The sequence below is a fragment of the Paraburkholderia sp. WC7.3g genome (assembly GCF_050436345.1).
GTDB classification, from domain to species: domain Bacteria; phylum Pseudomonadota; class Gammaproteobacteria; order Burkholderiales; family Burkholderiaceae; genus Paraburkholderia; species Paraburkholderia podalyriae.
The window spans coordinates 913,868-1,029,210 of record NZ_JBNDMA010000001.1; the positions used below are offsets into that span (position 1 = coordinate 913,868).

Consider the following 115,343-nt stretch of genomic DNA (forward strand, 5'->3'; position numbering starts at 1 on the left):
GTGAGTGTTTTGACTGATGTCTCCGACGGGAACCAAGCTTTGGAAGCATACGATTTACCGCGGGAGGGAACTGTACGCGGAACTCCTGTCGGGTTACATGCGTAAACGCAGTGCGGGATTCTTTGCCGTCTTGCGCCCGAATCCCCGCGCCTCTCCATCGAGCAGGAAGTGTACGAAAGCGACCCCGTGGGCCTTCCGGAGTTCACCCAAGGGAACGACACCCACCGCTTGTTCGAAAAGGTTTATAGCCTTTTCTGCGCGGCCTATAGAGCTTTGCTTCGGGGTGTTGCGCGCTTTCCAAGACGGGACAACATCTCGCAGAAAATTTGCCGCCGCATTAGTTGCGGATGCATCTTTACGAGAAACAGTGCCGCCGTTAGGCGCAACCGCGAGCCCCGTTACGCGTGCGGCTTGCTCCGGTGTCGGTAGATCGCCGGGGTGGAATCCTCCGGCCGCCCGCAGCGCATCTAGCTGGCTGATAGTCGGCAGCCCATACGCATTGAGAATCGCATCTGCATCGGCGGCGACTTGTTGCCTCGCACGAGCCAGCCCGTCGAAATACTCCGGGTTTGCTTCGTTCTCGCGATCCAGTTCCGCTTCTATCTCGTCGGGATACGCATCTTCGCGCGACATGGCCGCCATTTGCTCGGTCCAAGTGTCGGTCTTGGCGGATGCCCTAGCGCGCCGCGCTGCTGCAAATTGCTCGTCCGTGCGCACCGGATTCACGGCTAGCAGGCGTTTCGCTTCTGCGTGGTCACGCGTTTTGAGCGAAAACATGATTTGGGTTTTGGCAAAATGCGCACAAAGATCAACGGGAATTTTGCGGCGGAAGTAGTAGATCTTGCCGCGTGGTACGAGATGGTTTTGTCATGGCGGGCAGAGCGTGTCAAGTGAGTGTGTCACCGGCCACACCCTGCTCTAGGCCATTGATTTTCTTGATTCTCGAATCGAATCAAGGAGATATTTGGTCGGGGCGAGAGGATTTGAACCTCCGACCACCTGCACCCCATACAGGAAATGCGTTCTCCGCCCAAAGAAATTCTCGATTTATTGCCATGACACAAAGATTAGCGATACTGCAGTCCCTATGGGCAATGGAGCGCCGTCATACCGACGGTTTCGAGCGGACGCTCGAACAGAACATATCGAAGATTCTCGAAGCAGGTTATGACGGCTTCAGCGCGTTGTGCGTGGATAAGAATCGCGTGAACGAGACGGTCGATAACCAAAGAGCGGCTTCCAGAATCCTTCGAGATTGTCACGCCTCGCGTTGTAGCCCCCTTGGTATTTGACGTCATGTGACGCGGGCTTGCCAGCAATGCGACACTGGTAGCGCATCGGCCTGATGACGTGCTGGCCATTTTCGATAATCGTGACTGGCGCGTAGTGACCGGGGAAAGTGCGTGAATCGCGCGACTTCGGCTCGGTTCGCCGAATGTCGTCGAGCCGACCGAGCGTCCATTCAATCTTGTCGGTCGCGATGCGCTTGCTCTCGGTCGCGGCTTTGGTCAGCTTCGTCTGAAGCGACCGTTCCGCCTCTGCTAGCCTCTTTCTCTGCGCGAAAAGGTCCTATTCGAGCTTGGAAGTCTGTTCCGCGTTGAACTTGTCGATAAGGGTCTTGATGGCGCCTTCGGCGTCAGTTTGCGGCTCATCGAACGCGTCCTCCATCGCTCGAAGAATAGGCGCGCAAATTCATGGATATCCATCAAGGCGCCAAAGCTGCGAACGAATATCCGGTAGTCAGCCTGAATTTGAGCCGAGTAGCACATCGATGCCTCCGTTTCGTGCTTCCATGATACGCATTCTCTAGAACGACGCGAGCGCGACGAATATGAGGACTCAATGAATGGCCGCGTGAACTTTGGCCAGAGCTAAAGTCGGAAGTGGTGTACGGGGGAGTTGAGGCGGGAGATTGTAGGCGGTGGAGGTTTCAGCTGAGAATCTGATTGTCGAAGTCGGAAACCAGCAAACAACAAACCATCCACCATGAACAAGTTTACGGAAAAAGAAGTCGTTGGTCTATCGGGAGCCGGTCTGGGTCTGGACGAACTGGTGCGGCACGGAGCCCGGCAGGTGATCCAGCAGGCGATCGAAGCCGAGCTCGCGGCGCTGCTGGAGCGGTTCGAGAACGTCAAGACCTTGCACGGCCAGCGCGCCGTGGTGCGCAACGGCTATCTGCCTGAGCGCGAAGTGTTGACGGCGGCTGGGCCAATTGCCGTGAAGGTCCCGAAGGTTCGCGATCGATCAGGATCTGGTGTGAAGTTCAATTCGTCGATTGTGCCGCCGTATGTGAGGAAGTCGCCACGCGTGAGTGCTGCGCTGCCGTGGCTGTATCTGAAAGGCATCTCGACAGGCGACATGAGCGAGGCTCTGAGCGTCCTGCTAGGCGAAGATGCCAAGGGTCTGTCGGCCAATGTGGTGAGCCGCCTGAAGGCGCAGTGGGCCGACGAACATGCCAGCTGGAGCCAACGTGATCTGTCGAAATCGCACTACGTGTATTGGTGGGTCGACGGGATCCACACGGGGCTGCGAAGCGAGAATTCGGACGGCCAGTGCCTGCTGGTGATCATCGGCGTGAGGCCGGATGGGCGCAAGGAGCGCGTGGCGATCGGCGATGGGTACCGGGAGTCAAAGGCGTCCTGGCAGGAACTGCTGCTCGACCTGAAATCGAGAGGCCTGCAGGCTGGTCCGCTGCTGGCGATCGGCGACGGCGCGATGGGCTTCTGGGCCGCGCTGGAAGAAGTGTTTCCTGCGACGCGAGGCCAGCGCTGCTGGTTCCATAAGATGGGCAACGTGCTCAATGCGCTGCCGAAGTCGCAGCAAGGCAAAGCCAAAGCAGACCTGCAGGCGATCTGGATGGCCGCGACGCGCGCTGACGCATACGCCGCCTTCGATCGTTTCGTGACGGTCTACGCGGCGAAGTATCCGAAAGCCACCGAAACGTTGAAGAAGGACCGGGAAAGCCTGTTGGCCTTTTACGATTACCCGGCGGAACACTGGCAGCATCTGCGCACGACAAATGCGATCGAGTCGACGTTCGCGACCGTGCGCCACCGCACCACGCGTACGCGCAACTGCGTGTCGCGAGCGACCTTCCTGGGCCTGGCATTCAAGCTGATCGAGGAAGCCGAGAAAACCTGGCGCCGTATCAACGGCCCTGCACAGATCAAGCTGCTGCTGGAGGGCATTGCCTTCAAGGACGGCGAACAGGTGAAAGACGATCAACGGGTTCAGCAGAAACTCGCCGCCTGAAAGCGCCTGCCTTCAAGTTGCCCATACACCACTCTTGACGTTAGCTCCTTTGGCCACTGTCGAACTGCCAAACAACATGTGGCGACTCGGACAATTGTGTATGGCAAGCGTACTGCTCGTAGACGATGACGTGGAGGCTTTGGCGGCGTGGAGCGCCAGCTGTGCCGCAGACGGATTTGAAGTAAGAAGCGCGAGCGACGGCCAGTCGGCATTGAAGATGTTCATCGAATCCCCTGTCGATGTAGTGGTCGCCGACTGGCGCATGCCGGTGATGTCGGGGAGCGAGCTCTGTCACCGTTTGCGCACACTCCCCGGCTTAGCCGACGTTGCATTCGTCTTAGTTTCGGGAGAGCCGAGCCCACCCGCTTTCGTAAGCTACGACGGCTTTCTTCGCAAGCCTGTAGATGGGCAAATTTTACTGACCACAATTCGACGGCTGCTGGCAGACCATGTAACCCATCGAGAGCAACAGCGAGGCAAGACAACGTAGTCGAAAAGCCACCTGCTTGTGTGGACAGGCCGGACAGAGCCTGGTTGCAGGCAAAAGGAACGGCGGCCGCGGGCACAGTGTTGAGTCAGCAAAAATTTCTGCTCGCGGTAATCCAACTGCCAAGCAGATGGGACATGTCAGCAAGCCGCTGTCCGACGAGATGTCGAACTTCTCCGTGGCATTGCCACGTGCCATATACAGCGAGCACCGGGAAACCAGTTCCCGAAGGCCGAAGCAACTCAGATGCCCGTGGATGCTCGTAGGCCGCCTTCAGTCGCATAGCGCCGCCGTTTGCACGCGAACCGAACTTTCCGTTCGTCCAAAGCTTTCGCAAGGTCAGTCCAACTCCCAGACGTTGCGCGCCTTACGCTCGGTCATGCGCGAACCGCCAGTTGTATTCGCAGAGTATCCTAGGTTTGCTACCTGCTAGCGCCGCCGATTTTGGCTCACTGGCGGATAAGGCACTCGAACTGGCAAAGAGCAAAGCGACGCCCGGACTGTCGGGGTACCTGAGACCGGTCCGGTCAATCGTCAAGACAGGCGCGTGAGGACCTTGCTCAGGCGCCCACATTGCCTTTGGCGCGCGCCGCTCAGGCTGCTGTGTCGCCCTCAGATGCTGCCGGTGACTGGTCCGCACCCAACTGCTGTCGAGCCTTCTCCCAGTACTCGTCCGCGCGCCCTTCGGGAGAGCCGTCCTTCTCCCACAGATAGAAAGCAAGTGTTCGGATTTGTTCTTCAGTGACTGGCACGTCCATCTCAACCTCCTTATAGAAAAGTGGCCCGAGCGGGCAGGCAAATTACGGCTAGTCGATGGTAGCAAAGCGCCTGCTTGATGTCGCTGGTCGTCGGCGACTCACGTTTCAGTCTGGCATGGACCCGTGCGCTGCCCATGCCAGGAGGGACGCTATGCGAGGACGATGGAGTTCACCGCGCAAGCGTGAACGGCGGGTGACTGACGACCAGCCGGCTACGATGCCGTCGATTATTGAGCCTGAACTGGCAACGCCTGTCAGCCGGGCTCCCGCTGATGGCGGCTGGTCTTACGAAATCAAGTTCTGATGGGCACCATCCTCCGTTACTGTTCAAAACCCTAGGTAACATCTAGACCCCTGTCGCGGTTTCCAGACCCAGGCGTTGCCAATCAAAACCTTCAGGTTGCGCGATGCTCTTCGTTGAGAGCCGACCTCATGTTGCTTTTGCGACGTCTTCGCCTGGCCTGTTTGATACTGAAACTTCCCCTCGGTTGGGTTAGCCGCCGAACAGATTTCGCCGAGTTCCCCTTCGGGGCCGGCAACAGGCTAGTCACCGGCCTCCTCGCGGCCACCTTCGCTCCTGCAGTTCGCCGTCAGCATGACATGTTGCGGGCCAACGAAATGCGACAGAAGTCTCCATGTGCCGATGCCCTGGTTGTCGGCCGTCAATCCGCTGTGGTAGAACCGAAATGGCCCGGGTCGGCCGTCCAGCTGACCGGCGTCCAACACAACACGTCTCTTTGGAAGAATCAGCAAAATGGCGACAGGTACATTCAAGTGGTTCAACGACGCGAAGGGCTTCGGATTCATTACGCCAGATGATGGCGGAGAAGACCTGTTCGCACATTTCTCTGAAGTCCAGGGAAGCGGCTTCAAATCGCTGCAAGAGAGCCAGAAGGTGAGCTTCGAAGTGAAACAAGGCCCGAAGGGCAAGCAGGCATCGGACATTCAGCCGCTGTAGGCGCGGGTCGTCGAATGGTTTGAACCAGATGGCCCGCTCATGCGGGCCATCTGCTTTTCACCAGCATCGCCGCTTTCGGCATCGATAACAGATACCGCAAGATGTCACCGCCATGACTCCCTGGCGCCTTTGCAACAGTGGTTTACGAGTAGCATGCGCGAAGTCCTGACGACCAGGGTTCAAAGCGCTGGCGGCCAATATCCAGACGATATACCCGATTGCTTCTTTGGCCCGGGCCTATACGATTATTGCCACGTCAGCGCCCCTAATGCGTTTCGTGTGTGCTTCGGCCGCGGCGATCCGGCGGCAGTGGCGTACCGTCGTGGCACCGTACGTCACCGTTTGCCAGACGTGCGGCGAACTTCCGGCTGTCGACTTCACCCCACCAACCGAGCGTGACCAGCAGCTTGCGCATGCGATCCCGGTGTTGCAGGACTTCCTTCTGCAGTTGCCCACGAACGCGTATCAGGTGGCGCGACGTCTCATCCTGCAGCGACGGCACACGGATCGCGCGCAGGCGGTCGAGTTCACCGTGCAGCCACGCACGCAGGTTGATGACCAGCCTGATTACATCCAGCCGGTCCGTCTTGGCGCGCCGTTTCTGGCGTTCAACGGGGATGCTCGCGGGATCGACGACATAACATTCGATCCCGCGAGCCTGCAAGGCACGATAGATCCAGAACGCGTCCTGCCCTGCCTCATAGCTTACGACAATCCGTACACTGGCTGGCAACGCCCATTTCTGCCGGTGCTGTTCAATCAGGGACAGCACCGCCTGCAGACGGGATGCGGCCTGCGGCTGCGTGACCGTATGTACGGCTGGCCGATCGCGGTGGCCATCATGCAGCGCAACTTTCCACTTCGCCATTGCGAGCTCGAGCGACACCGCCAGTACAATTTCCTCGGCGCATGGCCTGGAGACCTGTTGTGTGTGCATGATGCTCTCCTTTGAGCAAGCGTTGACAAGCTGATTTTACGGATCAGCTCGCCGGCCTTCCTGCTACATAGGATCTACCTAGCGCAAAGCGTGGCCTGTACTGACGACAGGCGTTCAGAACCACACTGGGCTGCAAGTGCAAAAGGGGCTTCCGGGTTGACAGACGTCCGCCGCCAGGGCTAATTTGTGGCACTGCATAAACGAATAGTGAATTGCAGTACAAGTCAGCGGAGAGTCCGGGTAGCCGCTTTCACCTCGCACGGTGGGAGTGTCGGGGCCCCTGCAAGGTCAGCGCAGATGGCCCTGCTAGGTTCCTGTTCGGGCTGCTAACAAATGGTCGACACCCTTTGCCATTTTCCTGAATGAAGTGACTAGCATGAGTCCCGTGGCCCCGGAGCAGCTTGTTGCAGCACAGAAAGCACGCGCAGCAGCGCTTTACAGTCTTTTCGAAAGCGGTTTCAAAGGTTTTGAAAAGCTGGTCCAACTGAATGTCGAAGCCACCACGGGCCAGTTCGGCCGAGAAACAGGCGGTTGCGACGGAGGCGTTTCGGTTAAGTCACCCGATGCCTTCTTCGCCTTGCAATCGCGTCAGGCACAGGCATCGAACGAGAAGCTTCAGGCCTACTGGCGGCATGTGAACGAAATCATGTCCGACGCGGGCAGCGAAATCCTCGCGACCAGCGAGAAGCAGATTGATGAGTACGTTCAGCAATCCCAGGCGCTCTTCGAGAACTTCTTCAGGAACGCGCCGGCGGGCAGTGAAGCATTTGTATCGCTGTGGAAGACGGGCTTCGGCGCTGCGCGTGACGCCGGAAATGCGACCTACGAGAATGCAAAGTCGGCATCCAGGCAGGCTGTCGAAGTCATCGACAAAGCGGGCAAGACCGTCAGCGCGAAACCGTAACAACCGGGTCCTCGAGTTGCGCGATTGGCGCCGCATAAGCGGTCGCGGACGCTCGTCTCGCCGTTCGTCCCGACACGGCAATCGATGGACCTCGGTGAACTGGACATGAGCCCCTGCAGCGCCACGTGCGAGTGGCTGTAGCGCTGCAGGCGCCAACGTAAATACTCCTGCCGCATCAGCCCGCGGCGGTTTGGCCGTGGCGCGACAGTAGCCGGGCCCGGATGGACTGCGCTATCTGCGATGCGACGAACGTGGTCGAATTTACGTGCGTTGAAGACGAGCGCGTCCCGCCAGCTCGCAGCGACAAGAGGGGCAGGACGCACTGAAGCCCGCTGCCACGCAGTCATACCGCCAGACTGAACTGCATGACCCCGCAGGCGCGCTAGCGCTACATGCCGAGGGCGTCGTGCATCGCGACCACCGGAGCGTAAGCGCTAGTGTGAGCACTCTGGGAGTCGCGCCCTCCGCAACTGGCGTACAAGCTCGATGCCGCAAACTTGCAGTATCGGAAGCCTCTTCTCTGCCGAGGTACGGGGTCGTCGTTTCATGCTTCGTACTTGAACGACAAAGATACTCGCGCTCGGTACTCAACGACCTTGCCGCTATCGACCCTCATGTCGAGCTTGCAGACTTCGGCGACTCGCAAATCACGCAGCGACTTCGCTGCAATTTCCACAGCATTTTTCGCCGCATCCTCCCACGAGGTTGAACTGGTGCCGATAATTTCCGTGACGCTGTAGACGCTGGATTCGGTGTCTTGCTTGGCCATGATTCTCGCTCCTCTGGGTTAGGAGGCACGTTTTCCGCACCTCAATGATTTCATGATAGGCCGTCCTGCGTGCCACGCGTCGCTTGAAGTGGCAACGCGCGCTGCCAGAGTCCCGCCAGGATGCGGGCCAATTTCCAAGGGGGAAGCCATGTTCGATTGCACACCGAAACGCCGCCACGTGCTCGCGCAACCGCCCACGAATGATTCTGCTCGCGGTGCCACCCGTGATGATGCAGCTACCGTGAAGCGGAGCAAGCCCGAAACTTCGAAGGTGACTCTGAACGTCGTGAAGGGTGTCTTTGCCGACGCCCAGGATGCAGTCATCACCGGGTACGGCACTGTCTCCGCAGTTCGCCCCTGACGTTCAGGACAGAAGCAACCGCTTCGTAGCACGTTTCGGACATCCGTCCCGGTACTTCCGGTTCCGCTCCGTCGAGCAGATTATGAATCGGCTTTATAACTGGCCTATGGGGGCGGGCTTCAGCAACAATGCGTCCCATAGGGGCCCGTCACGAGCAAGAAATGCGGACGCCGCAGCGGTTGGCGCTGGCGATGCTACAAAGCGCAAGTCCGCATCGAGGAACGACAGCTCTGCGCCCGCATGGTTGCCACAAGTAACCGGGCCGACATCAAGATGATGTCGACGCACACGGATTATGACTGCGCCGATGGCGCGCGATTCAGCAGCGGCGCATTAGCGTTGGCCTGCTTCGACTCCCACTGCACCGGGTCTTGTCCGACAGCCCGAGCGGAAGGCATTTCCGCAACTCGATGGTGTAAATCATCGTAAACCTGGCTGCCGATGGCGCTGGCGTGGTGGCAATAGAGGGGCTCGAGCGAGAGTGATATCGCGAACACGGAAGCGTGGCGTCGGCCCTCAGCTCCCCAAAATTCAAGTCCCCCATCCTGTCGGACCACAATCACCTCATTGGCGCCGCCTTCCAGGTACGACGCGACTCTACAGCACATCTCGCGCTGCCGGTCACTATCGAGCAGCACTTCTACGCAAAGGTCGGGTACAAACGGCAGGGGGTATCAACGTCAAGTCCTTCCCATTTTGCGGGCGCCATCCACACCACGTCCGGGACCCTGATACCAAACGATGGCGTCACCACGGGCACTGACATGGCGGCAAGATGCCCCATCTGTTCGGCCAGCTGACAGTAAATGTCTGTGAAGGCCAGCTGGCGCCTCCCCGACGGGCAACCATTCGCGACCACCTCGCCGAACCTGTTCAACTCGTACCGGTCGCGCATGGCATGTTGCGCGGTCGCGACAAGGCGATGCCATGCGGCCAGCAATTCGTTGCGGTCCAGCAGGATGGGAGTGGCCATGGTTGTCTCGCAGTGGCATTCATTTAAGCGTATACCCCCTGTGTTTTATCAACGTGTAACACTTGTCGGGTGCTGTGCAGCGCACAATTACAGCTCGGTCGGCAGCCGTTACCGAGTGTCGGTACCCGCGCATCGGGGGCTGTCAGTTTCCTTGTTCTTAGAGGCTTTGCAGTCTAGTATTCAAGTAGTTTCTCAGGTCGCTGTGCACTGCGGCAGGAGGGAACCGGTGAGAGCCAGGACACGACGTGCTGAAAGGACATTGGGTGGCATCAACCGCGCCCGCACCTGCGCGGTGCTGAGGGCGGTCGCGACCCGGAATACGATGCGATTGGCAGCAACGGAAGGCACCACCGTGGCCGCCTTGCCACACGACGTCCAGCACCGCGAGTCACATGAGCCGTCAACGGAGATTCGTGTCCGTCGGAGGCCGAAGCGGGTGCTTAACTGAACTGGTAGGACGCCCGCAAGTTGGCGGGGCCGGACACCGCCTTGAGGCAGTGAGCTCTGCCCGCCGAGGAGTTCCGATATGAAACTTGACGCCGCCACTTTCCGGCAATTGCGTCGCCTGGCTCCCGTCCTCGACGACGTCCTTAACGCAGGCGAGGTCGAGTATGCAGACCAGGCTGTGAATCTCACTGCATTGGCAACCCTGTGCTCACAATTGTTCGACGCATACCGCCACCTGCATCCGGACGATACGGAGCAGGCATGCCTCGACGCCCTCGAGTCGCGGTAACACACTTCCGCTGGACTGGCTCGCGGCTTCAGGTATCGCCCGTACAATCAAAGGACCTATCGCTTTGACCCAGAACATGACCGCACGCCCATGCGTACAGGACGATTTTCTGCAGACGCTCGCAAAGGACAAGACCCCCGTAAACGTGTTCCTCGTGAATGGCATCAGACTGAGTGGTCAACTGGCCGGCTTTGACCAGTTTGCAGTGCTGCTGGAGTCTGGCCCAGGCGTGCAACCTGTTTTCAAGCATCCCATTTCGACCGTGATGCCGGTCAATGGCAGGGTCCCGGCACGCGGTTCCGGCGCGGCGGTGAGTCGGGACAAGCCGAACAACTTGTGAGCTCGCGTCCGATGAGAACTGTCATGACATGCTGTGGTCTACGCTTGACCTGCGCATGGCGGTATCGCTCTTTAGCCGTCGACACAATTCGACGCCGTCAATATGCGGCATCACCCAGTCGGTCACAATCAGACCGGGGCTCTCGATGGCAGCTACGGCGAGCGCCGCCTGTCCATCCCTGGCCGTGAGCACGAGGTATCCCTCCTGCTCCGCCAGCGCGATTCACCCCTCGTAGAGGTCGCGGCACGGCCCGTCATATCGAACGTCGAGCGACGACCCGTCTTTGAAAACGAGTCGCTTCACGACTCCGGAATCCTGGACTCTCTGAACGGCGTTCCGCTCCACGAAGACGCCCGGGCGTTCGTCGGGTAGAACCAGCTGCATCAGCGGACCGTACTTTTGCATGGCGTGGAAGAAGCTGGACTCCAATGAAGGTTCTATCACACCCAGCCAGTAAACCAGGGCTGCGCCGGGATTTTTGGCGTCGCGTTCGAGAAAGCGCAACGTCTTCCGGGTGACGAGGCAGGACGAGGGTTCGGTATGCGGCACATCGTGCATGCGGGTCTCCAACTAGTTGTCTGTACGTTTTGCGAAATGGACCGCATAACGGCCCATTCATCGCGACGAGGCAAGCGTCGGGCTTGTTACAGCGGCTTGATGTTGGCAACCTACTTGCCCTTCGGCCCCTGCTTCACTTCGAAGCTGACCTTCTGATTCTCTTGCAATGATTTGAAGCCGCTGCCCTGAACCTCAGAGAAATGGGCGAACAGGTCTTCTCCGCCGTCGTCCGGCGTGATAAAGCCGAAGCCCTTGGCGTCAGCGAATCAGGAGGAAGAGTCTTACCACGCTGACATTGTTTCTGCGCGTCACATCGGTCGTTAAGGTGTCGCGAATGGTCCTGTATTGAGCCGTCGATGTGCGTGCCGCAAAGCGGCTTGCATCTCGTCGTCACTTCGACGGGAACTCGGGCCTGGACTGCTAGCGGCACGCGTAAAGCACGCGTCCATCGAGGTCTCAACCCATGTGAAGTCCACCGTTGAGAGAAAAATCAGCACCGGTCGCAAAGCCGGACTCATTGCTGGCGAGCCACGAGACAATTGAAGCAATTTCCGACGCTTCTCCGAGACGGCGCACCGGAATGCCCTGAATAATTGCGTCCAGTACTTCAGGACGCACAGCACGAACCATATCCGTGCCGATGTATCCGGGAGAAACCGTATTGCGATTCCCGCGAACTGCGCATCAGGCGACCGGAGGCTGCCCCGTGCAAAGTCAGTGAACATCGAGAGGGAGGACGGCGGCGAGACGCATACAAGCGTTCAGCGGCGGCACGGTGATTCCGCGTCGCCAATATTGCACGTCATATTCGCTCACACCCAACCACTTCGCTGCGCGTGTCAATGCCTTGTCGAGGCGTGCGGCCAAGGCGCGCTTCAGGCGGTCATTCCCGGCACTGCGCTCGAGATGACCAATACTTTGAGTATGTGGATTCATCTTAACTAACGTCTCTCAGATATATTTTTATGCAATTCAGCACCGGCTCTCTTCCGGCTGCCGGTCAACCTTACATACCCGTCATGACGCCCCAGTGACGTCATGCTTAGCTCCAGGTCGCGCTGCATCGAAAAGCCGACTGACGGCTGGTTTCTGGCTCAACTATTCCTTCGCCAGTATGCCCTGTCAAACAGAAAATATTTTGTCATCAAGACTGCGCTTTATGTTATCCGGTAACCAGCTCTCGCCCAGGACCGGCTCTCAGCATCAAATGAACCGCGGCGCTTTTGTGGCACCGCACACATCTGAGGAAAAGGTCATCATTAGCATCCTGACGAATCCAAATGTTCTGCGGGTATTCCCTTTGTATTCGCTCGCCCCCAATACCGACGGGGCGTTTGCCCGCGTTCTCATACGCCGCCCGGCGCTGCCGCCGAATCTGTAGTTGACATCCGCGCGCTCCTTCATAGAATGACTATTGCTGCAGCGCACAAACCCATTCGTGACTCATAGCTTGCGATTTCATTCATCTGACTTTTTGACGTTGGTCACCTCACCTCCATGGAGTTAACGATGAGCAGTATTCCCCCGGAACAAATCGTCGCGGCGCAGAAAGCTGGTGTTGCCACAACATTCGGCATCCTGACGAAATCATTTTGCGCCGTCGAAAAGCTGGTCGAATTGAACATGCAAGCAGTCAAATCAAGCCTCGCCGAAAATCAGGAAATCCTGGTCAAGGCGTTTTCGGCCGGAGCGCCGCAGGAGTTTTTCGCACAACAGGCAAGCCAGGCTCAACCCGCCATAGAAAAAGCACAGTCATACTGGCGCCACGTTTACGAAATTATCTCCAGCACTCAAGCCGAATTCGCCGCCGTCGCCGAAGCACAAATCAGGCAGTTCCAGCACGATGCACAGGCATTTGTCGACAGCGTCGCGAAGAACGCGCCGGCGGGAAGCGAAAACGCCGTGGCTGCGTGGAAGACCTTCATCACCACGGCAAGCGAGACGGCGAACACGACGTATGAAGCTGCGAGGAAGGCCGCAAAGCAGGCGGTAGAGACTGCGGAGAGCAATATCAGCGCGGCGGCTTCGACCTCGGTCAAGCGGATTCGACAGCTTCCAGCACCGGTCGAAACCAGTGAGAAGTAATAGCGTTTTATCGTAGCTCACTACTGTCAAATCGTTCAGGCGAGCACCCCGCCCGCGTCGCTTGCGGGGTGGCCGCCTGTGGCGGTCCGAGGCGCCGGTGCGCCTCGCACGCGGTCGCGGAACTCGTCTCCTGCGCCAGAAATTTTCAAGCGCCGTTGCGCAGGTCGCCTGCCGTAGCTTCGTTTGATTTCGTCCGGCATCCATCACGCGAAGTGACCACTTTCTTCGAGGCCGCAGGCACATCGAGGCGAGTGCCACAGGGCAACGCCGAGCCGACGGTTACGAAACTGAAGGAGGAGCGGATGAACACGGCAGAAAGGTCCCTGCGTTCGCTGGTTGAAAAATGGCTGACGCCAGCTGCGGCGACGCCGATTCGGGTAACCCGATTCAGTCGCACAGGCTCTAGCCGCGGACGTTACGCACGCGTTGAGGTACAGCGACCGGAAGGTTCGGTTGCGCTTTTTTTCTTCCGGCACGATGACGGCACATGGCAGGTGTTCCCGCCCGGGACCCGCGGGCCAGGAGTATGTGCTGGCGCTAGCGCCGTGTGATTTGGTCGTCGCAGCAGCCTGTTTGTTGCATTGCTTGATTTCAAGTCCTGACCGATATTGTTATATTTTTCATACCAGTAAAGTTGGGGAAACCATTTTTTTCCGGACATATGCCGCAAAGCAGAAGCAGGTAAATCAGAGCGCACGCAATGACCTTCACTGACAGAACCCCGACGGGCATAAGTCCCTACACGTTCCGTAATATCGCCCCTGCGATTGGCCATCTTGAGCAGGTGCTGGGCGCGGAAGGAGCGCAGTCTCTATTCTCCAGAACTTACTGGCGCAGGCGCGTGCTTCAGGCACTTGCGACGCAGAGTCTTTCACCGAACCAGCATCAACGACTGCAGAGACTGCTGGAAAGCATCGATGCATTCGCGCCTGAAATATCCGTCTCCAGTTCGGAAAAGTCGATGGGTTAGGCCAACCGGCAGAGGGGCTCGCACATCCAGGCGGAACTCGCCTCATCGATAGCACTGCGGAGTTTCTATTGCACCACGCCATCGAAGTCGGAGTTGGTCGCCGATGCAACTACAAGGGAAGAAAATCTCGACAGCGGTCAACCCCGCGGGGCCGTCTGGTTTACTATTGACCGGGTATGCCAGCGGGTGCTCTCGGCGGCAATTCTGCGTTTGGTCAATAAGGACTCTATACAACTATGGACGACACCCTCACCGCGGAACCCTGCGTTTCTTCAGACGGAAAAGTGGTTGCTTTCGTTGCATCTTTTCGCAACCGGTCGGTGCAATGCTCAATCACCCGCGACGCGCTCGAACAGCATTTCTGGTTGCCGGCCGGCGCAAACCAGGCGCGCGTATTGAAAGCGTTTGCCGACGGACATCAGCGCATAACGGCAGCCGTCGAAAGAAGAACGCTCAAGAAGACCGGCGTGCCGATAGTATTGTCGGCAGCAGACTTTGCGGACCGATAACGCGGCTCCAGCGACGACCGTCTGTGACGTCCCGCACCGATTAAATCCGACGCATCTTTTAAAGTCGCCGCATTCCGTGCTTCCAATGCAGGCAGCCTCAGGGAAGCCACGCCAAACGCCGACCGAAGCGTTCGGACGATGGTCGCGCCCGCCCCCCAGGAAACAACGACGATGAAAGAAAAAAAGTTCTCGGCGGAGGCACGCGCCCTCGAGTTGTGGTCAGCGCCGCGCGAGAGGTACAAGCCGCGTCACTACGGCTCGGAGCGCACTACGCAGGAGACCCACATGAGCAACCATCGACCTTGGCATTGGCCAGATTCGCGGCGGCCATGCAGGAACTGAAGACGGGCGGGAAGCCTTCGATGCGCTGGTCGAGAAAACAGACCTGACCTCACCCTGACGGCAATCTCACGGGTCAGGTTTGTGAGGCAGCAGTCGCTAGACATCAGCATTTTCCCGCACTCGCCCTGATGGAATGCCGCAGCCGCATTACCATCGAGAGTGTTCACACCCATTAAGCTGGAGCTCCTGATGGTCCTTCCACCCTCCGTGCAAGACGGGTTTCTCCAGATGTTGTCCAGGGACAAGATGGTTGTAAGCGTCTTTCTCAAGAGCGGCATCCGTCTGACCGGAAAAATCGAATCATTCGACCGCTACACCGTCGAACTGGCGTCACCCGGTGGCTCGCAATCCATCATGAAGCACGCAGTTGCCACTGTACTTCCGGGCGGGTGGAAGCCGCCGGCACGCCCCGCTTCGGATACGCCTGAGACCGGGGAGCGTCAATTGAATCGGCTGCGGATTCGCAAGGCCCAAGTAGGGCTCGCCTGCGCCCATTCGGACACGATGCCGCTGACGTGAGGGCGCGGAAATTATTGTGGTCCGGTCTGGGCGTTTGCGGTCTGGGAGGATTCCTGCGTCGTGCAGGCCAAGTTCCGGCTCTGTTGGCGGCATGCCCGGCATGAGGCCAGTGCTCATATTTGCCACCGCGTCCGCCAAAGCTGATATTGACGGGGAGGCGGCGCCAACACCGCCGTTCACTCGGAACGCTTCGAATTGTGGGGGTCATGCGAACGGCAAAGAGCAGGACGACGCCAAGCGCGCGCTGTACGGCAAGCGTGACGATTACCCCGGACAACAAGCTTATAGTCGCGTCGGTGTCCTTGGAATTTTCGATAGCGAGGAAGAAAGGTCAAGGCACCCCGCGCTGATGCGGCGGGGTATTCCATTGGGACTGGCAGCGCGAGAAGCATTCTCGTCTGACGCCGGTCATTATCAATTTCTCTGTGGAATACCCGCTCGACCGCCGGCGTCGCCGCAGCAGACAGCAAGCAATGCCTAGGCGGCCAGGAGAGCGCTCGCATCGCTGTTGCAGCGAGCATGTTCGATGACTTGCATGAGTGCTTCGAGAGAGAATGGTTTTTGCAGACACACATCGAAGAGCCGGGCAAACTCTTCGTTGCTATCGCTGTCACCCGTCATGGAGGCGACAAAGGGCCGGGGGAAGACTGGCCTGTCCAGCAGCGACAGCGCGACGGCACTGCCGTTGATGTCGGGGAGGTTTTCGTCCAGGAAAACGAGTTCGAAAGCGCCGGCACGGAGCAGTTCCAGCGCAGTCTCCCCGTCGTGCGCCATAACGGCGCGGTGACCAATGCAGTCCAGCAGGAAAGCCAGACTGTCCGCGACGAACTCATTATCGTCGACGACGAGCACATTCATTCAATATCCTTATTACGCGAAGTTTGCGGCGCTGCCAGGAATGCTTCTTATGTAATAAAATATTATTAAATGGCGTTGCCAGTTAGTTTTACTGATTAATACGTAAGTATAACCACGGACCCGTTCAGCAGACATTTAAATACGCCCCGTACGACGCGAAGGACACGGTCGATAATGCAACCTGGGACTAATGGAAGCAGCGGAGCCCCCGAAGCCACCGGGTCTTCTCTTCAATCGCGCGGGCAATAGGCAGCTCCCGCCAGAAAGGCCCTTGTAGTCAAATTTCGACGTCCGGGCACTTCCGCTGGCAGATAGTTCTGCTTATCGTCATACGTCAGTTGAATTGACAGCGGAGGTGTTGAAAGACTCGTCGACGTTCAACGGAGGCTGAAACTGGTCGCCGCACGGTCCGACGCTGCCGCGCGTTGGCGGGTTGCGTCCAGTTCACCCACGGCCTCAGCTGTCGGGGAACTGTTGAACGCGACGAGCGCATCTCTGTTAGCGTTCAATGTGAACGCCCGTGACCGCCGCCACCGCCCCAGTAATGGCCGCCGCCGCCCATACCACCCCCTGGGTATCCCTGCCCACCCCAGCCGCCATGACCGCCCCAACCGCCGCGATATCCATGGCCCCAATAGCCGTGGTGGCCCCAGTAGCCGTGCCGGCCCCCGCCGTAACAGCATCCGCCCCAATAGCCGAAGCTCAGTGACACCGATGGTCCCCACCACGCGGGCCAGCCGTAGTACGGATACGCGACGGGGTAATACGCAGGCACGACGAAGACGGGCGCGGCTGGTGCGATATAGGTGTTCGTCGATGCAATTACATCTGACGCGGCCGCACCGGTCGCGGCTGCGTCGGTCATCGAGAAAGGATATTGCTGCTGCGGCGCTGCCGCCGGCACTTCGCCGTACGGAACGTAGCCGTAGGGCACGTAGTAGTAGCAACCGGACAAAAATGCGGACAGGACCACCACCGCAACGATGCCGCCCGCGCGCGACGTTGCATCCGGCGTTTTCATAACCAGCTCCGCGGTCCGGCGCGACGTAACTTGCGCCGCGCCCTTTAATACAGTTAGCTTACTTCAGCAAGCAGGATGCCTAGCGCCGCGGGGTTCATGCGCATCTGGTTGCGGCCGCCGGGAACGGTCGCGAAACGTCGGCCATTCATCAGTAGTCGTCGGGGCGGGGGCTCGCTTCGGAAAGTTACGACTGTAAAACGCTTTCGCTCACAGCGCGGAGTATGGCGCACGACACTGTCGACATAGTGGTCGCCGACTGGCGCATGCCGGTAATGTCGGGCAGCGAACTCTGTCATCGTCTGCGCACGCTGCCCAGACTAGCTGACGTTGCTTTCATACTGGTTTCCGGAGAGCCTAGCCCACCGGCCTTCGTCAGCTACGATGGGTTTCTTCGCAAGCCTGTAGATGGGCAGATGCTACTGGCCACAATGTAACGGTTGCTGGCGGACAACGTCACGCACCGCGAAACGCAGCGCGGCAGAGCAATGTAGTCGAACGACCGCTGCTTGTGCCGACGGGCAACTCGGAACCTGCCGACTGACGGCGCCCAGTGAGGGGTACGGACACAATTTTGGTCAGCAAAAATTCCTGCTCACCGTTTGCAAACCGCCAAACAGATGCGACATGTCGACAAGTCGCTGGGCCTCGGTCTGAGTCGAGGTCTACGTCCTGACGCATGCAATTCGCGGCGTCTATTTCGAACTCAAGGCGCCCGAGCGTCCAAACTCTCGTAGTGCCCTCCATTCCGCTCGCTCTTGAAGCCGGCGCGCTTCGCATGTCCAGAGGCTTCCCGAATCAGGCGTCCCCGAACCTTAAAGAATGAAAGAGGACCGGGCCAGCCCGACCAAGGTCGTCGGCCCCATCTCGGCGCGGGCGCCTAGTGCTTCCGTTGTCGGCTCGCGCGCCGTCAGTTAGTTTTTTTAGCTCCCCCCGAAAAAAACGTTGCATTGTGGGTCCACCCTGCAGGGCCTGCCATGTTTTACGCCGCTTTGTACCCTCGTGTCGGGCATGCCGCCATATGCCTCCATCCCCGCACTTGGGTCTGCGGCTTGAGTCGGGGCGTTTTCCTGTGGGGCGGGTTGAGGGGCTTGAGGCGTGCCTTGCGAATGCGCAAACCCGGCCATGACAAACAACCCTGCAGCAGAAGCGACCATCAGTGATGATTTCACGTTGGCTCCTTTAATCTACGTTGAGTTTTGCACGCATGAGATTCGCTATTCGCGTGCTCCGAACTCGAAATCGACACGGGATTCTCGGACGTGCGGAGCCCACTTCGGGTCTGCGAATGCCATACAGCGTCGTCTCCGACGCCGTTTAGCCGAGCAAATGCGAAGTTGGCTTGTTGCACCGTTTGTGCCCGAAGCCGGACTTATTCGGTGACTACCTGGGTAATGACGCGAGGCTGGTACCGGGCGGGGCAGAAGTATGCGCAATGAGTGCGCCGGTGACAGGACGTTGTACGCCCATTGACCGATAAGACCGCTGCTGCGTTTATGTTATAGAACGCTAAGGTCGTGATTGACAGCGGAATCGACAATCGGCAAATCAGGGCCGACAGTCGCGCCTGGTTGCACGCACTGCCATCGGAAGCAGCGACACACCTGTCGCTCCCGCATCCAGCTGCCCGAGGCCTCCGTATATGCAGTCAACGCAGCGCAATCCGGCGTCGCGTGATGAGGAAACTGTCATGAAACACACAGCTTTTCTCGTTGCTGCCGCGTTGTCAGCCGCAGGGTCCGGGTTCTCGCGGCTAGCGATACCGTCACGGCGCGCGGTCCGGCGACGTATCCCGTTGAAGACATTGTGGATATCGCGATGAATTCGACGGACCACACCACGCCCGTCGTCGCAGTTAAGGCAGTAGGCCTCGTGGGTACGCACAAGCGTGTTGCGCGCTTTATCGTTTTCGCACCGGCCAATGAAGCATTTGCAGCATTGCCGCCGGCCACGGTCGACAGCCTCATCAAACCAGAAAACAAGCCGATGCTGACCTCTATCCTTCCCTGTCACAAGGTGCAACTTAAAACCGTGAACAGCGAGACGCTCACGTCCCCGGACGGACCACACAACATCGTGCTATTGGACGCGGCGGGGGCACAGCAGACATCTCGGCCTACGACGTCATCCAGAGTAACGGCGTAGTCGTGATGGTCGACAAGATGCCGATGCCGAAGTAGCAGGACCGGCGCGCACGGTCAAATGTTCGAATCCAGCCCGGCTCTGTCATTTTCGGCGCCGAACCACGACTTACCTGCATGCCTGGCGTCCGGATAAGGCAAAAGTCTGCCCTGTTCTGGCCCGAGCGGCTGCTTGCGCTTCGCCGCTGCGCAATCAGTCATCCAACGGTCAGGCGTTAGCGGTGCATGAAACTTCGACGCTGCTACAGCACGCGCCGAAATCGCAGGAGAAATGTGATGGAAAAGGCAACGCGGAAAGTCGTGCTGTCGTGCGTCGCTGTCGTCTCGCTCTGCGCCTCGAGCGCGACGTTTGCGCAGGGTGGAGGGAATGGGAACGGTGGAAGTGGGGGCGGCGGTGCTCACGGTGCCGCAACAGCAGGGATGACATACCACAGCGAGCCTGTCTCGAGCCCGTGGAACGCGAGACCGGGCAAAATGACAAAGAACACTGGCTCGACCGATACAGGCATGCACAGTATGTCGCCGGACGACAATGTTATGCCGGCAAAAACAGGGCAGTAGTGCCCGCTGCCAGTAAAAGGCTGGCGCGTTTTATACAGTTCTCGTGTCCCGCTCACTGCTGGCGGGTACATGACAGAGGGAGCGGCTGGGGCTGTACGGGTGGCTCGCCGGACCAGGTAAAGCCGAAACGCGCATTCTGGCCGGCAGCCCCCCGCCGGTCATGCCGGCTTTCACGATCAATACGACGCCGTCAGAAAGTCGTCGGCGACGTGGACTCGCTCACCAATCTGCAGGGTCGCTGCCAGTCGCAGTTAGCACTGGCGTCAAGTCGTCTGCGTACCACGCCAATACTTACTCCTGCCGCGGGCACCGAGTCTGCGCGATGCGCCTCATAGCGTGCAGGCAGCGTCTTGCGCTTGGCAAGGTCGCCAGTTGCACCATACAAAACACAAGCGAAGGAAGCCACGCGCGAACAACGGGTTCAGCGACTCCGGCTCACGACGAGATGAGTAACGCACGCCATCCCCTTCACGCGTAACGTCTACATCGGCAATGGCGTGTTGACGGCAGCAGCGTATGCTACCGGGAGTGTTCAGGAGACGACTATGACCCTTGCCGGCAAGACCATATTCATGTCTGGTGGCAGTCGCGGCATCGGACTCGCCATTGCACTCAGAGCCGCACGCGACGGCGCGAATGTCGTGATTGCCGCAAAGACCGGCGACCGGGACCCGCGTCTCGAGGGCACGATTTATACGGCAGCGGCGGCTGTTGAAGCCGCTGGCGGCACCGCGCTCCCGCTTGTTGTGGATATTCGCGACGAAGAACGCGTGAAAGCCGCGGTTGCCGAGACCGTTGGGTTGTTCGGTGGCATCGATATCCTCGTGAACAATGCCAGCGCCATTCGACTGACTGGCACGCTAGACACACCCGTCAAACGGTACGACCTGATGCATGGGGTCAATGGCAGAGGCACGTTCGTGTGCGCGCAAGCGTGCCTGCCGCATCTCCTCAATTCGCCGAACCCGCATCACACCGGGGGTGCGTGAGATGAAGGCCGATGACCTGCAGCCTGAGGACACGAAGATCCGGTCCTCGAAGTACCTGAACAATCTGATCGAGCAGGACCATCGAAACATCAAGTCCAGAACGAACGTAATGCTCGGCTTCAAACGATTCCGGAATGCCGTGACCACAATTTCAGACATCGAATTGATGCATCGCATTCGCAAGGGACAGTTCAACTTCTACATACTCGGGCTTAAAGATACCGCTGCACTCGCTGTCTGAAATTCTGCCCTGTCCTATCGATAAGGTATCCATATCGATAGGAAAAATATCGGCCTGACCAACCATTTGCACCAGAGCCGCATGGATGAACTTGTCTCGAAGTCACTTGTCAACGTCTGTTTCGACCGGCCAGAGGCGACGTATAGCCTTTTCGAATGCACCCGGACGTACGTCGCAGAGAAGTTCCAATGCGCCTTCGACGAGCACGCCCCTAAGAGGGCAGCTCCTCACGCCGCGGGGATCGCCACGAGCCTGATCGCCGACGAGTCCTACCACCCGTACTTGAGTTCGACGCCGGCGTAGTCGGCATTGCGGCCGCCCGCCTCACGAATCGAGTTTCCCACCTGGAAGTGCACGGCTTCGACCGAACCTACCAGATTTGCCGCAATCGTCCAGTCCGCGCGCAACTGCACATACATGCCGGTCCACCGGCTGCCCTTTCCCGCCGTGCCCGGCACTGGCTGATTCGGCTGCTGGTACACGGCGTCGCCGGTCGTCTCGCGCCACTGGAAGCCCAGCGCGCCAAGCAGCGTGAGACTGGCCGAAGGCTTGAGCGTGATGGATGGTTTGATGTGGATAAGGTTCGCGTAGCCCGTATAGCCTGCGAGCGTGAAGTAATAGCCGTTCGGAAATAGCGGATTGAAGGTCTCGAGCCGCCCATCATGCGGGTGCCGGTCGCCAGAGGCAGCGTCGATCTGCAGCGCGATGCGCGGCGTCCACGGCAGGTCGAGCTTGTAACCCGCGAGAGAGCCGACCGCCCACGCGAGAACCGTACTATTACCGACCGTTCCCGTCTGCAGCATCGCCTCGGCATCCCAATCCACGCGGCCGCGCGTGCCGAAATAATGCAGGTCCCAGACGTCGCGGTGCTCAGAACCTTGAGCGTCGAGGTATCGCGCGTTGGTGTTGTTATAGCGCGACCAGTAGCCGGACATATCACCCGGCCCAACGGACTGGCGCTCGAAACGCACGCCGCTGAAAGTCAGATTGCGGTTCGACACGTCGTCGATCACCGTCGCGTTACGGTACTGCACGGGCTGCGTCGCGTAGGCGATAAAGCGCCACTTCTGGTATTCGTAGTCTGCCCAGATAGCATCGAACGCCTGTCGTACGTTCGGGCCATCGCGTACCGCAATGAAACGCTGCAAGTCGAATCCCATTTCCTGGCGGCCAACGCGAAACTTGAACGTACCGCCGCCGACCGCTCCGGTGTAGGCCACGAATCCCTGCTCGAGATCGAGCGGATTCTTGTCCACCGGCGTGACCACATTCTTGCCAAACGCCCGCGCATCCACGAATTGCACGAAAAACTGCCAGTGCTCGGCGAGATGTGCATCGGCATGCACTTCGATGCGCTGAATCAGATAGGTATCCGACTGCGCAGAGCCGATACCGAACAGCGGGGCGTCATTGGTTTCGATACGCTCACGCAGGTTCGCGCCAAGCGACAGATATGAGGCGGGGTCGCCGCCGAGCGGAATGTACTTGAGGCTGTCGAGTGGCTTGCGCGGAACGCAGGGGTTCGCAAGCACCGACCAGTCCTCCTGCCAGCGGTTGAACATTACGGCAGGACGTTTGACGTTACACGCGTCGGTCGTTGTGGCGTCATTCACCACCGTGCCAGTGGTCGCACCGGCCGAGTCAGCCGCGAGGCTCGCACCTGTAACCGGTTGCGCAGCCGTATCCGCGAACGCTGCGTCGGCGCCCATCAGCAACAGCCCGGCGATGGCCGTCAAGCGCGCGGCCTTCTCGAATCGACACCCGCGCGTCGTGCTCGATACCATGGATTTCCTTGCCTTTGTCGGCTTGTGTTTGTGTTTGCCCGTCCCGCTCACGCGCCGGGCCTGAGCGGGATGATTCCCTGCGCCGCCTGGATTCATGAGTGCCCCGGTGCGATCGCGCGCTCATGCTCTCCCGTGGTCACCGCGAGCCCGACGAGGGCGCACGCCGGCGCAAGCAGCGCCCAGAAGCCCATGTAGACGACCCCCAGTGCCCCGGCCACCGCGCTAACCGCAAACGCGACAATGGCCGGCATCATCGACCCGAAGCGCGTGCGCGCCGCGGCGCGCACGCTGTCGACCGTGCCCGGCGACAGCATGTCGATCACGTCCAGAACGGCTTGCGTGACGTTGCCCGTCATTACGGTATTCGGCACGCCAGGACGCTGGATCAGGCGCGGATGCGCATTCTGCACACCCATTGCGAACGCACCCACGACGCCGGCCACGATGACAGGCAAGCTATCGGGCCGGCTTACCGGCGTCGCCCATACGCCGGCGAGGCAAAAGCCGATGATCAGCACGGCCTGCACCGCATAGAGCAAGCGTGCGCCCTGACGCGCATGCCCCTGCGGGAGCCAACGCACGAGCAGGCTGCTGAGAACGACTCCGCCGATAAACGCGGGGAACACGATCAGCTTGAGCAGAACGCCCTGCCCCGAGCCGGCGATGCCGGCGCCAATCAACACGAAGTTGCCCGTCACGTGCGCGGTGAACAGACCGAACAGTGCAACGAAGCTCAGCGTGTCGACAAAGCCGGCGATCGCGGCAAGGATCGTGTCCTCGGACTTCATTGCGCCGCGCCTGCGTGAATTTCGGCGATATAGCCGCCCGGGAACTGCACGACCGCGGCATCACGCCCGGCCGAGGTGAACGGCGGCACCAGCACATTGACGCCAGCGGCCTTCGCCTTTTGAAGCGTATCGGCCAGATTCGATACTTCGTAGCCGGTCACTTCGCGCCCGAACGGGTAAGGCAGATGACCGTCCGTCACGAGCACGGTCATCTTGCCGTACGGCGATTCGATTCGAATGCGGCGATAGGTGTCGTCAGGTCTGCCGATCTCGACACCCGGCGCCTTCATGTCATCGGACACCACCTTGCCGTGCGAGAATTTGACGAAATCGTGAACCAGCTTGTGCACGCTTTGCGGCGACACGTAGACCCGATTCTCGGGAATGGTCTGCAGCTTGTCGTAGTGCGGGGCCTCGGTGTGCCAGTAGAGCTGCATGTTGGTACCACCCGGCCATGTGATGATCGCATCGCGGCCGATCGGGTCGGGGAACGTATCGACGATCACATCGGCACCGAGTGCACGCGCCGACTTCACCGCCGCGTCCATGTCCGTCACGAGGTAGCCCGTGCGCTCCGCGCCGAAGGGATACGGCATGGGCGTCTTGAAGCCGAACACGGAGATCGTGCCTGACGGGGTAAATACGAGTTGCGACATCGTCTGACTCGGTGCCGGCGTGACCTGGAACACACCCTGCTTCGACTTGCTGCCGCCGAACGTCGCCGCGAAGCTGTCGGTGAAGCGGTCGAAGTCCTCTGGTGCCACGTATACGTGCGTCGTGTCGTACTGCGGACCGACTGCGACCGACGGCGATTCGACCGGCGCTACGGGCGGCGTCGCGAAAGAAACGGGCGCGGCGACGAGACCACCCGCGATCATCAGGGTAACTAAGGCAGTGCGAATTGCTTTCATAGCGGAATTTCCTTGATATTTCATCGTACTGATCAATCGGTCAGGCGCGGTTCTCGCCGGACGGACGCTGAGAATCGCCGAGCAGGATCGCGAGCACGAGCCCCGCGATCAGTCCCAGATGCTCGAAAAAACTGTTGAGCGCCTTGAAGCGCTCGGCACCGGCATGGTTCCAGAAGTCGTTGGCAACCAGCATCGCGACGACGGTCAGCATGCCGAGGCCGCCTGCGCCGATCCACGCGAAGCGGCGCAATACCACGCACAGCGAGCCGACGATCTCGACCGCCACCGCGAGCGCTGCCCAGAGGGCGGCCGGGTGCAGGCCGAAATGCGCCTGCTCCGCAATCGCGCCCTCGAAGTTCAGCGCTTTGGTGATACCGCCGATGAGGTAGGCGGACACGAGCGCAAGGCGCACGAGCGGCCCAACCCACGGCGGCGATAGCAGCGCACGAACCCATGCGGGGTTGCTGCTGCCGTCCCATATCGTCATGTCAGATCGCCCAGCAAGAGCAGCCGAATGCGCCCCAGAAGCCCTTTGCATCCGAAGTCGGCAATGCACTGGCCCACGCGCTCGCGTGCGCATGGCCGTGCACATCGCAGGCGCTCGCGCAGGCGCACATCGCCGCGGCAGCGGCGCGTCCGAGCGGCGCGCCCTCGCGCTGCGTAGCGCCCCAGCCGCCATAGCCGCCGTATTGGCGCACCGGCGACCAGTCCGGCATTGCAGGCGGGATTGGCTGATCGTGTTGCGAGAATGGGCCCGCGCCCCAGACGATCTTTCCGCCGACCACCGTGAGCAATGCGGTGGTGCCGGCAATGTCGTCCTCCGCGCACGAGAAGAAGTCGCGGTCCGGAACCATGAGGTCGGCAAACTGCCCGGGCACCATGCGCCCTTTCTTGCCCTCTTCGTTCGAGAACCAGGTGACGTACTCCGTCCACATGCGCAGCGCAGTATCGCGATCGAGCAGGTTACGTTGCGGATACATCCGCAGACCGCCAACTGTCTTGCCGCTCACGAGCCATGCGAGCGACACCCACGGGTTGTACGACGCGACGCGCGTCGCATCGGTGCCGGCCGAGACCTTGATGCCCTTCTCGAGCATTCTCGCGACGGGCGGCGTGGCTTGTGCCGCTTGCGCGCCATAGCGCTCGACGAAATACTCGCCCTGATAGGCCATGCGATGCTGAACCGCGATGCCGCCACCCAGCGCCGCAATTCGATCCATCGATCGCTCGGAAACGGTTTCCGCGTGGTCGAAGAACCAGTTGATTCCGTCGAGCGGAATATCCTTGTTGACCTTCTCGAACACATCGAGCGCACGGCTGATGGTTTCGTCATAGGTCGCATGCAGGCGCCACGGCCAGCGGTTCTGTGCGAGTACCCGCACCACGCCTTCGAGTTCGCCTTCCATTCCGGGCGGCAGTTCGGGGCGCGCCACGCGGAAGTCCTCGAAGTCAGCGGCCGAAAACACCAGCATTTCACCCGCACCGTTGTGGCGGAAGTAGTCCGAACCATCGTGATACTTGACCGAGCCGGTCCAGTTCACGAAGTCTTCCTTTTCGGCCTTCGGCTTTTGCGTGAAGAGGTTGTACGCGATGCGCACCGTCATCTCTCCCACATCATGGAGCTTGCGGATGACTTCGTAATCGTCCGGGTAGTTCTGCGAGCCGCCGCCGGCATCGATCGCGCCGGTCACGCCAAGGCGGTTGAGTTCGCGCATGAAATGACGCGTCGAATTGTATTGATACTCCAGCGGCAGCTTCGGGCCTTTCGCGAGTGTCGCGTAGAGGATCGACGCATTGGGGTTCGCCAGCAGCAGCCCGGTGGGGTTGCCCGCGCTGTCGCGCATGATCGTGCCGCCCGGCGGCTCCGGCGTATCCTTCGTATAGCCCACGACGCGCAACGCGGCGGCATTGAGCAGCGCCCGGTCGTACAGATGCAGGATGAACACGGGCGTATCCGGCGCCACGGCGTTCAGCTCATCGAGCGTCGGCAGCCGTTTCTCTTCGAATTGGTGCTCGGTGAAGCCGCCGACCACGCGCACCCATTGCGGCGCGGGCGTGATCGCAACCTGCTGCTTGAGCATCTCCATGGCAACGGCGAGCGAGCGCACGCCGTCCCAGCGCAGTTCCATGTTGTAGTTCAGACCGCCGCGGATCAGATGCAGGTGATTGTCGATGAGGCCTGGCAGCACCGGCCGGCCACCGAGATCGATAACTTTGGTTGCGCGGCCCGCGAGCGGCATGACGTCGGTATCGCTGCCGACCGCGACGAAGCGGCCATCGGCAATCGCCACGGCACTGGCGATCGGGTTCGAACGATCCAGCGTGGTGAACCGTCCGTTGTACAAAATGAGATCGGGATGAGTAGCGGTTGCGCTCATTTGCGTTTCCTCGTTTCTATCAGTTCGATTAAAAGCCCAACAACTGCCTCAGGGATGGAACGGCCTGTGCGCCGATCAACATGCCAAGCAGGCCGATGAGGGCAACGAGCGGAGGCGCGGGCGAGCGGACCTTGATCACGCTGTAGATCACGCCTATCAGCATCCCTGCACCGAGGGACACCAGATAAGTTTCCATACGATCAGTCTCTCCGTAAGGTTGGAATACTGATGCGAGACCTCGCGGTTCAACCCGAGTACCTCGCGGGGAATGCACTGCAGCGCAGCGATCGGCAGACCGCGTGCGCTGCCGCCGACTTCACACAGAGCGCATCGTCCCGCTTTCGGCGATCGCGGAGGCGATTAGCGTGCCGGTACAGCCGGCAGCACCTCGTGCGGCGTAGCCGTGCGCTGCGCTGCCTTATGGACCATCGTGTACGCGTAGTCGACGCCCATGCCGTACGCGCCCGAATGTTCCTTCGCGATCGCCATCACGGCGTCGTAGGTCGCGCGGTGAGCCCAGTCACGCTGCCATTCGAGCAGGACCTGCTGCCACGTGACGGGCACGGCGCCCGCCTGGACCATGCGCTGCATCGCGAAGTCGTGCGCGTCTTTCGACGTGCCCCCCGATGCGTCGGCCACCATGTAGATCTCGTAGTCACCTTCGAGCATGGCGCAGAGCGCGAACGTCGTGTTGCAGACCTCGGTCCACAGACCCGCTACGACCACCTTCTTGCGGCCATTCGCGGCGAGCGCGTCGCGTACCTTCTGGTCGTCCCACGAATTCATCGACGTGCGTTCGAGCACCTTGTGCTCGGGGAACACGTCGAGCAGTTCCGGATACGTGTAACCCGAGAAGCTTTGCGACTCGACCGTGGTGATCGTGGTCGGAACGTTGAACACCTTGGCCGCCTTGGCCAGACCGACGACGTTGTTCTTCAGCACCTGGCGGTCGATCGACTGAACGCCGAACGCCATTTGCGGTTGGTGATCGATGATGATCAGTTGGCTGTTCTGAGGAGTGAGAACTTCGAGCTTCGAATTGTTCATGACGGGTATGTCCTTTGAACCGGAGAGAGGGGGAAGCCGCCATGCCGGCATGACCGGCAGGCGTCCAATGTGCATTGGCGCTGGGCAATTCGACATCCAGCTCCGGTTATTTGACACGCAAGGACAGAGCAGCAACAACTAAAAAGGGATTAAATTTTATTACCCAAAAAATTAATCTTAAAAGCTCTTAATTGGTATTTTCTTAATCCAGAGTAGCCGGTAGTCTTTTCACGAATTCGCTGGGTAGATCCTGTAACGGGACAAGTCGTCAATGAGACTCGCACTATGAAACCGTATATCCTTTCCTTGTTGGCCGGCATCCTTGCCGGGGTCGTCTACGCTGCGATCGGCGTGCAATCGCCAGCCCCGCCCACCATTGCGCTGATGGGCCTGCTCGGCATGCTGGCCGGCGAGCAGATACTTCCCCTCGCACGCAGGGTGCTCTCCGGTTACAAGTTGGGTGCCGCATGGCGCGAGGCGAAATGCAGCCAGCACATGTTCGGCTCCCTGCCGGGCGCTCAAGGCTCCAACGCGGCCGCAAGGGACCAGAAGCCATCCTCATTCTGATCGGCATCTCTCGGGCGTCAGCCTAGACGAAGGCGTGCCCGACGTTGGCCATCGCGACGCTTCAGTAACGTGACGACACGGTGTCCGAAGCAGTGAACGAGCGCCGCCCGCGGCTTAATGACATCGCCGCTAAAAGTTCAGCGCAGCAATTCTTTACGCATCGGTGCACGGTTGCCCGGCGAGCCGTACCGATACGCCCGAGAAGACCTTCGGTCACATCGCTCAATGCCTGGAGTCACGCTCGCTCAGCGCGCGCAACACCGAATGCGCACCGAAGATAAGGTCGACGCGCGTGCCGGTCCACTTGACCTTGCCGGTGGTGCGGTCGCGGCCCTCTAACACGTCCTTCGCCTCCGAGGCCGGCTGCCATTCGGTGCCCATGTCGAGGAGGTTGGTGGTCGCGATTGGCATCGAGCTTAGGCGACGCGCGCCTGAAAGTCCTTGTGACAAGCCGAGGAGTTCTGAACAGACGCGCGTTGCCTCGCAGGCGCGTCACGCAGATCTCGTCGTAGCGCATCAGGACTTGAGGAACGCGAGCAGGTCCGCATTGACCTGATCGACGTGCGTGCTGCACATGCCGTGCGGCGCGTCCTTGTACACCTTGAGCGTCGCGTTCTTGACGATCTTCGCCGAGAGCTTCGCCGAATCGTCGATCGGCACGATCTGGTCGTCGTCGCCGTGCAGGATCAGCGTGGGCACGCTGATCTTCTTGAGGTCGTCGGTGTAGTCGACTTCAGAGAATTGCTTGATGCACTCGTACTGGCCTTTGATCGAACCGGCCATGCCCTGGCGCCAGAAGTCCTGCACGAGGCCCTGCGAGACTTTCGCGTCGGGGCGGTTGAAGCCGTAGAACGGCGTGGCCAGATCCATATAGAACTGCGAGCGGTTCGCCGCCACGCCCGCGCGGATGTTGTCGAACACCGACATCGGCAGACCGTTAGGATTGTTCGCAGACTTGACCATTTGCGGCGGCACTGCGCCGATCAGAACGGCCTTCGCCACGCGCTTTTCGCCATGGCGGCCGATGTAATGCGCCACCTCGCCGCCGCCCGTGGAATGGCCCACGAGCATCGCGCCCTTCACGTCGAGCGCGTCCAGCACAGCCGCGAGATCGTCGGCGTAGGTGTTCATGTCGTTGCCCTCGGACGGCTGGCCCGAACGGCCATGGCCGCGGCGGTCGTGCGCGATCACCCGGTAGCCCTGATTCACCAGGAAGAGCATCTGCGCGTCCCACGCGTCAGCCGAGAGCGGCCAGCCGTGCGAGAAGACGACCGGCATGCCCGTGCCCCAGTCCTTGAAGAAGATCTGCGTGCCGTCCTTCGCGCTCACGTAGTTGCCGCCGTGATGATGCGAGGTGCCGTGCGTACGCGCCGAACCGCCCGTCACGGACGCGGCTGCGTTCGCGGACAGGCTCGACATGGCTGCCACGGCGCCGGCCATGCCCGCACTTGCCGAAAGCAGCCTGCGGCGCGACGCCGAAGGCCTGGTCGAATCGATTTGCTGGGTGTTCATGCTAGATCTCCGTCGTTGCATCGCCGCGCGCGGGCGTGGCGACGACTTTGCGTGTTGAGATGGATAGCGATGCGGCGAGGAGCGAGAACTCGCTGAATAGCGCCACATGCCGGCAGGCACTCTAATGATGCAAGCGGCCGAAGTCCTTGGCGCAAACTGAAAAGTCCTGAAATGGAAGCCGCAATGCCTTTGCGCCCAGCGAGGCGCAAAAGCTTTAGCCACGATTCGGCGCCGTTGCCGCGCTCACGCACGACCCCAAAGCTCGATCGAGCGGATATCTCGCATGCGCCAGAGATTAAATATTCTTAATCAGACTCTGCCTGATCCAGACGAACCTATACTTTTTCCGCGAGCCTTTCGCGTAGTTCCTGTCACGCCACGTTCACCAACCAAGACTCGCATCATGAATCCGTACATCCCTTCGCTGCTTGCCGGTACTCTCGCCGGGGTCGTCTACGGTCTGATCGACGTGCAATCCCCGGGCTTCTAGCGGATGAACAACGTCGAGTTTTTTCATTACCTCCTGCTGTTGATCTGCGGAGCGGGCGCCCTGACGTGGCTCGCGGAGCGCATCGCGATCCCGCCTGCCGTCGTTCTGCTGCTCGGCGGCTGTGTGATCGCAGTCGCCGGCAGGCGCGTACCCGACGTGGACCCGAACCTGCTGCTCGCGGCCGTGCTGCCGCCGCTGCTGATGTCGAGTTCGTTCTATACGGCGTGGAAGGAATTCCAACGCGGCATCGGCACGATCGTTTCGCTCGTGCTCGGGGCCGTGACATTCACCACCGTCGCCGTGGCTGTCGCCGTGCATGCCTTCAACCCGAACCTGCCATGGGCGGCGTGCTTCACGCTCGGTGCGATCGTCTCGCCGCCCGACGCGGTCGCCGCCAAAGCGATCCTTCAGCGCCACCCGCTACCCGCCAGGCTCGTGGCCGTGCTGGAAGGCGAAAGCCTCGTGAACGACGCGTCGGGCCTGCTGCTCTATCAGATGGCGGTCTCGGCAGCGCTAGCCGCGACGATCACGGTCACGAGCGGATCGGTGCTGTTCTTTACGCTTACCCTGGTCGGCATCGCGGTCGGCATCGTGTGCGGCCAGGCCATGTGTTGGGTGCTGCCGCGTCTGGGCGATCCGATGCTCGGCATCGTCGTGACCTTCGTTATGGCGTGGGCCAGCTACGGTATCGCGGAGGCCGTCGGCGGATCGGGTGTGCTGTCCGTCGTGACCTGCGGTCTCGTGCTCGGCATCCGCCAGCATCGGGTATTCGACGCCGATATGCGCATAAAAGCCAAGGCGACCTGGGAAGCGGTCGTGTTCGTGCTCGAGGCGCTGGTCTTCATCCTGATCGGCCTCACACTGCATGCACTCCTTTCACGGGTGAATCACGAATCGGCCGTGTTGACGGCCGGGCTGCGTGTCGCGTTGCCGGCAACTGCGGCAGCCATCGTTGCGCGCCTTGCATGGGTGTTCGCTGCGATCTGGCTGCCCGACCAGATACGCGCGAAACGCTCGGGCCGCGAGCCGTGGAGCTTCAAGGAAGCGGTTGTGCTCGGCTGGGCGGGTATGCGCGGCGTCGTCAGTCTGGCGGCCGCAATCGCGCTGCCAGACAATTTCCCCGGCCGCGACCTGATCGTCTTCAGCACATTTCTGCTGATCATCGCGACGCTTGTCGTGCAGGGCGGCAGCCTCGCGCCGCTCATCCGGCTGCTGAAACTGCGCCCGACAGCCCGTCACACCATGTCCGAGCATGAGGCGCGCGCCCATGCGTTCGGCGCCTCTCTCGCTGCGCTCGAGGAAATCGACGAGCGCTCGTCCGGCATCGAACGCGCGACGTTCGAGCGGCTGCTAGCCGAATACCGGATTCGCGTCACCGCGAACGAAAGCGCATACCAGTTGGGTGCGCACCGAATCGAACACCGTGCGCACTTCCTGCGTGTCGAACTCGAACTCGTTGGCGTGTCGCGCGAGGCATTGCTCGGCCTGCATCGCGACGGCAAGGTGGACGACGCGGTCCTTCATCGCATCGAATCCGAACTTGATTTCGAGGAGCTGCGGCTGTTGCGGCTGCTCGAACCGTGACGGCTTGCCTCCACGTCGGCCCTTAACGAAAGGTATTCATCATGCCCACTACGATCAAGGCTCTGCTCACGCCGCGCGAAAGCGACATCGGCAACCTGATCGTGCGGCGCGTGCTTCCCGCCCGTGCCGCGCGCCTCATCGGACCATTCATTTTCTTCGACCATATGGGGCTAGCCGTGCTGCCCGCTGGCAGCGGCGTGGATGTGCTGCCGCATCCGCATATCGGGCTCGCGACCGTCACGTACCTGTTCGAAGGCTCGTTCATGCATCACGACAGCCTCGGCTATCGGCAGAAAATCGTACCCGGCGACGTGAACTGGATGACGGCCGGTCGCGGCATCGTCCATTCAGAACGCACGCCGCTGGAGGATCGGCCAGTTGAACAGGCGATCCACGGCATTCAGACCTGGGTCGCGCTGCCTGTCGAACACGAAGACGCCGCGCCCGCGTTCATTCATTATCCGGCCGATACGCAGCCGACGTTCACGCGCGACGGGGCAACCGTACATGTGATCGCGGGCACGGCTTTCGGGAAGACCTCGCCGGTCGAAGTCTTTTCACCCACGCTCTCCGTCTATGCCGAGTTCGCGGCTGCCGGTCGCCTTGCACTCGATGCCGAGCACGAGGAGCGCGGCGTCTATCTCGTCGACGGAGATCTGACCGTCGACGGGACGCCGTTGTCTCCGACAACGATGGCCGTGCTGGAGCCGTGTGCAACGGTCGAACTCGCCAGCGCGCATGGCGCGCGCGTGATGCTCCTCGGCGGCGCGCACCTGCCGGGCGAACGCTTCATCGAGTGGAATTTCGTGTCTGGTTCGCGCGAGAAGATTGTGGCTGCGCGGCAAGCCTGGGCTGCGCAGACCTTCGGCAAAGTGCCTGGCGAAGAGCATGAGTGGACGCCTCAACCCGAGCGTGGCGCACATTGAGCATTGACTTGGGGAGCGATTGCGTTTGGCGCGTCATGCCGCTCATTGCGCGCCTCAAGAAGCCTTGACGCGCGCTTCGTCTCGACCGAGCCACGCATGAATCTGGCTGACTACCGGCCACGCCATCGCGATCAGGATGAAATCCAGTATGCTGGGCGCTTCAGCCGTCCGGCTCAGATGGATTTCGCTCTTCGCCATGAATCTTTCCTTTGAAGTTCTTCAGGTGCTCGACGCGGTCGACCGAACCGGCACCTTTGCAAGCGCCGCCGAAACGCTGCATAAGGTGCCATCGTCGCTTACATATCTGGTGCAGAAGCTCGAGCTCGATCTTGGCGTCAAGCTGTTCGACCGCAGCGGCCGGCGCGCCACGCTCACGCACGCGGGGCGCGTGGTCGTCGAGGAAGGCCGCCGTCTGCTGGCGGCCGCGGAAGACCTGGAATGCAAGGCCAGGCGCATCGAGCAAGGCTGGGAGTCCGACCTGTATGTGGCCGTCGACGAAATCATCCCGTTCGCGCTACTCTGGCATCACGTCGACGAGTTTTACAAGCTGAAGCTCGACACGCGCCTGCATCTGTCGAAAGAAGTGCTGGGCGGTTCGTGGGATGCGCTGCTCACGAGACGCGCCGACCTGATCGTCGGCGCGGCGGGCGACCCGCCGCCGATTCCGAATCTCGTCGCGAAGCCGATCGGCTCACTGCGACACGTGTTCGTGGTAGCGCCGGAGCACCCGCTCGCGTCATTGCCCGGACCGCTGACACTGGATGTGGTCGCACGTCATCGCGCTGTAGCGATTGGCGATACGTCGCGCAACCTCGCGCCGCGCACCATCGCGCTCGCGGACAATCAGGAAGTGCTGACCGTGCCGACACTCGAAACGAAGCTCGCCGCGCAATTACGCGGGCTGGCGGCGGGCACAATTCCGGAGTGCCTCGCCATCGACGCGCTCAGGCGCGGTGAACTCGTCAGAAAAGACGTGCTCGGCATGCGCGAGGTCACGCATTTTTATCTGGCGTGGCGCGACGACGAGACCGGCAAGGCACTGCGCTGGTGGGTCGAGCGGCTGGATCAGGCGGACCTGATCGACAAGGCCGTGCAACAGCAGATTCTGCAGACCCAGGTCAACGCGTGACATAGCGGAAGCTCAACGCCACGCAACGCAATGCAGGGCAATCCAACCACCCAACGCAGCGCTAGCGGCCTTCGCTGACTTTCGGCGGCCGCGAACGCGTGGCGAGCGCTTGCTCGCATCGCCCTGTATATCCAGACACGCCGGCATGACCCGAGAAGCAACTCTCGCGGTTTCAAGCAGTTGCTGCGCGGCTTTGAAATCTTCGAGATCGAGGCCCTGGGTCAGCCTCGTGCACGCGGCTTCGACGAGGCGCACGGCATCGGCAGCGCGCCCCTGCGCGCACCACAAGCGGCCGAGAGTCGTCGCGGCGCGCAACTGCAACGACCGGCTGCCTTGCGCAAGCGATTCCTCCATCGCCGCCGTCAAGCAGGCCTGCGCATCCGTGGCTACCTCACCGCCTGGCGGCGCGCCCGGATCTCCGAGCAGAAGCAACTCGCCATGCGCGCGCCTCAGTTCGACCCCATACCAGTGGTCGCCGCTTTCGTCGCATTGCGCCAACGCGCGCGTCACCGCCGCGATTGCCTGATCGCGCCGCCCCGCGCGGCCCAACGCGAGACCGTATCCCACGACGAGCATCGCGCGTTGAGCACCGTATTCCAGTGCGTCGAGCTCGTCCAATGCGGCTCGAAACGCATGCAGACGCTCAGGGCTCACGTCGTCGAGCGAGCGCAGATACTCGTCGAAGCAACGGCCGCATGCCTGCGATACACCGAGGCCCGTGCGCGCCGCCACGTCGCCCAGCAACGCAATTGCCTCTGCCGCGCGTTCGCGCTTGCCGGACAGCAGCGCAAGCGGGATCTCCGCTTCGACCAGCACATAGCAGGTAACGATCGACTGGTCCCGCGCACACGCGCTCGCCATACAAGCTTCCGACAGATCAAGCGCCTCGTCGCGCGAGCCCTGCAACCACAGCAGACGCGCGAGCGTGGCGCGCCCCGCAACGCCCTGATCGATGGACTGCCCGAGCGGCAAGCCATGCTGCAGCGTGTCCGTGTGCTGCAGGAACCGTTCGAGCGACGCGCGCGCCTGTTGCTGGTCGCCCGCGTAGTGCGACGCGATGCCCAGGAGGCGCGAAGCGAGAATGCCGTTGCTTGCATCGCCGGTCTGCGCTGCGAGCGACGCGAACCGATGCGCGAACGCAAGCGCATTACGCGCCGCGCCTGACGACTGGCTCGCGTTCCACATACCCCACAACGCGCGCGCTTCGAATGCGTGGTCGCCGAGCGCGATCGCCAGCGCAAGCACCTCGGCCCAGATCGCGAGCGTTTCGCGGTTCGGTCCATTGACATAGACGAGCGCGGCACCGAGCGCGGCGAGCAATTGCATTCGGACTCGCAGATGCCGCGTCGAGCCCGAGCCGCCATGCGTTTGCGCAACGCTGGCGAGCGCGCGCCGCGCCCATGCGCAGCATTCGTCCACCAGTGAAAGCTCGTACAGCAGCGCGACCACCTTGACCGCCAGCTTTTCTCCGTGCGCGTCGTCGCCCTTCGACGACAGTGCCCAGCCAAGTGCCGCACGCGAGTCGTCGAGCCATTCGCGCATGCGCGAATGCCACCGGTCCGCGTCGTTCTCCGCGCAGCGCGCTTCAGCCGACATATGGCGCTCCAGCAAGCCGATGAAATAGCGCGCGTGGTTGAGCGTGACGGCGCGCCGCTCGCCGTTGTCGTCGAGCTTTTGCAGCGCGTAGGCGCGCGTGGTTTCGAGCAACCGGTAACTCGCCCTGCCACGCTCGACGTGCGCGACGACCAGCGACTTTTCGACGAGGCCCGACAGCGCCGCGATCACCTCAGGTTCCTGCAAGCCGTTGTCCGTCACGACGCAGATGGCCGCGTCCATCGAAAAGCTGTTGACGAAAATGCCGAGCCTGCGCAGCGTTGCGCGCTCCGCGTCGTCGAGCAGGCCATGGCTCCAGTCGAGCGTGGCCTTCAACGTCTGATGCCGAGGCAGCGCTGTGCGATTGCCACCCGTCAGCATATTGAAGCGGTCGTCGAGATGATCCGCGAGCGTTTCTATCCCGAGTATCGCCGCGCGTGCCGCCGCGAGTTCGATCGCAAGCGGTATGCCGTCGAGCCGGCGGCATACAGTGCCGGTCAGATGAATGCTTCGCTCGTCGGGCGAAAAGCGCGCGTCCATCGCGCGAGCACGCGACAGGAACAACTGCACAGCGCTGCACTGAAGCACGTGCTGGCTTTGATCGTCGTGCGTGGGAACGTCGAGCGAGGCGACCCAATATAGATGCTCTTCGGCGACGCGCAGCGGCTCACGGCTCGTTGCGAGAACGCGTACGCCAGGGCCTGCATTCAGCAGCGCCTCGGCGAGCTGCGCAGCCGGGCCGAGCACATGCTCGCAGTTGTCGAGCACGCACAGCACGCGCCGTTCGCCCCACTCCCTGCTGACCCGCGTAAGCGTGAGCGGACCGCTCGCCTTGCTCACGCCGACGCTCGCGGCGAACATCGCAAGCACGCTGTTTGCATCCGACGTGGACGCGAGCGAGATCAGATAGACGCCGTCCGGATAATGGTCGAGCAGAGCGCGCGCGACTTCGACCGCAAGGCGCGTTTTGCCGATGCCGCCCGCGCCGAGCAGCGTGACATGCCGCGCCGACGCGAGCGTGAGCGCGACGTCGCACAGCGCCCCGTCGCGGCCGATCAGCGGCGAGAAACTCGCGGGCAGATTGTGCGGCACCTGCCCTGCGGGACGAAGCTGCCGGTGATCGGCCGCGCGAGGATCGGGTTGGTTCGCGCCGTTCGCGGGCAGCACCGGCGACTGTCTTGCGACGAGCCTGTAGCCTCTGCCCGACACGGTCTGTATGAGCCCGCGGCTTTCGCCGAGCGCCTTGCGCAGCGCGGACATATGAACCTGAAGATTGTTCTCTTCGACGATGGTGTCGGGCCACACCTCCTTCAACATGTCGTTCTTCGACACGAGCTCGCCCTTTGCGGCGATCAGCACGGCGAGCATGTCGAACGCACGGCTGCCGATGCGCACGGGTTGTCCGTCGAGAAGCAGTTCGCGACTGGCGAGGTCCACTTGAAAAGAGCCGATGCGAATCATGAGGCGGTATCCAGGACGCAACCAGTGGAGAAGCGGCCGGCCAACAACCGCCCGGCGATGAGTCCCCGAAGTCTAGACTAACCGCAACTTCGCATGCGCGGAAAAAACTGAACCTATCGTTCAAAATTTTTGTATTGAACGAGTGGATGCTGCAAGTCGACTGCCGACGCCAGAATCATCGCGGCCGCGTTGACCGGCACCGCGCTGCGCACCCTCGGTTTGTAGATCAGATCGTTACGGCGGATCGTCGCCCCGCTCACCGCGCAGCGTCCCTTCAGTCTCGCGCGGCAACTGATCCACACCTGGTCCGCATAACGGCATAGCGTGGCGTCCTGCCAGAGGACCGCGATCGACGTCTCCGACAGACGCTCGATCACCTCCACCTGCCGGTGCCGTGACGGTCCACTGGCGGCCTCGCGCATGAGCGGCGCCGCAAGATAGGCTTCGCCTTCCGCTTCGCCGCGATAGCCGGCAAGAAGGCGCTTGATCACGTGACCCCATACCGGCGCGGGGCTTTCGTCGTGCATGGCCGCGTGATCGTCATGCGTTGCGCGGCAAGCTTCATGATGCACGTCCGCTTCGTGCCTGGCTGCATTCGTGCATTGCTTGGCGGGGGATTCGATGTGCATCGTGATTCTCCTCGAGTGTTGGCTCAGCGCCCGTGACAAACGCCGCGAGCGGCGTCGCTCGACAACGCTGCGTCACTGACCGGGCGCTGCTTCGTAATTGACCGGCACCCAATCATAAGTGTTGCGGTTCTTCCTGATATGTCCGAGGCCCGGAAACGCGATATGCGCGGCGCCGATCAGATAACGCCGGCTCGCGGCGAGCTCGAGCGCGCTGCGGCGCGAACGTTGGGCCGCGGCGGCATCGGTGTCGTATTCGACCGATGCTGTCGGGTTCTGCAACTGGATCGCGGCCACATGCACGATGTCGCCCCACACGAGCAGATGATTCGCGCCGCTCTCCACCAGATAGCCGGTGTGGCCAGGCGTGTGCCCGGGCAGCGCGACGGCGCGGATGCCTGGGTCCAGTTCGACATCGCCATTGAACGGCTTGAAGCGGCCCGACGCGAGATACGGGGCGACGCTCTCACTCACGGCATCGAAGAAAGTGCTGAGAAAAGCCGGTGCTTTGGACTTGTTGGCCGGGCTCGGCCAGTAGTTGGCGTCCGTCTCGTTCACTCGCACGACTGCATTGGGAAAGGCCATTGCTCCGCTCACGACGATGCCGCCCAAGTGATCCTTGTGCAGATGCGTAAGCAGTACCTCGTCGATCTGTTCCGCCGATAGCCGGCTGCCCGCAGATTGGCGAGCAGCTTGCCGCAGCAATCGCCGTACAACACGCCCGCGCCGGTGTCGATCAGGATCAGCTTCGAGCCCGTGTTGATCAGAAACGCGTTGATCGAGCCTTGCACCGGCGCCTGCAGGAAATCCCGCTCCAGGTCGCGCGCGATCTCGGCCTTCGGAACATCTTCGATCACGGTGTCGATTGGAAACGGATGCGTGCCGTCGAGCAGCGCGGTCACTTCGAAGCTGCCGAGCATGATCCGGTAAAAGCCTGGCCCCTGACTCTTCACCTGTGGCGCGGCGCCTGACGCTACGCCGCTCCACAGACTCATGACTACGCTCATTAGAAGCAGGCAGCAGGCGGCCGCACGCGGGGTTCCGCTACGTTGAATCGACTTCATCATCTGCTCCGTCAAGGGTTGGCCGCGTCCTTCGTCAACAGGCTCAAGAACGCATGAATCTGCGCGACGACCGCCGCGCCGTCGCCTACCGCGGCGGCCACGCGTTTTGCGGATTCGGAGCGCACGTCGCCGACCGCGAACATGCCCGGCACGCTGGTCTCGAGCGGATAATGCGTGCTGGCCGCCGACGCACCGTGCCCGCTTCTCGCCACACCGGTCACGAGAAAGCCCCGATTGTCGAGCTCGACGCCGCTTGCCGCGAGCCAATCGGTTTTCGGCTCCGCGCCGATGAAGAGAAAGAGATGCCGCGAGGCCACTACTTCCTCCTCACCGCTCGTTTCATGACGCACATGCAGATGCGTGAGCCCCGCTTCGTCGCCTTCCAGCGCACTCAGCGTGCAGTCCGTGCACAGCGAGACATTTGGCAGCGAGTCGATGCGATCGATCAGATACTTCGACATGCTCGCGTTGAGGTTCTGGCCGCGAATCAGCATGCGGATGCTGCGCGCGAAGTTCGCGAGAAAAACCACGGCCTGGCCCGCCGAGTTGCCGCCGCCCATCAGCACGATGTCCTGGCCTTTGACGAGCTTCGCTTCGATCGTCGACGCCCAGTAATAGGTGCCGCGCCCCTCGAAACGCTCAAACCCGGGCACTGTCGGCTTGCGATATGCGGCGCCGCTCGCAACCACGACCGTGCGCGCGCTGATGCGCTGGCCGTCGACGAGCGTCAGCACGAACATGTCGTCCTGCCGCCTCACTTCGGTGACCTTGCCAGGAATCGCGAGATGCGCGCCGAACTTCAGCGCCTGCTGGAACGCGCGCGCGGCGAGCGCCTGCCCGGAGATGCCGGTGGGAAAGCCCAGATAGTTTTCAATGCGCGAGCTCGCGCCGGCCTGTCCGCCAGGCGCGCGCTGATCGAACACGGCAACCGAAAGTCCCTCGGTCGCCGCATAGACCGACGCCGCCAGGCCGGCCGGCCCCGCGCCGACGATCGCGACGTCGTACCTATGCGACTGCTCGAAGGTCGGCACGAGTCCGAGGCACGACGCGAGTTGCGCCTCGTCCGGTGCGCGCAGCACATGGCCGTTGGGGCAGAACACCAGCGGAAAGTCGCCGGGGCCGGTCGTCATGCCGCCGAGCAAAGTTACGGCTTCAGGATCGGAACGCGCGTCGATCACGGTCGGCGGATACGCATTTCGGCGCAGGAAGCCTTGCAGGCCGACGAGGCGCGCATCGTCGCCATTGCCGACGATGATCGGCCCGAGCCCCTGCTCGATCAGTCCGAGCCGGCGCAGAATCAGCGCGCGCATGATGTGCTCGCCGAGTTGCGCATCCGCGACGATCAGCGCTCGCAGGCGCTCGGGCTCGATCACCAGCGTCTCGACATCGGTCAGAGCGAGGCCGTCGATCAGCGCGGGCTTGCCGGAAAGTTGCGCCATCTCCGCCATGAAATGGCCGTCGTCATGTTCGGTCACGAGGGTGGAGCGGCCGAAGCTGTCGCGCGAAAAGATCCGCACGCGCCCATGCAGCAGCACGAAGAGGCCGAGCGCGACCTGCCCGGTCTCGAAGATCAGCTCGCCCGCCTTGAAGTTCATCGGCCGCGCGAAGCGGCGCACGCTTTCAATCTCCGCAGGCGACAGACGCGGGAACATCTGATGTTGCCGGTATTCGAGCGACGAATATGGGAACTCCAGCTCGGACGCTTGCGCCACATCGGGCGATAAACCGGAAGTGCTCATAACGATGACCTTTGTTGTCGTGACCGCCTCAATCGGCGCTATATCAGCCGCTACCACCCACTAGCACGCGCTACCACCCGAACTTCAATTCCGCGCCGACATAGTCGGCATTGCGCGCGCCCAGTTCGCGCAGCGACGGTCCTACCTGGAAATGCACGGCTTCGAGCGCCGCCGCGAGATTGGCGGTGACTGCCCAGTCGGCGCGCAATTGCGTATAGAAGCCTGTCCAGCGTCCGCCGCGTCCCGCCGTGCCCGGCAGGACCGCCGAGCCTTGCTGATAGACGGCGTCGGCGGTGGTCTCGCGCCATTGCAGGCCGACGCCCGCGAGCAGCGAGAGCTTGCTCGTAGGCTTGACGATCATGGACGGGTATCGCGCGTTCGCCGAGCACCATGCCGAGCAGGCCGGAGCGCGCGATCAGCGGCGGCGCCGGCGACTGCACCTTGAGCAGCCAGTACAGAAGTCCGACGCCGAAGCCGACTCCCAATGAAATGATGTAGCCCATGTCAATCTCCTTTTGAGGCCGGATCAGTTCGGCCAGTCCGAACCGAGCACCAACCCGCAAAAATTCAGACGCCGGTAATTCGGATCCCATCGGTCGAGCACGTCGGCGTTGACGGTGCCGAACGTCGTTTGCGGACGATGCTCCATGCCGCGCGCGTATTCCTCGAGAATCCGCTTCTTGAAGCCCACTTCGCGCGGACACGCCTGCACGATTTCGTCGCGCTCCTGTGCGGCGTATTCGTTGTAGCGCGCGCCGCGCACGTCCATCTGCACGCCCGCCGCGAGCAACGCGACGAGCGGCGCAAGATGCTCGGGAATGCCCGGCGTCGTATGCAATGCAATCGCCATCCAGACCTCGTCGGTCGCGCTTGCCGCCGCCTGATGCTCGCGCATGAAATCGCGCGCGGCGTTCGCACTGTCGACTTCATAGCGGCACGACGAACGCCGATGCGCGGTGTTCAGGCCCACGTTATGAAACATCGCTCCCACATAAAGCAGTTCCATGTCGAAAACCACGTTCTCGCGATAGCCGGTCAGCGCGCCGAACAGAAACGCCCGTTGCGCGTGATGGAACATCAGCGTGCACTCCGTCGCGCGAATTCGCTCGGTTGCCCCACGGGCCATCGCACTGTCGGGCATGCGGATGCCCGCAATGGTTTTCTTCATGTCACCTCCTCCATATGGCGCATCGCCAGCGATGCGCGCGGGCCTCGTCGCCAGTGGGCCCTTAATCCCGCACGATGCCTACGAACGCGCGAATTCCAGCAGGTCCTGGTTCGGTCGGTCCTTCTGCGAGGCCGTCGCTCGATGACAACCAGCGTAACGATTGCCGTCGATTAAAGCCTTGGCGGAACCTTAAAAAGCCTTAAGCGAAAGCGGCATTTGAGCTGCCCGCACTCACAGCGCGAGTTCGTGAAAGCGCCGCACGCCGTCGCGGATCCATTGCAGCAAGCCGCCGCTTCCTTCGTCGGCGGTCGCGGATGTCGCAAGCAGCATCTTTTCGCTTTCGTGATGGACGGAGAGCGGCCGGCACATTTCACGCGCGACTTCGGGGCCCCGCGCGAGGATCGGCGTGAGCGCGCTTTTGTCGAGCCGGAACACCGTGGCGCGCGTGAGCGCGCGCACGACCACGCCGGTTCTCACGCCGGCGAGTATTCCCGACTGGCCAACGGAGTCGCCTGGCGCGAGTCTGCGCAATTCGGCCTCCCTGCCGTCTTTCGGCACGACGACTTTGGCAACGCCGCGCGCGAGAATGTGCAACTCGTGCCCGCCTTCGTCGGCGGCGGTATAGATGGTGTCGTCACCATCGAACTCGTGCAGCGTTAGTTGGCCGGCGAGCTCGGCGATTTCCGCGTCGTCAAGCGTCTGGAAGATCAGCACGTTGCGCAAGAGCCGCTGCCTCTCGTCCGTCAACTCCCCGTCGGCTCCGCTACCGACGACGGCCGCAAGATCACCCCGCGTGACAGCAGATGCCCGTGCGCAAGGTCGTACAGATCGTTGCGCACGCCGATCTTTTTGCTCCACGCGTCGACGTAGCAGACGATCTCGTACTCGATTGCGTCGTTGGTCGCGCGCTTCACGCTGACGAGCGGCTTCGGCTCGGCAAGCACCTCGGGCGAACTGGCGGCCGCGTGCATCAGCGCCTGCTGGCTGAGTCTTGATGCGCCGTTCAATCCCGGCGTCTATGCTCCCGCGCACGTCCATCATCGCTCCGACGAGACGGGTGAAGTGCAGACCACGCGTTTTGGCGATGTCGATCAATACGTGGCGATGGTGGAGGATTTTGCAGATACCGTACTCGGACTGGAATACGGTTTGGCTTTTCCGCTTGAGAGTTCGCTAGGCAATCAACGTGCCATCGATCAGATTCTTGCGTGACTGGCTCTGACGATACGCCGTAGGTCATCGTTGAGGGTCAAGCCTCGAGATTGAGCGCGAACGTGAGCGGCTCGCACTGGTGCGCCTGCAGATCCGCACACTCGAAGTGCAGCAGGTCCAGCAGGTACGCAGCGGCGCACATCCCGGTATGGCGTTGCTGGCACAGCTCGCGGGCATCGGTACAGGCGGCGCATGGACCCTAGTCAGGGAACTGCACATGTGGTTCCACGATTGAGTAGCCGGTTGCGCGGCATCAAACCGCCCGCCACGCTCGACCTGCACGCGATGAGCAAGGCGGCTGTTTTACGGTTCTAAGACGAGATCATGTCGATCGATATCAACTCAGAAAAGCACCGCTCAGACGGTCGCTCCCGGACACCGCACTGTCTGCGCTCCCTAGTCGTATAAGACTGCATTCGAAGTCAAGCACTCAGACAAGCGGGAGCAGCTCGCCCCACATATCTACGTCATGGCAAAATCGACATTTTGCGCAGATACCCAGTTCAACGTGTCATGGACCTCACCAGGCGACGGCCGACGAACGTTGCCAGATTCGGATTTACGCTGGTGTCCACCGCATCGTGATGGCAGCTGAATAATGTTGCGTTCATATCGCATGGTGACCGTCTCCACTTCGCCTTCGTCGCAAAGCTTCTGCAGCGCATACGCGCGTGTGGATTCGTATAGCCAGTACAGAACGCGCGGCCCCTCCGTTTGGACATTTAGAAGAGAGTTTGCGACGAGCGCGTCGATTGCCGCGATTGCACTGCCTAAGGAAAGCGTCGCGTCACATGCAACGGCGCCGAGCGCGTCTAGCGTAAAGAGACGATCGAATACCGCAATGCGCCTAAAGAGAGTCCGCTCGATATGACCGAGCAACGCATAGCTCCAGTCAAAGGTCGCACGCAGGCTCTGGTGGCGCAGCGGGGCAGTACGATATCCGCCAGTGAGAAACGCCATGCGATCATCCAGGCAACGCCGTGCGCCGTCGAGACCGAGGTCAGCGACGCGGGCAGCCGCCAGTTCAATCGCGAGCGGTATGCCATCCAGCCGTCGGCAGATCTCGCCGACAAGCTGAAGCTGCCGGCCGTCGGCATCCACAGGCACCTGCATGGCGTTTGCACGCTGCAGGAACAATCTGACCGCAGAATGCGCGGGAATATCGACTGGCGCGGCATTGGCCGGTGGCGTTTCGAGCGGATCGACTTTGAATGTCTGCTCGGGCGATATGCGCAACCGTTCCCTGCTGGTCACGACGACGCGCACGTGGTTATTTGCAGCGAGCAAGGCATCGACTATTTCTGCCACGTGCGCGATCAGATGTTCAGCATTGTCGATAAGTAGGAGCCCGCGCAGATTCGAAAGCGCGCAAGCGACGCCTTCCGCAGGGACTCCAGCGTCTCCAGTCGGCCGACCGCAGCCTGTCATAATGGCTTCGAGCATTCGGTCCCGCGTCGTCAGGCCCGATAGGTCGACGAAGTACGCGGATTCGGCCGAGTCTTGTTCAGTTCGACGGGCAACCTCGAGCGAGAGCTGCGTCTTGCCGACCCCTCCGGCGCCCACGAGCGTTACAAGGCGCGTGCTTTCGAGCATCGCGAGGATCCGCTGAACGGCCCTCTCCCGCCCGACCAATGCTATGTTCAACGGCGGCGGCAGCCGATGCGCGTCTCGCATCGACCCGCCCAGCCAAGAAGTGGAGGCCACGTCCGGTTTTCGCACGCAAAGCTGATACCCGCGCCCTGGCACTGTGAGGACAAGATTCCGGTCGGGACCGAGAATTTTGCGCAAGGCCGACAACTGGACCTGGATGTTGTTTTCTTCGACGATCGTTTTCGGCCACACCACGCTCAATAACTCGTCTTTCGTGACAAGACGGCCGCCAGCCGAAACCAGCACGGCCAGGATATCGAAGGCCCGGGATCCAACAGGTATTGCGACGCCGTCCCGGCGCAGCTCCCGCGTTCCGAGGTCGACCTGAAACCGGCCCAGTTCCATCACGCCGGTGGCGAGGTTTAAAGTGCGATTGAAGGTTGCCATGTGAATGCTCGCGTGGGTCGAAGTGAAACGGAGTCTGTCGATCACGATCGCGCTTGAGGTGGACGAGCGCGGTAGGTGGCGCATGCCGCACCTGCCCAACCGTCGCCGTGCGGCCGGGACCGAATATCGCGTCCTGCCCGTCGTTGCCCCTCTCCTCGCGAGGATCGCCCGATCAGGTGCACTTACAATGTTGCGCCGAGTGTGCTCGCTTTACCTTTTTCGAGAAACTAGTTCATCAACGAAACTATTTTGAAAATAATTCAACAATGAAAGTCACTTTGGACGAGCTTCAGGCCTTTTCAGCCGTCGTAGACACGGGTTCGATGACAACTGCTGCGCGCCATCTAAACCTGACGGTGTCGGCCGTAAGTCGATTGCTGGGGCGCCTTGAGGGGAAGTTGAGAACGACACTGCTGCGCCGAAATACCCGCAAACTCGAGTTGACCGAGGAGGGACGGGTATTTCTTCAGCATGCACGAGCGATCATCGATTCCGTCGAAAACTCAGAGGAACTGATGGTCGCGCAACGCGAAATGCCTTCGGGGCGGCTGCGGATCGACGCCGCTACGCCGTTCATGCTGCATGTGATCGTGCCAATTGTGCAGGGCTACCGAAAGCGCTATCCGCATGTAACCCTGGAACTCAATACCAACGACAGCATCATTGATCTGCTCGAAAGTCGTACCGATGTAGCGATCAGAATCGCTCAACTCAAGGATTCGACCCTGCACAGCAGGCTCGTCGGAAAGAGCCGGATGCGCATTCTCGCGAGTCGTGGCTACCTCGAAAAGCACGGTCAGCCGCGCAACGCTGAAGAGCTTGGCAAGCATGTACTTCTGGGCTTCAATCAGCCCGAGTCGCTTAATGTCTGGCCACTCTATGGCGCTGATGGTGAACCTTATCGTATCGAACCGGCCGCTTATTCCTCGAGCGGCGAGACGCTTCGGCAACTGGCGCTTCAGGGCGTTGGCATAGTCTGTCTGTCGGACTTCATGACTTCACAGGACCGTGAGTCCGGACGGCTTGTCCAGATTCTCACCCGGCAGACGAGTGATGTTCGCCAAACGATCCATGCTGTCTATTACCGCAATACGGCCCTGTCTTCGCGGATCACTTCCTTCGTTGATTACCTGGTCGACGCCATAAGTGGTGGTACACAGCCCCGGAACACGGTGTCGTGGGCGCAATGAGAGTAAAGCCAGCCCGAGTGCGCGCTGTTCGAATCGCGGCACGATTCGTACGATTCGTCGGCGCCCGCGAATCGTGCGACTTTTCCTTCGCGTCTCACGCGGCTACAACAATCGCGAACACGCTCGTGCCCTGAAATTTCGATGATTTGTTGGAGCGAATGGGTCGCCGATTCAATGACCGCAGGACACTTGCACGTCCGCTTGAGATAACGTAAAGGCGTACGACACTCCGACTGATGCAGTCTCCGGCAATACGCGCCATGCCACAAGCGAAACAACATCGGCGGCCGGCACACCAGGCATTACCCGGTTGCTACCGGCGCGCCTCGCGGTCCCCACCTCGTGGACGGTGGGATCCGGCTCACCACACAGCGACCGCCCACCTGCAGATTCAACGCGATGACGCTGCGGCGCATCGTGCGCATCGTTATCAGCAGCAACGTCGACAGGGCTAGTGGTAGAGCACATCGAATGAGATCGGCATCCGAGCGAGGCGTGTTTCCGATTCGTAACAACCTGCGAAAACTCAATTGGTCTTGTGAGGCTTTTCCCCGGGGGAGGCCGAGTGTGCGGCTCGCGGCCGACACAGTCAGGTCGAGCTGCTGCGCGGCCGCCGTGATCGACCCGGTGTCGACCACCGCCGCGAAGGTCCGCAATTCGTCCAGCGTGATTTCCATTGTTGATTTCAAATCAAAACAATTTCATTTATAACCCGGTTTTTCCGCAAAAGTAAAGAGCGCACACTGCACCGGTCTCCACTCATGTTCCGGATCGACCGCCATGCCGCTCGCTCTTCTCGCGCTCACCATCAGCGCCTTCGCCATCGGCACGACCGAGTTCGTGATCGTTGGCCTGATCCCGACAATCGCATCCGACCTCGGCGTCAGCCTGCCGGCCGCCGGGCTTCTCGTGAGCCTGTACGCGCTCAGTGTGGCGATTGGTGCGCCGCTCCTCACCGCGCTGACCGGCCGCCTGCCGCGCAAGACGCTGCTCGCCGGGCTGATGGCGCTGTTTACGGTCGGCAATCTCGTTGCATGGCGTGCGCCGAGTTACGAGTCGCTGATCGTCGCACGGATTCTCACCGGCCTCGCGCACGGCGTGTTCTTTTCGGCGGGCTCGATCATCGCGACCACGCTCGTACCGAAGGAGAAGGCCGCGAGCGCGATCGCGACCATGTTCAGCGGCATGACGGTCGCATTCGTCGCCGGCATTCCGCTCGGCACCTTCATCGGCCAGCATTTCGGCTGGCGCGCGACGTTTCTCGTCGTCGCGGGTTTCGGGCTGGTTGCGTTTCTCGGGGCTGTTGCCTTCGTGCCCCGGCATCTCGCGCATGCGCGTCCCGCGCCGCTCTTCCAGCAATTCCGCGTGCTCGCGCAACCCCGGCTGCTGCTCGTCTATGCAATGACCGCTGTCGGCTATGGCGGCTCACTGATCGCGTTCACATTCATGGCGCCGCTACTCGAGCAAATCTCGGGCTTTACGCCGTCGCAAGTCAGCTTCGTGCTCGTCGCCTATGGCGTGTCGGTCGCGACCGGCAACGTCTGGGGCGGCAAGCTCGCCGATCGTGTCGGCCCGGTCAAGGCGCTCAAGCGGATTTTCCTGCTGCTCGCCGCCGTGCTGTTCGCCCTCACCTTCACCGTGCACAACGCGTGGCTCGCCGTGTTGACGATGCTCTGCTGGGGCGCGGTCGCATTCGGCAACGTGCCGGGCCTGCAGGTGTACGTCGTCAAGCAGGCGCGCCACTTCGCTCCCGAGGCTACTGATGTCGCGTCCGGCTTCAACATCGCTGCGTTCAATCTCGGCGTCGCGGGCGGCTCGTCGCTCGGCGGGCTGATCGTCGCGCACATCGGCCTCGGCCACACGCCATGGATTGCCGCCGCAGTGACGCTCGGCGCATTCGCGCTTACTGCCCTGAGCGGATCCCTCGACCAGCGCGAAGGCCTGCCCGATCGTACCGCCGAACCCGTGGAACTTGCCCACTGAAACCTTCTCTGCCGGAGATCAGCATCATGAACGCACCCGCCGACCATCCGCTGTTTGCAGGCAAGACCTTCGAAGTCCGCTATGCGGGGCTCACGGCCATCAACGCCTATGCCGACGACGGCATCCATATGCGCTACGAGATCACCGAAGGCGCGTTCGCCGGCGCCCGCGGCGAAGTGGCCTACCAGTGGCAACGCATCGTGGACAACGTCTACGCGATTTCGTGGCAGGAAGCCGATCGCTCGACCGTTGTGCACATCGACGACTTCGGCGCCGGCACGTCCCACTCGTTCTTCATCAGCGGCGCGCCGCCGCATGGCGGGCGGTCGCGGGCAACAAGCCGTACGTCACCTTCATCCATCTCGATCTCGCCGACGATCCGCACGAACCGCTGCAACGGCATCGCTTCGGCGCGCGCGCAGGCCGCATTGCACTGATCGAGGAACTGGCGGCTATGCGCGACGCGGGTGCGCAGCACATCGGGCTCCATTTCCGGCGCAACCGCCGCCCGCTCGACGAAACTCTCGCGGAAATCGCGATGGAAGTCCTGCCACATTTTCATTCGCATACCCAGGAGTCCATCGCATGAAACCGACCGCCGCATCCCCTCAGGCCGCGCGCGGCGGCGCGGCGCCGCCGCTCCTCGCGCTTGCCGTCGGCGCATTCGGTATCGGTACGACCGAGTTCTCGCCGATGGGACCGCGACGTCAATCCGGACGGCCTCGCGCCAACCTGGGATTGAGATTTACGGCAAAAATTTTTCATTCGATCGGTTCGCGGCGCCCACGCCGCGAACGATACACGGGAAGCAAGATGACTAACGATCCTTTGTTCCAACCGCTGAAGCTTGGTGGCATAACGTTATCGAACCGTATCGTGATGCCACCCATGACGCGCTCGCGCGCCAGCCAACCCGGCGACGAAGCCAACGACCTGATGGCCGCCTACTACGCGCAGCGCGCCGGTGCGGGACTCATCGTCAGCGAAGGCACCTATATTTCGGCACTCGGCAAGGGCTACGCGTGGACGCCCGGCATTCACACGCCCACGCAGGTCGCCGGATGGCGCAAGGTGACCGACGCCGTGCACGCCGCGGACGGACACATCTTCGCGCAGCTCTGGCACGTCGGACGGCTGAGCCACACGAGCCTGCTCGGCGGCCGGCAGCCCGTGTCGTCGTCGCCGATCCAGGCCGAAGGTGTGAACGTGTTTATCGCGAGCGACGACGGCAGCACGCCCGGATTCGTCCAGGCGTCCGCGCCGCGCGCGCTGACGGTCGATGAGATCCGCGAGGTCGTGAACCAGTACCGCGCTGCGGCCCGCAACGCGATCGACGCGGGGTTCGACGGCGTCGAACTGCACGGCGCGAACGGCTATCTCGTCAACCAGTTCATCGATTCGAACGCCAACACACGCAAGGACGAATACGGCGGGTCACTCGAGAACCGGCTGCGTTTTCTCGGCGAAGTCGCACAGGCGCTGATCGAAGGCACGGGCGACGCGTCGCGCGTCGGCATCCGTCTCGCGCCGCTGACCACGCTGAATGGCTGCGTCGACGCGGACCCTGAGACGACCTACCTCGCGGCGGCAAAGCTGCTCGGCGATCTCGGCGTCGGCTACCTCCACATCGCCGAAGCGGACTGGAACGACGCGCCGCTGATGCCGGTCGAATTCAAGCGAAAGCTGCGCGAAGTGTTCCAAGGCGTGCTCATTTACGCGGGCAAGTACAAGGTAAGTTGTAGAGGAACTCGATTTGCTTCCGGAAATTTAACCAAATAACTTCCGTTTGGCCGGATTCTAAGTCAAAAAGGGGGCCTAGGCGCTGGGTCTGTTACTCAAATAACTTCCGAGATCGACAAGTTTCAACCATAAACCTTCCATGGTCACAAAAGGTCGTCAACCGGCGTTGCGACACGCCCCGTGAGCGTCTGTGACCGCTACCAAGCAAGAACGTCCGAGACGAGCGTCTCAAGATCTTGAGGTTTGTTCGATCTTGAGGTTTGTTCGATGCCTGCCCATGTCCGTGGACTCGGGGTGCGCGCCGGCGCGTGCAGGCAGGCGTTGAATAAACCTGAAGGGAGGAAACCGCGGAGTGCTCTGATGCAATGGGAGTCTTCGGGGCTATGGCGATTGATTGCCCGGGATGGCGAGCGGTGTTGCGGGATGCGTGGTCAGGCGGGATGCTGGCTGAGGGCTGATGCTGTGCCGAAGCGGTGCAGTGGCGCCGTCGTGATGGCGGAACGGACGTGCAAGGGCCTGTGCGAAGCGACAGACGCAAAGGTCTGCTCGTGGGCCGCGTTGCCGCAAAGCCGAGGGTCGGGTTGTTCGTCCTGGAACAGTGGCGCTCATATCTCGCCCCGGCGCGTGGGTGGTGCGCGAATCGGTGCAGTGCGCGCAAGGATATCGATGACGATCATCGGCGCGCCGCAGTGCCGGCAGATGAAGGCCGGCCGAGTTTCAACGAGAGTCTCTTCGGGTGATGTGTTGACCTCCGCCGCGACGTGCAGCAGTTCGCGGACCTTCGCGAGACTGGTGCGGCGCACCGGGTTGGCGAGCAGCCCGTAGTGACGGATGCGATGGAACCCGCCGGGCAACACATGAAGCATGAAGCGGCGCATGAACTCGCCGGCTTCGAGGGTCATGGTCTTGTAGCGGGTGTGCCCCTTCGCACGGTAGTCCTTCCAGCGGAAGGTCACGCCGCGTTCATCGAATGCAAGCAGGCGCTGGCTGGAGATCGCGACGCGGTGCGTATAGCGCGACAGGTACGCGAGCACTGCTTCGGGTCCTGCAAAGGGACGCTTTGCGTAGACGACCCATTCGCAGGCACGCAGCGGCGCAAGCCACACGTCAAAGACAGCTGGGTCGGCAAGTTCAGCGTACTGGCCGAAGAACTGCAGGTGGCCATGCCGGTGCGCGTCCGTGAGCGCTTCGAGGAAGCGCCTGCGGAACAGGCGCGAGAGCACACGTACCGGCAGGAAGAAGCCGGGCCGGCATGCGATCCACCGCTGACCATCGGGCGACAGCCCACCGCCGGGGACGATACCGTGTACGTGCGGATGATGCGTGAGTGCCGAGCCCCAGGTGTGCAGCACGAGCGTCGCGCCGATCTGGGCGCCGAGGTGCTTCGGATCAGCGGCAATGGTGCATAGCGTTTCGGCGGCGATATCGAACAGCAGCCCGTAGATGACGGCCTTGTTGTACCAGGCGATGGCACTGATGGGCGCGGGCAGCGTGAAGACGACATGGTAGTACCCGACCGGAAGCAGATCGGCCTGGCGTGCCTGGAGCCAGCGATGCGCAGCACTGCCCTGGCACTTCGGGCAATGACGGTTGCGGCAGGAGTTGTAGGCAACCTCGATCCGGTCGCAGCCGGCGCAGCGCAGCACATGCCCCCCCAGTGCCGCACTGCGGCACTGTTCGATGGCCGACATGACCTTCAACTGCCCCAGGCTCAGCGCTACCGTGCGCCGCCACGCCGGCCCGCAGGCGCGGAAGATATCCGCGACCTCCAGCACGGGGTGCTCCGCGTGCGGCCGGGCTAGCCGGCGGGCAGGCGGTCCAGCGGACTGACCACCTTGCGCAGGAGGTCAGTGGCAACCTGGGTATAGAGCGTGGTGGTCTCGATCTGCCTGTGCCCAAGGAGCACCTGGATCACGCGGATATCCTCCTTCTGTTCCAGCAGGTGCGTGGCAAAGGAATGCCTCAGCGTGTGCATGGATACGCGCTTGTCGATGTTTGCGGTCTCGGCGGCCGCATGGATGGCGCGGGTCAGTTGCCGCGTGCTGAGCGGGTCGATCGGATCGAGGCCCGGAAAGAGCCACCCGCCATCGAGCATGCAGCCCTGGGCACGGGCAACGCGCCACCAGACGCGCAGACGTTCGAGCAGGACCGGCGAGAGCATCGCGTAGCGGTCACGGCGGCCCTTGCCCTGCTCGATGCGCAGGGTCATGCGCTGGCTGTCGATGTCGCTGACCCTGAGCGCGACCACTTCGCTCGCACGCAGCCCGGCGCCATAGGCGACCGACAGCGCGGTCTGATGCTTGAGGTTTCCGGCTGCCGCGATGAGCCGACGCACCTCCTCGGGGCTGAGCACAACCGGGAGCGTGCGAGGCACGCGTACCGGCTGCATCCGCGCCATCAGCTCAGGCCGGCCGAGCGTGACTTCGAAGAAGAACTTCAGAGCGCTGATCGCGGCGTTCAGCGACACCGGCGACGCGCCGTGATCGACCAGATGCAACTGGTAGTCCCGGAGGTCCTCGACAGTGGCGGTATCGGGTAAACGCCCGAGGTATCGGGCGAACTGACGTACGGCACGCAGATAGGCGGCCTGGGTCTTGGGTGCGAACTTGCGCATGCGCAAGTCCTCAAGCATACGGCGGCGCAGCGGGCTGATGCCCGGATCGGAGGAGGTCATGATGGGACTCCTGCTGGAGGACGAGGCGGATTGCCTCAACCACCAACATAAGCACCGGCGCCACTCGCCTCCCATTCGCCGCCAGAGTCGGGCCGTAGCCCCCTACCGCGCGAGCGGTTTAGTCCTCTCGGCCTGAGCCGTCATTCGAGCATCGGTGCCGGTCAGACGGGTATGGGGCGCTTTCCTGTCATTCACAGGTCGGTGGTCGCGAATGACTCGTCCCGCGGAAAGCGAATGAGTACTTGCGACCCGAAGCCGCCAGTCAACCCACGCTCGCGACTGTCCGCTGTTTGCAGTGAAACTGACGCTCACGGCAGCTCGGCGCTTCGTCTTTCGATCCAACGCAGACTGCACGCACACGCCGTTGTAAATCGCCTCAACGCCCCAGGAATTCCAGCACCATCTGATTGAACTTCCCGGCATGCTCCCACTGCGCCCAATGGCCGCATCGACCGAAGACATGCAGGTCGGCATTCGGCATCCCCCACACAAGACGCAGTCCGATATCCACTGGCACGAAGCGGTCGTCGCGCCCCCAGATGACGAGCGCCGGCGCGGAGATCTCGCCGAGACGTGGGCCCACGTCCGGGAACTGCTTCGGATTGGCCGCGAGGCTCTTGACGAAATTCTCAAGGTGATCGCGCCGCGCAAGCATGTTTTCCAGCCGCGCTTGCATCAGCTCATCGGTCAGCGTGCTGGTGTCGAACACGAAGACGTTCAACATTCTTTTCAGGTTGTCGAGCGTCGGCTCACGGTAGAGCGCCTGAAGCAGCTTGATGCCTTCCGTCGGCATCGGCACGAACTGGCTAGGGCCGCCCGTGCCGCCGCCCATCAGCACCAGCTTGCCGACACGTTCCGGGTCCGCCAGGGCAAACGCGACCGCGCTGTGACCGCCCATCGAATTGCCGACGATGTGGACGCGTTCAATGTCAAGCGCATCCATCAGTCCTTTTAGTACGCGTGCATTCAGTTCTGAACGCGAGCCGCGGCACACAATGGAATCGGACTTTCCCCACCCGGGGCAGTCCAGCAGGATCACGCGATAACCGGCGTCGACGAATGCGTCGACATTGCGGTTGAAGTTCGCCCAACCGCTCGCGCCGGGACCAGACCCGTGCAGCATCACGACCGTCTCGTCGCCTTGGCCGGCATCGTTGTAATGCACGCGCAGTTCGCCCTCGCCTTCCTTGATGCTCACGAATTTGCTGGTCGCCATTTCGCTTTGAACCTTCGTTGCTGTCATTTCACGTTACCTCGTTTCAGAGTGAGTATCGGAACGGGCGAAAGCCCGCTGTATCGGATGATCCGAGTGCGCGCGAGCTACTGCGCCACGGCCATGTATGAGCCACGCGGAAACCTGGCTACCACGAACAGCGCCGCGATGGCGGCCACCGCGATCATCGGGATGCTTGCGGTAACCAGCACCGACGCGCTTTGCCCGATCGCCAGCAACTGGCCGGCAATCAATGGCCCGAGGATCGAGCCCATGCGCCCCACCGCGACGGCGGCGCCGACACCCGTGCCCCGAACCTGCGTCGGATAGATGTTGCTGGCGAGCGCATACAGCACAGACTGTCCGCCGACGAGAAACAGACCCGCCAGCAGACCGCCGAACGCCATCCCCATACTCGAGCCAGCACTCGCGAGCACGGCGAGCGCCACGGCGATCCCGATGTACATGCCCGTGACGGTAGGCCGCCGGCCGATCCGGTCCATCAGCCCCGCGATGACGATGGCACCGATGCCGCCGCCGATGTTGAACATCATCTGCACGACGCTCGATTGCACGCGCGTGAGGCCCCGGCTCAGCACCATCGACGGCAACCAGTTGATCAAAAAGTACAGCACGATCAGCGTACCGAGAAAGCTGATCCACAGCGCGAGGGTCGTACCGGCGCGGCCTTCTTTCCAGAGTGCCTGAGCGACACCGGGTGCCGGCTCATGATGCGCAGATTCGGTCGACCTGGTCGCGATGAAGTGAGCGGATTCCTTCAGGAAGAGCGCGAGCAGCGGCAGAATCAGCAACGGCCCAACGCCGCCGACATAGAAGATGTGCCGCCAGCCTTCATCGCCCGGGCTGACGATCCCGATCACGGCTGCGATTGCCGCGCCGAACGGCATGCCGCAGTACATCGCGCCGACGGCCGAACTGCGCTGATGCGGCGACGCCGCTTCGGAACAGAGCGCGATCAGGTTCGGCATCGCGGCGCCGAGTCCGAGGCCCGTCAGGAAGCGCGCGGCGAGCAGGCTCTCGAAGTGCCAGACCTGAGTCGTCGCAATCGAGCAAATGCCGAACAGCGCCACCGCGAGCATCAGCACACGCTTGCGGCCGAGCCGGTCCGCGAGGCGCCCGCCAACTGCCGCGCCCGGCAGCAGGCCGAGTGCGCCGACGCTGAACGCCCATCCCATCTGCGCGACGGCGAGGTGAAATTCGCGCGCCATGCGTGGCGCGGCGACCCCTGTGGATTGCAGATCAAGTCCCTCGAGCAACGCGACGATAAGGCACAAGCCGACGGTAATGGCGCCGCTCGCGCGAGCGGGTGTTGAGGTTTTCATATGATGTCTCCAATGTAGGTTCAGCATCGCTCTTGGCGGCGATAGCGCTGCGGGCTATGACTGCATCCGTTCAAACGAGAGCGTTGCGCTAGTTGGGTGTGTTGAGCTCGCGCTTAAGATCCAGGGCGACGTCGACGATCATGTCTTCCTGGCCGCCCACCATGCGGCGCCTTCCCAGTTCGACGAGGATGTCCACGGTCTTGAGGCCGTACTTCCTCGCCGCGACTTCCGAGTGGCGCAGGAAGCTCGAATAGACACCGGCATAACCCAGCGCGAGCGTCTCGCGATCCACGCGGACGGCGCGGTCCTGCAGCGGTCGTATGAGGTCGTCGGCGGCGTCGAGCAGCGTGTAGAGGTCGGTGCCGTGATGCCAGCCGAGCCGTTCTGCCGCCGCTATGAACACTTCGAGCGGCGCATTGCCGGCTCCAGCGCCCATCCCTGCAAGGCTTGCATCGATGCGGTCGCATCCTTCCTCCACTGCGACGATCGAATTTGCCACGCCGAGGCTGAGGTTGTGATGCGCATGCATGCCCGTCTGCGTGGCGGGATCCAGCACGTCCTTGAACGCCTTGAAGCGCGCGCGAATGTCGCTCATGTTCATCGCGCCGCCCGAGTCCACCACGTAGATGCAGGTCGCGCCGTAACTCTCCATCTTCTTCGCTTCGACGGCCAGCTTTTCCGGCGTGGTCATGTGGCTCATCATCAGGAAGCCCACAGTGTCCATGCCGAGTTCGCGCGCGTACTCGATATGCTGCTTCGAGATATCGGCTTCCGTGCAATGCGTTGCCACGCGCACGACGCGCGCGCCCGCGTTGTAGGCGGCCTTAAGATCGTGAATCGTGCCGATGCCGGGCAAGAGCAGCGTCGCAATCTTCGCGTGACTCACGACATCGGCGGCCGCTTCGATCCACGCCAGATCGCTGTGCGCGCCGAAGCCGTAGTTGAAGCTGGAGCCCTGCAAGCCGTCGCCGTGTGCGACTTCAATGCTGTCGACCTTCGCGCGGTCCAACGCGCGGGCGATGTCCTGCACGTTCTCAATCGAATATCGATGGCGGATCGCATGCATGCCGTCGCGCAGCGTGACGTCGGAGATGTAAAGTTTCTTGCTCATTTCGATGATCCTTTATGCGTTCGCGAGCGATTGGGCCATGCGTTCCGCCGTCGCAAGCGCGGCCGAGGTCATGATGTCCAGGTTGCCGGCATAGGCCGGCAGATAGTGCGCGGCGCCTTCCACTTCGACGAACACGGAAGTCTTCAATCCGCTGACGCGGCCGAGCCCGGGAATGCTGAGCGGCTCGGCGGCGGGAATCTCGTCGAACTGAACCTTTTGCTTGAGACGGTAGCCCGGCACGTAGGCCTGCACGGCGGCGGCCATGGCTTCGATCGATGCTTCGATCTTTGCCTGGTCGGCAAGCTCGGAGAGCACGTAGACCGTATCGCGCATCATCAACGGAGGCTCAGCCGGGTTCAGCACGATGATCGCCTTGCCCTTGTGGGCGCCGCCCACCGCTTCGATCGCCTTCGACGTGGTTTCCGTGAACTCGTCGATGTTCGCGCGAGTGCCGGGTCCGGCCGACTTGCTGCTGATCGACGCGACGATCTCCGCGTAATGAACCTTCGCCACGCGCGACACAGCTGCAACCATCGGAATGGTCGCTTGCCCGCCGCAGGTCACCATGTTGACGTTGCTGCTGTCGATGTGCGCATCCAGATTCACGACGGGCACGCAGTACGGGCCGATCGCCGCTGGCGTCAGGTCGATCAGGCGAATGCCGGGCTTGAGCGCGCGCAGAAACGCGTCGTTCTTGACGTGCGCGCCAGCAGAGGTCGCATCGAACACGAAGTCGATGTCGTCGAACTCGGGCAGACGCGCGAGTCCCTGAACGCCACCGTGCGTCGTCGCGACACCGAGGCGCGCAGCGCGCGCGAGACCATCGGACGCCGCGTCGATGCCGACCATGGCGGCCACTTCCAGATGCTTGCCGTGTCGCATGATCTTGATCATCAGATCGGTGCCGATGTTGCCGGAGCCGATGATCGCGGCCTTGAGTTTGTCGGTTGCCATGTGAGTTCCTTAGTCGGTGAAAGTGGCGCAGACGCTGCCGAGTCCGTCGATTTGCGCGGTGAACGTGCCGGGGCGCGTGACGGTTACCATCGGTCCGAGCGCGCCCGTCAGCACGACGTCGCCGGCGCGAAGCGGCGTGCCGAGTTGCACCATGCGATTAGCAAGCCACACGGCTGCGTTGAGCGGATTGCCGAGACATGCCGAGCCATTGCCGCGCGACAGCACCTCTTCGTCCTGCGAAAGCGTCATTGCGCAGGCTCTCAAATCGATTGCGGAGAGCGGCACCGGACGGCTTCCGAGCACGAACATCGCGCTCGACGCGTTGTCGGCGACGGTGTCCACGAAGCGGATGTCCCAGTTCTGGATACGGCTGTCGACGACCTCGATCGCAGCGAGCGTGTAGGCGGTCGCGCCGATCAGGTCGGCGAACGTGTGTTCGTCCTGCACGAGATCGCGCTGAAGCACGAGCGCGATCTCCGCTTCGACCTTCGGCTGGATCAGACGCGATAGCGGCATCGGCGCGTTGTCGCCGTAGGCCATCGATGCGAACAGCGTGCCGAAGTCGGGTTGATCGACACCAAGTTGCTGCTGCACGGCAGGCGACGTTAGACCGATCTTGCGGCCGACCACGCGCTCGCCGGCAGCGCATCGCGCGTCGACGTTCGCGCGCTGCACGGCGTACGCGAGCGCGGCATCGTCGGTGGAAATCTCGCCGCGCACCGGCGCGACCGGCTGCCGTCTGTGTTCGGCATCGCGCAGGCGTTCAGCCAATGCACTTTCGATTGCTTCATTGGACATGAAAGTCTCCTTGTGTGTCCGGCTGCGCATGCATCGCGCCGAAGCCTGCGATCCATTCGGGAATGGGACGGTAGTAATCAAGCGATGCGCGATACGGGCCGTACGCCGAGAGCGCGCCGAACGCCGCGATCCAAGTGCGGATTTCATGTGCGGACTTGCCGGCGTCGCGCGTGATCGCGGCATTGGTCATGCCGTCGGCGGCGGTGACTTCACCCGCTGCGAGCTGATTGAGGAATGCGCGATCCCAGTCGGAATTCAAGGGATGCAAATGGCTGTCGCCCGCCGTGAACGACTTCGCCGCGGCTACCGTGCGTGCTTGCCGAGCCGCGCGCGCTTCGGCCGACGGATTGCGTCCGTCGATCAGCCGTTCGGCGACCTCTGCGCTTGCGCCTGCGATGTCGGGCACGGGCGGTTCGTGCGAGATGCCGCCCGAGCCGATCACGAGCACACGCTTGTCTGTACGCGAGAGAATGCGGCCGATCCCGTCGCCGAGCAGGCGCGAACGGCGGCACGATGCCATCGGCGACGCCACCGAATTGATGAAGACCGGGACGACCGGGTAACGATCGAGGCCGCCCGTCAACACTTCCAACGCCTGCGCGCATCCGTGATCGACCTGCATCCGGTACGACACCGACACATCGACTTCATTCGCCAGCACGTTCTCTGCCATCGCCAGCGCGATGTCCTGCGGCACGTCGAGCGGGCCGGCGAGACTATTGAAGTCGCCAATCGCCGTCGCGGCGACGCCGATGCAGAACTGCGGCATCATGTCGTAGAAGAAGCCGTTGTAGTGATCAGGCGCGAAGGCCACGACCAGTTCCGGATCGAATTCTTCAACGCGCGCGCGGGCTTTGCGCTGCACACGTTCCACCTCGGCGACGATCTCCGGCGCGGGGTCGAAGTAACCGTGCAGCGGCGTGTGGGACAGGCATTCGAGAAGGATCGGCATGTCAGGCTCCTGCTTCGATTGCGACAGTCGCGGCACAGCCAGCTTCATCGTCTGCGTACTGAACGACGCGCGTAGCGAGCGATCGCAAATCAAGCTTGCCAGCCAGGTCCGCGATACTGCGCGACACCTGCTGCGGCATGCATATGCCTGCGACAAAGCGGTCCGGGCGCAGCAGCACGACCGACTCTGGCGCGCGCGTGAACCATTCCTTCAGCCGGCCGCTCACGTCGCCGATGGCGATCACGTCTGCCGGCACGTCGTCGCGATAGTCCAACTGCGTGTCGGGCTTGGCGATCACGAAGCAGCCGCCCATTCGCGCCCACGTCTCGCGTGCCTCCCGTGTCAGTCCGAACGTCGGCTCCGTACCCCATCCGATGATCGCGAAGCGATTGCCGATCGCATCGTCGAGGCGCATCACTGCGCCGTCCGCCGTGCGAACGGGGGGCTGAATGAACATGCGGCCCACGGGCGACTGGCTTTGCGGATCGCGTCCGTGCACAAGACGCCCGATCAGCGACTCGCGCTTCTCGCTCATCAAGCCAAGCATGCGACCAGTTGCCGAATGGCCAGAGCGCTCCAGCAATCGAGCGAGAAAGCCGTCACGGCGCTCGCGCTCAGGCAGTAGCACCACGCCCGATTCATAGCGCGGCATCGGTTTGAAACGCATTTCGACGAAGTAGCGCTTGAGCGACGGCAGCACGGCGAGCGAACGCACGAAAGCATCGCGGAACGTGGTGCCGAGGCGGCTCGTCGGCGCGAAGATGTCGCCCGCGACTTCCGACAAATGGATCATCGAGCGCGCATGGGCGCGGCGCTCCGTCGTGTAGGTGTCAAGCAGACTGTCGCCCGCGAGACCTTTGACCACCATGACGAGCTTCCAGCCAAGATTGTTCGCGTCGCGGATGCCGCTGTTGTAGCCCTGTCCTTGCCACACAGGCATGATGTGCGCGGCGTCGCCCGCGAGCAGCACGCGCTTCACGCGGAACGTGCTCGCAAGGCGCGCGTTGTGCGTGTACACGCGCTTTCTGATGTAGTCGACCTGGGCGGGGTCGGCGACCACCTTGCCGACCAGTGCCGCCATGTTCTCCGGTGTCGAGAGTTCTTCTTCCGTCTCGCCAGGCATCACCATGAACTCGAAGCGCCGGATGCCGTGCGGCAAAGCCGCCGACACATATGGCCGCGCCGGATCGCAATGCATGTAGACATGAGGCGAGCCAATCGGGTCATTGCGTACATCGACGACAATCCACTGATTCGCCTTGGTGCGTCCTTCGAACAGCACGTCGAGCGTGCGACGCACGAAGCTATTGCCGCCGTCCGCGCCGATCATATAGGCCGCGCGGATCGATTTGCTCGCGCCGCTTTCATCGTGCGCGTCGATCGATACGGCGGTGTCGTCCTGTCTAAAGCCGTCGACCGTGTGTCCGAACAGCACCTGTACGTGCGGGAACCGTTGCAACCCCTGAAACAGGATGCGATCGGCCAGCGGTTGAATGAAGGCGTTGCGGCGCGACCAGCCGAATTCATCGGTGCGGGGCTCGATCGAAGCAAAACAGCGACCAGTGCGCGTGACGAAGCGCATCCAGTGTTCCGGCGTCGTATGCGGCAGCAGGTCGTCGGCCAGCCCGACGGACTGGAACACGCGCAAGGCTTCATCGTCGAGGCCGATGGCGCGCGGATAGTCGATGATCTGATCGAGCTTTTCGAGCAGCACGACACGCACGCCTTGCAGTCCCAGATAATTGGCGATCATCAGGCCAACCGGGCCGGCGCCGATGATGGCGATGTCGGTTGACACAATCTCGGGGTGGCCGCTACCGGCCACCGTGTCGACGGCGGGTCCCATGTCTGTCTCCTTGATCGCGCCCGGATGAGGTCCGTGGTCGCGTCCGATACTGGTTTGTTCAGTCAGATTCAGAAGACGCATGCGTGACGTCGGTCACCCGGTGCGTCTCCTTTTGAATAGTTGGTTTTGATGCAAGTCTAGGGAGCGTCACCCGCGCCCTCAACAAAATCCAAGAAATGTGCATAGAATGCACATAGCTGATTCGAAAGGGATTTTTCTGTGGCGACGTACACAAACGTTCGAGGTCTGGCTCGCGGCCTGCAGGTTCTGCGTGCGCTCAATGCGATGGAAAGTGGACGCGCCACGAGCCAGCAGATCAGCGACGCAATCGGCTTGCACCGCACCACCGTGCGGCGATTGCTCGAGACGCTGGTCGAAGAAGGGTTCGTGCGGCGCAGTGCGTCGGACGACAGCTTTCGCCTGACGCTCAGTGTCCGTTCATTGAGCGAAGGCTTCACCGACGACGAACGCATCGCGACCGTCGCCCCGCCCATCATGGGCCGGATGCTGCAGCGCGTAGCGTGGCCATCCGATCTGACGACGCCCGACGGCGACGCGATGATCATCCGCGAGACGACGCACCGGTTCAGCCAACTATCGTTTCATCGGTCGATGGTTGGCCGGCGCTTGCCGATTCTTTTGACGGCGGCGGGCCGCGCCTATTTCGCGATGTGTCCCGACGGCGAGCGTGAGGATATTCTCGACTTGCTGCGCTCGGGTGCGGGCGGCGATGAACAAAAGGCGCTGGCGTCCAGCGATGCACTAGTTCGCAACCTCATTCGACGCGTTCGCGCCGATGGTTTCGGTTCGAATCACGGTGATTGGGCGGCTCAGAGTAGGATCGGCGCCGTTGCGGTCGCGATCGTATCGCGCGAGCGCGTCCTCGCGAGCTTGAACGTCGTTTTTCTGTCTCGCGCGGTGACACTTGTGGAAGCGACGCGTCGCTATGTACCGGAACTGCAACTGGCCGCAGGTGAAATGGTCGCGGCGTTGGAAGCCCAGGACGATGCAAACCCGCGTGGGAAGGCGTAGCGAAAGGGTTGGCGTCCGTTGGCCGCTTTGGGAAGTACTCCAGTCATCGGTAGTAGGTCGTTGAACGTCCGCGATTGGCCGATCACTGCCTCATGCAATCGGCATACATCGCTCGAACTTCGTAAGGCAGCCATCGGCGGCACGCGACCCTGAGCCGCCGCTCCCTTCGTGACCGGCGTATGGCCGCATTGAGGAGATGAGGCAGCGTTCGTAATGTCGCGGTGACAAACCGGTGGCAACGCTGTGACGCATCGATGCGCCATTGCCAATATGCTAGCGTCTGGCGTGTCGTTCCTCAAAATGAACGGGAGGCAGTTATCAATGGGCGTATTTCGACATAGCTGCTCATCGGCGAAAGTATGGCTGCACCGATCGCACGCCACGCCCGCAGCGGAGGCAGCGGGACCGGGCAGGCCGTGCCGTTGAGAAGATGCGCTGAGCCGGACAGCCGACCGCGCGTGGGAAAGTGGTCCATTTGTTGTTTGTGCCATTGGTTTCTCCTCGTCGTAGTTGTTACCGGTAACGATACATCCGAACTGGTTACCGCGAAGTTCAGCACCGTTTTCATCGGACGGAAGGAACTGAAGTCTGCGTGGGACACGCGCTTGCTTTTGATAGCTCCTCCATAACAACGCGGTATCGCTCTTGCGGGTCAAGCTCGGGATGGGCTTCGGCCTTCAGTCGGAATCCACTCACGCCTTGCGTCATTTCCGTGGATTTGCTTTGAAGCTTGCCCCTCTTTGCTTTGCCGTGTCTAAGCATTGCCCGTCGCTCAAGTGCAAGTCAGTCTCGCCTCGCCGAAAAGTCTAATGCATCCGCGGTAGCAATGGAGCGACTGTTCGGTCGAATGTCAGTCTGTTTCGGACTCAACGCAACGCCAGCTCGAGGAATCACATGCGGGATCGTCGCTAGACGGTCCGGTTGTCTGGATGAAGCCGACGTTCGAAATGAAGGTGGGATCCGGAAGTGTCGCGTGAACGTCAGAGACGTGGTGAATCGTGTGGCTTTCCAGCCAGTGCGCGATTTCGCTCAAGTCATGCATGATGTTTTCCGTTTTGGCGCTGTGACAGATCGTGTCGGCCAATGACTGGAAAAATCACATTCTGCGAGCTGTTCAGAAAAGGGAGTCTGTCGCCATGGCACTCAGGATCTGCGCCGGATCGACACCGGCGCATGGTGTTGCCATCGCGAAACGGTGGAGCGTACCTATCAATCAGGTTTTTGTAAATGCTTTGTGGATAGGCCGCAACTGTGAGGGTTGATAGCTTTTTTGAGGAGGCACTTTCCATTTGCGCACTAGCGAGGTTGCCCGCGATGTGAAACGGCTGGATCGCGATTTATCCCGGCATTAGTGAGCGGCTCGGCTTGGCGTGGCGGGCGGTTAGGCCAGAGAAGTGAATGGGCGCTTCGTGCGCAACCTCGGCCATTCCAGTCACTTCGTCGACCGTCGCCTCATGGCCGGACTGAGACCCAGCCGCTTCGCGCTCGCGTGTACGCACGGCCGCTCAGTCTGTCGAGTCGAGGTCGCAACGGACGTTCGTAAGCGGCAGCCATGGCAGAAAGGGCGACCAGTTGGCTCGCCAGGAAGGAAACTAGCGAGTTCGCAGTCCGGCACGGCGCTTCAGGCCCTCTGTAGAATGTCCGTCGCTTTTTCGGCATCGTCCAACGAGTCGACCGCGAGATAAGCAATGAACTGCGTGCCAAGCACAGCGGCCGAAACGCCGCGGAGGTTGATCCCCCCGTCTGCCAGCATCTGGGTCAATTGCGCGATGATCCCCAGTTGGTCCAGACCCATTACACGGACGGAGTGAAGGCTCGGGGTGACGCTGAACCCCACCTGCGTAGCGGCACGGATCTCCGTGTCCCCTTGCAGCGGTGCGACAAAGACGATTCCCTTGCCCGATGCTTCCGGCGTGCGACGCGCAACGACGAACTGCAGGTCGGCCCCAGCATCCCGCAAGGCGCTTAATACTTTCGCAAGACCGCCCGGCTTGTCCTCGATGGTCGCTGCCCAAACATCGACACGTTCGACGCTCAGTTCCATGGCGATACCTCCCGCCTGACACCTCAATAGAGACAATCTACTTCACCAACGGCACGCGAGCAAGGCCGGCACCGTAAGCGACATAAGGGAATGCCGGGAATCCCGGGGCAGCGCGCTAACCCACGCCATTCATCTATCGACAAAACTCTTCGATTTACTTGCAGACCGACGATATCTAACGGACTCACCAGATGAGTCAGGTGTTCGGCGCACGCGATAGGCACGCACCGTCCGACTGTCTCAGTTCGACCCTGTATAGCCGACGGTGGACCCAGCAGCACATATTCGGCAGCTTCCAAAAGGCGGATTCAACCGGTCGATGCAATAGTTCGATGGAACCGTTCAGCCGGTGTTTCGTAATCCAGTGTCTTTCGTGGTCGCTCGTTCAGCCTTCGTGCCACGGCGTTGAGTTTGGCCTGTGAGTAGACCGACAGGTCGATGCCTTTCGGAAAGTACTGTCTTAACAGGCCGTTGGTGTTTTCATTCGAGCCACGTTGCCAGGGGTGTTTCGGATCGCAGAAATACACGGCAATGTCGGTGGCGATGGTGAACCGTTTATGGTCCGCCATCTCTGTTCCCCGATCCCACGTAAGCGATTTATAGAGTTCCTGAGGCAGCTTTCCAGCGTGTTTGATCAGCGCATTGACTACTGTTTCGCTGTCCTTGCTCGCGATTTTCACCAGCATTACATAGCGTGTCTGACGCTCGACAAGCGTTGCAATCTGGCTGCCGCCGCTGCCACACAGGAGATCGCCTTCCCAGTGCCCCGGCACCGCACGGTCTTCCACAGTGGCGGGGCGTTCACCGATTGATACCGCGTCACGGATCCTGCCGTGATCGTCCGTTTTCTGCGTGTGATGGCGCGAGCGGCGCATGGCCCGGGTGCGCCGTAAATGCTCCAGCAGTTCTTTCTTCAGTGCACCCCGTGCCTGAATGAAAAGACTGCGATAGATGGTCTCGTGTGACACGTGGTAGTCCTCGCTGCCTGGCCAGGCGCGTTTGAGCCATCCAGCAATCTGCTGGGGCGACCACTGCAACTGGAGCTTGTCGGCCACGATATGGGCCAGCGTCCGATGTTCGACCAGTTTGCAGACTTTCGGGCGCAGCGACCGATCCCATGCAAGCTGGTCGGCGTGGCTGGCCCGATAGCCGCCCTGTCCACTGTTGCGCTTGATCTCGCGACAGACCGTGGGCGGTGACCGCGACAGCCGCCGGGCGATTGACTGAATCGAATCGCCCGCGACGAGGCCTCGCGAAATCTCCTCACGCTCGGCAAGCGTGAGCGCCAGCCTGGATCGCTGGCGGGGCGCAGGCTGGATTCCTCCAGTTTGCGCCAGAATTCCCTGTACTGACGAGTGATTGCGGTCAAATAGCTGGGCGATGTGCTGCAACGACTCGCCTTTACGCCAGCGTTCCCACATCAATGCCTTCTGGCTTTCGCTGTAATAGATCCGGCGCCTCTGTTTCATTTGCAACACTCCCGCCGCTCATCCGACGTTCATTGTGTTGCATCGACAGGTTGAATCCGCCAACTACAGCGGCCATTCACTCCTGCCAGTCGCTCGGCGGGTCATCGGCCACACCGGTCATTTATAGATCACCAAGTACGACCTACCGCGAATGGCCGGTTCCGAGCGCTTCAAACAGGAGCTATCGACCCGTTGCAGTCCGCCGATGCCGTACTGAAATCAGGCAACGGTATGCGGGGCGATAATCCGTCACAACATTAACTTTTTTTAATGTTCGAGCGAACTCGCGGAAAGGCAACAGCTTTTATGCTGAACACAGCGAAGGTCTCGCTAATATGCTTCAGGTCATCGCTTTAACGTTAATTAGTATTCCTGTTTATATGTGTCATTACATATTCACAAAGCCTCAATAAAGTTTGCGCTTCCAATCTATTTATTGAGGATGGGAAATGAGTAAGGCAAAATTCCTTTGTCTCGCTGGTATCGCTTCAATTCTTTCGGCGTGCGGAGGCGGAAGTAGCGTGGGAGGGACTCCGGCGACTGCCGGCTCGGGCATCCAGGTGCCAGCGTCGGTAAGCGAAGCGCTTCCCGGTTACAAGATCTCGGTTTTCGCTAAAATACCGGGTTCACTTCAGCCCGATGATCTTCTCCTGCACGGCAATAACGTTTATGTCCTCGCACAGGATCCCAACAACAATCCAGATGGTACGGTAGTCGCGGGCACGTCGCCGCAGAGCCAGATCATCGAGTACGATCCGAATGGGAACGTACTGAAGACGATCAATGTGCCCGGGCACCCGGATGGAATTGCGGAGTACGATGCCAACACGATCTGGTTAACGTCGAATGAAGACGCGAACCCTGTGCTTACGGTTATCAACACGGCCACAGGCACGCAGCAAACGTTCACGCCCGACGCCCTGACCGCACACGGCGGTGGCCTTGATGACCTGAAAGTGGTCAACGGCACCGTGTATGTGTCGGGAGGGAACCCGACGCTGACTTCGCCATCCGCGAGCGCGCCCAAAGGGGTCAACGCGAACCCGGCGGTGTACAGCATGACGTTGAATCCCGGAAATAAAACGTTCCATCTCACGCCGGTGCTGATGGGCGAGGCGACGGCAACCAATGTCGTGACGGGCGCTCAGGTGACGCTCAACATGATTGACCCCGACTCGAATGCCATCGCCCCGAACGGCGATTTTGTCCAGGACAATCAGGCCGGCTCCCAGCTGGTATTCATCCACAACCCCGGCCCGAATCAATCGGTTAGCGTATTGCCGCTGACGGCGTACGGCAACCCGTCGCCTGTGGACGATACGCGCTGGGCGCCTTCGGGCAACTCCTTTATGTTGCTGTCCGACAATGCCACTCAGCTGATCTATCGCATTGATGCGACTGCTGGCTTTACTGCCGGCACGGCATACAGCGCAGGCAAGGGTATGGTTCTGCAAGACAATATCTCCACGGGAGTAATGACGCCGGTATTCACTGGAATGGGCAATCCGCACGGCCTTATCTTCGTAGGCCAGTAAGGTGGCTCTCCCGCGATGCTGACGGCTCGCGGGAGACGGTATCGGCCAAACGAGATTCCGGCTGACGACGCCGGCGGCCGACAAATCAGCCGCTGCGCGAAGTGAATGCGATGCCACTCGACGTACGGTGCATTCACGCCAACGGCGAGGGCAGCAGCGATCACGCCTTCGAAACAACCGAGTGCGTTGTTACTGGTATTTCAATATGTTATTGGTCGTCCTCGCCATCTCGCCCATCGCCTGCCTGGCATTGTTTGCGTTCGCGAAACGGGTCGATCCTCTCACCGGTCACATTGGCGAGCGCCGGCATTACTCGAGCACGAGGAAACAGGGAAGCGATCCTTGCTCAAAAATAGGCGAGCGAAGGTAGTATGGGTGGAAGCCGCCAGGCGAACAACCAGATCGCCGGCGGCTCAATGCTCTCTGAGGCGCTGGCTATTTGCTACTCCCATTGGAGCGAAAATGACGCAAAACAATCCTGTCTCGGCGTGCTAGGCCCCACCCTCGAGCCCCCGGAGACCATAGTCGGCCAGAAGTGTAAGCGGCCATTCGCTCAGCGTGAAACCCGATGTTGTGCGCATGACCGAAAAGGCCGATGAAGCACGATTCGTCCTCGCGAATTGAATGGCCGCTTGCTGGGTGGATCTGACATCTGAACGTCCCCGCAACGGTGCGGGCGAATGACGCTTCATGGCCGATCACTGCCTTATGCAGTTCGCATAGCCACTCCGAGATTCGCAGGGCGGCGGTCGGCCGCACGCGACCCGGAGTTGACTGTTGCAGTGGCAGTTCGACAACGACTCGTACCAAAGGGGAGAGGACGTTAGGTGCTGGGAAGTCATCGGACAGGGGAAGCAGTATCATTCCTCACCACGACGCACCGCCGCGTCGGTGCCGTTTGACTAATTGACCCTCTACAATGGCCATTCCTGATTTTCAGACTTTGATGCTGCCCGTCCTACGCTCGTCCGAAATGGGCGAGGTTAAGATTTCTGATGTCGTTCAGTCATTGGTTGACAAATTCCAACTGACAGAGGACGAGCGATCAGAACTATTGCCATCCGGAAAGCAGACTACCTTCGCCAACCGTGTGCATTGGGCCAAAAGCTATCTCGGCAAGGCAGGACTGGTGGAGTTGACCAAACGAGCACACTTTCAGATAACTGACAGGGGGCGTGACCTATTAGCCAATCCTCCTGAAAAGATCGACATTCACTTTCTTGAACAATTTCCAGAATTCGTACTGTTCCGGGAGGCCAGCGATGGTACCGACAACGCTGGGAAAGCCTCTGCGGCGGTCGAGGCAGTCCAGGCGAGCGGAATGACGCCGGACGAAATCATTCGAAAAGCTCATGCAGAGTTGGACGATGAACTCAGTCTTGATCTGCTCGCCCGCGTTATTGCGGCCCCGCCCGAATTTTTTGAACGCCTCGTGGTTCAGTTACTGCTCGCAATGGGTTACGGGGGGTCCACAAGCGATGCCGGCCGAGCGTTAGGCAAGAGCGGCGACGGCGGCGTTGATGGCGTTATCGACCAAGACGCCCTAGGCCTAGATCGAATTTACGTGCAGGCCAAGCGCTACTCGGACGGCAACAATGTAGGCTCGGGCGCGATCCGTGATTTCTTCGGATCACTGGATCGTTTCAAGGCAGCAAAGGGACTTTTTGTTACCACCTCGGCCTTTTCGTCTTCTGCCAGAGAGACGGCTGATTTCTCAGCAAACGTATCGTCCTAATTGACGGTCGCCAGCTAGCCAAGCTGATGATAAGGTTCAACGTCGGCTGTCGTGTTGAAGAAACCATTGAGCTAAAGAAGATCGACGAAGAATTTTTTGAGTAATCGTCGAACGGCTGCTTAGTGTGAAGCCGACGCCTGAACGTCCCGACAATGGCACACGCGAACGAAGGTTCATGGCCGAACCCGGAAGCCCGCAGTTCAGCAAGGCTGTGACTTCCAAGGCTATATGTCGAACCGCCGTAACCGACCCCTTTGAGACGCTCACACAAAGTTTTCGACTGTCCGTTGCCGCGTCGACATGAGACGTTCACCGACGACGTTTCGACCAACGACTTATCGACCCTGAACCAGCCCTTCATGTCCCCGGCCTAGCGCGAGGAATGACCACTTCACACAAATGAAAAGGTGAGGCCATCGCCCGTTCAGGAGCCGCGCCCATAGTGACGGGATTCAGCGTATCCGCTCTTGTAGCAATTCGATCGTCCGTTGTGCAAGCGGAGAAAGGTAAGCCTCCGTACGAAAGATCACGCCAACGTACCTGCGAAGATCGAGTTCGCCCGGGTCGAGGTTGAGCGCGCGCAGACCCGTCAGCATGTCGAGCGATTCTGTTCCCGCGATGCAAAGCATCATCGTGCCACGCAACAGATGGAGAAGCGAAGTACTGCCAAAATCTGTTTCGACGCGTAGTGTCGGCCGAAAAAATCATCAGTCGAGCGGGCGGCTGCTTGGGCGTCGCGCCTGTTCAGAGTCTTTTCGCGAAGACCGACTGGCGCCACGGATTCTCATACCCCTCATTGCGGCGCACTTGGCGCACTCGCGAGACATCATGCTGCACCTACTGCGTCTGCCGTATGTTCGTGAGGGCAGTGCAATCGGACACTGATGGGTCGCGTCCTGCCGCTCGTGGCACGCACGGGTCGATCGCACGACGATCGGCAAGGTACGGCCATCTCCAGTCGTTCGCCTGACACCGTGCGCTTTCCTCGGAAACCCAAGAGGAATCAGTTGCGCACACGGAATCGCGTTGTTCATCCTGTTCGGCACGCAACCGATCACGACCGATGACACCGGAAGTACGACGTAGTCGTGCGGGAAATGCCCCGAGATATACTTCCCGCATGGAACTCGACCCCCGCGACCTCGATAAAATCAGTGCCGTCACGTTGCAGCACTACGACGCGCACGCGGAAGATTTCCGCAACGGCACGTACGACCACGACGTCACGCAGAACATCGTGGCGCTGCTGCACCATATCGAAGTCGAGCCGCCTCTTACGATCCTGGATTTCGGCTGCGGGCCGGGGCGAGATCTCAAGGCCTTCACTACACTCGGCCATTGCGCGGTCGGCCTCGATGGCGCCGAGCGCTTCGTTGCAATGGCGCGTGACGAGACTGGCTGCGACGTCTGGCAGCAGGATTTCCTGCATCTCGATTTGCCGGCCGCGCACTTCGACGGCATTTTCGCCAACGCCGCGCTGTTCCATGTCCCGTGTCAGGCGTTGCCGCGCGTGTTGCGGCAATTGCACGCGACGCTGAAGCCCGGCGGCGTGCTGTTCAGCTCCAACCCGCGCGGCACGAATCAGGAAGGCTGGAGCCACGGCCGCTACGGCGTCTTCCATGATCTCGAAGCATGGCGCCGATATATGGCGGACGCAAGCTTCGTCGAAATTGAGCACTATTACCGGCCCGCCGGCTTGCCGCGTGAGCGGCAGCCGTGGCTAGCCAGCGTGTGGCGCAAGCCGGTTGCCTGAAACGCCAGGGGGCTGTTCCACAGTATGCCCGCGTTGGGCTTGGCAGATGCTTGCGTTCAAGCCGCTTTGATGCAGCGCAAAGCAGCCGATTTGCAACAGTGTCCATCGCGCAGACGGCCAGTCGTGGATCTCAGACGATCGGCAGAAGCGGGGACGCCTGTCGTCGGCCGCGACAGGCAGAGGGCGGCCATGCCCAGACGTTGGCAAGCGATCTCACGCAGCAATTCGAACGTCGGCTTTCCAGGGATGCTGTTGAAAAAGTCGCGACATACGGGTTGTCGAGCAACAGCGAAAAAATCGACCTCTCAGATCGGCGTACAAGCCGCTCGCAGCCCTTGAGTAAGGGTAAAGCGACCCATGAAAACCTCGCGATTTAGACGGTGGCCGACTTTTTCAACAGCATCCAGGTCTAGCGGTCATTTCATCCACGGCGCATTGAGTCCCGTGCTCGCCTAATGGCCACTTGCGGGGCGGAACCTTGGACAGTAGTCGACCCACTCGCGAATCGGGCTGAAATCAACGCGGACGCCCCGCACACGGGCAACTTTGATAACTGAGTTACCTCCCAAGACGCCTTGTCTGATAAGGCTTTCCGGGCGAATTGGCGGTTCAGGAGCGGTTCCCTCTTATTTTCATTACCTTCAAGTTGACTATTTCCGCGTCCGGATCGCGAGATGTCTGCGCTTGATGTGGGGGAGTACAGTCCGACGAACCTGCTTTGCCCGTATGACAGCTACTGCAAGGCGCCACCCACTTAAGCGTGTGCCCGCCCCGCGACACGCACACGCTTTAAGCTTACCGCCCGGATTCTCAAGCTGCGTTCAGCAGACCATGCGGATCGAGTACGAATTTCTTGGGGACGCCGGAATCGAATTGAGAATAGCCTTCGGGCGCTCGCTCCAATGCGATAACCTGGACGTTCACGATTTCTGCAATATTGAGTCGATCCCAAAGGATCGCTTGCATCAGATTCCGGTTGTACTTCATGACTGGAGTCTGGCCTGTGAAGAAGCTATGCGACTTCGCCCATCCAAGTCCCAACCGTACCGACAGGCTGCCCCGCTTCGCTGCCGGATCGACTGCTCCGGGATCGTCAGTAACGTACAGACCGGGAATACCGACTTTGCCGGCAACACGGGTGACCTCCATCAGAGCATTTAGCACTGACGCTGGCGCTTCAGTTTGCGAACCACTGTGTCCGTGCCCACGTGCTTCAAACCCGACACAGTCAATCGCGCAATCGACTTCGGGTTCACCGAGGATAGCGGCGATCTGGTCCGATAGCGTTGCGTCCTCGGAAAGATCGACGGTTTCGAAGCCGACGCGACGGGCATGGTCCAGTCGAGCTTTGTTGACGTCCCCAACGATCACAACGGCAGCGCCGAGCAGCCGAGCGGAGGCGCCGGCGGCCAACCCGACAGGCCCGGCACCGGCTACATATACGGTTGAGCCCGGACAAACACCCGCTGTGACTGCTCCATGGTAGCCGGTAGGCAAAATGTCTGACAGGCACTTCGGATCGCGTATCTTCGCCATCCCCCGGTCCCTGTCAGGAATCTTGAGCAGGTTGAAATCCGCATACGGAATCATCACGAACTCTGCCTGACCGCCGATCCAACCGCCCATGTCGACATATCCGTAAGCACCACCAGGCCGGGCCGGATTCACATTGAGACATACACCCGTGTTCTGCGCCTTGCACATTGGACACCGACCGCATGCGACGTTGAAAGGCACTGACACCAGATCGCCCTTGGCGAGGGTTATGACGTCAGAACCGACCTCGATGACTTCACCCGTGATTTCGTGACCCAATACCAACCCTGCCGGCGCAGTAGTCCGCCCTCGAACCATGTGCTGATCGGAGCCGCAGATATTCGTCGCGACCACTCTCAAGATGACACCGTGATTTGCTTTCTTCCCATTCGGCTCTGCGAGCTCTGGAAAGGCCAGAGAACGGACTTCGACCTTGCCTGGCCCAACGTACACAACGCCATGATTTCCGGACATGCGTGTCTCCATATGGAAATTTATGAACACCGTTAGCGGATGCACAAACTCGCCGTCGTATCAACTGCCTCACGGCGAAAATTAATCTCTAGCCCCTCAGTGACTGGCACGCATTCAGCTCGCAAGCATTCCCACGTAGTTCTCGGCGAGAGCAGTCGAGGCCGCACGGGAAGACGCGACGTACTTGAGTTCCGCGACCTGCAGTTGCTGCTGGAAGGGGGTGGCGTCGTCAAACCGGTGCAGCATGCTTGTCATCCACCACGAAAAATGCTCCGCGCGCCATACCCGTTTCAGCGCATCGTCCGGGTAAGCGTCGAGTTTGGCTTCGCTACCGGTTGCGTAAAGCAATTTGAACGCCTCAGAAAGGATGCGAACGTCGTTCACCGCCAGATTCATCCCCTTAGCACCAGTTGGCGGGACGATGTGCGCAGCGTCCCCAGCAAGGAAAAGTTTTCCATGTCGCATCGTGCTGCATACGAAGCTGCGCATCCCGACGATATTTTTCTGAAATATTTTGCCTTCGGTAAGCTTCCATCCATCTTTCGCCTCCACGCGGGCGTGGAGTTCCGACCAGATCCGGTCGTCGGACCAGTTCTCCACGGAACCACTTGGATCGCATTGGAAATACATCCGCTGTACACCGGGCGAGCGTGTACTAATCAGAGCAAACCCGCGATCATGTCGCGCATAAATAAGCTCTTCACTCGACGGCGGCGCTTCTACGAGAATGCCGAACCAGCCGAACGGATAGATCCGCTGATATTCGCTCCGCAGATGTTCCGGGATCGCCGCGCGCGATGGCCCATGAAATCCGTCGCAACCTACGATGTGGTCGCATTCGAGCACGTGTTCCTCGCCATCGCAGGTGTATCGAATGCTCGGTCGCTCCGACTCCAATCCGTCCAACGACGTGTCCGATACGCTGAAGACCGGCTCTGACCCAGCTGCAACCCGCGCCGCTACAAGATCCTTAATCACTTCGTGCTGTGCATACACTGTGATTGCATGGTCGGTCAGTTCAGTCAGATCGATCCGGTGTCGGCCGCCCTCAAATGCGAGCTCAAATCCGCGATGTAACGCGCCTTCCCGGCGCATGCGCTCGCCGAGCCCACATTTGCTGAGTAGGTCCATAGTCCCTTGCTCAAGGACCCCGGCTCGAATGGTCGCTTCGATCTCCACTCTGCTGCGGCTTTCAATCACAACCGATTCAATGCCTTCCAGATGCAGGAGGTGTGAAAGAAGAAGTCCGGCCGGTCCAGCGCCGATGATTCCAACCTGAGTACGCACAATAGTCTCCTACCCGCTTCAGACGGCGGGCAATACAGTTACATGGTTAAATCTGCGAGCCCGCTTGAATATTCCACGCCAAAGTGAACAGGAATTCCACGGCAAAAGAACACGAATTCCACGGCAAAGTTAATGCCGATTCCACGGCAAAAAGAACAGGGTTTCCACGCCATCGCGAACAGGATTTCGGGGTGGCGGCGACGCGGGTAAACGGTGGCACGATCGACGGTTTTGTCGGGAGTGCCGAATGGCAAATGTCAGGTTGACCATGCGCAAAATCAGGGAAGTGCTGCGGCTGCATTTCGAGTGCGACCGCAACCAGAGGGAGATCGCCGACGCGGTCGGCGCCTCGACAACAACGGTGTGGCATTACCTGCGCCGCACGCGGCTGGCGGGGCTGGGCTGGCCGCTGCCAGCGGAACTGCTAACGGACGACGCGGCGCTCGAGGCGAGGCTGTATCCGCCGCCGGCGCGGCGCGAGCCAACGCGCGGCATGCCGGACTGGCCGACGGTGCATCGCGAGATCGGCAGGAAAGGCGTCACGCTTGATCTGCTGTGGCAGGAATACAAGGCGCAGCATCCGGACGGCTGCGGCTACAGCTGGTTCTGCAAGGCCTACCAGGAATGGGCGCAGCGGCTGCCGGTCACGATGCGGCAAACGCACGTGCCGGGCCAGAAGCTGTTCGTCGACTACTCGAGCAAGAAGCTGGGCATCATCAACCCGGACACCGGTGAAATCCGCGAGGCCGAGTTGTTCGTCGCTGCGCTCGGCGTGTCCGGCTTCACCTTCGCGGAACTCACCTGGACCCAGAAGTTGCCAGACTGGATCGGCTCGCACGTGCGCGCCTTCGCGTTCTATGACGGTCTGGTCGAAATCCTGGTCCCTGACAACCTGAAATCGGGCGTCCACAAGCCTGGGTTCTACGATCCGGACATCAATCCAACCTACCAGAAAATGGCCGGGCATTACTCCGTGGCTGTGATCCCGGCTCGCATTAAAAAACCGCGAGACAAGCTGAAAGCAGAGTTATCGGTTCTCCTGGTGCAGAGATGGGTCCTCGCCCGCCTGCGCAACCAGCGCTTCTTCAGTCTGGACGGGGCAAACCGGGCGGTCGCCGCCTTGCTGACCGATCTGAACAACCGGCCCTTCAAGAAATTACCTGGCTCCCGCCGTAGCGTCTTCGACGAGATCGATCGCCCGGCGCTCAGGCCGTTGCCCGAGCGGCCGTATCAGTACGCGGAATGGAAGGTCGCACGCGTCGGCCCGGACTACCACGTTGAGCTCGATCAGCACTACTACTCGGTGCCGTACCGCTACGCGCGCGAGCAGGTCGACATGCGTCACACGGCCAGCACCGTCGAAATCTTCCATCGTGGCCAACGCATTGCCGCCCACGGCAAAAGCGCCCGAGCTCGCCACCACACCACGATCGACGCGCACATGCCGCCCGAGCATCTCGCGGTCGCGAAAGGCTGGGATCCGCAGCGGCTGCGCAACTGGGCCGCCGACATCGGTCCGCATACGGCGGCCGTTATCCAGCACCTGCTGGGTGCCCGCAAGCACCCGCAGCAATCCTATCGAACCTGCCTGGGCGTGCTGCGCATGGGCAAGGACTACGGGCGCGACCGGCTCGAAGCCGCCTGCCGCCGCGCCATCGATCTGAAAGCGCCGAACTACAAGTTCATTGCCTCGACGCTGAAGAATGGCCTGGACCGGGAGCCCGACGCGGCTCCCGCCCAGGCTGACCTGCCGCTCATGCACGCCAACGTGCGCGGGCCGTCTTACTATCATTGAAAGGGAGTCGTTATGCTGCAACATCCCACTGTCGACAAACTGCACGCGCTGCGCCTGCCCGGCATGGCGGCGGCGCTTGCCGAGCAACAGACCCAGGACGGCATTGACCGGCTGGGCTTTGAAGAGCGTCTGGGGCTGCTGGTCGAGCGCGAAGCCAGCGAGCGTGACTCGCGACAAACGGCGGCCCGGCTGCGCCGGGCCAGACTGAAGGTCCCTGACGCGTCGCCCGAGGACATCGACTATCGCACCGCCCGCGGGCTGGACCGGGCGCTTACCGCCCGACTGCTGACCGGTGAGTGGCTTCGGGAGAGGCAGAACCTGATCCTGGTTGGCCCGACCGGGCTCGGCAAGAGCTGGTTGGGTTGCGCCTTCGCCATCCAGGCGTGCCGTCAGGGGTTCTCCGCCTGCTATCTGCGCGTGCCGAAGCTGAACGAGGAACTGGCGATCGCACACGGCAGCGGGCACTACGCGCGGTGGCTTGCGCAACTGGCCAAGACGGATCTCGTGATTCTCGACGATCTGGCCATGGCGCCGCTGACCGATTCGGCCAGGCGCGACCTGCTGGAGGTGCTCGATGACCGGCACGGACACCGATCCACGCTCGCCACCAGCCAGATTCCAGTGGATCACTGGCATGAAGCGATCGGCGAGCCGACCGTCGCCGACGCGATCCTCGACCGGCTCGTGCACAACGCACATCGCATCACCCTCGCGGGCGAATCACTGCGCAAGACACGTAGCCGATTGACCGCGAAGCAGCAGTCCGAGTAAAAAGGCAAAGGTCCCGCGTCGCTGCGCTCAGTTTGTTCGCGATGGTGTGGAATTCTTGTTCTCTTTGCCGTGGAATCACGATTCACTTTGCAGTGGAACGGCTGTTCTCTTTGCGTGGAATACGCACCCGCTCTTCTCGGAGCGCAAGACATCGCATTGTTATGCGTGACGCCATACTCCTGCGTCATCTACAGATCGAGCACAAGCACCGGCGAACGTGAGCGCGAACAACAAGGCGTGAACCGGTCATTAGCCGCACGCTCTTCATCGGTCAGGAACATGTCCCTGTGCAGCGGTGTGCCATCGAGAACGCGTGTAAGGCATGTACCGCAGACGCCTTGTTCACACGAAGTCGGAATGTCAACGCCATGTTTGGCGAGTACTGATAAGGCCGTTTCGTCAGCGCCGACTGATAGGACCTCGCCGCTGCTTGCGATTCGAATCTGGAACGCTCGGTCCTCTTCATCGGTGTCTTCAATTGCGGCGGCAAAATATTCGCGATGCAATAGCTCGTCGCGATATCCGGCAGCGCGAGCAGCCCCCAGGACGTAATCGATGAAACCACCTGGCCCGCAGACATACACGTGAGTGGCGGGATTATTGGCAGCGCTGAAGACAGACGTAGCATTGAAACGCTGCGTAGCGTCGCCATCGTCAACGTGCAAGATGACATTCGACACGAAGCGTGAGCCTTTCAGGCGTTCCATGAAAGCGAGCTTGGAGCTTGAGCGGGCGCAGTAATGGAGTTCGAATGATTCGCCGGTCGTGTAGAGGCTTTCGGCCATCGACAAAAGCGGCGTAATCCCAATACCACCAGCCACTAGAACGGAGTGATGCGCGTCCTTTGATAGCTGAAAGTGATTTCGCGGCAGGCTGATCGTGAGGGTCGTTCCTTCCCTAAGTTCGTGCATGGCAATCGAACCACCACGAGAAGCGGGGTCCTTCAGTACGCCAATCGAGTACCTGTGCGTTTCGTTGGGGTCGTTACATATCGAATATTGGCGAACGGGACCGCCGGGTGGATGCACGTCAATGTGTGAGCCTGCGGTGAACGACGGAAGAGGATTTCCGTCCGCATTTACCAGATCGAACGCGCAGACATCCTCGGCGACCAGCTGCCTGTTCGTGACTGTGACTGTCAAACTCATGATATTTTCCGCCCGAACTCAGACCGACGCGGTTTGCGCTTCGAGTGACGCCGGCGCGGACTCGGCCTTGATCATTGCGGTCCACTGTCGACGCGCCTGCACTGGGGCGATATCAAATGCGATGTCGACGAACGGCCTGTCGGGAGTACGCTTCACACTCCGATATTGCGACTCAATGATTTCCTTGTCTTCGCCGAATGTGACCACGATGTTTCGATAGATCTCTTCAGTAACCGAGGGCTCATCAAGGCGGAAATTATGCGCGGCCGACCAGAAGTAATGCGTTGTGTCTTCCGTTTCCGGGGTCATCGCGTTCAGCCCGCGGAAGCCATATCCGCCGTCACGCTGCCCTTCCGGTGCTCCAGCGCCTACGTCCTTGGCTCCCGTGAAAATTCGCACGAGCCCGGGTTCGAACTCGATTTCTTGCCAGCGATCGACCCGATCAGTGCCAAATGTAAAGGCAGCGGTATATGTCGGCGGGGGAACACAATTCGGCATCCAGCGCTCGACACGAACGCCGCTGTCCGTGCGCGTCGTCTTCGTCGTCGCCGCGAAGTGAGTTTCGGCATCGCCACCGATAGTCTGCTTGTGTACGTAGCCGAGATGTGTCAGGTCGAGCAGATTGTCGTAGATCAGCAGATGGTTCGCTTCAATGAGGTACGTGTTTTTCTTGTACCGCCATCTGCCATCCTGATGCCACGGGTATGCCGGAATCCTGTTCGCATCTGCCTTTTCGGTATCGCCCATCCAGATCCAGATCAGGTCGTCGCGCTCGACGACCTGATAGGCCTTCACCTTTGCCTTGGACGGGATCCTGTCCTGACCGGGAATGCGGACGCATTGCCCATTCAGATCGTATTCCAGTCCATGGTAGGCGCATCGCAGACAGTCTCCCACGACATCGCCGTGGCGCAACGGCAAGGCACGATGACAGCATCGATCCTCCAGCGCTGCCACTGTGCCGCCTGCGCCTCTGAACAGGACGACGGGCTCGTTCAGGAGCGTCCGGGCGAAGGGGCGGGTTTCTACTTCGTCGGCCCATGCCGCGACGTACCACGAGTTTTTGGCAAACATAGTTGTCTCCATATCGTCGGGAAGACATCGACGGAACCCTTCCGTCGTTGCTTCGCTAAATTGACTTTCCGCAAGTTTCACGGCTGCCTTATCATCTGGCAATCAGATAGCGTAAATAACGGTGATAGACAAAATGGATAACTTCGATCTGAATCTGATCAGGGTCTTTGACGCGTTGCAGCGGCATGGACACGTCGGTAAGGCCGCCGAGGAACTCGGCCTGAGCCAGCCGTCGGTGTCGTATTCGCTCAAACATCTACGCGAACAGCTCGGCGACCCTTTATTCGTAAAGGTGCGGCACGGGATGGAGCCGACCTCGCGCGCGCTCGCGCTGACCCCAGTCGTTCAGTCGATCCTGGCCGATATCCGTGAACATATCCTCACGGCGCCCAGTTTCGACTCAGGCACAGCGCGCCGAACGTTCACTCTCGCAATGTCGGACGTTGGAGAAATGGTCTTCCTTCCAAAAATCATGAAACGGATCGCGAGAGATGCACCGCTCGTCGACGTGCGCACTGTGTCGACCGATCCGAAGGATCTGATGGCGGCGTTGCAGCGCAGCGAAGTGGATCTCGCCATCGGTTACTTTCCGGATCTTCAGGGCACAGACGTCTTCCAGCAGCGATTGTTTCGTCATGGCTTTGTCTGTCTGGTCCGGGCCGATCATCCGGTGGTATCGGAAGGACTGACGAAGAAGCAGTTTCAGTCGCTGCCGCACGCAGTCGTGCAGGCCGAAGGTCGCAGCCAGGAAATCGTAGAGCAATTCCTGAAGGCGAAAGGTGTCCAGCGCCGCGAGATGCTCCATTCGCCGCATTTCCTGAGCATTCCGATGGTTATTGCTTCCACTGACCTCGTTGTGACCGTCCCGGCTGCCGTAGCAGAGGTGTTCGCACGGTTTGCCGATGTGCACGCGCTCGAACCTCCCTATTCGATGCCGTCATTCGATCTGAAACAGCATTGGCACCGCTCCCAGCAGAACGATCCAGGCAACCGCTGGCTGCGGGCTCAAGTGCTCGAGTTATTTGGAGACGATGGATCGGCTAGACGACGATAGGTGACGACCGATTTCTTGCCTTCCTTAAGTCGGGCGGTGTTATTCATTTTATCTATTACCGTTATTTAACCCATCTGGTTGCCAAATGGGTGTCCCGTGACGAAACTGGAGTCCTAGTACATGCTGGCTTGCCGCTGTGCAGACGATTTACTGGCCGTGGCTCTCTTGGCTTGACGGCACACACGATAAATATCACCGGCGGAGACACATGAACTACAGTAAGTACTACATATCACTTGTGGGTGCACTCTTCACCATGCCTGCTTTCTGTCAGAGCAGCGTGATCTTCTACGGCATCGTTGACACAGGGATCGAATATATTTCGCATGCGAATGCGTCGGGCGACAAGCTTTTCCGGATGCCAGCGATTACTGGTTCGCTTCCGTCGCGGTGGGGTTTGCGTGGATCCGAAGACCTCGGCGGCGGATATAAAGCTGTTTTTACTCTGGAGGGCGGCTTCAATCTGCGAGGCGGGGATCTTGGGCAAGGGGGCCGGCTTTTCGGCCGGCAGTCATGGGTTGGCGTTAGTGGGCCGTTCGGCACCGTTTCGTTTGGTCGTCAGTACACCATCACCTACCTTGCCCTGCTCGATAACGATGTGCTCGGGCCCGCCATCTATAGCCTTGGATCGCTTGACGCATATGTGCCGAATGCACGAAGCGATAACAGCATTGCTTACAAGGGCACGTTCGCCGGATTCACACTCGGCGCAACTTACTCTTTTGGCCGAGATTCAGCCGGCACCGGAAACTCGCCGGGACAAGGGACTTGCGCGGGATCCATCGCGAGCGACTTCAATCAGTGTCGGGGTTGGTCGGCGATGGTGAAGTACGATGCACCCATGTTCGGGGTAGTGGCGTCGTACGAGGAACAGCGTGGTGGGACGAATGCAGCGTTCAGCTTCTTCGACGGGGTGGCGCCAGTCGCGATTGCGAGTAGTGGCGACAAGGACACTCGCATACAGGCGAATGCTTATGTGAGATTTTCTGGTGTGAAAATTGTTGGCGGATGGCTTGGACGCAGCGTTGAACCAGCCTCAGCTAGCACGGCGAGCGTCCGGTCAAACATTTACTATGCCGGCGCTTCCTATCTGGTTACACCATTTTTGAATGTCGATGGAGAAGCCTATCGGATCATAAACCGCGAACACGATACGCGCGCGACGTTAAGTACGGTACGCGTCATGTACTTCCTTTCAAAGCGGAGCGCTGTCTACACTCAGGTAGCATACCTCGCGAACAGTACCCACGCGCGATACGGCGTCAGCTCGGGGGGCGCAGGTGCTACGCCTGGCGCGGGGATGGGTCAAACCGGCGCGATGGTTGGTCTGAGGCATCTCTTCTAGGTGCTGACAGGGGCGGCACGCCCGAAACCATAGAGCGTTGCTACACCACGATTCGACGATTGTCAGTTTACTCGTGCGAATTGGCGCAAGCGGCTTCCTTTCGCCATGACGGGGGATAAACGTCCGGTTCCAGAGGCGACGTTCGGCAGATTGATGTGGGCGGCCGCTCGGGGTCGCAAGTACTCGTTCGCTTTCCGCGGGACGAGTCATTCGCGACCACCGACCTGTGAATGACAGGAAAGCGCCCCATACCCGTCTGACCGGCACCGATGCTCGAATGACGGCTCAGGCCGAGCTGCTGCCTCTGAGGCGCCGTCATGAACGACCGGTCCATCTTGTTACCTGCGCTTGAACTCCCAACGTCGCACCGGCGGCGATGCGGTCGACAAGACTCGTTCAGCGATAAGGCTAACCTGTTCAACCGAAGGTAACGAGCCGCCTGAGTGTCGCGACGGTGAGTTCGGGATGCCCCATGAGAAACGGCAATCCATGATCGGCAGTCTGAGCGACGCGCGGAGCCGCATGGGGCGGTAAGCCCTCTAGTCGCGCTCGTGAAATTCCCATGGATTCATCCTGTCGACAGATACCGGCGCATTGGGTCGGGGCACGACGCCCTTCAGGGCTTGCATTGAGCCATCCGGTGCGGACGGCGGATCGACGCGAAGCCAACGCCCCAGCGTATCGCGGACACACTGCTGGCAAAGGTCAAGGCTCACATGGGCGCCGTCGCCGAAAATCGAGCCAAAGCCGCCACGCCAATCGAGCGACATCTTTTCGTACCACTCCCACTGATCGTCAACGGGCGTCATGCGCCGGCCGCAGCGGTCGCATGTGCATGCCGCGACCTCCTGCACCGTCCTGTCCCGGTATTCGCGCATGACCTATCCTTTTGCCCAGTCAGAATTTTCCCAGTCCGGCGGCACGAGACCAAGCTGCTTCGCAGTGTCAACCGGCAGGCGCAACAGCACCGTGCCCGGGCCGCGCTCCATGTTGCCGAGCATCGTGACTTCAGCGGCTACACCGTCGAGCTCGAGATACACGACGTCGTCCGGCTCAAGAATTTCGGTGTAGAGATCCCAGCCGGGCTGATCACCCTCTTTCGCCTGATACCTAATGTGGTTCCTGGTACTCATGACTCCCTGTCCTTTTTGCGAGCGTTTATGTGGAGGAACTCATAAAGCAGAGATTTTTTTGGTTGGCGATCGCGGCTACTGACGGGTGAACAGCCGAGTCGGGGCCAGTCCGCGATCGGTAATCAAAAAAATGTTTGTGCTAAACCGCTCCGCAGGCGCCGGCGTTTATGGGCATTGAATGATCGTCGCGGTGATTTGTGATGCCCGGCGCACGGGTGGCGCGCGGCAATCGAATGGTTGGCCGGGCCCGTCGCGCGAAGACAGCGGAAATGCGGGCGTCAATGGGCAAGGAATGCGGAGTTTCGCGGCATTCTGTTGTGCCTGGGAATCGGACGCACGAGTCCGCTCGCGTTGGTCCCATCGGGAACGGCCAACGTGGTGGAGGGCAATGCGGATGCGGGTCAGTCCACATGGGTCGGCTCAGGGGGAGCCCGCGGCAGGATGCCAGGCGCACCGCCTTCGATGCGAACCATGTGGCCCTTGCCGCACACGGGGCAATCTTGAAGGGATTTGCCGGTGAGCCGCAGGTAACGGTCGCGGTAGTCTTCGCCCATGACGGGTGACGCAGTGGCGGGCGGCTCGACGCCGAGCAGCCGCCGGCAGGTGGCAAGTCGCTCTGCCCGATGACAGTTGGCGAGCCACCCGTAGCTGCGGATACGCTTGAAGCCGTCGGGCAGCACGTGCAGCAGGAAGCGGCGCGTGAACTCGTCGGCCGTGAGCGTCATGGTCCTGTGCCTGGTTTCGTGCCGGTAGTCTTTCCACCGGAAGGTGACCGAATCGCCATCGAAGCACAGCAGCCGGTTGTTCGAGATGGCGACGCGATGGGTGTAGCGGCCCAGGTAATCGAGTACGTGTTCAGCACCGCCAAAGGGTGGTTTCGCATAGACGACCCACTCCGCGTGAGCGGCGGGTGCGAGCCAGGCGGCGAACGCTCGCGGGTCACGCAGCGGCTCGAGCTGGCTGTGGAAGCGCAGCACGCCGGCGTCGAACGCACGGCGCAGCTGGTCGAGGAACAGGCGGCGAAACAGGCGCGAGAGCACGCGCACGGGCAGGAAGAAGCCGGGCCGGCAGGCGATCCAGCGCTCGCCGTCCGGGGCGATGCCGCCGCCGGGTACGACGCAATGCACGTGCGGATGGTGCAGCAGGTTCTGCCCCCACGTGTGCAGGACCGTGATGAAGCCAATCTCCGCGCCCAGGTGTTTCGGATCGGCGGCGATCGTGCGCAGCGTCTCGGCGCTGGTGCGAAACAGCAGATCGTAGAGCGTCTTCTTGTTCTGGTACGCGAGTGCGGCGATGGGCTCTGGCAGCGTGAAGACGACATGGAAATATTCCACCTCGGGCAGCAGTTCGGCATGCCGGCGCTCGAGCCATTGAGCGCGGGCGAGCGACTGACACTTCGGGCAATGGCGATTGCGGCACGAGTCGTAGGCGATGCGCTGATGGCCGCACGAATCGCACTGCTCGACATGACCACCGAGCGCGGCGGTGCGACACAGCTCAATCGCACTCATCACGCGCCGCTGGGCACGACTGAGCCCGTCGGCATGGGTGTGCCGGTACTGTGGGCCGCAGCGGCGGAAGATGTCCGCCACTTCGAGCACCGGTCGCATCGCCGGCGTCAGAAGTATTCGGGCGCAGGCGGCTGGGACGGAATGGGTGCAGGATGCGGCAGCAGATCGAAGGGGCTGGTGGTGGCGCACACAGTACTGGTCGCCAGCTTCAGGTAGCGGGCCGTCGTAGCCAGACTGCGATGTCCCATCAGAAGCTGGATCCTTCGCACGTCGGCACCCGTTTCAAGCAGGTGAGTGGCGAAGGCGTGACGCAGCGAATGCGGGGTAACGGGTTTCGTGATGCCGCTGCGTTCACGCGCAAGCTGGCATGCCTCGCCCACGGCATGGCGGGTGATGGGCCGCCCTGGAATGCTGCCTGGAAAGAGCCAGTCCCTCGGGTGTGCGTTCTGCCAGTACAGTCGCAAGATCTCAAGCAGTCGCGGCGAGAGCATTACATAGCGGTCCTTACGGCCTTTGCCCTGGTTCACACGGATCATCATCCGCTTACTGTCGATATCAGTGACCTTCAGGTGGATGACCTCCGACACACGCAGGCCAGCGGCGTATGCAGTCATCAGGATGGCACGCTGCTTCAGGCTGGGAATCGACTCGAAGAAACGCGTGACTTCATCGAAGCTGAGGATGATCGGAAGCTTCACGGGCCGCCTGGGCAAGGGAAAGTCCTCGTCGCTCCAGTCGCGTCTGAGCGAGGTTCGATACAGGAAGCGCAACGCGCCGACGGCCAGTTGCACACTCGCTGGCGCAAGCTCGCGTTCGTTGGTGAGGTGGATGATCCAGGCGCGAATCTCTTCGGGGCCGAGTGCCTCCGGTGAACGCTGGAAGTGTCGGGCGAAACTGGAAACCTGCAGTAGATAGGTCTTCTGCGTGTTGAGCGCAAGGTTGCGGATTTGCATGTCGTGCAGCATGCGTTGGCGCAGCGGCGTCATGGCGAGCCTCCTGGAACAGTGGACGGAATACCCGATCGGGCATCTCCATCCTGCTCCTGGTGGCCTTCCCGCCAGTTCGCTGTGGTTCGGCATCAGGCAACCGCACGAGGCGAACGCGAGGCACGGACTCTTGCTCTCCCCCCACTACCGCGTCAGCGGTTTAGTACAAATCTTCCGAATGGAAGATTTATGAGTTCCTCCACATAAGATAACAGCGCCGTCGAAACTACACTGGCGGAAGGCAGCCGGAGTCGAACCGACCCGAGAGCGTCTGACGCCCCCAACTGGGTTTGAAGCCCAGCCGCACCACCGGATACGAATGCCTTCCTACGGTGATCAAATGACGCGTGGCCGTTTGAAACAGAGCGCCAGCAAGTTCAAGGTAGATCGAGCCAGCGACTATCCGTGCGCACGAGATGCAGGCCACGGTGAAAGCGAGTATAGCCAACCCGGTCGAAGAACTCCAAAAGCTGGATCGCGCGTTTGCGGCCGAGTCCGGTCGCGTCGCGAAACGGCGCGGCCGCCACGGTGCCGGCGTTCTTGTGCGCCTCGCTCGCCGCGATCGACGCAAGCTCGCGAATCACCCGCTGGTGATAGAACAGATCACGCACGACCTGGAACAGGTCGCCCCGACGCGCGAGCTTGCGCAGCAACTGACGCACACGCTCCTCGGGCACACCGTGCGCGTTCGCGAGGTCGCGCACCCACGGCGGATCGAACCGCCCCGCCTCGATCTCGGGCAGCAGCGTCGCGGCAAGCGCCTGATCGGCGGCGTCGAGCGTCACGGTGTGGCCAGGCAAATGCAGCCACGGTCCGCGTTTGACGAGCTCGCCACGCGCCGCCGCATCGTCGACCAGCGCACGCCACAGCGCGTCGTCGACCAATGGCGCCGCGATGCGCCGCAAGCGCGACGCGTCCGGGCCCAGCTCATCCGGCGAGCGCTCGTGGTATTGCGCGAGCACGCTGGTCAGCCGCCCGGCGAGCGCACGCCATGTCGCGTCCGCGACCAGCAGCGCCTCGTGGCCGGGTAGTTCGATCGCGCGTGTCCCGGCCGGCAACGCGAGCGCGGCCGCCGGCATCCCCGTCAAGCGTTCCAGCAACGTCCGCGATAAACCGTGCGGCGCGCACGCGAACAGCGAGTCGAGTGAACCGGTGTCGAGCAGCGTCTGTATCGCGTCGAGCCAGGCGAAGCGCTCCGGCGAGCGCCGCTTGCGCGCCGGAGCGAACGGATCGAGCACGTGCCCGCCGCCCACCGTGCGATTGGCCTGCGCGTTACGCACGACGAAACGATCGCCCGGCACCGCGCACAGCGGCCGCTCGAACACAAGTTGCACGCGCGCGCGCTGACCGGGCGCGAACGTGTCGCTTTCGAGCAGCGCGACGTGCGTGACCTGATGCTGCGTGCCGAGATGCACGTGCAACGGCGCCCAATGTTCGAGCGCGTGCGGCGCGTCGGCGAGCAGCGTCAGCATGACGTCGATGCGCTCGCTCGCCTGCGACAATCGCGAGTCGACGATCCAGTCGCCGCGCTCGATCGCACTCTTGTCGATGCCCGCCAGATTCAGCGCGCAGCGCTGGCCGGCGCGACCGGTTTCGGCGGGGCGATTCTGCGCGTGAATGCTGCGCACGCGTACCGACTGATTTTTTGGCGCGAGCAGCATCGTGTCGCCGACGCTCACGCTGCCCGCTACCACAGTCCCTGTGACGATCGTGCCCTGCCCCGCGAGCGTGAATACGCGATCGACGGCCAGGCGGAACAGGCCGTCGTCGCGCTTCATGCGCCATGCAGCGGCCTGCTCGAGCAGATGCGCGTTCAACGCGGCAACGCCCGCATCGTCCGCGCGCGTCGCGCAGGTACCGAACACCGGCGCGTCGCGCAGCACGCTGCCGCCGACGAACGCGCTCACTTCGTCGCGCACTTCGCGCAGGCGCTCGCCGTCGACGCGATCCACTTTCGTCAACGCGATTGCGCCGCGCTGGATGCCGAGCAATTCGACGATCGCCAGATGTTCGCGGGTTTGCGGCATCACGCCGTCGTCGGCGGCGATCACGAGCAGCGCGAAGTCGATGCCGCTCGCGCCCGCGGTCATCGTGTGCACGAGCTTTTCGTGGCCCGGCACGTCGATCAGACCGAGCACGTCGCCGTTGTCGAGCGGCACGTACGCGTAGCCGAGCTCGATCGAAATGCCGCGCGCCTTTTCTTCCTTGAGCCGGTCCGTATCGACGCCGGTGAGTGCCTTCACGAGGGTCGTTTTGCCGTGGTCGATATGCCCCGCTGTACCGACGATCATGCGTGCCTGTCCTTCAGTTGCTTTTCGGTTGCGCGATCAGCTGTGCGATCAATTGTGCTTCGTCGGCGGCTTCGAGGCAGCGCAAATCGAGCCGCAACGCGTCGTCCGCGATCCGGCCGATGACCGGCCGCGCCATCTCGCGCAACTGCTTCTCGAGCGCGAGCAGATGGCGGCCGCCGCGTTTGCCGTCGGTCATTCGGACGACGAGGCCATAGCTCGGCAGCACGTCGACGGGCAATGCGCCGCTGCCGATCTGGCTGAACATCGGCTCGGCGGCCACGGTGTAGCGCGCGTCGATCGCCTGCTGCAGTGCCGGCAACACGCGCTGCGCGGCGTCATGAATGTCTTTAGCGGGCCGCGTGAGCAGCCGCAGCGTGGTCAGCCGCTCGGTCAGCTTCTCCGGCACGCGATACAGCTGCAGCACCGGCTCCAACGCCGCGAGCGTCAGCTTGCCGACGCGCAGCGCGCGCTTGAGTGGATGCTTCTTGATCTTCGCGATCAGATCGCGCCGCCCGACGATCAGGCCCGCTTGCGGACCGCCGAGCAGCTTGTCGCCGCTGAACGTGACCAGATCGGCGCCGGCCGCGACGGTCTCGCGCACGGTCGGCTCGCGCGGCAAGCCCCATTCGCCGAGATCGACGAGCGTGCCGCTGCCGAGATCGACGGCAACCGCGAGCCCGCGCGCATGCGCGAGCGGCGCGATCTCTTCGATGCCGACTTCCTTCGTGAAGCCACTGATCGCATAGTTGCTCGCGTGAACCTTCATCAGCAGCGCGGTGCGCGCGTTGATCGCCTGTTCGTAATCCTTCAGATGGGTGCGGTTCGTCGTGCCGACTTCGCACAGCTTCGCGCCCGCGCGGCTCATGATGTCGGGAATGCGAAACGCGCCGCCGATTTCGACGAGCTCGCCGCGCGACACCACCACTTCTTTCTTCGCCGCGAGCGCGGACAGCGTGAGCAGCACCGCGGCCGCATTGTTGTTGACGATGGTCGCCGCTTCGGCGCCGGTCAGCTCGCAAATCAGATCGTCGATCAGGTCGTCGCGGTCGCCGCGCGTGCCCGTAGCGAGATCGAACTCGAGGTTGGCCGGTTGCGTGAGCGCGGTCATCACGGCGCGCACCGACTCGTCGGGCAGCAGCGCGCGGCCGAGATTCGTGTGCAACACGGTGCCGGTCAGATTGAACACGCTGCGAAGCCGCGACGCGTTGCGTGCGAGCAGCGCCGCGGCGACCGTCGCGTGCAGTTGCGCGGCATCGAGCGCACGCACCGCCAGGTTAGCCGCCGCATCGCCCGATTGCGCGCTGATGCGCCACGCGTCGAGCGCATCGCGCAGCGCGTTGAGTACCTGGGGGCGGCCGTATGCGCCGATGAGCGGCACGAATTCTTCCGACGCCAAGACCTTGTCCACCGACGGCACGCGCGCCATCAGCGCGCGCAATTCCGAGCTGCTCACATCGCTCACGAGCAATCCTTATGTCGTTTTGAACTTGGGTCCGGTCAGGTCGCCGTCAGGCCGAATCGTCGCCCTCCGTTTCGGCCGCGCCGGCCGTCTGCTCCGGCCACAGCCATGGATGCGGCGATGCGCGCCGGTAACCTTCCGCGCCCATCAGCAGATCGAGCGTGAGGCTCGCGAGGTCGTCCGCGAATGGATCGAACTCATAGTCCTTCGCCTGAATGCCGATCTTGCGGTAAGTATGGCATTCGTCGCACGACTCCGCCTTCAGTGCGGCGTTTTTCGATTCGGCCTCGCGCGCGGCAGCGTCGGCGTCGGGCGAGCCGGCTACGTGGTACGCGATGCCCTTCGTCGAATCGCAGTTAGAGCATTTGCTACGGACCATATGCCATTCGGTCGCGCACAATCCGCATTGCAGATAGCGATAGTTGTCGTACGCGCCGCCGATGCGCACCGTGCTCGCCACCGGATGCGAGCCGCACACCGGGCACAGGCCCGGCGTGTCGAGATACGGCACGTCGCGCCTGTCGATGTCGGCGGCGAGATCGGTCCACACGACCTGCAGCGCCGCCATGATGAACGGCGCGCTCGCCGGATCGACGTCGGCGAAGCGTTGCGCGAAGATCGCGTCGGCCTGCGCTTCGAGCGCGGCAACGTCGAGCGAGCGCAGGCGCGCCAACAGCGCCACCAGCGGCGGCGTCAACGGGCCCGCCGCTTCGATCTTGTCGAGCAGTTGCAGCAGCACGTCGCGCCACGCCGGATCGCGCGCGCCGGAAAGCGCCGGAATCAGCGGCATCGAATACTGCTGCGCGCTCGCGATCAGTTCGGGGCCAGGCGGCTGCGCGTTGAAGTGCGTGAGCACCGCCTGCTGCGCATCGGCGAGCGCCGCCATCAGCCGCAGGTAGCCGGCGATCGGGCTGCCGCGCGAGGCGAGCTGACGCAGGCGCGCGGCGCGCGGCGCGAACACCGCGAGCCGCTCCGGCATGCGGATGCGGGGTATTGCCGAGGGATCGAGCGACTCGATGTCGGCCGCTTCGAGAATGCGTTGAGCCAAGATATCGACCTCTGAAAACTGAAGAGCCGCCGCCCGTCATCGACGAGGCGCGGCGGCCCGGTGCGCGGGGCGCTGCGTGCGGCGCATTGAAACACGCGCCTGGGGCAGCGCCGATCGAGCTTACTTTACTTGCCGATGATTTCCCGAAACCAGTTCGGATGATGCTTGCGCGCCCAGCCATACGTGACGGTGCCGCGCGTCATCGCGCCAACGGAGCCCTTGACCCACAACGCCGCATAGATATGCACGATGACGCCGACGATCAGCAAAAACGCCGTCGCCGCATGCACGACCGCCGAAAGCCGGATCAGGTCCATCGGGAAATAGAACGAGAAGTAGCGCCGCCAGATTACGATGCCGCTCAGCAACAGCAGCAGCATACAGACCACCATCACGAAAAACAGCAGCTTTTGCCCGGCGTTGTACCTGCCGATCGCGGGCAGGCGTTCCTCGCGATTGTTCAGCACGTCGCCGATCTGCTTCATCCACTGGATATCCGCCTGGTCCAGATAGTTGTGATGCCAGAAGCGCAACGCAAGAATCAGGAACGAGATGAACATCACGCAGCCAATGAACGGGTGCAGAATCCGCGTCCACTGGCCGCCGCCGAGCACCGCGTACAGAAACGCCATCGACGGATGAAACATCGCGAGACCGGACAGCGCAAGCAGGATGAAACAGATCGCGGTGATCCAGTGATTCGTGCGCTCGTTCGGCGTATAGCGCACGATCAGGCGATTGCCCTTCACGTCCGTGAAGTCGGTGTCCTCAGAGCGGTTCATTGCGTATCCTCCCGCGAACGGCGTGCTTCCTCGGCTTCTTTGACGGCCGCGGCTTCGTCGGCTTCAGACACCTCGTTCGGACCGACGCGCGAGTAGTGGAAGAAGCCCGCGAGTGCGGCGATTCCCATGATGGCGAGCCCGATCGGCTTGGCTATGCCCTTCCACAACGACACCAGCGGACTGATGCGCGGATCGTCCGGCAGGCCGTGATACAGCGACGGCCGGTCGGCGTGGTGCAACACGTACATCACATGCGTGCCGCCGACCTTGTCCGGGTTATACAGGCCAGCATTCTGAAAACCGCGCTCCTTCAGATCGACGATGCGGTCCTCGGCCTGCTGCTTCATGTCCTCCTTGGTGCCGAACATGATCGCGCCGGTCGGGCAGGTCTTCACGCAGGCCGGTTCCTGGCCGACCGCCACACGATCCGAACACAGCGTGCACTTGTACACGCGGCGATCCTTCTGCGACATACGCGGGATGTCGAACGGGCAGCCGGCGATGCAGAAGCCGCAGCCGATGCAGTTCTCCTGGTGGAAATCCACGATGCCGTTCGTGTACTGCACGATCGCGCCCGGCGACGGACAGGCCTTCAGACAGCCCGGGTCCTCGCAGTGCATGCAGCCGTCCTTGCGGATCAGCCATTCGATATCGCCGGCTGAATTCTCGTACTCGGCAAACCGCATGACGGTCCACGAATTCTCGGTGAGGTCGGGCGGATTGTCGTAGACGCCCACGTTCACGCCGATCTCGTCGCGCAGATCGTTCCACTCCATGCAGGCCGTCTGACACGCCTTGCAGCCGATGCACTTCGACACGTCGATGAGCTTCGCGACCGTGCCCGTGGCCGGCTCGCGAATCACCGGCGGCTGCGTGGTCGTGGCGGAAACGCGTCTGATGTCCAGTGATTGCAGTGCCATCTCTTTTCCTTATGCCTTTTCGACCTTGACGAGGAACGACTTGAATTCCGGTGTCTGCGAATTCCCGTCGCCCACCGGGGGCGTCAGCGTATTGACGAGATAGCCCGGCCTCGCGACTCCCATGAAGCCCCAATGGAGCGGCAGCCCGACGGTCTGCACCTTCTTGCCATCGATCGTCAGCGGTTTGATTCGCTTCGTCACGACCGCGACGGCAACCAGGTGCCCGCGGTTCGAACTGACCTTGACCCGGTCGCCAGCCACCACGCCGATCTCCTTCGCGAGGTCTTCGCCAATTTCGACGAATTGCTCGGGCTGGATGATCGCGTTTAGATGCACGTGTTTGGTCCAGTAGTGGAAATGCTCGGTCAGACGATAGGTGGTTGCCGTGTGCGGGAAGTTCTCGTGTGTGCCGAAGGTGGCCTTGTCGTCCGGGAACACGCGCGCCGCCGGATTGCTGACGGCCAACTTGTTGTCCGGATACAGCGGGTTGTAGCCGAGCGGCGTTTCGAATGGCTCGTAGTGCTCGGGGAATGGCCCTTCCGCCATACCGTCTCGCGCGAAGAACCGAGCGACGCCTTCCGGATTCATGATGAACGGATTCATGCCGTTTTCGGGCGGCTCGTCGACCTTGAAGTCCGGGATGTCGGCGCCCGACCACGTGCTGCCGTTCCACGCGATCAGCTTGCGCGTCGGATCGAACGGCTTGCCGCTGAGGTCGCACGACGCACGGTTGTACAAAACCCGCCGGTTCACCGGCCATGCCCAGGCCCAGTTCAGCGTGTTGCCGATGCCGGTCGGGTCGGAGTTGTCGCGGCGGCCCATCTGGTTGCCCGCCTGGGTCCACGCGCCGCAGAAGATCCAGCAGCCGCTCGAGGTCGAGCCGTCGTCGCGTAGCAGCGCGAAGGTCGCGAGCTGCTCGCCCTTCTTCGCGAGCACCTTGGTCGGGTCCTTCGGATCGGTGACGTCCGCGAGCGCGCGGCCGTTGTACTCCATCGCGAGTTCTTCGGGCGTCGGGCTTTCCGGGTTCGCATACGGCCAGGTCATGTTCAGGATCGGATCGGGATACTTGCCGCCGTCCTTGCGATAAGCGTCGCGAATACGCAGCCACAGCCCCGCCATGATCTCGAGGTCGCTCTTCGCTTCGCCGGGACCGGCCGCGCCCTGCCAGTGCCACTGCAGCACCCGGCTCGAACTGACGAGCGAGCCGCGTTCCTCGGCGAAGCAGGTAGTCGGCAGACGGAACACCTCGGTCTGGATCGATCTGCTGTCGACGTCGTTGAACGGGCCGTGGTTCTTCCAGAACTCCGACGTTTCGGTCGCGAGCGGATCCATGATCACGAGCCACTTCAGCTTGGCCAGCGCCGCGCCGTTCTTCGCCTTGAACGGCGCGGCGGCAAGCGGGTTGAAGCCCTGCGCGATGTAGCCGGTCATCTTGCCCTGATTCATCAGCTCGAAGACCTGCAGCAGGTCGTAGGACTTGTCGAGCTTCGGCAGATAGTCGAAAGCGAAGTTGTTGTCGGCGGTCGCCTTGTCGCCCCACCACGATTTCATGAAGCTCACGTGGAACGCGCGATAGTTGCGCCAGTAGCTCAGCTGGTTCGGCCGCAGCGGCTGCGTGGCGCGCTTCGCGATGTAGGCGTTGAAGTCCTGCTCCGCTTCCATCGGCAGCGTCATGTAGCCCGGCAACAAGTTCGACATCAGGCCGAGGTCCGTCAGGCCCTGGATATTCGAGTGGCCGCGCAGCGCGTTCATGCCGCCGCCCGCGATGCCGATGTTGCCGAGCAGCAGCTGCACCATCGCGCCGGTGCGGATGATCTGCGAGCCGATCGAGTGATGCGTCCAGCCGAGCGCGTACATGATCGTGGCCGCGCGGTTCGGCACCGACGTCGACGCGAGCATCTCGCACACGTGCTGGAACTTCTCCTTCGGCACGCCGCAGATTTTCTCGACCTGCTCGGGCGTGTAGCGCGAGTAGTGCTGCTTCATCAGCTGATAGACGCAGCGCGGGTCCTGCAGCGTCGGGTCGACCTTGGCGAAACCGTCGCCGCCGCGCTCGTAGTCCCACGAGGTCTTGTCGTAGCTGCGCGTGTCGGCGTGGTAGCCGGAAAACAGGCCGTCCTTGAACGCGAAATCCTCACGCACGATGAACGACATATCCGTGTAGTTCTTCACGTATTCGTGCTGGATCTTGTCGTTCGTCAGCAGGTAATTGATCACTCCGCCGAGGAACGCAATGTCCGTACCGGTGCGGATCTGCACGAAGTAGTCCGCGACCGACGCCGTACGCGTAAAGCGCGGGTCGACCACGATCAGGCGCGCCTTGCGGTGCGCCTTGGCTTCGGTGACCCACTTGAAACCGCATGGGTGGGCCTCGGCCGCATTGCCGCCCATCACGAGAATCACGTCCGCGTTTCTGATGTCGACCCAATGGTTCGTCATCGCTCCACGGCCAAACGTCGGGGCAAGACCTGCCACCGTCGGGCCATGTCAGACACGCGCCTGATTGTCGAATCCGAGCATGCCAAGACTGCGAACAGTCTTGTGCGTCAGATAACCCACCTCGTTGCTGCCGGCCGATGCCGCCAGCACGCCGGTAGTCAGCCAGCGGTTGACCTTTTTGCCGTCTTCGGTCGTCTCGACGAAGTTCGCGTCGCGGTCTTCCTTCATCAGCTTCGCGATGCGGTCGAGCGCGTCTTCCCACGAAATGCGCTTCCACTCGCTCGCCCCGGCCGCGCGGTACTCGGGATAGCGCAGACGGCTCGGGCTGTGGATGAAGTCGATCAGGCTCGCGCCCTTCGGGCACAGCGTGCCGCGATTGACAGGATGGTCGGAGTCGCCCTCGATATGGATGATGCTCGTTTTTGCATTCTTGGCATTGTCGCCAAGGCCGTACATCAGGATGCCGCAGCCCACCGAGCAGTACGGGCAGGTATTGCGGGTTTCGGTTGTACGCGACAATTTGTACTGACGGACTTCGGCCAGCGCGGGTGTCGGTGAGAAGCCCATCAGGGCCAGGCTCGATCCGGTAAGCGTCGTGGCAGAGACCTTCAGGAATTGTCGCCGGGTCATCTGTGTCATTGAATGCCCTCGGCTCTTTTGGAGACAAATTGATTATAGGTGCGGTTTCGCGATCTGCAGCGATAATGGGTTTGGCAACTGTCAATGCAGAGGATTGTCCGCGACGCTAAGGAAATGGCTATCGCGTGAGAATGGGTTTCGAATATGCGCGCCTGCCATTTGCATTTGCTTCTGCATTGGCGTTTTTAAGCGACCGTTGATTGTCGAGATAAACGGGTTCGGGACAAGGCGGTTTGCGCCCGCGCCGACGCTGCAGACTGCGAAAACAACCCTCATAATGCCGTCATTCGACGAACCCGAACTTCCGCTCCCATGACCCAACCCCAAGCAAGCCAGTCGCCCCGCCTCACGAGCCTGTCGCACGGCGGCGGCTGCGGCTGCAAGATCGCGCCCGGCCTGCTCGCCGATCTGCTCAAGCGCAGCGCCCCGCTGCCTTTCTTCCCCGACTTGCTGGTCGGCAACGACACCGCCGACGACGCCGCCGTCTACAAGCTCAATGAAGATCAGGCGATCGTCGCGACCACTGACTTCTTCATGCCGATCGTCGACGATCCGTTCGACTTTGGCCGCATCGCGGCGACCAACGCGATCTCCGACGTCTACGCGATGGGCGGCAAGCCGATCATGGCGCTCGCGATCGTCGGCATGCCGATCAACGTGCTGCCGCATGACGTGATCGCGGCCGTGCTGAAGGGCGGCGAATCGGTCTGCGCGGAAGCGGGCATCCCGGTCGCGGGCGGCCATTCGATCGATTCCGTCGAACCGATCTACGGCCTCGTCGCGCTTGGCATCGTCGATCCGAAGCGCGTCAAGCGCAACGCGGGCGGCAAGGCCGGCGACGTGCTGATTCTCGGCAAGCCGCTCGGCGTCGGCATTCTGTCCGCGGCACTGAAGAAAGACCGGCTCGACGAGGCCGGCTATGCGGCAATGATCGGCGCGACCACCAAGCTGAACCGGCCGGGCGCCGAACTGGCGCGACTCGACGGCGTGCATGCGCTGACCGACATCACCGGCTTCGGCCTGCTCGGTCACACGCTGGAACTCGCACGCGGCTCAAAGCTGACCGCGCGCGTGCGCTATGCGGACCTGCCGTGGCTGCCGAACGTCGCGAGTCTCGCCTCGGCCGGCATCTTCACCGGCGCATCGGGCCGGAACTGGGATGCTTACGGCCACGACGTCGTGCTGCCCGCGACGTTGCCGCCGGCCGGGCGCGCGTTGTTGACCGACCCGCAGACGTCGGGCGGGCTGCTGGTGTCGTGCGCGCCAGAAGCGGTCGACCAGGTGCTCGCCGTGTTCCGCGCCGACGGCTTCGCCGACGCGCGGGTGATCGGCGAGATGGTGAGCGGGGACGCGCGGGTCGAGGTCGTCTGAGAAGAGCGGTTCTGCGACGCACGAAAAAGCGCGGACAGGGACGCGGGAAAGCACGCGTCACCGCCTAAACGAGCCGCCCATGCGATAATTTCGGTCTTCCCGCGGTCCGTTTTGTCCCTACTCCCTTGAAAAGTCTTCTAGTCAGCCTCGACAAAGCCGGCGATTTCGATGAAATCGTCGACGTTCGCACTCCGCTCGAGTTCGCGGAAGACCATATTCCGGGCGCGACCAACGCGCCGGTGCTGAGCAACGAGGAACGCGTGCTGGTCGGCACGACGTACAAGCAGGTGTCGCCGTTCGAGGGCACACGGCTCGGTGCGGCGTTCGTCGCGCGCAACATTGCGCATCATCTGGAAACCACGTTCGCCGACCGGCCGCGCAACTGGCGCCCGCTGATCTACTGCTGGCGGGGCGGCAAGCGCTCAGGCTCGGTCACGACGCTATTCAACATGATCGGCTGGTCGGCGCGGCAACTCGACGGCGGCTACAAGAGCTACCGTCGCGCGACGGTGGAAAGGCTCGAAACGCTGCCGCGCCGCTTCAGCTATATCGCGCTCGTCGGCCCGACCGGCAGCGGCAAGACACGGCTGCTGTCGGCGCTGCATCAGGCCGGCGCGCAAACGCTCGACCTCGAGGCGCTCGCCTCGCATCGCGGCTCATTGCTCGGCGCGTATACGGGTGTGCCGCAGCCGTCGCAAAAGCGTTTCGACACGCTGCTCGTCACCGCGCTGCGCGACTTCGATGTGAACCGGCCGGTGTTCGTCGAGGCGGAAAGCCGGCGCATCGGCTCGGTCACGCTGCCGCTCGCGCTGCTCGAAACGTTTCGTCGCGGCGCGTGCGTCGAGGTGCGCTCGAGCCGCGAGGATCGCGCAGCGTTTCTGCTGCAAGATTACGCGCATCTGTTCGATCATCCCGACTACCTGAAGGGACAGCTGGAACGGCTGATCGGCCTGCATAGCCGCGAGCGGGTCGCGGGCTGGCTGCGGCTCGTCGATGACAACCGGCGCGCCGAACTCGCGCGCGAACTGATCGAAGGGCATTACGATCCCGCATATGCGCGCAGCAGCGGTCAGCACTTCGAACATCTGCCGAACGCGCTGCAACTCGATTTCCGCCCGAACGACGCCGACGTCGTCGAGCAGGCGAAAACGCTGCTCGCGCAGCTCGATAGCCGCACGCTCGTCGTCGGCTGACCCACAACGACAATCAACCACCAACATGCAATCAACCCTTCGGCAACCCCGCGTCACGCTCGGCTGGATCGTGTTCCTGCTGATCGGCGTCGTCGGCTTCTTCTATGTGAAGTGGTTTCCGTACTACAACCGTGCGTTCGTCGCGGCGAGCCAGCACTCGATCGGCAAGTCGATCCTGATGGGCACGTCCGCGAGCGCGCCGGCAGCCTCGTGGCAGGCCGCGATCGACTACGCGCTGGCCTACGGCAAGGCGATCTGGCAGGCGATGGTGCTCGGCCTGCTGCTCGGCTCCGCGGTGCAAGCGCTGATTCCGCCGCAGTGGGTCGCGCGCGCGCTCGGCCGTGCCGACTTCAACAGCGTCGTCAAGGGCGGGCTGATGTCGTTGCCGGGCATGATGTGCACCTGCTGCGCGGCGCCGGTCGTCGCGGGCCTGCGCGCACGCGAAGCGGCGCCGGGCGCGGCGATTGCGTTCTGGCTCGGTAATACGGCGCTGAATCCCGCGACGCTGATCTTCATGGGCTTCGTGCTCGGCTGGCAGTGGATGGGCCTGCGGCTCGCGCTCGGCATCGTGATGGTGTTCGGCCTCGGCTACGTCGTGAACCGCATGGTCACGCCGCGAGAAGCGCAAGTGTCGCGGGAAGCCGTCGCGCAACTGGTCAGCGCCGACGATCCGGGCACCGCGTTCTCGCGCTGGATCACGATTCTCGGGCGCATGACGCTGCGGCTCGTGCCGGAATACATCGTGCTCGTGCTGATTCTAGGCGCGGCGCGCGCGTGGCTGTTTCCGCACATCGGCCCGGACGTCGACAACAGCCTGCTGTGGATCATCGCGCTGTCGATCGCCGGCACGCTGTTCGTGATTCCAACCGCGGGCGAAGTGCCGATCATTCAGGCGATGCTGTCGTTCGGCATGGCTGCCGGCCCCGCCGGCGCGCTGCTGATGACGCTGCCGCTCGTCAGTGTGCCGTCGCTCGCGATGCTCGCGCGGTCGTTTCCGCAGCGCGTGCTGACGGTGGTGGCCTGTGCGGTGGTGGTGTGCGGTGTCGTCAGTGGTTTGCTGGCCGTTGCGCTGGGCTTTTGAAGCGGTTTTTGAGTTTGAGTCGTAGAAGAAACAAGCATGAAACGCATTGCCGCATTCGCCGTAACGTGTTGGTCCGCCGCCGGGCTACTGTACGTTGGACAGCACTCGGTGGCGCTGATCGCGCTATCCGGCATCGTGGCGCTCGCGGGCTTCGATCTGCTGCGACCGTGAACGTGGCGCTATTTTCTCTTCAGTGACGGCGCGCTTGCCCGTTACGTTCGCGGTAGCGTCCGCCCGCGCCTAACCGACCAACGCGTCGCGAATCGCCGCGAGCCACAACGCGACCGCATGCGCGCCTGGGTCGACATGACCAAGCGCGCGATCGCCGACATAGCTCGAACGCCCGCGCCGCGGATGCATCAATGCGGTGCGCGACGCGCCATCGCTTGCCGCATCGACGGCGGCTTGCAACGCGGCATCCGTCGATACCGCCTGAGCCAGCGCGTCGTGCAGCGCGTCGGCGGCGGGTTTCAGCGCATCGACCATCGTGCGATCGCCTGGCCCCGCGCCCCCCAGCTCCATCAATCCATCGACACCGGCGCTGAACGCCGTCCCATTGCAGCGCCATGGTCCCGCCCGACTGTTCGAGCGCGGCCGCCGCGCGCAGCAGCATCACCGCGTATAACGGACCCGACGTGCCGCCCATCACACGCCGCAGCGTCGCCGACAGGCCGCGCAACACCGCATCCGGCCCGAGCTCGATCTGCATCGCGCGGGCGCCGCGCGCGAGGCTGATGCCGAGGTCCGCCGTCGCCGACACGCTGGTCCATTTCGGTCAACGTCGGCTCGGCTGCCAGCAGGCATTCGCAGACCGCTTCGATCGCGCGACGCAGCGTCGCGTCAGGTGCGAGCGTCGCGCCGCTCGCGCCGCGCGGCGTGGGTGGCGCCGCACGCACGGCGACCTGCGCGACGCGCCCGTCCAGCGCAGGCCATGCGCTCGTCCGTGAGACGCCGGCCATTTCGAGCGCACTCAGTCAGGAACGTGCCGGCCTACGCGCGCTCGACTTCGATGCCGCGCCCGCGAAGCTCCCGCAGCGCGGCGCCGGCCACCACGTTCAGTTCGCCCGACGGCGTGCCCCCCAGATTGTTGACGAGCAACGCGACGCGCTCGCCCGCCTGCAACGCGAGATCGTCGACGATCTTTGCGAGCAGCTTGCCGACGATCGCGTCGGCCGGCTCGAGCGCACCGCGCGCGATGCCGGGCTCGCCATGAATGCCGAGGCCCCATTCGATTTCGCCATCGCCCAGCTCGAAGCCCGGCTTGCCCGCGGCCGGCACCGTGCATGGCGTCATCGCGACGCCCATCGTGCCGAGCGACGCGGCGGCTTTCCGCGACGGCCCGCGTGATCGCCGCTCGCGCTCAGCGCGACGTCGTCGGCGACGATCATCATGTCGACGGGGATGTCCTCGGCGCGCGCGATTTCGGGCCCGAGGCCAAAGTTGAAACGGTCGCCCGTGTAGTTCTTGACGATCAGCAACGCGCCCGCGGGGCCGGTCACCGCGCGTATCGCGTCGAGCACGGCCTCGGCATCGGCGCGCAAGACGATCGTGCCGCCTGCAACAGCGAGAGTTGGGGATTGAGTGCGATGAGCCCGTCGAGCATATCGGGGACCACGGTGGACACATCGTTGATGAGCTTCTTCATTGCGTCAGCTTCATTGGATGCTGCCGGCAGCGCATGATCGAACGATTCGATGCGAACGGCAGTCGGGTCGGCGGCGAAAGCGGAAGACCTAACTGTACCGCGCATTGTCGAACGACGACGCGATAGCGAGAAGCGCGTACGAACGTGAGCAAGACTCAGCCGCAAGCGAACAACGAAAACGAAGGGGACGTGATGCCGAACGGCGAAAACTACGGGAACGACTGGATGGATTTGACTGGACCGTAGACGAAAGCGGAACCGCTTTCGTCTACGTCACAGATGCGTTGGTAGGCTCGATTGGATTCGAACCAACGACCCCCACCATGTCAAGGTGGTGCTCTAACCAACTGAGCTACGAGCCTTTAGAGGCGCGAATTATAGAGACTCATCGCGGACTGTACAAGCCCTTGCCGCGATTTATCAAAAAGCACACGTGTTGATCAGTTCGTCGCGGCCATTCGGTGTCCGGGTCCAATGGATAGACCGGCCGCATCACGTGCTCGAAGCTGAACATAGTCCGAACTCGTGACGCCGCGGCCATCGCATTCGACGAGCGCCGCCGCGATCGGCACGAAAACCGGCCGGCAATTCATGCGTGATTTGAGCGGCGGAAAACGCGCGCGGCGCGGATCGATGCCGACGCTCTCGAACACGCCGAGATCCCACGGCTCATGCATGCGCTCGGTCACGACGAGTATCACCGTGCCATCGTTTGTGAGCTGGTTGCCGATCGTGAGTGTGATCGTGCTACCGACACCCGAGGCCGCCAACGCCGCGACCGCCTGCGGGTCGCACAACGGCACGCTGACAATGCCTTCGAGGCCCTGAGTTGGCCTCGGCCAGAATGCGCAGCACCTCCGGCCCTAGCCGCACGCCGTCATCACCGTCGAATTTGTCGCCGGTCGGCTGCGTGTCGATGTGGCTGTCCGTCATTACGGTCGGTTAATCGACTCGTAGCCCCGCCCGCCGCGCTGAGATATTGCTGATCGCGTCGGTCCACAAATCGGCGGTCGCCGACATAACGTCGCGTGAATGAGCTTGCATCGATGCTTCCGCGGGTCGAAGACAGCTGGATGGCGCTTGCCGACGGGGACTTGCTCAGTTCGGCGCCCTCGTCGCCGTTGTTTCAATTGTGATGATAGAGAAGTTTTGGCCGAGGCAGATGGCAGGATGCGCGCGCGGTGGCAATGCGGCGACGACTTTCGGTGAGTAAGCATAGGAGGGAAAGCCGCTGGATCGTCGGAACCGGACGGCTCACCGGGCGACGTACGCACATCGAGACGTGCCGACAATCTGCGGGAAAATGGCCGGCAGCAAACGTTTCCGTCCACGGAAGCGGGCAAAGCGCAATGAAGGCTCAACCTTTTGCGAAGCGCGCCGTTATTGCATGTGCTCAGGCAAACCCCTCGGATCTCCATGGCACAACCGATTCCTTTCCGCAACAGTGGCGCCGCCCGCGCGCGGCATGTCAAGGCCATGCTGTTGCCTATCGCACGCCAGATCGCCGACGATCTCGCGTTGCGAGTTCATCTGTCGCTCGATGCGCTGCGCCGCGGCGTCGGCACGAAGAGCGACGCACAGACTCTCACGCAGATCATGCTGCTGACCAGTTACCTGGCCGATGCTGGCTTCGGCCCGATGAGCGATGAAGAGCTCCACGCCGCGGACCGGGCCTCGGCGATGGTGTTCGACGCAGGCCGGGAACGCAACGAATGGAAGCTGGACGAGGCGGGGTTCGAACTCTTTGCATCGATCGCAACGAGTTACGACCGGCAACTGCATCGCGCTCCGCTTTGGGCGATTACGGAGGCCAGTGAAAGACTTGACCGCTTTATCGCAGGTGTGAGGTTGACCCGGTTCGACGGATAGATTTGCAGTTGAGTTTTAGTACTACAGCCGTAGATACGCCGGAGGCACGCCACCGCGTCGCCGGTAGTGACATTGCTGGGCGCGGTATTGATGTCGACGCCGCCACATTGACCACGACATCACATGCTCAACGGAGTGGAGCGTTCGCCATATCAGTCGACACAGTAGCCGGCGGATCTCCTGAACGCTGAACGGCAGTGAACCTTCAGCTGTTTTTTTTGGCCTGTGCCCTCAGGGCAGCAAGCACCGCGTGCGCCAGCAATGCCAGTGTGATGTGACGGTACCAGCCCTGCCAGCGACGAATCTCGTATTGATCGAGGCCGCATTCGCCCTTGGCCGCCTCGAATCCGACTTCGATTTCCCATCGCCTGCCGGCGACGTTGACCAGCGTCTGACGGGTAACCTTGCTGCGGGGCGCATAGACGACGTAATACGCGTGCTCGCGGGTCTCATCGCGACTGCGCCGCACCAGCAGGTAGTGGCCAAAGCGACGTTCTTCGGCGCCCAGTTGCAGGCGCCATAACGGCGTGAGTGCCCAGTCATACAGACGCTCGCCTTTTGCGCCGATTCCTGCTGAGAGGCGGCGCCAGGCCTGTGGAGGCAAGGCTTGCGCAATCTTGTCGGCACGTATCGAGGTCGGGCCTTGCCACCACAGCGGTTCGTTCTTTTTGACCGCCAGCACAAATGGTTGCGTGCGCGACTCAAGCCACAGCCGCAGGGGACGGTCACCGCCGTACACCTCGTCGCCGGTGACCCAGCCACAGGGCACTCCCGCATCCAGCGTCCGTTCCAGTATCCGGCGCGCAAGTTGGGGCTTTGTTGCGAATTCCACGGTGTCGGGCACGCCCGCCGCCCGGCAGCGACTGCGATCATCGATCCAGCCCTGCGGCATGTACAGTTCCCGGTCGATAAATGCGCTACCTCCGTTGCCGGCGTAGCACAGAAACACACCAATCTGGCTGTTCTCGATGCGGCCTGCCGTGCCGCTGTACTGGCGCTGCACACCGGCGGAATACTCGCCCTTCTTGAGGAAGCCCGTCTCATCCACAATGAGTACCGCCTCACGCTCGCCGAGTTGCTCAACGACGTATTCGCGCAGTATGTCCCGCGCCGCGTCGGCATCCCACTGCGCCCTTTCGAGGAGGTGCTGCACACCATCGGGCGTGGCTTCGCCAATCCATTCTGCGAGCTGCCAGCCGTTCTTGCGTTCGACTGTACCCAGCAGACCCTTTAGATAAGCCAGCGAACGCTGTCGCGGCTCGGCGCGCCTGAACAGGCCAGCCAGTCTTTCATGCAACAGATCGATTTCATGTTCCCACGCTTTCGCGATCTCTTTCATAGTCCTATACAGAGTAGTAATACTAACTTAGTATAGGAAAAAATAACTACGGCTGTAGTGTTAGAAGCTGTTGCGAAATTAAGTTTCGAGGCTGTAATGAGATGGCCAGCTCGGCCCTCAGGGAGGCATACGCTTGAAGGGTTTCTTTCACGGAGGCCATCATGAACGACGTAACGCTGGTTGGAGTCGATCTCGGTAAATATACCTTCCACCTGCACGGTCAAGACAGGAGCGGGCACGCGGTCTTTTGCAAGAAGATGACACGCAAGCAACTGCTAACGTTCTTCAGCAACTTCCCGCGCTGCACCATTGTCATGGAGGCCTGTGCAGGCGCTCACTACATGGCGCGCAGATTGTCCGCGTTCGGGCACGAAGCCAAACTGATTTCGCCTCACTATGTGAAGCCGTTCGTCAAGGGTAACAAGAACGACTTTATTGACGCGGAAGCAATCTGTGAAGCAGCATCGCGACCGTCAATGCGCTTTGTCACACCAAAGTCCGAAGTGCAGCAAGCCCTGTCGGCCCTGCATCGCGTTCGCGAGGCGCTGGTCAAGCAGCGCACAGCCACGATTAACCAGATTCACGGATTTTTGCTGGAGTTCGGCATCAGTCTTCCGGTTGGACGCGATGCGATCAAACGTCTGCCCGCACTTATCGCCGAATATTCGCTGCCGCGCCCGTTTGTTAGCGTTCTTGAGCGCCTGCATGGCCATTTCAAATACCTGGACCAACAGGTTCTGGAGATTGAGAAGGAATTGCAAATCCAACTGCTTCAAGACGAACGTGGGCAACGTCTGCTGACAATTCCAGGCGTCGGCCCGATTACCGCCAGTGTGCTAGCCGCCGAACTCGGTGATGCCCGACAATTCAGATGCAGCCGCGACTTTGCGGCATCGATCGGTCTAGTCCCGCGCCAATACAGCACGGGAGGAAAATCTAATCTGCTAGGCATCAGCAAGTCAGTATGACTTATATGGACGCCTCCCTTTTTGCGAAGGTTTTTCGTATGCATGACTTGATGTGGCGTTTGCTGCTTTATATCCGGCCTGTTGCAGCCAATCATTCGGCTGCGGGCCCCGATGAAATCCGCTGACTCCCACCTCATTTCCGTGTCGAGCTCAAGGCTCTTCGTCATACCCAGGTTTAGGGAGTCCCGGTCCGACCTATCTTGTCATTGCACGCGATTGCCAACGCAACCTGTGAACGTGCCACCTGTGAGAACAGCTCCTGGGCACCGCAAACTCTTTAAAGCGGTTTCGAGCTCGTGTACTCCCTCCCGTACTGCCTGTCGTGGGCGAGAAGTGCCCAGATGGTTCTTGCGATCTTGTTGGCTAGCGCCACGATTACCACGTTGAACGGTCGGCGTTTGCCGAGCTGCTCGACCCATGCGCCGGCCTTGTCTGGATGTCGCAGCACACTACGGGCGCCGTGGATCAGCAGCGTTCGCACGTAGGTGTCGCCTCTCTTGCTGATACCGAGCAGTTGAACCTTGCCCCCAGAGCCCGTTTGTTTGGGCACCAGGCCGAGCCAGGCAGCGAATTCCCGACCGGAGCGAAAGGCCTTCGCGTCGCCCATGGTCACGACAGCCGCCGTGGCGCTCAACAAGCCGACGCCCGGTATGGCCGCGATTGCCTGGCATGCGACGTCGTCTTTCATCCATGCCTGCAGGCGTTGTTCGATCCCGGCAATTTGCCGGTCCAGCCCCGTCAGACCACTCCACTGTTCCCGCATCGTATCGATCAGCATGGTAGGCAAACGGTCCGACAGCTTTGCCAGAATTCCCGGTATAGCCTTGTCCAAAGCCTCGCGGCTCTTGCCCATCACTTCGCCGTACTCGGCCAGCAGGCCTCGCAGACTGTTGATCTGCATCGTGCGGAACTTCACCAGTTGCTGCCGCATGCGGTGCAGTGCCAGCACGGCCTGCTGCGTTTCTGTCTTGACCGCGACCGGCTTGCTGGGTATCTGTGTGGCCATCCAGATGGCGCGCGCATCCGCTGGATCGTTCTTGTTGCCGATGTTGAACGCCTTGACGAACTTCGGCGGCATCAGCTTCACCTGGTGACCCATCTTCGTGAACTGGCGTGCCCAATGCTGCGCACCGCCACACGCCTCCATACCGATCAGGCAAGGTTCCCGGTTCGCGAAGTAGTCGAGAAACCTGTCTCGCCTGACTGCCTTTTTGATAACTTCACCTGTGTGCGGGTCGACCCAGTGCACCTGAAAGACGCTTTTGGCAATGTCGACGCCTACGGCCGTATGGTTCATGGCAGACCTCCTCCGGTTGGCTCTGAAGACCTCAATGATCTTCCGTTCCGACCGTACCGATACGGTCGGTCCGTGAGTGAGTATGTGTGTCTGTTCATCGCTTCCACCACTCGTGGGGTGGGAGGCGTCCATTCCATTTCCGTTCGGCAAGGCTGGCCGCCGAGGGGAATTAAGCGCGGGTTAGCATTGCTGCCAGAGCCGCATTGAGTGGGGATGGAGCCACCGCTCAACGGTCTGTTCCGACACGGAGGCCAGCGTGGAAAACGATAGCACGTTGTACGTAGGACTGGATGTCCATAAGGATTCGATCACGGTTGCGTACGCGATCGGCATGAGCGAAGTTGAACTGTTTGGCAAGGTCGGCACCATGCATATTGATATCGACCGGTTGTGCAAGAAGTTGCAAACAAAGGCGCGGCACATCTGCTTTGTCTATGAAGCGGGGCCCTGCGGATATGGGTTGTACAGGAGGCTGGTCGATAAAGGCTTCGACTGCATGGTCTGCGCACCGTCACTCATTCCACGGAAACCGGGAGATCGCGTCAAAACAGACCGTCGCGACGCGATCAAGCTAGTGCGTTCGCTACGCGCCGGCGACCTCTCGGCCGTACATGTGCCATCGATTGAAGACGAAGCGTTCCGAGACCTGGCACGCGCCTGGTCGGCTGCCAGGGAAGATCTGAAGGCCGCACGCTGCAGGCTCAAATCGTTTCTGCTTGCCCACGGCATTCATTACCTTGGTCACCCCAACTGGGGGCCCACCCACCGACGCTGGATAAGTACGTTCTCGTTCGACAGCGCATGGCAACAACTGGCGTTCAATGAACACCGGCGCACGATCGAAGACCGGCTCGCGCAATGTGAAAGGCTGGAACTGGCATTGCGTGAATCTGTCACCAGCTGGCGGTTTTACCCGGTCGTACTCGCGTTGCAGGCTATGCGCGGGATTAACGAGCTAACGTCAAGAGTGGTGTATGGGCAACTTGAAGGCAGGCGCTTTCAGGCGGCGAGTTTCTGCTGAACCGGTTGATCGTCTTTCACCTGTTCGCCGTCCTTGAAGGCAATGCCCTCCAGCAGCAGCTTGATCTGTGCAGGGCCGTTGATACGGCGCCAGGTTTTCTCGGCTTCCTCGATCAGCTTGAATGCCAGGCCCAGGAAGGTCGCTCGCGACACGCAGTTGCGCGTACGCGTGGTGCGGTGGCGCACGGTCGCGAACGTCGACTCGATCGCATTTGTCGTGCGCAGATGCTGCCAGTGTTCCGCCGGGTAATCGTAAAAGGCCAACAGGCTTTCCCGGTCCTTCTTCAACGTTTCGGTGGCTTTCGGATACTTCGCCGCGTAGACCGTCACGAAACGATCGAAGGCGGCGTATGCGTCAGCGCGCGTCGCGGCCATCCAGATCGCCTGCAGGTCTGCTTTGGCTTTGCCTTGCTGCGACTTCGGCAGCGCATTGAGCACGTTGCCCATCTTATGGAACCAGCAGCGCTGGCCTCGCGTCGCAGGAAACACTTCTTCCAGCGCGGCCCAGAAGCCCATCGCGCCGTCGCCGATCGCCAGCAGCGGACCAGCCTGCAGGCCTCTCGATTTCAGGTCGAGCAGCAGTTCCTGCCAGGACGCCTTTGACTCCCGGTACCCATCGCCGATCGCCACGCGCTCCTTGCGCCCATCCGGCCTCACGCCGATGATCACCAGCAGGCACTGGCCGTCCGAATTCTCGCTTCGCAGCCCCGTGTGGATCCCGTCGACCCACCAATACACGTAGTGCGATTTCGACAGATCACGTTGGCTCCAGCTGGCATGTTCGTCGGCCCACTGCGCCTTCAGGCGGCTCACCACATTGGCCGACAGACCCTTGGCATCTTCGCCTAGCAGGACGCTCAGAGCCTCGCTCATGTCGCCTGTCGAGATGCCTTTCAGATACAGCCACGGCAGCGCAGCACTCACGCGTGGCGACTTCCTCACATACGGCGGCACAATCGACGAATTGAACTTCACACCAGATCCTGATCGATCGCGAACCTTCGGGACCTTCACGGCAATTGGCCCAGCCGCCGTCAACACTTCGCGCTCAGGCAGATAGCCGTTGCGCACCACGGCGCGCTGGCCGTGCAAGGTCTTGACGTTCTCGAACCGCTCCAGCAGCGCCGCGAGCTCGGCTTCGATCGCCTGCTGGATCACCTGCCGGGCTCCGTGCCGCACCAGTTCGTCCAGACCCAGACCGGCTCCCGATAGACCAACGACTTCTTTTTCCGTAAACTTGTTCATGGTGGATGGTTTGTTGTTTGCTGGTTTCCGACTTCGACAATCAGATTCTCAGCTGAAACCTCCACCGCCTACAATCTCCCGCCTCAACTCCCCCGTACACCACTTCCGACTTTAGCTCGGGATTAACTTCACGTCGGCGATCGGCCTGGTCTCCGAGCTGGGTGACCTGTCACGCTTCGAGCATCCGCGACAGCTGATGGCGTGGCTCGGCGTGACGCCTTCTGAGCACTCCTCAGGCGGAAAGCGACGCCAAGGAAGCGTTACCAAAACAGGCAACAGTTATGCGCGCAAGCTATTGGTCGAATCCGCCTGGAGTTACCGCCATCCTGCCCGCGTGAGCATTGACATCCAGCGCCGGCATGAAGGGCTACCCAAGCCGATAATCGACCGTGCCTGGGACGCGCAACTAAGACTGTGCCGGCGATATCGCAAGCTCGTCGCCAGAGGGAAGACCGCGCACGTGGCCATCATCGCTATTGCACGCGAGCTGGCGGGCTTCATCTGGGACGTCGGCCGATTGGGAATGACGCTGGCTTTACCGCCAAGCGCGCAATCCGCATGAACAAAGGGCTGTACGTAAAAAGACCAACCAGTATCAAGAGTTTCCTGAAGGCGGCGCAGCCCGGTATTCGAGTAACCCGCGACCACGTTTGGCAACGGCATCAGTCGACTTGCGTAGTAAGGAAGCGGCAGGCTCATGAGACGGACCTCTGTAATGCGGCAACCAACCCGCGAATGTCAGCGTGATCCACCGTCGAGTTTTACTGCTACGCCGCCTTCAGGAAATTTGCTTTGACCATGGAGTAAATGGTGAAAACCGATCCAGATTGACACTGGGAGTCATATCAGCGGGGCGATAAAAACATCCGGCGCCTGCTGGTTCAGTGCGCTAGAGCTTACATGCAGCGACTCGGGCGCCAGAGCGGCCCACTTGCCGATTGGGTTCGTGCCTTGCTGGCGCGGCGCCACTCCAATGTCGTGGCCTGTGCTCTCGCGAATAAGCTGGCGCGCACCGCCTGGGCGCTGGTCACTCGAAATACTGTCTTCGATGCGAAGGCGGCTGTCATGCCTGCCTGACCAGCCGATCCCACACTGTTTTACCGAGTACCTATCTGGTTTTGCGACCGCTGAAATTTGATGACGTGAACGGCACACCGGCCTGACGGAAAACCCGAAAACGGGAATGGCTCTTGAAGCCGATGGAGTTTTTTGGGACCGTCAGGCGCGATTCTCATCGTGGCGCGGGGAGCTATCCCTACAATGACGCCGGATAGATTTTGGCAAGCCAACCACGCCGTCAAAAATCAAGGTTGCAAAAACGGGGGTGACCATAGATTCCCGTTTGCCGGTGCACGAATGTTGGTTCGCCTGCTCAAACGCGAAGCTATCAGGGTCGGGCGCAAACACGTCGGCACTCTGATGAAGCGCATGGGCATTGAGGCGCTGTACTGCAAGCCGAACACGAGCCGCCGTCATGCGAAGCACAAGATCTGGCCTTATCTGTTGCGGGGCATGACGATCAATCGGGCAAACCAGGTCTGGGCACTGGATACGAGCTATATTCCGATGGCGCGCGGCTTCTCGTCTATCTGACCGCCGTGGTGGACTGGGCCAGCCGAAAAGTACTGGCCCACCGCGTGGCGATTACGATGGAAGCGCTGCACGCTGTCGAGGCGTTGGAAGAAGCGTTTGCGAAATACGGGCAACCTGAAATCGTCAACACCGACCAGGGCAGCCAGTTCACCGCGACAGCGTTCACCGACGCCGTGCTCAGCAGGGGCATCCGCCTGTCCATGGATGGCAAAGGCGCCTGGCGCGACAACGTATTCGTCGAACGCGTGTGGCGCAGCGTGAAATATGAAGAGGTGTATCTGAAAGCCTATGAATCAGTCAGCCATGCGCGCCGCTCCATCGGCGATTACCTGAATCTTTACAACCAGAAACGGCCCCATTCGAGTCTGTCCGATCAGACGCCGGATGAGGCATACTTCGCGACGCTGCCAGCGATCAAATCGGCAGCTTGATGACCCCGGCGCTTCCACTTATAAATTCGATCTGACTGTCCGAACCAACGGCGCCACCTCTTTCCGCCGGGTACGGGGTACGATGCTTGCCCATAATCGGCACCTCCTTCTCCAAAGGATAGATGTCCGTTTTTCTGGGTCAACTTCAGGTGAACCAGATCGGGCGCCGGCGCGTAAGCGGGCTTAGCGATTGTTGGAGAAAGTGCTGACCACCGGAGCCAGAAGGACACGGACGTTGGGCGAACGTATCGGAAACCGACGGGTTACGCGGATGCACTGCGGATTGGAAAGTGATGAAACGCGCGATATCGGCCGCGTAAACGCAAAAACCCCACCGCGAGGGGTGGGGTTTCTGACGGGGTAAGGAGCCTGACGATTACCTACTTTCACACGGGCAATCCGCACTATCATTGGCGTGGAGTCGTTTCACGGTCCTGTTCGGGATGGGAAGGGGTGGGACCGACTCGCTATGGTCATCAGGCATGACGGGTTGCTGCGTCGCGGGGTGCGCGCCACAGCCAATCTGGAAGAAGTAGTTTCTGGTGATGCTCACCAGGGTAAGGCAGGTTGTGTTGTTTCTGGCACAACACTGATCTCAACCGTGTGTGGTCTGCATAAGACCCTGCGCTTTGCGCAGGGTGGGGCATCCATAAGCGCTGAAGCGCTAACGGCTGCCGACACACACCGGTTATAGGATCAAGCCTTACGGGCAATTAGTATCAGTTAGCTCAGTACATTACTGTACGTGCACACCTGACCTATCAACGTCCTGGTCTTGAACGACCCTTCAAGGGGCTCGAAGCCCCGGGGATATCTCATCTTAAGGCGAGTTTCCCGCTTAGATGCTTTCAGCGGTTATCTCTTCCGAACATAGCTACCCGGCGATGCCACTGGCGTGACAACCGGTACACCAGAGGTTCGTCCACTCCGGTCCTCTCGTACTAGGAGCAGCCCCCTTCAAATATCCAGCGCCCACGGCAGATAGGGACCAAACTGTCTCACGACGTTTTAAACCCAGCTCACGTACCTCTTTAAATGGCGAACAGCCATACCCTTGGGACCGGCTACAGCCCCAGGATGAGATGAGCCGACATCGAGGTGCCAAACACCGCCGTCGATATGAACTCTTGGGCGGTATCAGCCTGTTATCCCCAGAGTACCTTTTATCCGTTGAGCGATGGCCCTTCCATACAGAACCACCGGATCACTATGACCTGCTTTCGCACCTGTTCGACTTGTCAGTCTCACAGTCAAGCACGCTTATGCCATTGCACTATCAGCACGATTTCCGACCGTACCTAGCGTACCTTCGTACTCCTCCGTTACACTTTGGGAGGAGACCGCCCCAGTCAAACTGCCTACCATGCACTGTCCCCGATCCGGATCACGGACCAGGGTTAGAACCTCAAACAGATCAGGGTGGTATTTCAAGGTCGGCTCCACGCAAACTGGCGTTCACGCTTCACAGCCTCCCACCTATCCTACACAGACCGGTTCAAAGTCCAATGCAAAGCTACAGTAAAGGTTCATGGGGTCTTTCCGTCTAGCCGCGGGGAGATTGCATCATCACAAACACTTCAACTTCGCTGAGTCTCGGGAGGAGACAGTGTGGCCATCGTTACGCCATTCGTGCAGGTCGGAACTTACCCGACAAGGAATTTCGCTACCTTAGGACCGTTATAGTTACGGCCGCCGTTTACCGGGACTTCAATCAGGAGCTTGCACCCCATCATTTAATCTTCCGGCACCGGGCAGGCGTCACACCCTATACGTCCACTTTCGTGTTTGCAGAGTGCTGTGTTTTTATTAAACAGTCGCAGCCACCAGTTTATTGCAACCCTTTCACCCTTCTGGCGCAGGCCAGTCAGGCTATGAGGGCGTACCTTATCCCGAAGTTACGGTACCAATTTGCCGAGTTCCTTCTCCCGAGTTCTCTCAAGCGCCTTAGAATACTCATCTCGCCCACCTGTGTCGGTTTGCGGTACGGTCACTGTGAAACTGAAGCTTAGAGGCTTTTCCTGGAACCCCTTCCAGTTGCTTCGTCGCCTAAGCGACTCGCCTCGCACCCTTGAATCCCGCGCCCGGATTTGCCAAAGCGCCTTCTCCAATGCAAGGACCGGGACTTCCAACACCCGGACAACCTTCCGCGATCCGTCCCCCCATCGCATTTCACAATGGTGCAGAAATATTAATCTGCTTCCCATCAGCTACGCATTTCTGCCTCGCCTTAGGGGCCGACTCACCCTACGCCGATGAACGTTGCGTAGGAAACCTTGGGCTTACGGCGAGGGGGCCTTTCACCCCCTTTATCGCTACTCATGTCAGCATTCGCACTTCCGATACCTCCAGCACACTTTCCAGTGCACCTTCGCAGGCTTACGGAACGCTCTCCTACCATGCACATTACTGTGCATCCGCAGCTTCGGTATATGGCTTAGCCCCGTTACATCTTCCGCGCAGGACGACTCGATCAGTGAGCTATTACGCTTTCTTTAAAGGGTGGCTGCTTCTAAGCCAACCTCCTGACTGTTTTAGCCTTCCCACTTCGTTTCCCACTTAGCCATATTTGGGGACCTTAGCTGGCGGTCTGGGTTGTTTCCCTCTTGACACCGGACGTTAGCACCCGATGTCTGTCTCCCGTGATTGCACTCTTCGGTATTCGGAGTTTGCTATGGCGTAGTAATCCGCAATGGACCCCACAACCATGACAGTGCTCTACCCCCGAAGGTGATACACGAGGCACTACCTAAATAGTTTTCGGAGAGAACCAGCTATTTCCAGGTTTGTTTAGCCTTTCACCCCTATCCACAGCTCATCCCCTAACTTTTCAACGTTAGTGGGTTCGGTCCTCCAGCACGTGTTACCGTGCCTTCAACCTGGCCATGGATAGATCACCTGGTTTCGGGTCTACACCCAGCGACTGGACGCCCTGTTCGGACTCGCTTTCGCTACGCCTGCCCTAATCGGTTAAGCTCGCCACTGAATGTAAGTCGCTGACCCATTATACAAAAGGTACGCCGTCACCCCTTCGCAGAGGCTCCGACTGTTTGTATGCATGCGGTTTCAGGATCTGTTTCACTCCCCTCCCGGGGTTCTTTTCGCCTTTCCCTCACGGTACTGGTTCACTATCGGTCGATCACGAGTATTTAGCCTTGGAGGATGGTCCCCCCATCTTCAGACAGGATTTCACGTGTCCCGCCCTACTTCTCGTACACCCAGTCCTTCCATGCTGTTTTCGTCTACAGGGCTATCACCTGCTATGGCCGCACTTTCCAGAGCGTTCGACTAACAATACAGATAACGTGTACAGGCTGCTCCCATTTCGCTCGCCACTACTCTGGGAATCTCGGTTGATTTCTTTTCCTGCGGTTACTTAGATGTTTCAGTTCACCGCGTTCGCTTCGCGTAGCCTATGGATTCAGCTACGGATACCTCAGAAGAGGTGGGTTTCCCCATTCGGACATCTCCGGATCAAGGCTCGTTTGCCAGCTCCCCGGAGCTTTTCGCAGGCTACCGCGTCCTTCATCGCCTGTGATCGCCAAGGCATCCACCACATGCACTTGTTCGCTTGACCCTATAACGGGTGTGTCTCTGTCGACCAGTGTTAGCGCTTTAGCGCTTACTCTGGTCCCATCCCCGGAGGGGACAGGTTCCCGAAGGAGTCGACCATTCACGTTCCGCTACAGGTTGAGTATTCGTGTTGCGCCGTATTCCAAAGCGATCTCTCGATCACCTTTAAAATACATCGATACAATCACAACCCTGATTCACCTACTCACACACCCATCTCCAGGCACGCTTTCGTGAATCTCCTTACTACTTCTTCCTGATTGTTAAAGAACGACAGCCGGTATCAGGCTTGTGCCTCATACCGCCCTGACTGGCTCAATCGCCAATGCGCAACGCTCTGCCTTCATGCAGAGCCCTGCGCATTGAGGATTGGTGGAGGATGACGGGATCGAACCGACGACCCCCTGCTTGCAAAGCAGGTGCTCTCCCAGCTGAGCTAATCCCCCAGTCCCACAGATATTCCAGAGGCCCCAGCCCTTCAGCTCACCAGACAAGACACTGGTGGGTCTGGATGGATTCGAACCATCGACCCCCGCCTTATCAAGACGGTGCTCTAACCGGCTGAGCTACAGACCCCTGAGCCTGTCTGCGTTTCTTTCATCACCACAGCCGATAAGCGTGAGCACTTGACGCGAGCAATGCATAGCTCTGGAAAGGAGGTGATCCAGCCGCACCTTCCGATACGGCTACCTTGTTACGACTTCACCCCAGTCATGAATCCTACCGTGGTGACCGTCCTCCTTGCGGTTAGACTAGCCACTTCTGGTAAAACCCACTCCCATGGTGTGACGGGCGGTGTGTACAAGACCCGGGAACGTATTCACCGCGGCATGCTGATCCGCGATTACTAGCGATTCCAGCTTCACGCACTCGAGTTGCAGAGTGCGATCCGGACTACGATCGGTTTTCCGGGATTGGCTCCACCTCGCGGCTTGGCAACCCTCTGTTCCGACCATTGTATGACGTGTGAAGCCCTACCCATAAGGGCCATGAGGACTTGACGTCATCCCCACCTTCCTCCGGTTTGTCACCGGCAGTCTCCCTGGAGTGCTCTTGCGTAGCAACTAGGGACAAGGGTTGCGCTCGTTGCGGGACTTAACCCAACATCTCACGACACGAGCTGACGACAGCCATGCAGCACCTGTGTTATGGCTCCCTTTCGGGCACCCCCGGCTCTCGCCAGGATTCCATACATGTCAAGGGTAGGTAAGGTTTTTCGCGTTGCATCGAATTAATCCACATCATCCACCGCTTGTGCGGGTCCCCGTCAATTCCTTTGAGTTTTAATCTTGCGACCGTACTCCCCAGGCGGTCAACTTCACGCGTTAGCTTCGTTACCAAGCCAATGAAGGCCCGACAACCAGTTGACATCGTTTAGGGCGTGGACTACCAGGGTATCTAATCCTGTTTGCTCCCCACGCTTTCGTGCATGAGCGTCAGTATTGGCCCAGGGGGCTGCCTTCGCCATCGGTGTTCCTCCACATCTCTACGCATTTCACTGCTACACGTGGAATTCCACCCCCCTCTGCCATACTCCAGCGCTGCAGTCACCAATGCAGTTCCCAGGTTAAGCCCGGGGATTTCACATCGGTCTTACAGCACCGCCTGCGCACGCTTTACGCCCAGTAATTCCGATTAACGCTCGCACCCTACGTATTACCGCGGCTGCTGGCACGTAGTTAGCCGGTGCTTATTCTTCCGGTACCGTCATCCCCCAGGGGTATTAGCCCCGGAACTTTCTTTCCGGACAAAAGTGCTTTACAACCCGAAGGCCTTCTTCACACACGCGGCATTGCTGGATCAGGGTTGCCCCCATTGTCCAAAATTCCCCACTGCTGCCTCCCGTAGGAGTCTGGGCCGTGTCTCAGTCCCAGTGTGGCTGGTCGTCCTCTCAGACCAGCTACAGATCGTCGGCTTGGTAGGCCTTTACCCCACCAACTACCTAATCTGCCATCGGCCGCCCCTTGAGCGCGAGGTCCCGAAAGATCCCCCGCTTTCCTCCTCAGAGCGTATGCGGTATTAATCCGGCTTTCGCCGGGCTATCCCCCACTCCAGGACACGTTCCGATGTATTACTCACCCGTTCGCCACTCGCCACCAGACCGAAGTCCGTGCTGCCGTCCGACTTGCATGTGTAAGGCATGCCGCCAGCGTTCAATCTGAGCCAGGATCAAACTCTTCAGTTCAAACCTGTTACTGTTTTCGGTCCATCTCTGAACCGGTCGCTCACTCAACGTACTGACGATGATCAATCCGTCTTCCGACAGATCAACCTTCCTCTGTTACTGTGTGAGGCTTCCTGATACTGTTGCCTGACAGCAGGTTCCGCAGAACCCGCCGTCGCACTGCGCATCAAGCGCCCACACTTATCGGCTG

The 115,343-nt window shown here is 61.1% G+C and carries 89 protein-coding genes, 4 tRNA genes, 3 rRNA genes and 24 pseudogenes; 45 read left to right on the plus strand and 75 right to left on the minus strand.

All coding sequences use genetic code 11. The features are described 5' to 3' along the window. Positions 1-93: 93 nt before the first annotated feature. Both OKW43_RS04235 and OKW43_RS04240 read right to left on the minus strand, forming a co-directional pair. Positions 94-849: pseudogene (locus OKW43_RS04235) on the minus strand (DUF6538 domain-containing protein); the annotation flags it as partial. Between the two features lie 372 nt (positions 850-1,221). Next, positions 1,222-1,769: pseudogene (locus tag OKW43_RS04240) on the minus strand (SOS response-associated peptidase family protein); the annotation flags it as partial. A 217-nt stretch (positions 1,770-1,986) separates the two neighbouring features. On the opposite strand from OKW43_RS04240, the gene OKW43_RS04245 reads away from it, so the two are divergent. Both OKW43_RS04245 and OKW43_RS04250 read left to right on the plus strand, forming a co-directional pair. Continuing rightward, positions 1,987-3,252: an IS256 family transposase gene (locus OKW43_RS04245; protein ID WP_429444807.1), complete on the plus strand. Its 1,266-nt coding sequence runs from the start codon at positions 1,987-1,989 to the stop codon at positions 3,250-3,252. 100 nt (positions 3,253-3,352) lie between these two features. After that, positions 3,353-3,742: a response regulator gene (locus OKW43_RS04250; RefSeq protein WP_187614091.1), complete on the plus strand. Its 390-nt coding sequence runs from the start codon at positions 3,353-3,355 to the stop codon at positions 3,740-3,742. Positions 3,743-4,332: 590 nt separating this feature from the next. Here the strand turns inward: OKW43_RS04250 and OKW43_RS04255 are convergent. Further along, positions 4,333-4,497: a DUF2934 domain-containing protein gene (locus OKW43_RS04255; RefSeq protein ID WP_187633456.1), complete on the minus strand. Its 165-nt coding sequence runs from the start codon at positions 4,495-4,497 to the stop codon at positions 4,333-4,335. 754 nt (positions 4,498-5,251) lie between these two features. Here OKW43_RS04255 and OKW43_RS04260 point away from each other — a divergent pair. Further along, the gene (locus tag OKW43_RS04260; protein ID WP_429445471.1) at positions 5,252-5,455 is read left to right on the plus strand and encodes a cold-shock protein; all 204 of its coding nucleotides are present in this window, start codon (positions 5,252-5,254) and stop codon (positions 5,453-5,455) included. 274 nt (positions 5,456-5,729) lie between these two features. Here OKW43_RS04260 and OKW43_RS04265 read toward each other — a convergent pair. Then, positions 5,730-6,392: pseudogene (locus tag OKW43_RS04265) on the minus strand (IS110 family transposase); the annotation flags it as partial. Between the two features lie 376 nt (positions 6,393-6,768). On the opposite strand from OKW43_RS04265, the gene OKW43_RS04270 reads away from it, so the two are divergent. Beyond that, complete coding sequence (locus tag OKW43_RS04270; protein WP_429445473.1) at positions 6,769-7,296, plus strand: phasin family protein; 528 nt, start codon at positions 6,769-6,771, stop codon at positions 7,294-7,296. Between the two features lie 544 nt (positions 7,297-7,840). Here OKW43_RS04270 and OKW43_RS04275 read toward each other — a convergent pair. Then, entirely contained in the window at positions 7,841-8,065 is a 225-nt protein-coding gene (locus OKW43_RS04275) for a dodecin family protein (protein WP_429445475.1), read from the minus strand. Positions 8,066-9,066: 1,001 nt separating this feature from the next. Next, positions 9,067-9,399, minus strand: a complete 333-nt coding sequence (locus OKW43_RS04280; RefSeq protein ID WP_429445477.1) for a hypothetical protein — start codon at positions 9,397-9,399, stop codon at positions 9,067-9,069. Between the two features lie 526 nt (positions 9,400-9,925). Here OKW43_RS04280 and OKW43_RS04285 point away from each other — a divergent pair. Both OKW43_RS04285 and hfq read left to right on the plus strand, forming a co-directional pair. Then, positions 9,926-10,135, plus strand: a complete 210-nt coding sequence (locus OKW43_RS04285; protein WP_187635657.1) for a hypothetical protein — start codon at positions 9,926-9,928, stop codon at positions 10,133-10,135. A 64-nt stretch (positions 10,136-10,199) separates the two neighbouring features. Continuing rightward, the gene (gene hfq / locus OKW43_RS04290) at positions 10,200-10,475 is read left to right on the plus strand and encodes an RNA chaperone Hfq (protein WP_429445479.1); all 276 of its coding nucleotides are present in this window, start codon (positions 10,200-10,202) and stop codon (positions 10,473-10,475) included. Positions 10,476-10,496: 21 nt separating this feature from the next. Here hfq and OKW43_RS04295 read toward each other — a convergent pair whose 3' ends face one another. The 5 genes and pseudogenes from OKW43_RS04295 to OKW43_RS04315 all read right to left on the minus strand — a co-directional run bounded on the left by OKW43_RS04295 (position 10,497) and on the right by OKW43_RS04315 (position 11,969). Next, positions 10,497-10,697, minus strand: a complete 201-nt coding sequence (locus tag OKW43_RS04295) for a response regulator (RefSeq protein ID WP_429447325.1) — start codon at positions 10,695-10,697, stop codon at positions 10,497-10,499. Beyond that, the gene (locus OKW43_RS04300) at positions 10,698-11,033 is read right to left on the minus strand and encodes a hypothetical protein (RefSeq protein ID WP_429445481.1); all 336 of its coding nucleotides are present in this window, start codon (positions 11,031-11,033) and stop codon (positions 10,698-10,700) included. 110 nt (positions 11,034-11,143) lie between these two features. Continuing rightward, a pseudogene (locus OKW43_RS04305) lies at positions 11,144-11,299 on the minus strand (cold-shock protein); the annotation flags it as partial. Between the two features lie 190 nt (positions 11,300-11,489). After that, positions 11,490-11,696, minus strand: a pseudogene (locus OKW43_RS04310) (SDR family oxidoreductase); the annotation flags it as partial. Between the two features lie 51 nt (positions 11,697-11,747). Further along, positions 11,748-11,969: an XRE family transcriptional regulator gene (locus OKW43_RS04315; RefSeq protein WP_429445483.1), complete on the minus strand. Its 222-nt coding sequence runs from the start codon at positions 11,967-11,969 to the stop codon at positions 11,748-11,750. Between the two features lie 573 nt (positions 11,970-12,542). On the opposite strand from OKW43_RS04315, the gene phaP reads away from it, so the two are divergent. The 4 genes from phaP to OKW43_RS04335 all read left to right on the plus strand — a co-directional run bounded on the left by phaP (position 12,543) and on the right by OKW43_RS04335 (position 15,458). Next, on the plus strand, positions 12,543-13,118 hold the full coding sequence (gene phaP, locus OKW43_RS04320; RefSeq protein ID WP_429445485.1) for a TIGR01841 family phasin: 576 nt from the start codon (positions 12,543-12,545) through the stop codon (positions 13,116-13,118). A gap of 700 nt (positions 13,119-13,818) precedes the next feature. Next, complete coding sequence (locus OKW43_RS04325) at positions 13,819-14,088, plus strand: hypothetical protein (RefSeq protein ID WP_429445487.1); 270 nt, start codon at positions 13,819-13,821, stop codon at positions 14,086-14,088. A 236-nt stretch (positions 14,089-14,324) separates the two neighbouring features. Next, positions 14,325-14,597 (plus strand): DUF1488 family protein, encoded by a 273-nt coding sequence (locus OKW43_RS04330; protein ID WP_429445489.1) that lies wholly within the window; start codon positions 14,325-14,327, stop codon positions 14,595-14,597. A gap of 531 nt (positions 14,598-15,128) precedes the next feature. Next, the gene (locus OKW43_RS04335) at positions 15,129-15,458 is read left to right on the plus strand and encodes an RNA chaperone Hfq (RefSeq protein WP_429445491.1); all 330 of its coding nucleotides are present in this window, start codon (positions 15,129-15,131) and stop codon (positions 15,456-15,458) included. Positions 15,459-15,935: 477 nt separating this feature from the next. Here the strand turns inward: OKW43_RS04335 and OKW43_RS04340 are convergent, their stop codons facing one another. Together OKW43_RS04340 and OKW43_RS04345 are read right to left on the minus strand one after the other, a co-directional pair. Further along, complete coding sequence (locus OKW43_RS04340; RefSeq protein WP_429445494.1) at positions 15,936-16,316, minus strand: response regulator; 381 nt, start codon at positions 16,314-16,316, stop codon at positions 15,936-15,938. Between the two features lie 505 nt (positions 16,317-16,821). Next, entirely contained in the window at positions 16,822-17,337 is a 516-nt protein-coding gene (locus tag OKW43_RS04345) for a hypothetical protein (RefSeq protein ID WP_429445496.1), read from the minus strand. A gap of 173 nt (positions 17,338-17,510) precedes the next feature. Between OKW43_RS04345 and OKW43_RS04350 the strand changes: the two are divergent. Further along, positions 17,511-17,771 (plus strand): annotated as a pseudogene (locus tag OKW43_RS04350) (response regulator); the annotation flags it as partial. Between the two features lie 1,381 nt (positions 17,772-19,152). After that, on the plus strand, positions 19,153-19,479 hold the full coding sequence (locus OKW43_RS04355) for a fasciclin domain-containing protein (protein WP_429445498.1): 327 nt from the start codon (positions 19,153-19,155) through the stop codon (positions 19,477-19,479). Between the two features lie 747 nt (positions 19,480-20,226). Here OKW43_RS04355 and OKW43_RS04360 read toward each other — a convergent pair. Then, entirely contained in the window at positions 20,227-20,442 is a 216-nt protein-coding gene (locus tag OKW43_RS04360) for a hypothetical protein (RefSeq protein WP_429445500.1), read from the minus strand. Positions 20,443-20,581: 139 nt separating this feature from the next. On the opposite strand from OKW43_RS04360, the pseudogene OKW43_RS04365 reads away from it, so the two are divergent. From OKW43_RS04365 to OKW43_RS04375, 3 genes and pseudogenes are all read left to right on the plus strand, one after another. Further along, positions 20,582-21,007: pseudogene (locus OKW43_RS04365) on the plus strand (SDR family NAD(P)-dependent oxidoreductase); the annotation flags it as partial. Between the two features lie 58 nt (positions 21,008-21,065). Beyond that, positions 21,066-21,266, plus strand: a pseudogene (locus tag OKW43_RS04370) (DDE-type integrase/transposase/recombinase); the annotation flags it as partial. Between the two features lie 81 nt (positions 21,267-21,347). After that, positions 21,348-21,569 carry a hypothetical protein gene (locus tag OKW43_RS04375; RefSeq protein WP_187633459.1) on the plus strand — a complete coding sequence of 74 codons (222 nt, stop codon included), beginning with the start codon at positions 21,348-21,350 and terminating at the stop codon, positions 21,567-21,569. On the opposite strand, the gene OKW43_RS04380 is transcribed toward OKW43_RS04375, so the two are convergent. The 7 genes from OKW43_RS04380 to OKW43_RS04410 all read right to left on the minus strand — a co-directional run bounded on the left by OKW43_RS04380 (position 21,536) and on the right by OKW43_RS04410 (position 28,174). After that, the gene (locus OKW43_RS04380) at positions 21,536-23,050 is read right to left on the minus strand and encodes an alginate export family protein (RefSeq protein WP_429445502.1); all 1,515 of its coding nucleotides are present in this window, start codon (positions 23,048-23,050) and stop codon (positions 21,536-21,538) included. The genes OKW43_RS04375 and OKW43_RS04380 overlap by 34 nt on opposite strands. A 92-nt stretch (positions 23,051-23,142) precedes the next feature. Further along, a complete protein-coding gene (locus OKW43_RS04385) occupies positions 23,143-23,838 on the minus strand; it encodes a YoaK family protein (RefSeq protein ID WP_429445504.1) in 696 nt (231 codons plus the stop codon). Next, positions 23,835-24,749 (minus strand): glyoxalase, encoded by a 915-nt coding sequence (locus tag OKW43_RS04390; protein WP_187633462.1) that lies wholly within the window; start codon positions 24,747-24,749, stop codon positions 23,835-23,837. The genes OKW43_RS04385 and OKW43_RS04390 overlap by 4 nt, the downstream gene beginning before the upstream one ends. 40 nt (positions 24,750-24,789) lie before the next feature. Next, complete coding sequence (locus OKW43_RS04395) at positions 24,790-25,236, minus strand: DoxX family protein (RefSeq protein ID WP_429445506.1); 447 nt, start codon at positions 25,234-25,236, stop codon at positions 24,790-24,792. Between the two features lies 1 nt (position 25,237). Next, a complete protein-coding gene (locus OKW43_RS04400; protein ID WP_429445508.1) occupies positions 25,238-27,127 on the minus strand; it encodes an amidohydrolase in 1,890 nt (629 codons plus the stop codon). Between the two features lie 28 nt (positions 27,128-27,155). Then, entirely contained in the window at positions 27,156-27,323 is a 168-nt protein-coding gene (locus OKW43_RS04405; protein WP_187633465.1) for a DUF1427 family protein, read from the minus strand. A gap of 164 nt (positions 27,324-27,487) precedes the next feature. Beyond that, positions 27,488-28,174, minus strand: a complete 687-nt coding sequence (locus OKW43_RS04410; protein ID WP_184031324.1) for a hydrolase — start codon at positions 28,172-28,174, stop codon at positions 27,488-27,490. A 285-nt stretch (positions 28,175-28,459) separates the two neighbouring features. On the opposite strand from OKW43_RS04410, the gene OKW43_RS04415 reads away from it, so the two are divergent. Further along, positions 28,460-28,741, plus strand: a complete 282-nt coding sequence (locus OKW43_RS04415) for a XapX domain-containing protein (protein ID WP_187633466.1) — start codon at positions 28,460-28,462, stop codon at positions 28,739-28,741. 222 nt (positions 28,742-28,963) lie between these two features. Here OKW43_RS04415 and OKW43_RS04420 read toward each other — a convergent pair whose 3' ends face one another. Together OKW43_RS04420 and OKW43_RS04425 are read right to left on the minus strand one after the other, a co-directional pair. Further along, complete coding sequence (locus OKW43_RS04420; protein WP_429447409.1) at positions 28,964-29,152, minus strand: hypothetical protein; 189 nt, start codon at positions 29,150-29,152, stop codon at positions 28,964-28,966. A gap of 105 nt (positions 29,153-29,257) precedes the next feature. Beyond that, positions 29,258-30,253 carry an alpha/beta fold hydrolase gene (locus OKW43_RS04425; protein WP_429445511.1) on the minus strand — a complete coding sequence of 332 codons (996 nt, stop codon included), beginning with the start codon at positions 30,251-30,253 and terminating at the stop codon, positions 29,258-29,260. Positions 30,254-30,746: 493 nt separating this feature from the next. Here OKW43_RS04425 and OKW43_RS04430 point away from each other — a divergent pair, with 493 nt between their 5' ends. Next, positions 30,747-32,327, plus strand: coding sequence for a cation:proton antiporter (locus OKW43_RS04430; RefSeq protein WP_429445513.1), 1,581 nt, complete (start codon positions 30,747-30,749; stop codon positions 32,325-32,327). Between the two features lie 41 nt (positions 32,328-32,368). Continuing rightward, entirely contained in the window at positions 32,369-33,253 is an 885-nt protein-coding gene (locus OKW43_RS04435; protein WP_429445515.1) for a pirin family protein, read from the plus strand. 54 nt (positions 33,254-33,307) lie between these two features. Here the strand turns inward: OKW43_RS04435 and OKW43_RS04440 are convergent, their stop codons facing one another. Then, a complete protein-coding gene (locus OKW43_RS04440; protein ID WP_429445517.1) occupies positions 33,308-33,451 on the minus strand; it encodes a hypothetical protein in 144 nt (47 codons plus the stop codon). Here OKW43_RS04440 and OKW43_RS04445 point away from each other — a divergent pair. Beyond that, positions 33,450-34,382 (plus strand): LysR family transcriptional regulator, encoded by a 933-nt coding sequence (locus OKW43_RS04445; protein ID WP_429445519.1) that lies wholly within the window; start codon positions 33,450-33,452, stop codon positions 34,380-34,382. The two genes, OKW43_RS04440 and OKW43_RS04445, sit on opposite strands and share 2 nt — an antisense overlap. Before the next feature lie 12 nt (positions 34,383-34,394). On the opposite strand, the gene OKW43_RS04450 is transcribed toward OKW43_RS04445, so the two are convergent. The 9 genes and pseudogenes from OKW43_RS04450 to OKW43_RS04490 form a co-directional block, all read right to left on the minus strand. Continuing rightward, positions 34,395-37,436: a winged helix-turn-helix domain-containing protein gene (locus OKW43_RS04450; RefSeq protein WP_429445521.1), complete on the minus strand. Its 3,042-nt coding sequence runs from the start codon at positions 37,434-37,436 to the stop codon at positions 34,395-34,397. A gap of 113 nt (positions 37,437-37,549) precedes the next feature. Next, positions 37,550-38,065 carry a DUF3331 domain-containing protein gene (locus OKW43_RS04455; RefSeq protein ID WP_187633473.1) on the minus strand — a complete coding sequence of 172 codons (516 nt, stop codon included), beginning with the start codon at positions 38,063-38,065 and terminating at the stop codon, positions 37,550-37,552. Positions 38,066-38,137: 72 nt separating this feature from the next. Beyond that, positions 38,138-39,126, minus strand: a pseudogene (locus OKW43_RS04460) (MBL fold metallo-hydrolase). Positions 39,127-39,137: 11 nt separating this feature from the next. Then, a complete protein-coding gene (locus OKW43_RS04465) occupies positions 39,138-40,865 on the minus strand; it encodes an FAD-dependent oxidoreductase (protein WP_429445523.1) in 1,728 nt (575 codons plus the stop codon). 70 nt (positions 40,866-40,935) lie between these two features. Further along, a pseudogene (locus tag OKW43_RS04470) lies at positions 40,936-41,232 on the minus strand (alginate export family protein); the annotation flags it as partial. Continuing rightward, positions 41,174-41,368, minus strand: a pseudogene (locus tag OKW43_RS04475) (DUF1427 family protein); the annotation flags it as partial. The pseudogenes OKW43_RS04470 and OKW43_RS04475, both read right to left, overlap by 59 nt. 23 nt (positions 41,369-41,391) lie before the next feature. Further along, positions 41,392-42,033: a phosphohydrolase gene (locus tag OKW43_RS04480; protein ID WP_187633475.1), complete on the minus strand. Its 642-nt coding sequence runs from the start codon at positions 42,031-42,033 to the stop codon at positions 41,392-41,394. Positions 42,034-42,264: 231 nt separating this feature from the next. Further along, entirely contained in the window at positions 42,265-42,780 is a 516-nt protein-coding gene (locus tag OKW43_RS04485; RefSeq protein WP_246529988.1) for a cyclic nucleotide-binding domain-containing protein, read from the minus strand. Further along, positions 42,777-43,004, minus strand: coding sequence for a hypothetical protein (locus OKW43_RS04490; RefSeq protein ID WP_376776330.1), 228 nt, complete (start codon positions 43,002-43,004; stop codon positions 42,777-42,779). The genes OKW43_RS04485 and OKW43_RS04490 overlap by 4 nt, the downstream gene beginning before the upstream one ends. On the opposite strand from OKW43_RS04490, the gene OKW43_RS04495 reads away from it, so the two are divergent. Next, a complete protein-coding gene (locus tag OKW43_RS04495) occupies positions 42,931-43,245 on the plus strand; it encodes a hypothetical protein (RefSeq protein WP_429447411.1) in 315 nt (104 codons plus the stop codon). The two genes, OKW43_RS04490 and OKW43_RS04495, sit on opposite strands and share 74 nt — an antisense overlap. Positions 43,246-43,324: 79 nt before the next feature. Continuing rightward, positions 43,325-43,480, plus strand: a complete 156-nt coding sequence (locus OKW43_RS04500) for a hypothetical protein (RefSeq protein ID WP_187633476.1) — start codon at positions 43,325-43,327, stop codon at positions 43,478-43,480. 227 nt (positions 43,481-43,707) lie between these two features. On the opposite strand, the gene OKW43_RS04505 is transcribed toward OKW43_RS04500, so the two are convergent. Next, complete coding sequence (locus OKW43_RS04505; RefSeq protein WP_187633477.1) at positions 43,708-45,282, minus strand: ATP-binding protein; 1,575 nt, start codon at positions 45,280-45,282, stop codon at positions 43,708-43,710. Between the two features lie 266 nt (positions 45,283-45,548). Between OKW43_RS04505 and OKW43_RS04510 the strand changes: the two genes are divergently transcribed. Beyond that, complete coding sequence (locus OKW43_RS04510) at positions 45,549-46,472, plus strand: LysR substrate-binding domain-containing protein (protein ID WP_429445526.1); 924 nt, start codon at positions 45,549-45,551, stop codon at positions 46,470-46,472. 563 nt (positions 46,473-47,035) lie between these two features. Here OKW43_RS04510 and OKW43_RS04515 read toward each other — a convergent pair. After that, positions 47,036-47,149 (minus strand): annotated as a pseudogene (locus tag OKW43_RS04515) (helix-turn-helix domain-containing protein); the annotation flags it as partial. A 103-nt stretch (positions 47,150-47,252) separates the two neighbouring features. Here OKW43_RS04515 and OKW43_RS04520 point away from each other — a divergent pair. The 4 genes and pseudogenes from OKW43_RS04520 to OKW43_RS04535 all read left to right on the plus strand — a co-directional run. Beyond that, on the plus strand, positions 47,253-48,455 hold the full coding sequence (locus tag OKW43_RS04520; protein WP_187633479.1) for an MFS transporter: 1,203 nt from the start codon (positions 47,253-47,255) through the stop codon (positions 48,453-48,455). Between the two features lie 26 nt (positions 48,456-48,481). Continuing rightward, a pseudogene (locus OKW43_RS04525) lies at positions 48,482-48,763 on the plus strand (MoaF-related domain-containing protein); the annotation flags it as partial. Beyond that, a pseudogene (locus OKW43_RS04530) lies at positions 48,751-49,044 on the plus strand (LLM class flavin-dependent oxidoreductase); the annotation flags it as partial. The pseudogenes OKW43_RS04525 and OKW43_RS04530, both read left to right, overlap by 13 nt. Positions 49,045-49,268: 224 nt before the next feature. Further along, positions 49,269-50,219: pseudogene (locus OKW43_RS04535) on the plus strand (alkene reductase); the annotation flags it as partial. Positions 50,220-50,800: 581 nt separating this feature from the next. On the opposite strand, the gene OKW43_RS04540 reads toward OKW43_RS04535, so the two are convergent. The 9 genes from OKW43_RS04540 to OKW43_RS04580 form a co-directional block, all read right to left on the minus strand. Continuing rightward, positions 50,801-51,970, minus strand: a complete 1,170-nt coding sequence (locus OKW43_RS04540; protein ID WP_429445528.1) for an IS91 family transposase — start codon at positions 51,968-51,970, stop codon at positions 50,801-50,803. 23 nt (positions 51,971-51,993) lie between these two features. Then, positions 51,994-52,869 (minus strand): tyrosine-type recombinase/integrase, encoded by an 876-nt coding sequence (locus OKW43_RS04545; protein WP_429445530.1) that lies wholly within the window; start codon positions 52,867-52,869, stop codon positions 51,994-51,996. Positions 52,870-53,245: 376 nt separating this feature from the next. Continuing rightward, entirely contained in the window at positions 53,246-54,112 is an 867-nt protein-coding gene (locus tag OKW43_RS04550; protein ID WP_187633481.1) for an alpha/beta fold hydrolase, read from the minus strand. 77 nt (positions 54,113-54,189) lie between these two features. After that, the gene (mhpT, locus tag OKW43_RS04555) at positions 54,190-55,425 is read right to left on the minus strand and encodes a 3-(3-hydroxy-phenyl)propionate transporter MhpT (protein WP_246529990.1); all 1,236 of its coding nucleotides are present in this window, start codon (positions 55,423-55,425) and stop codon (positions 54,190-54,192) included. 88 nt (positions 55,426-55,513) lie between these two features. Further along, positions 55,514-56,536 (minus strand): 4-hydroxy-2-oxovalerate aldolase, encoded by a 1,023-nt coding sequence (gene dmpG / locus OKW43_RS04560; RefSeq protein WP_187633483.1) that lies wholly within the window; start codon positions 56,534-56,536, stop codon positions 55,514-55,516. A gap of 12 nt (positions 56,537-56,548) precedes the next feature. Further along, positions 56,549-57,490, minus strand: coding sequence for an acetaldehyde dehydrogenase (acetylating) (locus tag OKW43_RS04565; protein WP_187633484.1), 942 nt, complete (start codon positions 57,488-57,490; stop codon positions 56,549-56,551). A 9-nt stretch (positions 57,491-57,499) separates the two neighbouring features. Beyond that, positions 57,500-58,288, minus strand: coding sequence for a 2-keto-4-pentenoate hydratase (gene mhpD / locus OKW43_RS04570; RefSeq protein ID WP_429445534.1), 789 nt, complete (start codon positions 58,286-58,288; stop codon positions 57,500-57,502). Next, on the minus strand, positions 58,278-59,240 hold the full coding sequence (locus tag OKW43_RS04575) for a 3-carboxyethylcatechol 2,3-dioxygenase (RefSeq protein ID WP_187633486.1): 963 nt from the start codon (positions 59,238-59,240) through the stop codon (positions 58,278-58,280). Before OKW43_RS04575 ends, mhpD begins: the two co-directional genes overlap by 11 nt. Position 59,241: 1 nt before the next feature. Then, positions 59,242-61,086: a bifunctional 3-(3-hydroxy-phenyl)propionate/3-hydroxycinnamic acid hydroxylase gene (locus OKW43_RS04580; RefSeq protein ID WP_429445536.1), complete on the minus strand. Its 1,845-nt coding sequence runs from the start codon at positions 61,084-61,086 to the stop codon at positions 59,242-59,244. A 219-nt stretch (positions 61,087-61,305) separates the two neighbouring features. On the opposite strand from OKW43_RS04580, the gene OKW43_RS04585 reads away from it, so the two are divergent. Next, complete coding sequence (locus tag OKW43_RS04585) at positions 61,306-62,118, plus strand: DNA-binding transcriptional regulator (RefSeq protein ID WP_429445538.1); 813 nt, start codon at positions 61,306-61,308, stop codon at positions 62,116-62,118. 1,621 nt (positions 62,119-63,739) lie between these two features. Here the strand turns inward: OKW43_RS04585 and OKW43_RS04590 are convergent. Then, the gene (locus OKW43_RS04590) at positions 63,740-64,162 is read right to left on the minus strand and encodes an ACT domain-containing protein (RefSeq protein WP_429445540.1); all 423 of its coding nucleotides are present in this window, start codon (positions 64,160-64,162) and stop codon (positions 63,740-63,742) included. A 308-nt stretch (positions 64,163-64,470) separates the two neighbouring features. After that, positions 64,471-65,631 (minus strand): IS30 family transposase, encoded by a 1,161-nt coding sequence (locus OKW43_RS04595; protein WP_429445542.1) that lies wholly within the window; start codon positions 65,629-65,631, stop codon positions 64,471-64,473. 449 nt (positions 65,632-66,080) lie between these two features. On the opposite strand from OKW43_RS04595, the gene OKW43_RS04600 reads away from it, so the two are divergent. The 3 genes from OKW43_RS04600 to OKW43_RS04610 all read left to right on the plus strand — a co-directional run bounded on the left by OKW43_RS04600 (position 66,081) and on the right by OKW43_RS04610 (position 70,654). Then, complete coding sequence (locus tag OKW43_RS04600) at positions 66,081-67,166, plus strand: hypothetical protein (protein ID WP_187639642.1); 1,086 nt, start codon at positions 66,081-66,083, stop codon at positions 67,164-67,166. A 919-nt stretch (positions 67,167-68,085) separates the two neighbouring features. Then, positions 68,086-68,901, plus strand: a complete 816-nt coding sequence (locus OKW43_RS04605; RefSeq protein ID WP_429445545.1) for a winged helix-turn-helix domain-containing protein — start codon at positions 68,086-68,088, stop codon at positions 68,899-68,901. 1,120 nt (positions 68,902-70,021) lie between these two features. Further along, a complete protein-coding gene (locus OKW43_RS04610) occupies positions 70,022-70,654 on the plus strand; it encodes a class I SAM-dependent methyltransferase (protein WP_187639604.1) in 633 nt (210 codons plus the stop codon). Positions 70,655-71,464: 810 nt separating this feature from the next. On the opposite strand, the gene fdhA is transcribed toward OKW43_RS04610, so the two are convergent. Then, positions 71,465-72,664 carry a formaldehyde dehydrogenase, glutathione-independent gene (gene fdhA / locus OKW43_RS04615; RefSeq protein ID WP_429445547.1) on the minus strand — a complete coding sequence of 400 codons (1,200 nt, stop codon included), beginning with the start codon at positions 72,662-72,664 and terminating at the stop codon, positions 71,465-71,467. 114 nt (positions 72,665-72,778) lie between these two features. Continuing rightward, entirely contained in the window at positions 72,779-73,951 is a 1,173-nt protein-coding gene (locus OKW43_RS04620) for a 4-hydroxybenzoate 3-monooxygenase (protein WP_429445549.1), read from the minus strand. 83 nt (positions 73,952-74,034) lie between these two features. Between OKW43_RS04620 and OKW43_RS04625 the strand changes: the two genes are divergently transcribed. Genes OKW43_RS04625 through istB form a run of 3 tightly spaced genes read left to right on the plus strand, consistent with a single transcriptional unit; the run spans position 74,035 to position 76,517 of the window. Next, positions 74,035-74,217, plus strand: a complete 183-nt coding sequence (locus tag OKW43_RS04625) for a hypothetical protein (RefSeq protein ID WP_187638733.1) — start codon at positions 74,035-74,037, stop codon at positions 74,215-74,217. Continuing rightward, on the plus strand, positions 74,199-75,746 hold the full coding sequence (gene istA, locus OKW43_RS04630) for an IS21 family transposase (protein ID WP_429445551.1): 1,548 nt from the start codon (positions 74,199-74,201) through the stop codon (positions 75,744-75,746). The genes OKW43_RS04625 and istA overlap by 19 nt, the downstream gene beginning before the upstream one ends. 12 nt (positions 75,747-75,758) lie before the next feature. Beyond that, positions 75,759-76,517 (plus strand): IS21-like element helper ATPase IstB, encoded by a 759-nt coding sequence (istB, locus tag OKW43_RS04635; protein ID WP_429445553.1) that lies wholly within the window; start codon positions 75,759-75,761, stop codon positions 76,515-76,517. Between the two features lie 188 nt (positions 76,518-76,705). On the opposite strand, the gene OKW43_RS04640 is transcribed toward istB, so the two are convergent. Next, positions 76,706-77,665, minus strand: coding sequence for a PDR/VanB family oxidoreductase (locus OKW43_RS04640; RefSeq protein ID WP_429445555.1), 960 nt, complete (start codon positions 77,663-77,665; stop codon positions 76,706-76,708). 18 nt (positions 77,666-77,683) lie between these two features. Continuing rightward, the gene (locus tag OKW43_RS04645) at positions 77,684-78,739 is read right to left on the minus strand and encodes a Rieske 2Fe-2S domain-containing protein (protein WP_429445557.1); all 1,056 of its coding nucleotides are present in this window, start codon (positions 78,737-78,739) and stop codon (positions 77,684-77,686) included. Positions 78,740-78,872: 133 nt separating this feature from the next. Here OKW43_RS04645 and OKW43_RS04650 point away from each other — a divergent pair, with 133 nt between their 5' ends. Together OKW43_RS04650 and OKW43_RS04655 are read left to right on the plus strand one after the other, a co-directional pair. Then, positions 78,873-79,793, plus strand: coding sequence for a LysR family transcriptional regulator (locus tag OKW43_RS04650; RefSeq protein WP_429445559.1), 921 nt, complete (start codon positions 78,873-78,875; stop codon positions 79,791-79,793). 208 nt (positions 79,794-80,001) lie between these two features. Then, entirely contained in the window at positions 80,002-81,138 is a 1,137-nt protein-coding gene (locus OKW43_RS04655; RefSeq protein ID WP_429445561.1) for a porin, read from the plus strand. A gap of 539 nt (positions 81,139-81,677) precedes the next feature. Here the strand turns inward: OKW43_RS04655 and OKW43_RS04660 are convergent. From OKW43_RS04660 to fdnG, 11 genes are all read right to left on the minus strand, one after another. After that, positions 81,678-82,016 carry a hypothetical protein gene (locus tag OKW43_RS04660; RefSeq protein WP_429445563.1) on the minus strand — a complete coding sequence of 113 codons (339 nt, stop codon included), beginning with the start codon at positions 82,014-82,016 and terminating at the stop codon, positions 81,678-81,680. A 3-nt stretch (positions 82,017-82,019) separates the two neighbouring features. After that, entirely contained in the window at positions 82,020-82,271 is a 252-nt protein-coding gene (locus OKW43_RS04665; protein ID WP_187638727.1) for a hypothetical protein, read from the minus strand. A 401-nt stretch (positions 82,272-82,672) separates the two neighbouring features. Beyond that, the gene (locus OKW43_RS04670) at positions 82,673-83,881 is read right to left on the minus strand and encodes an IS91 family transposase (RefSeq protein WP_429445565.1); all 1,209 of its coding nucleotides are present in this window, start codon (positions 83,879-83,881) and stop codon (positions 82,673-82,675) included. 8 nt (positions 83,882-83,889) lie between these two features. Beyond that, positions 83,890-84,768, minus strand: a complete 879-nt coding sequence (locus tag OKW43_RS04675; RefSeq protein ID WP_429445567.1) for a tyrosine-type recombinase/integrase — start codon at positions 84,766-84,768, stop codon at positions 83,890-83,892. Between the two features lie 232 nt (positions 84,769-85,000). After that, positions 85,001-85,096: transfer RNA gene (locus tag OKW43_RS04680), tRNA-Sec, on the minus strand. Between the two features lie 49 nt (positions 85,097-85,145). Further along, on the minus strand, positions 85,146-87,059 hold the full coding sequence (gene selB / locus OKW43_RS04685) for a selenocysteine-specific translation elongation factor (protein WP_429445569.1): 1,914 nt from the start codon (positions 87,057-87,059) through the stop codon (positions 85,146-85,148). 13 nt (positions 87,060-87,072) lie between these two features. Continuing rightward, positions 87,073-88,521 (minus strand): L-seryl-tRNA(Sec) selenium transferase, encoded by a 1,449-nt coding sequence (gene selA / locus OKW43_RS04690; RefSeq protein WP_429445571.1) that lies wholly within the window; start codon positions 88,519-88,521, stop codon positions 87,073-87,075. A gap of 46 nt (positions 88,522-88,567) precedes the next feature. After that, a complete protein-coding gene (gene fdhE / locus OKW43_RS04695) occupies positions 88,568-89,566 on the minus strand; it encodes a formate dehydrogenase accessory protein FdhE (RefSeq protein WP_187638724.1) in 999 nt (332 codons plus the stop codon). Positions 89,567-89,691: 125 nt separating this feature from the next. Next, complete coding sequence (locus OKW43_RS04700; protein ID WP_429445573.1) at positions 89,692-90,348, minus strand: formate dehydrogenase subunit gamma; 657 nt, start codon at positions 90,346-90,348, stop codon at positions 89,692-89,694. Continuing rightward, entirely contained in the window at positions 90,345-91,268 is a 924-nt protein-coding gene (fdxH, locus tag OKW43_RS04705) for a formate dehydrogenase subunit beta (RefSeq protein WP_187638722.1), read from the minus strand. Before fdxH ends, OKW43_RS04700 begins: the two co-directional genes overlap by 4 nt. A gap of 9 nt (positions 91,269-91,277) precedes the next feature. Next, on the minus strand, positions 91,278-94,346 hold the full coding sequence (gene fdnG / locus OKW43_RS04710; protein WP_187638721.1) for a formate dehydrogenase-N subunit alpha: 3,069 nt from the start codon (positions 94,344-94,346) through the stop codon (positions 91,278-91,280). Between the two features lie 312 nt (positions 94,347-94,658). On the opposite strand from fdnG, the gene selD reads away from it, so the two are divergent. The 4 genes from selD (at position 94,659) to OKW43_RS04730 (ending at position 98,162) form a co-directional block, all read left to right on the plus strand. After that, the gene (gene selD / locus OKW43_RS04715) at positions 94,659-95,717 is read left to right on the plus strand and encodes a selenide, water dikinase SelD (protein WP_187638720.1); all 1,059 of its coding nucleotides are present in this window, start codon (positions 94,659-94,661) and stop codon (positions 95,715-95,717) included. A gap of 125 nt (positions 95,718-95,842) precedes the next feature. After that, on the plus strand, positions 95,843-96,910 hold the full coding sequence (gene mnmH / locus OKW43_RS04720; protein WP_187638719.1) for a tRNA 2-selenouridine(34) synthase MnmH: 1,068 nt from the start codon (positions 95,843-95,845) through the stop codon (positions 96,908-96,910). 25 nt (positions 96,911-96,935) lie between these two features. Continuing rightward, complete coding sequence (locus OKW43_RS04725; RefSeq protein WP_429445578.1) at positions 96,936-97,991, plus strand: permease; 1,056 nt, start codon at positions 96,936-96,938, stop codon at positions 97,989-97,991. 36 nt (positions 97,992-98,027) lie between these two features. Beyond that, positions 98,028-98,162, plus strand: coding sequence for a hypothetical protein (locus OKW43_RS04730; protein WP_281394082.1), 135 nt, complete (start codon positions 98,028-98,030; stop codon positions 98,160-98,162). A gap of 69 nt (positions 98,163-98,231) precedes the next feature. Here the strand turns inward: OKW43_RS04730 and OKW43_RS04735 are convergent, their stop codons facing one another. From OKW43_RS04735 to OKW43_RS04760, 6 genes and pseudogenes are all read right to left on the minus strand, one after another. After that, a complete protein-coding gene (locus OKW43_RS04735) occupies positions 98,232-98,513 on the minus strand; it encodes a DAK2 domain-containing protein (RefSeq protein WP_429445581.1) in 282 nt (93 codons plus the stop codon). Between the two features lie 112 nt (positions 98,514-98,625). After that, a pseudogene (locus tag OKW43_RS04740) lies at positions 98,626-98,700 on the minus strand (hypothetical protein); the annotation flags it as partial. 281 nt (positions 98,701-98,981) lie between these two features. Next, a pseudogene (locus OKW43_RS04745) lies at positions 98,982-99,511 on the minus strand (dihydroxyacetone kinase subunit DhaK). A gap of 410 nt (positions 99,512-99,921) precedes the next feature. Further along, positions 99,922-99,998: transfer RNA gene (locus OKW43_RS04750), tRNA-Val, on the minus strand. A gap of 23 nt (positions 99,999-100,021) precedes the next feature. Then, a pseudogene (locus OKW43_RS04755) lies at positions 100,022-100,463 on the minus strand (MlrC C-terminal domain-containing protein); the annotation flags it as partial. A 1-nt stretch (position 100,464) separates the two neighbouring features. Next, a pseudogene (locus OKW43_RS04760) lies at positions 100,465-100,629 on the minus strand (Zn-dependent hydrolase); the annotation flags it as partial. A gap of 423 nt (positions 100,630-101,052) precedes the next feature. Between OKW43_RS04760 and OKW43_RS04765 the strand changes: the two are divergent. Continuing rightward, positions 101,053-101,505, plus strand: a complete 453-nt coding sequence (locus OKW43_RS04765; protein ID WP_187638734.1) for a hypothetical protein — start codon at positions 101,053-101,055, stop codon at positions 101,503-101,505. A 205-nt stretch (positions 101,506-101,710) separates the two neighbouring features. Here OKW43_RS04765 and OKW43_RS04770 read toward each other — a convergent pair whose 3' ends face one another. Next, complete coding sequence (locus OKW43_RS04770; RefSeq protein WP_187638717.1) at positions 101,711-102,844, minus strand: IS701 family transposase; 1,134 nt, start codon at positions 102,842-102,844, stop codon at positions 101,711-101,713. Between the two features lie 161 nt (positions 102,845-103,005). On the opposite strand from OKW43_RS04770, the pseudogene OKW43_RS04775 reads away from it, so the two are divergent. Further along, positions 103,006-103,803, plus strand: a pseudogene (locus OKW43_RS04775) (IS110 family transposase); the annotation flags it as partial. Positions 103,804-104,089: 286 nt separating this feature from the next. Here OKW43_RS04775 and OKW43_RS04780 read toward each other — a convergent pair. Beyond that, on the minus strand, positions 104,090-105,109 hold the full coding sequence (locus OKW43_RS04780) for an IS110 family transposase (RefSeq protein ID WP_187638716.1): 1,020 nt from the start codon (positions 105,107-105,109) through the stop codon (positions 104,090-104,092). Positions 105,110-105,365: 256 nt separating this feature from the next. Here OKW43_RS04780 and OKW43_RS04785 point away from each other — a divergent pair. Beyond that, positions 105,366-106,073: pseudogene (locus OKW43_RS04785) on the plus strand (IS110 family transposase); the annotation flags it as partial. 35 nt (positions 106,074-106,108) lie between these two features. On the opposite strand, the gene OKW43_RS04790 reads toward OKW43_RS04785, so the two are convergent. After that, positions 106,109-107,374, minus strand: coding sequence for an IS256 family transposase (locus OKW43_RS04790; RefSeq protein WP_429445585.1), 1,266 nt, complete (start codon positions 107,372-107,374; stop codon positions 106,109-106,111). A gap of 118 nt (positions 107,375-107,492) precedes the next feature. Here OKW43_RS04790 and OKW43_RS04795 point away from each other — a divergent pair. From OKW43_RS04795 to OKW43_RS04805, 3 pseudogenes are all read left to right on the plus strand, one after another. Beyond that, positions 107,493-107,936, plus strand: a pseudogene (locus tag OKW43_RS04795) (transposase); the annotation flags it as partial. Between the two features lie 284 nt (positions 107,937-108,220). Beyond that, a pseudogene (locus OKW43_RS04800) lies at positions 108,221-108,451 on the plus strand (IS110 family transposase); the annotation flags it as partial. A gap of 258 nt (positions 108,452-108,709) precedes the next feature. Beyond that, positions 108,710-109,398: pseudogene (locus OKW43_RS04805) on the plus strand (IS3 family transposase); the annotation flags it as partial. 367 nt (positions 109,399-109,765) lie between these two features. On the opposite strand, the gene rrf reads toward OKW43_RS04805, so the two are convergent. From rrf to OKW43_RS04830, 5 genes are all read right to left on the minus strand, one after another. Continuing rightward, a 5S ribosomal RNA gene (gene rrf / locus OKW43_RS04810) occupies positions 109,766-109,879 on the minus strand. A gap of 211 nt (positions 109,880-110,090) precedes the next feature. Next, positions 110,091-112,972, minus strand: a 23S ribosomal RNA gene (locus OKW43_RS04815). Between the two features lie 366 nt (positions 112,973-113,338). After that, a tRNA-Ala gene (locus OKW43_RS04820) sits at positions 113,339-113,414 on the minus strand. Positions 113,415-113,467: 53 nt separating this feature from the next. Beyond that, positions 113,468-113,544 (minus strand) — tRNA-Ile (locus OKW43_RS04825). 76 nt (positions 113,545-113,620) lie between these two features. Further along, positions 113,621-115,153: ribosomal RNA gene (locus tag OKW43_RS04830) — 16S ribosomal RNA — on the minus strand. Together the 16S, 23S and 5S rRNA genes with 2 tRNA genes alongside form the textbook arrangement of a ribosomal RNA operon. Positions 115,154-115,343 lie beyond the last annotated feature (190 nt).

Bases quoted from the DNA above. Each gene is read 5' to 3' on its own strand.
- OKW43_RS04245 (WP_429444807.1), top strand. From the start codon at position 1,987: ATGAACAAGTTTACGGAAAAAGAAGTCGTTGGTCTATCGGGAGCCGGT.
- OKW43_RS04250 (WP_187614091.1), top strand. From the start codon at position 3,353: ATGGCAAGCGTACTGCTCGTAGACGATGACGTGGAGGCTTTGGCGGCG.
- OKW43_RS04255 (WP_187633456.1), bottom strand. From the start codon at position 4,497: ATGGACGTGCCAGTCACTGAAGAACAAATCCGAACACTTGCTTTCTAT.
- OKW43_RS04260 (WP_429445471.1), top strand. From the start codon at position 5,252: ATGGCGACAGGTACATTCAAGTGGTTCAACGACGCGAAGGGCTTCGGA.
- OKW43_RS04270 (WP_429445473.1), top strand. From the start codon at position 6,769: ATGAGTCCCGTGGCCCCGGAGCAGCTTGTTGCAGCACAGAAAGCACGC.
- OKW43_RS04275 (WP_429445475.1), bottom strand. From the start codon at position 8,065: ATGGCCAAGCAAGACACCGAATCCAGCGTCTACAGCGTCACGGAAATT.
- OKW43_RS04280 (WP_429445477.1), bottom strand. From the start codon at position 9,399: ATGGCCACTCCCATCCTGCTGGACCGCAACGAATTGCTGGCCGCATGG.
- OKW43_RS04285 (WP_187635657.1), top strand. From the start codon at position 9,926: ATGAAACTTGACGCCGCCACTTTCCGGCAATTGCGTCGCCTGGCTCCC.
- OKW43_RS04300 (WP_429445481.1), bottom strand. From the start codon at position 11,033: ATGCACGATGTGCCGCATACCGAACCCTCGTCCTGCCTCGTCACCCGG.
- OKW43_RS04315 (WP_429445483.1), bottom strand. From the start codon at position 11,969: ATGAATCCACATACTCAAAGTATTGGTCATCTCGAGCGCAGTGCCGGG.
- phaP (WP_429445485.1), top strand. From the start codon at position 12,543: ATGAGCAGTATTCCCCCGGAACAAATCGTCGCGGCGCAGAAAGCTGGT.
- OKW43_RS04325 (WP_429445487.1), top strand. From the start codon at position 13,819: ATGACCTTCACTGACAGAACCCCGACGGGCATAAGTCCCTACACGTTC.
- OKW43_RS04330 (WP_429445489.1), top strand. From the start codon at position 14,325: ATGGACGACACCCTCACCGCGGAACCCTGCGTTTCTTCAGACGGAAAA.
- OKW43_RS04335 (WP_429445491.1), top strand. From the start codon at position 15,129: ATGGTCCTTCCACCCTCCGTGCAAGACGGGTTTCTCCAGATGTTGTCC.
- OKW43_RS04340 (WP_429445494.1), bottom strand. From the start codon at position 16,316: ATGAATGTGCTCGTCGTCGACGATAATGAGTTCGTCGCGGACAGTCTG.
- OKW43_RS04345 (WP_429445496.1), bottom strand. From the start codon at position 17,337: ATGAAAACGCCGGATGCAACGTCGCGCGCGGGCGGCATCGTTGCGGTG.
- OKW43_RS04355 (WP_429445498.1), top strand. From the start codon at position 19,153: ATGAATTCGACGGACCACACCACGCCCGTCGTCGCAGTTAAGGCAGTA.
- OKW43_RS04375 (WP_187633459.1), top strand. From the start codon at position 21,348: ATGGATGAACTTGTCTCGAAGTCACTTGTCAACGTCTGTTTCGACCGG.
- OKW43_RS04380 (WP_429445502.1), bottom strand. From the start codon at position 23,050: ATGGTATCGAGCACGACGCGCGGGTGTCGATTCGAGAAGGCCGCGCGC.
- OKW43_RS04385 (WP_429445504.1), bottom strand. From the start codon at position 23,838: ATGAAGTCCGAGGACACGATCCTTGCCGCGATCGCCGGCTTTGTCGAC.
- OKW43_RS04390 (WP_187633462.1), bottom strand. From the start codon at position 24,749: ATGAAAGCAATTCGCACTGCCTTAGTTACCCTGATGATCGCGGGTGGT.
- OKW43_RS04395 (WP_429445506.1), bottom strand. From the start codon at position 25,236: ATGACGATATGGGACGGCAGCAGCAACCCCGCATGGGTTCGTGCGCTG.
- OKW43_RS04400 (WP_429445508.1), bottom strand. From the start codon at position 27,127: ATGAGCGCAACCGCTACTCATCCCGATCTCATTTTGTACAACGGACGG.
- OKW43_RS04405 (WP_187633465.1), bottom strand. From the start codon at position 27,323: ATGGAAACTTATCTGGTGTCCCTCGGTGCAGGGATGCTGATAGGCGTG.
- OKW43_RS04410 (WP_184031324.1), bottom strand. From the start codon at position 28,174: ATGAACAATTCGAAGCTCGAAGTTCTCACTCCTCAGAACAGCCAACTG.
- OKW43_RS04415 (WP_187633466.1), top strand. From the start codon at position 28,460: ATGAAACCGTATATCCTTTCCTTGTTGGCCGGCATCCTTGCCGGGGTC.
- OKW43_RS04420 (WP_429447409.1), bottom strand. From the start codon at position 29,152: ATGCCAATCGCGACCACCAACCTCCTCGACATGGGCACCGAATGGCAG.
- OKW43_RS04425 (WP_429445511.1), bottom strand. From the start codon at position 30,253: ATGAACACCCAGCAAATCGATTCGACCAGGCCTTCGGCGTCGCGCCGC.
- OKW43_RS04430 (WP_429445513.1), top strand. From the start codon at position 30,747: ATGAACAACGTCGAGTTTTTTCATTACCTCCTGCTGTTGATCTGCGGA.
- OKW43_RS04435 (WP_429445515.1), top strand. From the start codon at position 32,369: ATGCCCACTACGATCAAGGCTCTGCTCACGCCGCGCGAAAGCGACATC.
- OKW43_RS04445 (WP_429445519.1), top strand. From the start codon at position 33,450: ATGAATCTTTCCTTTGAAGTTCTTCAGGTGCTCGACGCGGTCGACCGA.
- OKW43_RS04440 (WP_429445517.1), bottom strand. From the start codon at position 33,451: ATGGCGAAGAGCGAAATCCATCTGAGCCGGACGGCTGAAGCGCCCAGC.
- OKW43_RS04450 (WP_429445521.1), bottom strand. From the start codon at position 37,436: ATGATTCGCATCGGCTCTTTTCAAGTGGACCTCGCCAGTCGCGAACTG.
- OKW43_RS04455 (WP_187633473.1), bottom strand. From the start codon at position 38,065: ATGCACATCGAATCCCCCGCCAAGCAATGCACGAATGCAGCCAGGCAC.
- OKW43_RS04465 (WP_429445523.1), bottom strand. From the start codon at position 40,865: ATGAGCACTTCCGGTTTATCGCCCGATGTGGCGCAAGCGTCCGAGCTG.
- OKW43_RS04480 (WP_187633475.1), bottom strand. From the start codon at position 42,033: ATGAAGAAAACCATTGCGGGCATCCGCATGCCCGACAGTGCGATGGCC.
- OKW43_RS04490 (WP_376776330.1), bottom strand. From the start codon at position 43,004: ATGCACGCGGCCGCCAGTTCGCCCGAGGTGCTTGCCGAGCCGAAGCCG.
- OKW43_RS04505 (WP_187633477.1), bottom strand. From the start codon at position 45,282: ATGGCAACCTTCAATCGCACTTTAAACCTCGCCACCGGCGTGATGGAA.
- OKW43_RS04510 (WP_429445526.1), top strand. From the start codon at position 45,549: ATGAAAGTCACTTTGGACGAGCTTCAGGCCTTTTCAGCCGTCGTAGAC.
- OKW43_RS04520 (WP_187633479.1), top strand. From the start codon at position 47,253: ATGCCGCTCGCTCTTCTCGCGCTCACCATCAGCGCCTTCGCCATCGGC.
- OKW43_RS04545 (WP_429445530.1), bottom strand. From the start codon at position 52,869: ATGACCTCCTCCGATCCGGGCATCAGCCCGCTGCGCCGCCGTATGCTT.
- OKW43_RS04550 (WP_187633481.1), bottom strand. From the start codon at position 54,112: ATGACAGCAACGAAGGTTCAAAGCGAAATGGCGACCAGCAAATTCGTG.
- mhpT (WP_246529990.1), bottom strand. From the start codon at position 55,425: ATGAAAACCTCAACACCCGCTCGCGCGAGCGGCGCCATTACCGTCGGC.
- dmpG (WP_187633483.1), bottom strand. From the start codon at position 56,536: ATGAGCAAGAAACTTTACATCTCCGACGTCACGCTGCGCGACGGCATG.
- OKW43_RS04565 (WP_187633484.1), bottom strand. From the start codon at position 57,490: ATGGCAACCGACAAACTCAAGGCCGCGATCATCGGCTCCGGCAACATC.
- mhpD (WP_429445534.1), bottom strand. From the start codon at position 58,288: ATGTCCAATGAAGCAATCGAAAGTGCATTGGCTGAACGCCTGCGCGAT.
- OKW43_RS04575 (WP_187633486.1), bottom strand. From the start codon at position 59,240: ATGCCGATCCTTCTCGAATGCCTGTCCCACACGCCGCTGCACGGTTAC.
- OKW43_RS04580 (WP_429445536.1), bottom strand. From the start codon at position 61,086: ATGGGACCCGCCGTCGACACGGTGGCCGGTAGCGGCCACCCCGAGATT.
- OKW43_RS04590 (WP_429445540.1), bottom strand. From the start codon at position 64,162: ATGGAACTGAGCGTCGAACGTGTCGATGTTTGGGCAGCGACCATCGAG.
- OKW43_RS04595 (WP_429445542.1), bottom strand. From the start codon at position 65,631: ATGAAACAGAGGCGCCGGATCTATTACAGCGAAAGCCAGAAGGCATTG.
- OKW43_RS04600 (WP_187639642.1), top strand. From the start codon at position 66,081: ATGAGTAAGGCAAAATTCCTTTGTCTCGCTGGTATCGCTTCAATTCTT.
- OKW43_RS04605 (WP_429445545.1), top strand. From the start codon at position 68,086: ATGGCCATTCCTGATTTTCAGACTTTGATGCTGCCCGTCCTACGCTCG.
- OKW43_RS04610 (WP_187639604.1), top strand. From the start codon at position 70,022: ATGGAACTCGACCCCCGCGACCTCGATAAAATCAGTGCCGTCACGTTG.
- fdhA (WP_429445547.1), bottom strand. From the start codon at position 72,664: ATGTCCGGAAATCATGGCGTTGTGTACGTTGGGCCAGGCAAGGTCGAA.
- istA (WP_429445551.1), top strand. From the start codon at position 74,199: ATGGCAAATGTCAGGTTGACCATGCGCAAAATCAGGGAAGTGCTGCGG.
- istB (WP_429445553.1), top strand. From the start codon at position 75,759: ATGCTGCAACATCCCACTGTCGACAAACTGCACGCGCTGCGCCTGCCC.
- OKW43_RS04640 (WP_429445555.1), bottom strand. From the start codon at position 77,665: ATGAGTTTGACAGTCACAGTCACGAACAGGCAGCTGGTCGCCGAGGAT.
- OKW43_RS04645 (WP_429445557.1), bottom strand. From the start codon at position 78,739: ATGTTTGCCAAAAACTCGTGGTACGTCGCGGCATGGGCCGACGAAGTA.
- OKW43_RS04650 (WP_429445559.1), top strand. From the start codon at position 78,873: ATGGATAACTTCGATCTGAATCTGATCAGGGTCTTTGACGCGTTGCAG.
- OKW43_RS04655 (WP_429445561.1), top strand. From the start codon at position 80,002: ATGAACTACAGTAAGTACTACATATCACTTGTGGGTGCACTCTTCACC.
- OKW43_RS04660 (WP_429445563.1), bottom strand. From the start codon at position 82,016: ATGCGCGAATACCGGGACAGGACGGTGCAGGAGGTCGCGGCATGCACA.
- OKW43_RS04665 (WP_187638727.1), bottom strand. From the start codon at position 82,271: ATGAGTACCAGGAACCACATTAGGTATCAGGCGAAAGAGGGTGATCAG.
- OKW43_RS04670 (WP_429445565.1), bottom strand. From the start codon at position 83,881: ATGCGACCGGTGCTCGAAGTGGCGGACATCTTCCGCCGCTGCGGCCCA.
- OKW43_RS04675 (WP_429445567.1), bottom strand. From the start codon at position 84,768: ATGACGCCGCTGCGCCAACGCATGCTGCACGACATGCAAATCCGCAAC.
- selB (WP_429445569.1), bottom strand. From the start codon at position 87,059: ATGATCGTCGGTACAGCGGGGCATATCGACCACGGCAAAACGACCCTC.
- OKW43_RS04700 (WP_429445573.1), bottom strand. From the start codon at position 90,348: ATGAACCGCTCTGAGGACACCGACTTCACGGACGTGAAGGGCAATCGC.
- fdxH (WP_187638722.1), bottom strand. From the start codon at position 91,268: ATGGCACTGCAATCACTGGACATCAGACGCGTTTCCGCCACGACCACG.
- selD (WP_187638720.1), top strand. From the start codon at position 94,659: ATGACCCAACCCCAAGCAAGCCAGTCGCCCCGCCTCACGAGCCTGTCG.
- OKW43_RS04725 (WP_429445578.1), top strand. From the start codon at position 96,936: ATGCAATCAACCCTTCGGCAACCCCGCGTCACGCTCGGCTGGATCGTG.
- OKW43_RS04730 (WP_281394082.1), top strand. From the start codon at position 98,028: ATGAAACGCATTGCCGCATTCGCCGTAACGTGTTGGTCCGCCGCCGGG.
- OKW43_RS04735 (WP_429445581.1), bottom strand. From the start codon at position 98,513: ATGGAGCTGGGGGGCGCGGGGCCAGGCGATCGCACGATGGTCGATGCG.
- OKW43_RS04765 (WP_187638734.1), top strand. From the start codon at position 101,053: ATGGCACAACCGATTCCTTTCCGCAACAGTGGCGCCGCCCGCGCGCGG.
- OKW43_RS04770 (WP_187638717.1), bottom strand. From the start codon at position 102,844: ATGAAAGAGATCGCGAAAGCGTGGGAACATGAAATCGATCTGTTGCAT.
- OKW43_RS04780 (WP_187638716.1), bottom strand. From the start codon at position 105,109: ATGAACCATACGGCCGTAGGCGTCGACATTGCCAAAAGCGTCTTTCAG.
- OKW43_RS04790 (WP_429445585.1), bottom strand. From the start codon at position 107,374: ATGAACAAGTTTACGGAAAAAGAAGTCGTTGGTCTATCGGGAGCCGGT.